The 115343-nt window shown below is 58.1% G+C and carries 101 protein-coding genes and 5 tRNA genes (2 of these 106 cut by a window edge); 39 read left to right on the plus strand and 67 right to left on the minus strand.

Annotated features, from left to right (window positions below; translation table 11 throughout):
• Positions 1 to 801: the end of an HD domain-containing protein gene (locus ACZYTD_RS00235; protein ID WP_463887655.1), read on the plus strand. The gene continues 2613 nt to the left of window position 1, outside the view; only the last 801 of its 3414 coding nucleotides appear in the window; the start codon falls outside the window, past its left edge; the stop codon is at positions 799 to 801.
• 217 nt (positions 802 to 1018) lie between these two features.
• Positions 1019 to 1537, plus strand: coding sequence for a pilin (locus ACZYTD_RS00240; protein WP_463887658.1), 519 nt, complete (start codon positions 1019 to 1021; stop codon positions 1535 to 1537).
• Positions 1538 to 1700: 163 nt separating this feature from the next.
• On the opposite strand, the gene ACZYTD_RS00245 is transcribed toward ACZYTD_RS00240, so the two are convergent.
• The 5 genes from ACZYTD_RS00245 to ACZYTD_RS00265 form a co-directional block, all read right to left on the minus strand.
• Positions 1701 to 3029, minus strand: coding sequence for a metal-dependent hydrolase family protein (locus ACZYTD_RS00245; RefSeq protein ID WP_463887660.1), 1329 nt, complete (start codon positions 3027 to 3029; stop codon positions 1701 to 1703).
• Positions 3030 to 3576: 547 nt separating this feature from the next.
• Complete coding sequence (locus ACZYTD_RS00250) at positions 3577 to 4536, minus strand: class I SAM-dependent methyltransferase (RefSeq protein WP_463887663.1); 960 nt, start codon at positions 4534 to 4536, stop codon at positions 3577 to 3579.
• A 170-nt stretch (positions 4537 to 4706) separates the two neighbouring features.
• Positions 4707 to 6344, minus strand: a complete 1638-nt coding sequence (gene groL / locus ACZYTD_RS00255; protein ID WP_463887666.1) for a chaperonin GroEL — start codon at positions 6342 to 6344, stop codon at positions 4707 to 4709.
• A gap of 54 nt (positions 6345 to 6398) precedes the next feature.
• Positions 6399 to 6692 carry a co-chaperone GroES gene (locus ACZYTD_RS00260; protein WP_463887669.1) on the minus strand — a complete coding sequence of 98 codons (294 nt, stop codon included), beginning with the start codon at positions 6690 to 6692 and terminating at the stop codon, positions 6399 to 6401.
• Between the two features lie 155 nt (positions 6693 to 6847).
• Complete coding sequence (locus tag ACZYTD_RS00265) at positions 6848 to 7378, minus strand: FxsA family protein (RefSeq protein WP_463887671.1); 531 nt, start codon at positions 7376 to 7378, stop codon at positions 6848 to 6850.
• A gap of 312 nt (positions 7379 to 7690) precedes the next feature.
• On the opposite strand from ACZYTD_RS00265, the gene cutA reads away from it, so the two are divergent.
• The 9 genes from cutA to ACZYTD_RS00310 all read left to right on the plus strand — a co-directional run bounded on the left by cutA (position 7691) and on the right by ACZYTD_RS00310 (position 16133).
• Positions 7691 to 8008, plus strand: coding sequence for a divalent-cation tolerance protein CutA (cutA, locus tag ACZYTD_RS00270; protein WP_463887673.1), 318 nt, complete (start codon positions 7691 to 7693; stop codon positions 8006 to 8008).
• The gene (dsbD, locus tag ACZYTD_RS00275) at positions 8005 to 9810 is read left to right on the plus strand and encodes a protein-disulfide reductase DsbD (protein ID WP_463887676.1); all 1806 of its coding nucleotides are present in this window, start codon (positions 8005 to 8007) and stop codon (positions 9808 to 9810) included. Before cutA ends, dsbD begins: the two co-directional genes overlap by 4 nt.
• A gap of 278 nt (positions 9811 to 10088) precedes the next feature.
• Complete coding sequence (locus ACZYTD_RS00280; protein WP_463887678.1) at positions 10089 to 10835, plus strand: carbonic anhydrase; 747 nt, start codon at positions 10089 to 10091, stop codon at positions 10833 to 10835.
• Between the two features lie 208 nt (positions 10836 to 11043).
• A complete protein-coding gene (locus ACZYTD_RS00285) occupies positions 11044 to 11673 on the plus strand; it encodes an acyl carrier protein phosphodiesterase (protein WP_463887680.1) in 630 nt (209 codons plus the stop codon).
• Positions 11666 to 12661, plus strand: a complete 996-nt coding sequence (locus tag ACZYTD_RS00290) for an energy transducer TonB (RefSeq protein ID WP_463887683.1) — start codon at positions 11666 to 11668, stop codon at positions 12659 to 12661. The genes ACZYTD_RS00285 and ACZYTD_RS00290 overlap by 8 nt, the downstream gene beginning before the upstream one ends.
• Positions 12662 to 12850: 189 nt before the next feature.
• On the plus strand, positions 12851 to 13906 hold the full coding sequence (locus ACZYTD_RS00295; protein WP_463887686.1) for a porin: 1056 nt from the start codon (positions 12851 to 12853) through the stop codon (positions 13904 to 13906).
• A gap of 330 nt (positions 13907 to 14236) precedes the next feature.
• Positions 14237 to 14860 carry a YIP1 family protein gene (locus tag ACZYTD_RS00300; protein ID WP_463887689.1) on the plus strand — a complete coding sequence of 208 codons (624 nt, stop codon included), beginning with the start codon at positions 14237 to 14239 and terminating at the stop codon, positions 14858 to 14860.
• Positions 14861 to 14880: 20 nt separating this feature from the next.
• Positions 14881 to 15270, plus strand: coding sequence for a GIY-YIG nuclease family protein (locus ACZYTD_RS00305; RefSeq protein WP_463888450.1), 390 nt, complete (start codon positions 14881 to 14883; stop codon positions 15268 to 15270).
• A gap of 278 nt (positions 15271 to 15548) precedes the next feature.
• On the plus strand, positions 15549 to 16133 hold the full coding sequence (locus ACZYTD_RS00310) for a DVUA0089 family protein (protein WP_463887692.1): 585 nt from the start codon (positions 15549 to 15551) through the stop codon (positions 16131 to 16133).
• A 323-nt stretch (positions 16134 to 16456) separates the two neighbouring features.
• On the opposite strand, the gene eda is transcribed toward ACZYTD_RS00310, so the two are convergent.
• The 6 genes from eda to ACZYTD_RS00340 all read right to left on the minus strand — a co-directional run bounded on the left by eda (position 16457) and on the right by ACZYTD_RS00340 (position 22910).
• Positions 16457 to 17107, minus strand: a complete 651-nt coding sequence (eda, locus tag ACZYTD_RS00315; RefSeq protein WP_463887695.1) for a bifunctional 4-hydroxy-2-oxoglutarate aldolase/2-dehydro-3-deoxy-phosphogluconate aldolase — start codon at positions 17105 to 17107, stop codon at positions 16457 to 16459.
• A gap of 98 nt (positions 17108 to 17205) precedes the next feature.
• Entirely contained in the window at positions 17206 to 18201 is a 996-nt protein-coding gene (locus ACZYTD_RS00320; protein ID WP_463887698.1) for an SMP-30/gluconolactonase/LRE family protein, read from the minus strand.
• Positions 18202 to 18256: 55 nt separating this feature from the next.
• Positions 18257 to 19417, minus strand: coding sequence for an ABC transporter permease (locus tag ACZYTD_RS00325; protein WP_463887701.1), 1161 nt, complete (start codon positions 19415 to 19417; stop codon positions 18257 to 18259).
• Positions 19410 to 20555: an ABC transporter permease gene (locus ACZYTD_RS00330; RefSeq protein ID WP_463887704.1), complete on the minus strand. Its 1146-nt coding sequence runs from the start codon at positions 20553 to 20555 to the stop codon at positions 19410 to 19412. Before ACZYTD_RS00330 ends, ACZYTD_RS00325 begins: the two co-directional genes overlap by 8 nt.
• Positions 20545 to 21546 carry an HlyD family secretion protein gene (locus tag ACZYTD_RS00335; RefSeq protein WP_463887707.1) on the minus strand — a complete coding sequence of 334 codons (1002 nt, stop codon included), beginning with the start codon at positions 21544 to 21546 and terminating at the stop codon, positions 20545 to 20547. The genes ACZYTD_RS00330 and ACZYTD_RS00335 overlap by 11 nt, the downstream gene beginning before the upstream one ends.
• Positions 21543 to 22910: a TolC family protein gene (locus tag ACZYTD_RS00340; RefSeq protein ID WP_463888451.1), complete on the minus strand. Its 1368-nt coding sequence runs from the start codon at positions 22908 to 22910 to the stop codon at positions 21543 to 21545. Before ACZYTD_RS00340 ends, ACZYTD_RS00335 begins: the two co-directional genes overlap by 4 nt.
• Positions 22911 to 23259: 349 nt before the next feature.
• On the opposite strand from ACZYTD_RS00340, the gene dusB reads away from it, so the two are divergent.
• The 4 genes from dusB to ACZYTD_RS00360 all read left to right on the plus strand — a co-directional run bounded on the left by dusB (position 23260) and on the right by ACZYTD_RS00360 (position 28391).
• Positions 23260 to 24318, plus strand: coding sequence for a tRNA dihydrouridine synthase DusB (dusB, locus tag ACZYTD_RS00345; RefSeq protein WP_463887709.1), 1059 nt, complete (start codon positions 23260 to 23262; stop codon positions 24316 to 24318).
• Positions 24293 to 24592, plus strand: coding sequence for a DNA-binding transcriptional regulator Fis (fis, locus tag ACZYTD_RS00350; protein ID WP_463887711.1), 300 nt, complete (start codon positions 24293 to 24295; stop codon positions 24590 to 24592). Before dusB ends, fis begins: the two co-directional genes overlap by 26 nt.
• Before the next feature lie 305 nt (positions 24593 to 24897).
• Complete coding sequence (locus ACZYTD_RS00355; RefSeq protein WP_463887713.1) at positions 24898 to 25926, plus strand: ABC transporter substrate-binding protein; 1029 nt, start codon at positions 24898 to 24900, stop codon at positions 25924 to 25926.
• A complete protein-coding gene (locus ACZYTD_RS00360; protein WP_463887715.1) occupies positions 25923 to 28391 on the plus strand; it encodes a putative bifunctional diguanylate cyclase/phosphodiesterase in 2469 nt (822 codons plus the stop codon). Before ACZYTD_RS00355 ends, ACZYTD_RS00360 begins: the two co-directional genes overlap by 4 nt.
• Before the next feature lie 8 nt (positions 28392 to 28399).
• Here ACZYTD_RS00360 and dusA read toward each other — a convergent pair whose 3' ends face one another.
• Positions 28400 to 29416, minus strand: coding sequence for a tRNA dihydrouridine(20/20a) synthase DusA (gene dusA / locus ACZYTD_RS00365; protein WP_463887717.1), 1017 nt, complete (start codon positions 29414 to 29416; stop codon positions 28400 to 28402).
• A 341-nt stretch (positions 29417 to 29757) separates the two neighbouring features.
• Here dusA and ACZYTD_RS00370 point away from each other — a divergent pair, with 341 nt between their 5' ends.
• The 3 genes from ACZYTD_RS00370 to ACZYTD_RS00380 all read left to right on the plus strand — a co-directional run bounded on the left by ACZYTD_RS00370 (position 29758) and on the right by ACZYTD_RS00380 (position 31518).
• Positions 29758 to 30534 (plus strand): bestrophin-like domain, encoded by a 777-nt coding sequence (locus ACZYTD_RS00370; RefSeq protein WP_463887719.1) that lies wholly within the window; start codon positions 29758 to 29760, stop codon positions 30532 to 30534.
• A 241-nt stretch (positions 30535 to 30775) separates the two neighbouring features.
• Positions 30776 to 31237, plus strand: coding sequence for a chemotaxis protein CheX (locus ACZYTD_RS00375; protein ID WP_463887721.1), 462 nt, complete (start codon positions 30776 to 30778; stop codon positions 31235 to 31237).
• A 44-nt stretch (positions 31238 to 31281) separates the two neighbouring features.
• Positions 31282 to 31518, plus strand: coding sequence for a hypothetical protein (locus ACZYTD_RS00380; protein ID WP_463887723.1), 237 nt, complete (start codon positions 31282 to 31284; stop codon positions 31516 to 31518).
• 55 nt (positions 31519 to 31573) lie between these two features.
• Here ACZYTD_RS00380 and alr read toward each other — a convergent pair whose 3' ends face one another.
• Entirely contained in the window at positions 31574 to 32647 is a 1074-nt protein-coding gene (gene alr, locus ACZYTD_RS00385; protein ID WP_463887725.1) for an alanine racemase, read from the minus strand.
• A 9-nt stretch (positions 32648 to 32656) separates the two neighbouring features.
• Complete coding sequence (gene dnaB, locus ACZYTD_RS00390; protein WP_463887728.1) at positions 32657 to 34054, minus strand: replicative DNA helicase; 1398 nt, start codon at positions 34052 to 34054, stop codon at positions 32657 to 32659.
• A 224-nt stretch (positions 34055 to 34278) separates the two neighbouring features.
• On the opposite strand from dnaB, the gene ACZYTD_RS00395 reads away from it, so the two are divergent.
• Entirely contained in the window at positions 34279 to 35172 is an 894-nt protein-coding gene (locus tag ACZYTD_RS00395) for a Tim44 domain-containing protein (RefSeq protein WP_463887730.1), read from the plus strand.
• 61 nt (positions 35173 to 35233) lie between these two features.
• On the opposite strand, the gene ACZYTD_RS00400 is transcribed toward ACZYTD_RS00395, so the two are convergent.
• The 14 genes from ACZYTD_RS00400 to ACZYTD_RS00465 form a co-directional block, all read right to left on the minus strand.
• The gene (locus tag ACZYTD_RS00400; RefSeq protein WP_463887732.1) at positions 35234 to 36364 is read right to left on the minus strand and encodes a sodium ion-translocating decarboxylase subunit beta; all 1131 of its coding nucleotides are present in this window, start codon (positions 36362 to 36364) and stop codon (positions 35234 to 35236) included.
• Positions 36365 to 36389: 25 nt separating this feature from the next.
• A complete protein-coding gene (oadA, locus tag ACZYTD_RS00405; protein WP_463887735.1) occupies positions 36390 to 38201 on the minus strand; it encodes a sodium-extruding oxaloacetate decarboxylase subunit alpha in 1812 nt (603 codons plus the stop codon).
• Positions 38198 to 38482 carry an OadG family protein gene (locus ACZYTD_RS00410; RefSeq protein ID WP_463887737.1) on the minus strand — a complete coding sequence of 95 codons (285 nt, stop codon included), beginning with the start codon at positions 38480 to 38482 and terminating at the stop codon, positions 38198 to 38200. The genes oadA and ACZYTD_RS00410 overlap by 4 nt, the downstream gene beginning before the upstream one ends.
• A gap of 185 nt (positions 38483 to 38667) precedes the next feature.
• Positions 38668 to 38744, minus strand: a tRNA-Arg gene (locus tag ACZYTD_RS00415).
• A 32-nt stretch (positions 38745 to 38776) separates the two neighbouring features.
• Positions 38777 to 38853: transfer RNA gene (locus ACZYTD_RS00420), tRNA-Arg, on the minus strand.
• A 33-nt stretch (positions 38854 to 38886) separates the two neighbouring features.
• Positions 38887 to 38963, minus strand: a tRNA-Arg gene (locus tag ACZYTD_RS00425).
• 31 nt (positions 38964 to 38994) lie between these two features.
• Positions 38995 to 39071: transfer RNA gene (locus ACZYTD_RS00430), tRNA-Arg, on the minus strand.
• Between the two features lie 8 nt (positions 39072 to 39079).
• Positions 39080 to 39172 (minus strand) — tRNA-Ser (locus ACZYTD_RS00435).
• Positions 39173 to 39354: 182 nt separating this feature from the next.
• A complete protein-coding gene (csrA, locus tag ACZYTD_RS00440) occupies positions 39355 to 39552 on the minus strand; it encodes a carbon storage regulator CsrA (RefSeq protein ID WP_463887739.1) in 198 nt (65 codons plus the stop codon).
• 101 nt (positions 39553 to 39653) lie between these two features.
• Positions 39654 to 40148, minus strand: coding sequence for an ACT domain-containing protein (locus tag ACZYTD_RS00445; RefSeq protein ID WP_463887742.1), 495 nt, complete (start codon positions 40146 to 40148; stop codon positions 39654 to 39656).
• A gap of 191 nt (positions 40149 to 40339) precedes the next feature.
• A complete protein-coding gene (gene alaS / locus ACZYTD_RS00450; protein WP_463887745.1) occupies positions 40340 to 42964 on the minus strand; it encodes an alanine--tRNA ligase in 2625 nt (874 codons plus the stop codon).
• Between the two features lie 205 nt (positions 42965 to 43169).
• Positions 43170 to 43634 (minus strand): regulatory protein RecX, encoded by a 465-nt coding sequence (locus ACZYTD_RS00455; RefSeq protein ID WP_463887748.1) that lies wholly within the window; start codon positions 43632 to 43634, stop codon positions 43170 to 43172.
• A 113-nt stretch (positions 43635 to 43747) separates the two neighbouring features.
• Positions 43748 to 44824, minus strand: a complete 1077-nt coding sequence (gene recA, locus ACZYTD_RS00460) for a recombinase RecA (RefSeq protein WP_463887751.1) — start codon at positions 44822 to 44824, stop codon at positions 43748 to 43750.
• 85 nt (positions 44825 to 44909) lie between these two features.
• Positions 44910 to 45413 (minus strand): CinA family protein, encoded by a 504-nt coding sequence (locus ACZYTD_RS00465; RefSeq protein ID WP_463887753.1) that lies wholly within the window; start codon positions 45411 to 45413, stop codon positions 44910 to 44912.
• 29 nt (positions 45414 to 45442) lie between these two features.
• Here ACZYTD_RS00465 and mutS point away from each other — a divergent pair, with 29 nt between their 5' ends.
• On the plus strand, positions 45443 to 48010 hold the full coding sequence (gene mutS, locus ACZYTD_RS00470; RefSeq protein ID WP_463887756.1) for a DNA mismatch repair protein MutS: 2568 nt from the start codon (positions 45443 to 45445) through the stop codon (positions 48008 to 48010).
• Positions 48011 to 48208: 198 nt separating this feature from the next.
• Here mutS and rpoS read toward each other — a convergent pair whose 3' ends face one another.
• The 14 genes from rpoS to rlmD all read right to left on the minus strand — a co-directional run bounded on the left by rpoS (position 48209) and on the right by rlmD (position 62474).
• Positions 48209 to 49192, minus strand: a complete 984-nt coding sequence (gene rpoS / locus ACZYTD_RS00475; RefSeq protein WP_463887759.1) for an RNA polymerase sigma factor RpoS — start codon at positions 49190 to 49192, stop codon at positions 48209 to 48211.
• A 42-nt stretch (positions 49193 to 49234) separates the two neighbouring features.
• The gene (locus tag ACZYTD_RS00480) at positions 49235 to 50251 is read right to left on the minus strand and encodes a peptidoglycan DD-metalloendopeptidase family protein (protein ID WP_463887761.1); all 1017 of its coding nucleotides are present in this window, start codon (positions 50249 to 50251) and stop codon (positions 49235 to 49237) included.
• Positions 50248 to 50829: a YqaA family protein gene (locus ACZYTD_RS00485; protein ID WP_463887763.1), complete on the minus strand. Its 582-nt coding sequence runs from the start codon at positions 50827 to 50829 to the stop codon at positions 50248 to 50250. The genes ACZYTD_RS00480 and ACZYTD_RS00485 overlap by 4 nt, the downstream gene beginning before the upstream one ends.
• The gene (locus ACZYTD_RS00490) at positions 50826 to 51452 is read right to left on the minus strand and encodes a protein-L-isoaspartate(D-aspartate) O-methyltransferase (protein WP_463887765.1); all 627 of its coding nucleotides are present in this window, start codon (positions 51450 to 51452) and stop codon (positions 50826 to 50828) included. Before ACZYTD_RS00490 ends, ACZYTD_RS00485 begins: the two co-directional genes overlap by 4 nt.
• A gap of 6 nt (positions 51453 to 51458) precedes the next feature.
• Entirely contained in the window at positions 51459 to 52202 is a 744-nt protein-coding gene (gene surE, locus ACZYTD_RS00495; protein WP_463887768.1) for a 5'/3'-nucleotidase SurE, read from the minus strand.
• Positions 52183 to 53226 (minus strand): tRNA pseudouridine(13) synthase TruD, encoded by a 1044-nt coding sequence (gene truD / locus ACZYTD_RS00500; RefSeq protein ID WP_463887770.1) that lies wholly within the window; start codon positions 53224 to 53226, stop codon positions 52183 to 52185. Before truD ends, surE begins: the two co-directional genes overlap by 20 nt.
• Positions 53223 to 53699, minus strand: a complete 477-nt coding sequence (gene ispF / locus ACZYTD_RS00505) for a 2-C-methyl-D-erythritol 2,4-cyclodiphosphate synthase (protein ID WP_463887772.1) — start codon at positions 53697 to 53699, stop codon at positions 53223 to 53225. The genes truD and ispF overlap by 4 nt, the downstream gene beginning before the upstream one ends.
• On the minus strand, positions 53696 to 54379 hold the full coding sequence (gene ispD / locus ACZYTD_RS00510) for a 2-C-methyl-D-erythritol 4-phosphate cytidylyltransferase (RefSeq protein ID WP_463887774.1): 684 nt from the start codon (positions 54377 to 54379) through the stop codon (positions 53696 to 53698). Before ispD ends, ispF begins: the two co-directional genes overlap by 4 nt.
• A gap of 1 nt (position 54380) precedes the next feature.
• On the minus strand, positions 54381 to 54698 hold the full coding sequence (gene ftsB, locus ACZYTD_RS00515; protein ID WP_463887776.1) for a cell division protein FtsB: 318 nt from the start codon (positions 54696 to 54698) through the stop codon (positions 54381 to 54383).
• A 98-nt stretch (positions 54699 to 54796) separates the two neighbouring features.
• The gene (eno, locus tag ACZYTD_RS00520) at positions 54797 to 56098 is read right to left on the minus strand and encodes a phosphopyruvate hydratase (protein WP_463887778.1); all 1302 of its coding nucleotides are present in this window, start codon (positions 56096 to 56098) and stop codon (positions 54797 to 54799) included.
• 93 nt (positions 56099 to 56191) lie between these two features.
• Complete coding sequence (locus ACZYTD_RS00525) at positions 56192 to 57829, minus strand: CTP synthase (RefSeq protein WP_463887780.1); 1638 nt, start codon at positions 57827 to 57829, stop codon at positions 56192 to 56194.
• A 139-nt stretch (positions 57830 to 57968) separates the two neighbouring features.
• Complete coding sequence (gene mazG / locus ACZYTD_RS00530) at positions 57969 to 58775, minus strand: nucleoside triphosphate pyrophosphohydrolase (protein ID WP_463887783.1); 807 nt, start codon at positions 58773 to 58775, stop codon at positions 57969 to 57971.
• Between the two features lie 93 nt (positions 58776 to 58868).
• Positions 58869 to 61097, minus strand: a complete 2229-nt coding sequence (gene relA / locus ACZYTD_RS00535; protein ID WP_463887786.1) for a GTP diphosphokinase — start codon at positions 61095 to 61097, stop codon at positions 58869 to 58871.
• Positions 61098 to 61145: 48 nt separating this feature from the next.
• The gene (gene rlmD / locus ACZYTD_RS00540) at positions 61146 to 62474 is read right to left on the minus strand and encodes a 23S rRNA (uracil(1939)-C(5))-methyltransferase RlmD (RefSeq protein ID WP_463887788.1); all 1329 of its coding nucleotides are present in this window, start codon (positions 62472 to 62474) and stop codon (positions 61146 to 61148) included.
• Positions 62475 to 62550: 76 nt separating this feature from the next.
• Here rlmD and barA point away from each other — a divergent pair, with 76 nt between their 5' ends.
• Positions 62551 to 65268, plus strand: coding sequence for a two-component sensor histidine kinase BarA (barA, locus tag ACZYTD_RS00545; RefSeq protein ID WP_463887791.1), 2718 nt, complete (start codon positions 62551 to 62553; stop codon positions 65266 to 65268).
• 85 nt (positions 65269 to 65353) lie between these two features.
• On the opposite strand, the gene pdxJ is transcribed toward barA, so the two are convergent.
• The 10 genes from pdxJ to rpoE form a co-directional block, all read right to left on the minus strand.
• On the minus strand, positions 65354 to 66094 hold the full coding sequence (pdxJ, locus tag ACZYTD_RS00550; protein WP_463887794.1) for a pyridoxine 5'-phosphate synthase: 741 nt from the start codon (positions 66092 to 66094) through the stop codon (positions 65354 to 65356).
• Positions 66095 to 66096: 2 nt separating this feature from the next.
• A complete protein-coding gene (gene recO / locus ACZYTD_RS00555; RefSeq protein ID WP_463887795.1) occupies positions 66097 to 66804 on the minus strand; it encodes a DNA repair protein RecO in 708 nt (235 codons plus the stop codon).
• 2 nt (positions 66805 to 66806) lie between these two features.
• Entirely contained in the window at positions 66807 to 67706 is a 900-nt protein-coding gene (era, locus tag ACZYTD_RS00560; protein ID WP_463887798.1) for a GTPase Era, read from the minus strand.
• On the minus strand, positions 67703 to 68371 hold the full coding sequence (gene rnc / locus ACZYTD_RS00565) for a ribonuclease III (RefSeq protein WP_463888454.1): 669 nt from the start codon (positions 68369 to 68371) through the stop codon (positions 67703 to 67705). The genes era and rnc overlap by 4 nt, the downstream gene beginning before the upstream one ends.
• A complete protein-coding gene (lepB, locus tag ACZYTD_RS00570; RefSeq protein ID WP_463887800.1) occupies positions 68371 to 69288 on the minus strand; it encodes a signal peptidase I in 918 nt (305 codons plus the stop codon). Before lepB ends, rnc begins: the two co-directional genes overlap by 1 nt.
• On the minus strand, positions 69288 to 71087 hold the full coding sequence (gene lepA, locus ACZYTD_RS00575; RefSeq protein ID WP_463887802.1) for a translation elongation factor 4: 1800 nt from the start codon (positions 71085 to 71087) through the stop codon (positions 69288 to 69290). Before lepA ends, lepB begins: the two co-directional genes overlap by 1 nt.
• 80 nt (positions 71088 to 71167) lie before the next feature.
• The gene (locus tag ACZYTD_RS00580; RefSeq protein WP_463887805.1) at positions 71168 to 71629 is read right to left on the minus strand and encodes a SoxR reducing system RseC family protein; all 462 of its coding nucleotides are present in this window, start codon (positions 71627 to 71629) and stop codon (positions 71168 to 71170) included.
• The gene (locus ACZYTD_RS00585) at positions 71626 to 72603 is read right to left on the minus strand and encodes a MucB/RseB C-terminal domain-containing protein (protein ID WP_463887807.1); all 978 of its coding nucleotides are present in this window, start codon (positions 72601 to 72603) and stop codon (positions 71626 to 71628) included. Before ACZYTD_RS00585 ends, ACZYTD_RS00580 begins: the two co-directional genes overlap by 4 nt.
• A gap of 15 nt (positions 72604 to 72618) precedes the next feature.
• A complete protein-coding gene (locus tag ACZYTD_RS00590; RefSeq protein WP_463887810.1) occupies positions 72619 to 73188 on the minus strand; it encodes a sigma-E factor negative regulatory protein in 570 nt (189 codons plus the stop codon).
• Between the two features lie 19 nt (positions 73189 to 73207).
• On the minus strand, positions 73208 to 73786 hold the full coding sequence (rpoE, locus tag ACZYTD_RS00595) for an RNA polymerase sigma factor RpoE (protein WP_463887813.1): 579 nt from the start codon (positions 73784 to 73786) through the stop codon (positions 73208 to 73210).
• A gap of 176 nt (positions 73787 to 73962) precedes the next feature.
• On the opposite strand from rpoE, the gene nadB reads away from it, so the two are divergent.
• A complete protein-coding gene (nadB, locus tag ACZYTD_RS00600; protein ID WP_463887816.1) occupies positions 73963 to 75576 on the plus strand; it encodes an L-aspartate oxidase in 1614 nt (537 codons plus the stop codon).
• Positions 75577 to 75641: 65 nt separating this feature from the next.
• Here nadB and ACZYTD_RS00605 read toward each other — a convergent pair whose 3' ends face one another.
• From ACZYTD_RS00605 to ACZYTD_RS00615, 3 genes are all read right to left on the minus strand, one after another.
• Positions 75642 to 76478, minus strand: a complete 837-nt coding sequence (locus ACZYTD_RS00605; protein ID WP_463887819.1) for a hypothetical protein — start codon at positions 76476 to 76478, stop codon at positions 75642 to 75644.
• Between the two features lie 220 nt (positions 76479 to 76698).
• Positions 76699 to 77082: a protein YgfX gene (locus tag ACZYTD_RS00610; RefSeq protein ID WP_463887821.1), complete on the minus strand. Its 384-nt coding sequence runs from the start codon at positions 77080 to 77082 to the stop codon at positions 76699 to 76701.
• Positions 77051 to 77326: an FAD assembly factor SdhE gene (locus ACZYTD_RS00615; RefSeq protein WP_463887824.1), complete on the minus strand. Its 276-nt coding sequence runs from the start codon at positions 77324 to 77326 to the stop codon at positions 77051 to 77053. Before ACZYTD_RS00615 ends, ACZYTD_RS00610 begins: the two co-directional genes overlap by 32 nt.
• Before the next feature lie 143 nt (positions 77327 to 77469).
• Between ACZYTD_RS00615 and ygfZ the strand changes: the two genes are divergently transcribed.
• Positions 77470 to 78384 carry a tRNA-modifying protein YgfZ gene (ygfZ, locus tag ACZYTD_RS00620; protein ID WP_463887827.1) on the plus strand — a complete coding sequence of 305 codons (915 nt, stop codon included), beginning with the start codon at positions 77470 to 77472 and terminating at the stop codon, positions 78382 to 78384.
• Between the two features lie 9 nt (positions 78385 to 78393).
• On the opposite strand, the gene ACZYTD_RS00625 is transcribed toward ygfZ, so the two are convergent.
• Positions 78394 to 79197 (minus strand): universal stress protein, encoded by an 804-nt coding sequence (locus ACZYTD_RS00625; protein ID WP_463887830.1) that lies wholly within the window; start codon positions 79195 to 79197, stop codon positions 78394 to 78396.
• Between the two features lie 102 nt (positions 79198 to 79299).
• Entirely contained in the window at positions 79300 to 81003 is a 1704-nt protein-coding gene (locus ACZYTD_RS00630) for a SulP family inorganic anion transporter (protein ID WP_463887833.1), read from the minus strand.
• Between the two features lie 157 nt (positions 81004 to 81160).
• Here ACZYTD_RS00630 and ACZYTD_RS00635 point away from each other — a divergent pair, with 157 nt between their 5' ends.
• Both ACZYTD_RS00635 and ACZYTD_RS00640 read left to right on the plus strand, forming a co-directional pair.
• The gene (locus ACZYTD_RS00635; protein ID WP_463887836.1) at positions 81161 to 82750 is read left to right on the plus strand and encodes a sensor domain-containing diguanylate cyclase; all 1590 of its coding nucleotides are present in this window, start codon (positions 81161 to 81163) and stop codon (positions 82748 to 82750) included.
• A 31-nt stretch (positions 82751 to 82781) separates the two neighbouring features.
• Positions 82782 to 84203, plus strand: coding sequence for a bifunctional NUDIX hydrolase/phosphatase PAP2 family protein (locus ACZYTD_RS00640; protein ID WP_463887839.1), 1422 nt, complete (start codon positions 82782 to 82784; stop codon positions 84201 to 84203).
• Positions 84204 to 84254: 51 nt separating this feature from the next.
• On the opposite strand, the gene ACZYTD_RS00645 is transcribed toward ACZYTD_RS00640, so the two are convergent.
• On the minus strand, positions 84255 to 84899 hold the full coding sequence (locus ACZYTD_RS00645) for a hypothetical protein (protein ID WP_463887842.1): 645 nt from the start codon (positions 84897 to 84899) through the stop codon (positions 84255 to 84257).
• 332 nt (positions 84900 to 85231) lie between these two features.
• Between ACZYTD_RS00645 and ACZYTD_RS00650 the strand changes: the two genes are divergently transcribed.
• From ACZYTD_RS00650 to ACZYTD_RS00670, 5 genes are all read left to right on the plus strand, one after another.
• The gene (locus tag ACZYTD_RS00650) at positions 85232 to 86134 is read left to right on the plus strand and encodes a DUF2167 domain-containing protein (protein WP_463887844.1); all 903 of its coding nucleotides are present in this window, start codon (positions 85232 to 85234) and stop codon (positions 86132 to 86134) included.
• 7 nt (positions 86135 to 86141) lie between these two features.
• Positions 86142 to 86861 (plus strand): site-2 protease family protein, encoded by a 720-nt coding sequence (locus ACZYTD_RS00655; RefSeq protein WP_463887846.1) that lies wholly within the window; start codon positions 86142 to 86144, stop codon positions 86859 to 86861.
• A gap of 66 nt (positions 86862 to 86927) precedes the next feature.
• Positions 86928 to 88556: a methyl-accepting chemotaxis protein gene (locus tag ACZYTD_RS00660; protein ID WP_463887848.1), complete on the plus strand. Its 1629-nt coding sequence runs from the start codon at positions 86928 to 86930 to the stop codon at positions 88554 to 88556.
• A 90-nt stretch (positions 88557 to 88646) separates the two neighbouring features.
• Positions 88647 to 89207 carry a DUF4377 domain-containing protein gene (locus tag ACZYTD_RS00665; RefSeq protein WP_463887850.1) on the plus strand — a complete coding sequence of 187 codons (561 nt, stop codon included), beginning with the start codon at positions 88647 to 88649 and terminating at the stop codon, positions 89205 to 89207.
• 178 nt (positions 89208 to 89385) lie between these two features.
• A complete protein-coding gene (locus ACZYTD_RS00670) occupies positions 89386 to 89793 on the plus strand; it encodes a hypothetical protein (protein ID WP_463887852.1) in 408 nt (135 codons plus the stop codon).
• A gap of 45 nt (positions 89794 to 89838) precedes the next feature.
• On the opposite strand, the gene ACZYTD_RS00675 is transcribed toward ACZYTD_RS00670, so the two are convergent.
• The 4 genes from ACZYTD_RS00675 to ACZYTD_RS00690 all read right to left on the minus strand — a co-directional run bounded on the left by ACZYTD_RS00675 (position 89839) and on the right by ACZYTD_RS00690 (position 94219).
• Positions 89839 to 90381, minus strand: coding sequence for an Lcl C-terminal domain-containing protein (locus ACZYTD_RS00675; RefSeq protein WP_463887854.1), 543 nt, complete (start codon positions 90379 to 90381; stop codon positions 89839 to 89841).
• Positions 90382 to 90451: 70 nt separating this feature from the next.
• A complete protein-coding gene (locus ACZYTD_RS00680; RefSeq protein WP_463888455.1) occupies positions 90452 to 91849 on the minus strand; it encodes an alkaline phosphatase in 1398 nt (465 codons plus the stop codon).
• Between the two features lie 350 nt (positions 91850 to 92199).
• Complete coding sequence (locus ACZYTD_RS00685) at positions 92200 to 93150, minus strand: Gfo/Idh/MocA family protein (protein WP_463887855.1); 951 nt, start codon at positions 93148 to 93150, stop codon at positions 92200 to 92202.
• Positions 93151 to 93205: 55 nt separating this feature from the next.
• Positions 93206 to 94219 carry an endonuclease/exonuclease/phosphatase family protein gene (locus ACZYTD_RS00690; RefSeq protein ID WP_463887857.1) on the minus strand — a complete coding sequence of 338 codons (1014 nt, stop codon included), beginning with the start codon at positions 94217 to 94219 and terminating at the stop codon, positions 93206 to 93208.
• A gap of 158 nt (positions 94220 to 94377) precedes the next feature.
• Here ACZYTD_RS00690 and ACZYTD_RS00695 point away from each other — a divergent pair, with 158 nt between their 5' ends.
• On the plus strand, positions 94378 to 95646 hold the full coding sequence (locus ACZYTD_RS00695) for an ABC transporter substrate-binding protein (RefSeq protein ID WP_463887859.1): 1269 nt from the start codon (positions 94378 to 94380) through the stop codon (positions 95644 to 95646).
• Here ACZYTD_RS00695 and ovoA read toward each other — a convergent pair.
• The gene (gene ovoA / locus ACZYTD_RS00700) at positions 95643 to 97772 is read right to left on the minus strand and encodes a 5-histidylcysteine sulfoxide synthase (RefSeq protein ID WP_463887861.1); all 2130 of its coding nucleotides are present in this window, start codon (positions 97770 to 97772) and stop codon (positions 95643 to 95645) included. The genes ACZYTD_RS00695 and ovoA overlap by 4 nt on opposite strands.
• Positions 97773 to 97920: 148 nt before the next feature.
• Here ovoA and ACZYTD_RS00705 point away from each other — a divergent pair, with 148 nt between their 5' ends.
• The 3 genes from ACZYTD_RS00705 (at position 97921) to ACZYTD_RS00715 (ending at position 102040) form a co-directional block, all read left to right on the plus strand.
• Positions 97921 to 98646, plus strand: a complete 726-nt coding sequence (locus tag ACZYTD_RS00705; protein WP_463887863.1) for a substrate-binding periplasmic protein — start codon at positions 97921 to 97923, stop codon at positions 98644 to 98646.
• Positions 98647 to 98825: 179 nt separating this feature from the next.
• On the plus strand, positions 98826 to 100322 hold the full coding sequence (locus ACZYTD_RS00710; RefSeq protein WP_463887866.1) for a methyl-accepting chemotaxis protein: 1497 nt from the start codon (positions 98826 to 98828) through the stop codon (positions 100320 to 100322).
• A gap of 452 nt (positions 100323 to 100774) precedes the next feature.
• Positions 100775 to 102040, plus strand: coding sequence for an MFS transporter (locus ACZYTD_RS00715; protein WP_463887868.1), 1266 nt, complete (start codon positions 100775 to 100777; stop codon positions 102038 to 102040).
• Positions 102041 to 102062: 22 nt separating this feature from the next.
• Here the strand turns inward: ACZYTD_RS00715 and ACZYTD_RS00720 are convergent, their stop codons facing one another.
• On the minus strand, positions 102063 to 102989 hold the full coding sequence (locus tag ACZYTD_RS00720) for a LysR family transcriptional regulator (RefSeq protein ID WP_463887871.1): 927 nt from the start codon (positions 102987 to 102989) through the stop codon (positions 102063 to 102065).
• A 116-nt stretch (positions 102990 to 103105) separates the two neighbouring features.
• Here ACZYTD_RS00720 and ACZYTD_RS00725 point away from each other — a divergent pair, with 116 nt between their 5' ends.
• Positions 103106 to 104506, plus strand: a complete 1401-nt coding sequence (locus ACZYTD_RS00725) for an APC family permease (protein ID WP_463887874.1) — start codon at positions 103106 to 103108, stop codon at positions 104504 to 104506.
• Between the two features lie 153 nt (positions 104507 to 104659).
• Here the strand turns inward: ACZYTD_RS00725 and lysS are convergent, their stop codons facing one another.
• Together lysS and prfB are read right to left on the minus strand one after the other, a co-directional pair.
• Positions 104660 to 106192 (minus strand): lysine--tRNA ligase, encoded by a 1533-nt coding sequence (lysS, locus tag ACZYTD_RS00730; protein WP_463887877.1) that lies wholly within the window; start codon positions 106190 to 106192, stop codon positions 104660 to 104662.
• A gap of 17 nt (positions 106193 to 106209) precedes the next feature.
• A protein-coding gene (gene prfB / locus ACZYTD_RS00735) for a peptide chain release factor 2 (RefSeq protein WP_463887879.1) occupies positions 106210 to 107308 on the minus strand; the annotation gives its coding sequence in 2 pieces (ribosomal slippage) (positions 106210 to 107232 and positions 107234 to 107308; 1098 coding nt in all).
• 338 nt (positions 107309 to 107646) lie between these two features.
• Between prfB and ACZYTD_RS00740 the strand changes: the two genes are divergently transcribed.
• From ACZYTD_RS00740 to ACZYTD_RS00750, 3 genes are all read left to right on the plus strand, one after another.
• On the plus strand, positions 107647 to 109527 hold the full coding sequence (locus tag ACZYTD_RS00740) for a methyl-accepting chemotaxis protein (protein WP_463887881.1): 1881 nt from the start codon (positions 107647 to 107649) through the stop codon (positions 109525 to 109527).
• A 166-nt stretch (positions 109528 to 109693) separates the two neighbouring features.
• Positions 109694 to 111559: a methyl-accepting chemotaxis protein gene (locus tag ACZYTD_RS00745; RefSeq protein ID WP_463887883.1), complete on the plus strand. Its 1866-nt coding sequence runs from the start codon at positions 109694 to 109696 to the stop codon at positions 111557 to 111559.
• 219 nt (positions 111560 to 111778) lie between these two features.
• Positions 111779 to 112597 (plus strand): substrate-binding periplasmic protein, encoded by an 819-nt coding sequence (locus ACZYTD_RS00750; protein ID WP_463887886.1) that lies wholly within the window; start codon positions 111779 to 111781, stop codon positions 112595 to 112597.
• Positions 112598 to 112603: 6 nt separating this feature from the next.
• On the opposite strand, the gene recJ is transcribed toward ACZYTD_RS00750, so the two are convergent.
• A complete protein-coding gene (gene recJ / locus ACZYTD_RS00755) occupies positions 112604 to 114331 on the minus strand; it encodes a single-stranded-DNA-specific exonuclease RecJ (RefSeq protein ID WP_463887889.1) in 1728 nt (575 codons plus the stop codon).
• Between the two features lie 244 nt (positions 114332 to 114575).
• Between recJ and ACZYTD_RS00760 the strand changes: the two genes are divergently transcribed.
• Positions 114576 to 115343: the 5' portion of a phospholipase C/P1 nuclease family protein gene (locus tag ACZYTD_RS00760; protein WP_463887892.1), read on the plus strand. The gene runs 36 nt beyond the window's last position; the window shows 768 of its 804 coding nt (coding positions 1–768); it begins with the start codon at positions 114576 to 114578; the stop codon falls past the right edge of the window.

The raw sequence follows: 115343 nt of genomic DNA on the forward strand, positions 1-115343 counted from the left end.
CGCAGCACCAAAACATCAATAGAACACCCAAATAATCCAAACTTAAGCCTTATATCTCAGGTTTTACTCAAAGGTAAATTGTTGAGCGCTGGTCACCTTGCCGTCAAAGAAAATATCATTGAAGTTACCTCAGATAGAGGTTGTCAGACAACCCAGTTTAGTTGGGAGGATAATAGGCATTATGAAGAGTTAGTTCGTGCTGATGATTGGAATCATGCGGTTTTACATGATTATGATATCATTTCCAACCTACTACCTGTTGTACCAAACTGTTTATTTGAGGCAATAAGTAAGGATGAGAGAGAAGAGATAATACAAGGTAGAGTATATCGTGTAAATAGTTACTCCAATGGGATAGGAGCATTTTTTAATCAAGACCCGATCTTAATTAAACAAGATCTAGGCATGTTTAATTCAAATTCACTACTTGGTCAAAAGGCGTTCATTTACGGTTTTGACACAAACCGAGGAGCCTTCCAATTATCTGAAATAAATCCAGCGTGGGACAGCAAAAACAAATTTGTTCTCCTTGCATTTATTAACCCGCGAGCTTTGACCATGAATGAAGAAAAAGAATTGAATAGATACGTAGAGAAAGATCCTGATTATGTCAGAGGAGTGAAAGAAGGTTGGAGCATCCTGATTACGGGAGTATCCAAAGAAAACACTCTAATAAAGGCTGGCATTCAAAAAAGAAATACCATGGTTGAATTGCTGTCTTGCGAATTTTGGAAAGAACATTCAGATTACAATTTTAAATTCCTTGATGGCACGCCTATGGTTAAGCCACAAAACACTTAAAATGTAAAATTTATTTTGCCTTGCATTGGGAGGCATAGATGCGACTATCAAACACATTAGCACACAGACAACATTGCCGAAACAATATTTTATATAAAAACAACCACCTCATTTATAATATCGCAATAGCAAATATCATTATGCGAAATACAGCCTCCATGACTGCGATGATGCTGCACTCATTACCCCCAGACCAGCACCAACAAGGACGTTTATCATGAAAACCGGAAACCTCAGCAAATACCTCCTTCACTTCGCCATTACGTTCCTGGCAGTGTTGGCAGCCATCTTTCTCTATAAGTTCATCGAAAAACCGACCTCCATGACGGAAAAGATGGATGCGCAGCAGATAGATGCCATCAGGGCGCAAGCCAACATCGTCAATGGATTCGAGATCGCCAGACGCTTCCAGACCGCCATCGAGGTCTATTGGCAAACGAACGATACATTGCCCAAAAGCAATAAAACCATTGGCTTACCCGCGCCCAGCGAATTTGCCAATGATGGTGATGTGGTGGAGTCCGCCGAAGTCGTCGCCCAAGGCGCGGTGAAGATTGTGTATAACGAACAATCCGGCATCAAGAATGGCATCATTTATTTCATCCCGGATATCTCCCATGCGCAGACAGCCGGTTTGCAATGGCACTGTGTCAGCCCCGACTTCGCCGATATTGCCAAGGTTATAGCCAGCTGCGACTATAAACCGGGTTTTAAACCTGAACCCGTCGCAGGGTAAAGCTCAGGGAGCTCGCCGTTATGCTCGGCGGGCTTCGCTCAACTCAGCCCACCCTACGGGACAGACTGTGTTTCTAGCATTTGCCCATCATCACCCAAACCCGAAGCCGTCTGCCGGGCCGGATGTAACCGGTGCGCGGTCAGGATGACCGCAAAAGGGAGCGTCACGCCAGGGATGGTGTGAGGTCCTTGTAAATCTGCCCATCCTTCATGATGACCAGAAAATTCCTGGCCGGATCTTCAATCAACTTGATGTTCGCCACCGGATCCCCCTCCACCAGCAGCAGATCGGCGAGCGCCCCCTCCTCGACAACGCCCAGCTTGCCCTCGTAGGGGCTGCGCAAGCCGGATAACGCCAGCAGTTGCCCGTTGTCGCCGGTACCCATCGCCAGCACCTCGGCGGGGGTGTACCAGCGCACCAGCTTGGCCAGCATTTCTCCCTGGCTTGAGGCCAGCTCGGGACTGAAGATGATGTCTGTGCCCCAGGCCGTCTTGATGCGGTATTTTCTGGCCAGCGCGTAGGCGATGTCGGTGCCATGGGCCACGGCCAGCTGTTTTACCCGCCGGCTATCGGTCAGGGGGGTCCAGTCTGCGTCATCCAGCAGCGGTTGCAGGCACCACCAGATCCCCTTCTCGGCCATCAGTTGTACCGTGGCTTCATCCACCAGCTGTCCATGCTCGATACAGAGCACGCCCGCTTCAATTGCCACCCGGATAGCGCGCGGCGTATAGGCATGCACTGTCACATAAGTTCCCCAGTTCTCGGCTGCCTCCACTGCCGCATGCAATTCGGCAGCGGAAAACTGGCTGACATCGAGGGGATCGTAGGCTGAGCCAACCCCGCCCCCCGCCGTGAGTTTGATCTGGCTTGCCCCCTTCATCAAATTCTCGCGCACCCGGCGGCGCACCTCGTCCGGGCCATCGGCGATGGCCGACAGACCGATGCGCTCCGCATAGCCCAGCGGATCACCCTCGGCTCTGGGGATCTCGGTGGCGGGACGAAAGTCGCCGTGCCCACCAGTCTGGGAGATAAGCGTCCCTGACGGGAAGATCCGTGGCCCCATGATGAGACCGCGATCGATGGCACTCTTAAGACCAAAACAGGGGCCTCCCATGTCCCGCACCGTGGTAAAGCCCCGCAGCAGCATGGCCTCAGCGGCCTGCCCGGCAGCGATGTGCACATAGCCGATATCGGCATTCAGCGCCTCGTTCATGGATACCGCCATCATAGCGATATGCGAGTGCGCGTCGATAAGCCCCGGCATCAGGGTTCGCCCATGGCCATCGATGCGGGTGACCGCGACGCCAGGCTCTATGGTGATGGGGGCTGTGGTAATGGTTTTGATGAGATTGCCGACCACCAGCACATTGGACGGCCCGGATAAGGGGGCACCACTGCCGTTAAAGATCCGGACATTTTCAAAGATCACCCAGGCAGGCGCGGACGCCGGGGGAACGACAGGCGAGCTCGGGACTGCGGGTTTCGGTGGCATGCACATGGCTCATATCCTCAATAAGTGGGCCACACGGCCTGGTGGTAACGAAGGGGCACAACAGGGTGCGCCAAATTGGCCATTGTCTCACCACACTCGGGTCTAATGACCTGAACTGTATAGCATTCCTGGTAATTTCATCGGGAAAGCGGCATGGAATATGGGCAGGGCCCGACTGGGTCGCACGGCGGCGACCAGAGGCAAAAATGAGAAACGCCCCGACAGGACACCCAACTCAGTAAGTGACGGCAACACAGGCACGGCGGAGAGCGCCTTATGAACACATCCGCAATCAACAGTCACGAGCCGGCTTATTGTCATCTGGCAAGAGAGAATGAGGGCACGGCACTTTCGAAAGTGTCATGCATTTCAAGGGGAAAGGCGGGAGGGGGCCTTGGGCGAGTCGATGGGCTGGGCCTGCGGCAATGCCCCCGACTAAGATCTCAGGGCATAATGGCAGGAGAGCCCTTTGCGATACAAACAGGCTGGAGCCCCCGCATCCCCTCACAGGAGTGGCATAAGTGTCATTTAACCATGATCACTCGGCCTACTTGCGGCTGAAGAGATAGACGGCGTTATCTAACTCCGGAGGCAATACCAAACGACTAAGGTGTGGCGATGTCGTCATGGTAAAACCGCTCTGAGCCAGATACTCACGCCAATTACCGGACGCATGTTGGTGTAGACTGCCAATCACTATGTATAACTTGACGCTTGCGGTATTGAATATCGCCTCTTCGAACGGATTATCGGCCGGAGGCCAAGAGCAGATAACCACCTCTGGCTGATATTGTTTTAACGCCGCCTGAGCATCCATTTTGATAACCCTGTCGGGATAGGCAATGGCATGTCCCCAACTGTAGTTATCGGTAGCAACAATATTAACGCCTGCCTCGGTTAGAAACTCGGTCAAGGTTCCATCACCCGCCGCTATTTCAAGACAAGCCTTTTCCCGCATCAAATGAGCCAGTTCGGCAATCAAGCGTCGGGAATAGAAACAGTAAATCCCCTTAGGCTGCACTAACGGCATAAGAAAACGTTTTTGCCACAGCAGCGGCCAAATAATTCGAAACCAGAACAGGGAGACCGGCTTTCGCTTCAAATCATAAGCAAAGAGCAGTTTTTGCGCTATGTAGCCATTGAAGTAGTTAAAGCGCACCTTGCCATGAGACACCCCGGTCGATATTTTCAACAAGCGGTTTTTAATGGCTAGCGAGATCAACCGGTTTCGCACCATTCCCGGCACTGCCGTTTGCCACGCCTTACTGCAACCCGGGTTTTTCCGCACACTTCCGAGGGCCAGAGTCGAGTGATGGGATGCGCGTTTAATATATTTTTGCAGCTCCCCCATATCGCCCGTGGAATAAATGCCAAACAATTCAGCATCCACCCGCTCCCACTCTTGGGGATATCTGGCAATTAGTTCATCCAGGGTGGCGTCATTTTGTATCCACTGCCACTGCTCCGCATATGATTGAACCTTCATCGACCGCCATCCCTGAGTCATATTTGGCTCATCATATCAAAGATAGGCGGGTGGAAAACGACCCCTTTTCCCACTGGGTATTGGGCTATGGCCCAATCGCACAACTTAGAAGATGACGGCAAAAGTCAGAAAATAAAAAAAGGCCGGTTAAAAACCGGCCTTTTTTCAACATCTTAGCGTGAGCTAGCGAATTACATCATGCCGCCCATGCCACCCATGCCGCCCATATCCGGGGCAGATGGGGCATCCTTCTTCGGCAGGTCGGTGATCATGCACTCTGTGGTGATCATCAGGCCAGCGACGGAGGCTGCGAACTGCAGGGCAGAGCGAGTCACCTTGGTTGGATCCAGGATACCCATAGCCAGCATATCGCCATACTCTTCGGTGGCGGCGTTGTAACCGAAGTTACCTTCACCTTCACGTACACGGTTGGCCACAACAGAGGGCTCTTCACCGGCGTTGGCGACGATCTGACGCAGCGGGGCTTCCATGGAGCGCAGGGCTACACGGATACCAACGGTCTGATCTTCGTTGTCACCCTTCAGATCCACCAGCTTGGCAGCGACACGCACCAGCGCGACACCACCACCGGCAACCACGCCCTCTTCAACGGCCGCACGGGTAGCGTGCAGGGCATCGTCAACGCGGGCCTTCTTCTCTTTCATGGCGACTTCGGTGGCTGCGCCAACCTTGATCACCGCAACGCCGCCAGCCAGCTTGGCTACGCGCTCTTGCAGCTTCTCTTTGTCGTAATCAGAAGTGGAGTCTTCGATCTGTTGACGGATCTGCGCCACACGAGACTCGATGGCCGAGACTTCACCGGCGCCATCGATGATGGTGGTGTTGTCTTTGGTGATGACCACGCGCTTGGCGCGACCCAGATCTTCCAGCGTCGCCTTCTCCAGCTCCATACCGATCTCTTCAGAGATAACAGTACCGGCCGTCAGGATGGCGATATCTTGCAGCATGGCCTTGCGACGATCACCGAAGCCCGGTGCCTTGACGGCAGCAACCTTGACGATACCGCGCATGGTGTTGACCACCAGAGTCGCCAGGGCTTCGCCTTCGACATCTTCGGCCACCAGCATCAGCGGCTTGCCGGACTTGGCGACGCCTTCAAGCACAGGCAGGATTTCGCGGATGTTGGAGATCTTCTTGTCTACCAGCAGGATGAACGGATCTTCCAGTTCAACGGCACCGGTTTCCGGCTTGTTGACGAAGTAGGGTGAGAGGTAACCACGGTCAAACTGCATCCCTTCTACCAGATCCAGTTCATCGTGCAGACCGGTACCATCTTCTACTGTGATGACGCCGTCACGACCGACCTTTTCCATCGCTTCAGCTATGAGGTTACCCACGGTAGCGTCAGAGTTGGCGGAGATAGTACCAACCTGAGCCACAGCCTTGGTGTCGGCGCAAGGCACGGAGAGTGCCTTCAGCTCTTCAACGGCAGCGATAACCGCCTTGTCGATACCGCGCTTCAGATCCATCGGGTTCATGCCGGCAGCGACGGCCTTCAGCCCTTCGGTGACAATGGATTGAGCCAGTACGGTGGCGGTGGTGGTGCCGTCACCGGCGGCATCGTTGGCCTGGGAAGCAACTTCCTTGACCATCTGGGCGCCCATGTTCTGGAACTTGTCTTCCAGTTCGATTTCTTTGGCAACGGTGACGCCATCTTTGGTGATCAGCGGTGCGCCATAAGACTTGTCCAGCACCACGTTGCGGCCTTTCGGGCCCAGAGTCACTTTAACGGCGTTAGCCAGTACGTTGACGCCTTCAAGCATCTTCACACGAGCATCGTTACCAAACAGTACGTCTTTTGCAGCCATGTCTTAAAATCCTTAAATCTTGGGAGGTAAAGGTAAAGAGCTAACCGGTTGGGCTTAAGCTTCTACGATAGCCAGGATGTCGGTCTCGGAGAGGATCAGCACTTCCTGACCATCCAGCTTCTCGGTCTTGACGTTGTAACCTTCGTTGAAGATCACTTGATCACCGACCTTAACGGCCATCGGCTTCACTTCACCACTGTCCAGGATACGACCTGTGCCCACGGCCAGAACCTCGCCACGAGTGGACTTCTGGGCAGCAGAGCCAGTCAGAACAATACCGCCAGCAGATTTAGATTCGACTTCGGTGCGCTTGATGATGACGCGGTCATGTAATGGACGGATTTTCATCGATAACTCTCCTAATGAGTGTTGTTACCTTAAACGCGGCCAGCAGTGGCCGAATTGGAAATAGAGTTCTCCACCAATTTGGGGGCACTTTTGGCCACTTCAAGGGGCGGAGTGAAAAAATTTGCGCGCTACCCCCACCGCAGCCACGAGCCCGGCTACTCTTTGCGCTCGAACTCACCCTCTATGGTGGTGCCTTGGGGCTTGGTGGCGCCCGGCTCGCCCGCGGTCGGCGCCGACGCTTGAGCGGTCGTATCGGCGAGCTGCTCACCAAACACCGGCTTTTCCGCTTGGGTATAGGCCGTGCTGTTAAATGCAGCACCATGTGCCTGCATCTTGCTAAAGGAGTGTTTGAGCAGCCACAGCGTCAGCAGGCGGCGGATCGCCGGCTGCAGCAACAAGAGGGCCAGAATATCGCTGACAAAACCCGGGAAGATAAACAGGAAGCCGGCCACCGCCAGCCAAATCCCCTGCAACATATCACCCGCCGGGGCTTCACCACGCTGCATGCGCTGTTGCATATTCAGCAGAGTGGCCACCCCCTGGCTACGTACCAGTTGGCCACCAAGCAGGGCGGCGACCACCATCAGGATCAGGGTGGTCAGAGCGCCAATACTGGAGCCCACCTTGATGAGCACCCAGATCTCCAGAAAAAAGAGACCCAGCAACCCCAGAAAAAACTTACCCATAGTTACCTCAGTATCAGTCGGAATCGACCCTATCATGGGGATATGGGGTCAACTCGGTCAAGTTTCAAGCATGCGGAGGCAGAGAGTCTTACACTCCCGGCAGACCCCGGCACCGCGTGTTACACGCTGACAGAGCAGCCGACAATTTTGTTAGCCCATCAGGCTGCGCGTTTGCCCCCTCCGATAAGCTAGCCAATTAAGTCTCAATAGACACCAAACCTCACTCCGTGGTGAGTGATTTATGGGCGGGACCCCGTTATAGTGAGCCAGCTCCATCTTCAGTCACGGCAGCCTCACCGCGGAGATAGTTTCATGCCCCAAGCTCTCGTCGTACTCTGTACCAGCCCCAATAATGGGGTGGCCACCCTACTGGCCAGCCAGATAGTCGAGGCTCGCCTCGCCGCCTGCGTCAATCTCATCAACCCTGTGCTCTCCATCTATAGCTGGCAAGGCAAAATAGAGAAAGCGAACGAGGTGCAACTGATCATCAAGACCCATAGCGAACTGTTCGAGCCACTGCGCAGCTTTATCCGGGCACACCACCCCTATGAAGTACCGGAGATCATCGGCCTGCCCGTGCTGCTAGCCGACGAGGATTATCTCAACTGGCTTAACGACGTAACCCTATGAACCAATTGCTTTGCCGCCAAGCTCCTACCTGGAGGGCGTGGTTATTACTGCTCATCGGCCTGCTGAGTTCAGGTTGGACGCTCACGTTACCGGCGGCGCCGGCCGCCACCAGTGCCGATGCCCTACTGGGCGATCTGGGTCTGGCCCCGGCCAAGCCCCATTTTCTCCCCGCCGAGCAGGCATTTGTCTTGCAAACCCGACAAGAGGGCGCGCATCTGCGGGTGCAACTGACGCTAGCCGATGGCTACTATCTCTATCGCGACAAATTGAGCTGGCAGGTGAGTGGCGGTCAGTTGGGTGAGGTCGCGCTCCCCGCCGGCGAACGCCATGAAGATGAGTTCTTCGGTCAAACCCAGGTCTTCTATCAAGCCGTCAGCTTCACTATTCCTCTGCTCGCGGTACCCACTGGTGCCCAACTGACGCTGGGGTATCAGGGCTGTACCGAGGGGCTCTGTTATCCGCCCGTGAGCCAAACCATACATCTACAAGCGGTAGCCGCACAGAGCTCCTCGGCAGAGGACACGCCGGCAAACCAGGTCAGCGCTAACACGCCAGAGCCCACAAGGGGCGTCACTGACCGACTCGCGGACCAAGTACAACAGGCCCTGAGCTCAGGCACTTGGGCTGCGGCTGGGATCTTCCTGCTGCTCGGGCTGGGGCTCGCTTTTACCCCCTGCATGCTGCCCATGTACCCCATCCTCAGCGCCATCATACTGGGGCGCGGCAGCCTCAGCGTGGGGCGAGCCCTTGCCCTCTCTTTGGCTTATGTGCAGGGCATGGCGCTGACCTATACCCTGGTCGGACTGGCCGTGGCCGCCCTGGGGGCCAGCTTGCAAGCCTGGCTGCAACACCCTCTGGTACTGACGCTGTTTAGCCTGCTGTTCGTGCTGCTGGCGGCCGCCATGTTCGGCGCCTTCGAACTGCAACTCCCCGCCAACCTGCAGCTGCGTCTGCATCGGCTGGCGGGCCGCTCAAGCGCCGGCTCCCTGCCTGGGGTCTTCACCATGGGGGCCATATCCGCCCTGATCTGCTCCCCCTGTACCACGGCCCCCCTCTCGGGCGCCCTGCTCTATGTGGCCCAGAGTGGCGATCGGCTGCTGGGTGCCACTGTGCTCTATGCCCTGGCGCTGGGCATGGGCATACCGCTGCTGTTGCTGGGCACTCTGGGCCCGCGCTGGCTACCGCGGCACGGTCTGTGGATGCAGCGAGTCAAGGTGCTGTTTGGTTTCCTCTTGTTGAGTGTGCCCATCATTCTGCTAGCTCGCCTGCTGCCAGAACCGTTGATCCGTGCCGCCTGGCTACTCTTGCTGATCTGCAGCTTGGGCTACCTGCTGCTGGCCCTGCTGCCCCGCTCCCGACTGAGATTGGCCTCCTTGCTGCTGTTACCGCTACTCGTCTGGTTCGGTTGGCAACAACTGGCGCCTGCCACTCAAGCGCTCAACTTTCGCGCCGTAGCCTCGCTGGGTGAACTGCAACAGGAACTCGCCGCCGCCCGCGCTCGCAAGCAGCCCGTGATGGTGGACTTTTATGCCGACTGGTGTGTGGCCTGCAAACAGATAGATGCCGAGACCTTCAGCAATGCCAAGGTGCAGGCGGGTCTCACCCCCTACCTGCTGCTGCGCGCCGATGTCACGGCACCGGGTAAAGCCCAACAGGAGTTGTTGCAAGCCATGTCGATCCCTGGGCTGCCGGCCATCCTCTTCTTCGGCCAGCCGCCACACCCCTTGGCTCGTATCGACGGTTTCCAACCGCCGGAGCAATTTCTGGACACCCTGCCCAACTGTCAACCTGATCACTGCTAAGCCCCAACTAAACGGCCGCCTGCAACGCTCCAGTGCTGGCGGCCAACCCGCCTCAAATTGCTCCAACACAACCAGCACAAATTGATCTAAAACAACCACCAGCTGGTCACATAATGGCAGGATCAATAGCGCTCTCATCTGAGTCACCATAAAGCAGTAGCCATGGCGACCGCAGCATGAGAAGGCGGGTAATCACCCACGGTCAACCTGGCCGAGCGACCACAGAGTCAGCATAGCCAGAACAGTCTTGATATTTTTTGGATTTAGGAAGGTTTTTCATGCGTAGAAATGGAGTTCAAGCCATTGCTTCAGCCGCTGCATTGGCAATTAGCCTGACGGCCGGTGCCGCTGAGCATGCACACTGGGGTTATGAAGGGGAGTTCGCTCCCAACAACTGGGCCCAACTCAGCCCGGAATTTGCCACCTGTGGCGCGGGGCGTAACCAGTCGCCCATCGACATTCAAGGGGGCTTCAAAGCCAAACTGCCTAAGGTGCCCTTTAGCTATCAGGCCGGTGGCAACCAGATCACCAACAATGGTCACACGGTTCAGGTGAGCTATGCCGATGGTAGCCAGGTCTCCATTGATGGTGCCGCCTTCGCCCTGAAACAGTTCCACTTCCACGCCCCCAGCGAGAACCTGATCCAGGGTAAGCAATATCCACTCGAGGTGCATCTGGTGCATGCCGATAAGAGTGGCAATCTGGCCGTCATAGGTGTGATGTTCGAGACAGGAGAAGCAAATCCGCTACTTAGCACCCTCTGGCAACAGATACCCGCCAAAGTCGGTGCTGTCATCCCTCTGCACAAGAGCGTGGATGTGAGTGATCTGCTGCCATCGGATCACAGCTACTATCGCTTCGCTGGCTCCTTGACCACACCACCTTGCAGTGAAGGGGTGCGCTGGCTGGTATTGAAAAAGCCTATGACAGCCGCCAAAGAGCAGATCGAAGAGTTTGCTCACTTGATTGGCTTCCCCAACAACCGCCCGGTTCAACCACTCGGCGCCCGCTTCGTGGTGGAGTAAGCCACAGTGTCCCGACCATACGTCTGGTGAAGGGCAACAGCAGCATGAAAGAGCGAGCCAAATGGTTCGCTCTTTTTTTAGCGCAAGTCACCGTCGGCCACATGCCCGCGGCAGGGACAAGCGCAGAGGGCCCGTGTATGATCTCGGCGGCGCAGCACTCAGGGTTACTCGCGCAGACAGCGAAGGTAACCTGACAAGCTGACGGCACATGAACTGTGGGCATTCGAGGGCTGATGTGAATTTTTTGGCACATATCTTATTAGCAGGAGACGAGCCCGCCATGATGGTCGGCGGCTTGCTGGGGGACTTTGTCAAAGGCCCGCTGCCCGGCGCTTTGCCCCTTCCCTTGGCCCAAGGGGTTAGACTCCACCGCGCCATTGATCTCTATACGGATCAACATCCCTGCTTTATGGCCAGCCGCGCCCGCGTTTCGGCTGCTCGTCGCCGTTATGGTGGCATCATGGTCGATCTCTTCTATGACCATTTCCTGGCCAAGGAGTGGGAGCGTTACTCTCCTCTCCCCCTGCTGGAATACACCCAACGCTTTTATGCCTGCCTCCGGGAGTTTGATGCCTGGCTACCCGCAGAGCTGCAAGCCATTCTGGAGCGGATGATCCGCCATAACTGGCTCTACAGTTATCAAGAGAGCGCCGCTATCAGCCGAGCGCTCGATAACATAGCCCAATACCGGATCCGCAGATCCAATCCCTTGCTGGGCGCTGGCGAGGAGTTACTGGCACACTATGCTGAGTTTCAGGCCGATTTTTTAGCCTTTTTCCCAGATGTCGTGCACTTTGCGCAACACCATAGCGCCGCCAGGGATACCACACATGGCTGAGCCGGCCTGCGGCCCTCGCGACAGTAGCGCCTTGACCGCGGTCAGCCCCTTGACGGCCTGCCCCCTGGCACCCCTAGCCGAGTTGGGCCAGCCACTTCGACCAGAGTCCCATGGCACCCCCCCCCTGCGCGCCGCCAAAATTGCGCGACCGGCCCTGTGGCTATCACTGAGTGCCCATCTGCTGGGTGTCGCCCTATTTTATTGGCTGGCCTTGCACCCTGGGCCTGTGCTGGCGCCTCCCGCTGACATGCGGGGTGATGACCTTATCCGGGCCACACTCGTGACTCAGCCCAGGCGGCAACCCACTATGGCGCCAGAGCACTCCAGCACCGGCACTCGGCTCACTACCCAGGCACTCCAGCCAGCCTCACCTACGGTCAAGCCCTCCGCCATGCCGCCCAAGGTACCCAAGCGAGCCAAACACCCCACACAGGCAGCCAAGGCAGTGACCCGCCAGAAACAACACAGACAGACCAGAGTGCCACCAGCTGAGTTGCCCACCCAACCAGCCAGCGAGACTGCGCCCGCCACCCAGTCGCAGGCGGCCGTTCCGGCAGTAGCCATCTCCCACCCTGGCAGCACCAGCACAGGGCAGCAAGCCAGCACCATGCCGACAAACACGGCGACGAGCACCCGCCTAGCCGCGCGCACAAACCTGGTGGCGACCAAGAGTCACGCCCCGACACAGCAGCAAGAGACGCAACCCAAGATAGTCACAGCCCATTATCGCGGTCGCCCCTCTCCCGTGGCCTATCCTATGTTAGCTCGGCGGCAAGGGCTGGAGGGTGAGGCCATCATAGAGGTGTGGCTAGATGAGGAGGGCGAGCAGTTACAGCGCGTCATTATCCAGAGCTCGGGACACGCCCTGCTCGATCAGGCCGCCCTGCGCTCCGTCGCTCAGAGCCTATTTTCTCCCTACAGGGAGAATGGTCAGCCACAACGCTCACGGTTACGGCTTCCGATCCAGTTCAAGCTAACCCGCCACTAAACAGACACCCTGCCCAATAGCTGACGTGTGGCAACCCGCATCAGCCAGCAAGTGGTTTACCCCTGGTTCAGCTTCAGCCCATTCCCAGTTAATTGATTCAGCTTCTGTTTATGTTCAAGTAGGTAGATTGACCTCAACGGCCTCGGCACACTGTAGCCCGGCCAGCCAAAACAATGATGAGGTTGACACATGAAAGTTAAATTACTCGCTCTGACCATCCCCACCCTGCTGGCTGCCACCGGCGCTCAAGCCGCTGAAATCTATAACAAGGACGGCTCCAAGCTGGACCTCTACGGCCGTGCCACCGGCATGTATTACGGCTCCGACAATGACAACATTAAAGGCGACGAGAGCTACCTTCGTCTGGGCCTGAAAGGCGAAACCGCGCTGGGTAACAACCTGACTGGTCTGGGCCAGTTCGAGTACAACCTTCCTACCGCAGGTAGCGACAACGACGAACTGCGTCTGGGTTTTGCCGGTATCCGTCACGATACCTTCGGTACCCTGACCTATGGTCGTCAGGATGGTTTGCTCTCCATGGTCAATGACTACACCGACGTGTTGCCAGAGTGGGGCGGTGATGGTCTGGGCAAGAACACCGAAGTGTTCGGTACCGGCCGCACCAATGGCCTGTTGAAGTACGCCTTCACCTATGACGCGCTGACCCTGGGTGCCCAGTTCACCGGCAAGAATGACCCACAGAACAATGACCCCAGCAAGTGGATGCAGGGGAGCAACGAAGGTTTCGCTCTGGGGGCCTCTTACGACCTGCCCATGGGGCTGAGCTTCGCCACTGTCTATAACCAGGCAGGCAAGACAGCCGAGCAAGAAAAGAACGCCGCCTTTGGTGGTGACAGCGATGCCAAGCTGGGAGCCGTGGGTGTACGTTATGCCGCCAACAACTGGTATGCCGCCGCCACCTACTCAGATGGTCGTGATCACTATGCCATCGGCAATGGCTATGCCGATAAGAACCGTGGCTATGAAGCCGTGGTGCAGTACACCATTGCCGATAAGTTCATCCCCTCTTTGGCTTATGTCCGTAGCGATGTGAAAGACAGTAGCCAGAACATAGATGACACCGCCAACGAGTACCTGAGCCTGGGCGCCAGCTACAAGTTCACCCCGACCTTCCAGACCTATGTGGATTACAAGGTCAACCTGCTGGATGACAACAGCTTTACCAAGCAGTACGGCATCAATACCGATGACGTGGTTGCCGTGGCCATGCGTTACGACTTCTAAGTCAAACTCAGCCCAACAAGCCGGACAGCTAGCTGTCCGGCTTTTTTTATTGTTCAGCCACGACCCAGGGTTGAGTCAGCTTCCATTCAGCTTCTATCCGCTAGAGTGATGATGAGTCTTTTGTCTCATGACGATCCCTGTGCTCAGCGTCATTACGCCTACGCACTTTTGCAGCTACCCCTTGGGTGGCTGTTTTTTTATCCTTCGGCTGGCCCCAGCGACAGCAGTGGCGCGACTATTTTACGGATCACGCTCTTGAGTCGAGGGCTCGGGGGCAGTAGGCTGCCATTCATCCTGTCGACAGCTGTCGATACCCTTGCGAGTAGAACCATGACCACACTGTCACTCAATCCCTGGAAAAGCCTCTGGCGCACCCCCACTACCACCTTTCGCGCCCTGCTAGACGAAGCCCCCGGCTACAATGTCCTCACCTTGGCCATGCTGGGCGGAATTGGCACCGCCTTCGGTCAGTTGAGCGGGGGCGGTTTTGGCCAGCATCTGAGTCTGCTTCCCTTACTGCTCATCTGTCTGCTGGCAGGGCCTCTGCTTGGCCTAGCCGAGCTCTATCTGGGGGCCTGGCTGATGGTGCGTATCGGTCGCTTCATCGGCGGTCAGGGCGAACCCGCCCAACTGCGCACTGTCATGGCGTGGGCCGGGCTGCCCAATGTGCTGGGTTTGCTGAGTTGGCTGTTGATGCTGGTGGTCCTGGGGAGCGATCTCTTCATGCCGCGTACCCCTGAGCTGATGGCGGTCATGTCGAGCAACAAGCTGTTTCTCTTCGCCGCCCTGCTACAGATGCTCTTCGGCTTTTGGTCCGTAGCCCTGCTAGTAATAGGCGTCGCCACCGCGCAAGGCATGGCCATGAGCAAGGCATTGCTCAACCTGCTGCTAGCGGCCATGGCTGCCATGCTGCTGCTCTACCCTGGCAAACTGCTGCTGATGCATCTGTTTTGAGTCAGTGCTGGTCCCTCTATATGGTGCGTGATGACCAAGGACGCCTCTACACAGGTATCAGCACAGATGTGGCGCGCCGCTTTACCCAACACCAAAGCGGCAAGGGCGCCCGCGCCCTACGCGGGCGCGGCCCGCTTCAACTGGTCTGGCAGCAGGCAGTGGGAGATCAGAGCACTGCCCTGCGCCTGGAATATGCCCTCAAGCAGAAGCCAAAAACCTACAAAGAGGCACTGGTCCGGGGGGAACAAGCGCTTGTTACTATAACTCAACCGACTCTCGCCCCAGCCCAGAACGCCCCCCAGCAGTCACACCTCCTGGCTGCAGGCCATCGGCTTTCAGCCATATCAACACCCAGTGGTCCGCAGCCTGGCGAGCAAAGTGAGACCCTCATCACAGATAGCCCCCGCTGACAAGTGACACATCTATCTAATACCGCAAGTCCCCCTATCTCCAACTGTTTTATGGCGAAAAAGTAATGAAGTTACCCATGAAACACCCAAATCAGCAGAAGATGGCACCATAAAAGACCATACATAAGATAAATATTTTTTCATGAGTGCAGGTGATAGCAAAAATTAGAATAAATACACACCCCTTTTCACTACTACTAATACCCTCCTAATACCCCTTGGCAGCCATGTTAAAATTTGTAACTGATACAAGCACACTAATGAAAAGGAACTTCATCATGGCTTTACTGAATAAGATTGCGTTGGTCACGCTGGCGCTGGCATCACTGAATGCCAATGCCTCTTTGGTTACCGCAAATGGTAATAATCACACCCTGAGCAGCGCCCAATCACTGAATGGCCACTTTACTCAGGAATACAATGCCGAAATTACCGACTCTACTGCTGTGGCTCATGCCTCCGCCACAGGTACCGGCCAGAATGCATGGGATTATTACAGCTTCACCCTGACCAGCGCCGCCAATGTGCTGTTTGATATCGATCATGCCATGCCCGCCCTGGACTCCTGGCTGAACATCTATAATTCAGTTGGTGATCGACTGGCTTACAATGACGACGGTGGTGTCGGCGATGCCGGTTCGATCCACGGTTACGACAGCTACCTGAGTTACAACTTCAGCGAAGCTGGCACCTATACCGTAGGCGTTGGTCGTTACAGCAACAGTCCGCTGGTCGGCGGTCAGGGTTACACCCTGAACGTCTCTACCGTTGCCGCCGTGCCGGAGCCGGAAACCTATGCCCTGATGGCGGTTGGTCTGCTGGGCTTGGCTGCCGCTCGCCGTCGCAAGCAAGTTGCCGCTTAATCTAGCCTGCTAACGCCAAAGCCTTGAGACTATTACCAGTCTCAAGGCTTTCTCCGTTCACCACTCCCGCTTTATATTTCTTATATCCATTCCCGACTCGCCACTGCTTATTCCGTACACCCCGTTTATGCATATCCAATCAATGTTAGACCTACATTGGGCAATGCCACACTCTTATTTAACTTTCGACCACCATGCTTCGTTTCTATTATTTAACTTCACTCGAAATTTTTAGCTATTTTTACAGGCCTAGCGCTTTATCTCTATATATCGAAACCACCCGCCTATATCGAAAAAATCATGATTCATTGCGACAGTAAATATTACCCCTGCCGCAGAGCACTGGCTTGCGCGATAGCCGCCTGACTCAAGGCGGTGACCGTTGCCCAATCGCCTTGCGCCACACTGGCGGCAGGCAACATCCAGGATCCCCCGACACAACTGACGCAAGGCAGCGCCAGATAGCTGGCCATGTTATGGGGCCCTATGCCACCGGTGGGACAAAACCGGGCGCTAGAGAGCGGCGCGGCCATGGCTTTGAGAGCGGCGACACCACCACAGGCCTCGGCGGGGAAGAATTTGAGATGGCAGTAACCCAACTCCAACGCCAGCATGATCTCCGATGGGGTAGCCACACCGGGGATGAGGGGAATAGCGCCAGAGTGAGCATGCTGTAGCAGGGTCGGCGTGCTACCTGGTGAGATGGCAAACTGGGCGCCCGCGGCCTGAGCGGCCTCATAATGGAGCGCGCTCAGCACGGTTCCGGCCCCGACCAACGCCTGGGGAAAGGCGGCACGAATGGCGGTGATGGCAGGCAAGGCCGCCGGAGTGCGCAGGGTGACCTCAAACACCGAGATCCCCCCTGCCAGCAGGGCCTGAGCCATAGGCAGTGCCTGCTCCAGTTGCTCAATCACCATGACGGGTACGACCGCCGAAGCGCAGAGTACCGTTTGCGGATCCCATTGCCACGCCATTCTCAACTCCTGGTTAACTATGCCACCTGAATAGCCAAGCCCAAGCTCATGCTACCGATTTGAAGGTTTCATCTTAGCCATAAGCTCAAGGCCTGTCGCTACTCTCGATAACGGCTCTCAAGCAAACCCGTGACCCGAGTTTCCAGGCGCAATAGTGCCCCCTCCCAGGGATTAGCCCGCAACTGTTGTGGCGTCAACTGCTGAGCCGCACTGGTAATAAACAGGCTGTTAAGCTCGGGACCGCCGAAACAGGGCATGGTGGGGTTGGTCACCGGCAGCAATAGACACTCCAGCAGCTCACCCTGAGGGGAGAGGCGTAGCAGGCGGCCGCCACCATATTGCGCCGACCAGTAACACCCCTCGCTATCTACACAGGCCCCATCGGGCCGCCCCCAGCCTTCGGGAACCAGATAGAAAAGCTCGGAGGCTCCGACCTCGCCGCTTGTTACATCATAGGCGCAGCGATAGATGGTGCGGTTAGGCGTATCCGACCAGTAGAGGGTCTGACCATCCGGGCTGAAGGCCAGACCGTTACAGGTCCAACTCTTGCCCAACAGAGGGCGAAGCGCATTGGCCGTCAACTGATAGAAGGAGCCAAACTGTTCATCCTTACGCGGATTCATGGTGCCAGCAATAAAGCGTCCTGCGGGGTCACAACGCCCATCATTGAAGCGCTGCCAGGGTCTGTCCGCTTCGGGAGCGTGCAACACATGGGCATGAGCCGATGTCAGCTCTGGCAGGCGTAACAGACCACTCTGCCCGCCCAAAATGAGCCCTCCCGCATGGCAGAGGCTGAAGCAACCCACCTCCTGCCCCAGATCGCGCTTGACGATCACACCGCTCTCGGCCTGCCAGCGATAGAGGCGATGACGTAGGATATCCACCCACCACAGTGCCTGCTCCTGCTCATCCCAACGGGGGGATTCCCCCAGCTGGTAGCACTCATATCCCACCCGAGCCAGAGTCTCCTTGGCGACCACACTCTCCATCCACTGCTCCTGCTGCTGCCCCCTATGCGAGGGGAGTAATTTGGGGCGACAGGGTAGCAGCCAGCCCAGCGCCACGGTCAAGTGGGAGAATGTAACCAAGCGCAACAAGGTCTGCGATTAGCTAATGTCTGCGATTGACCGCCCAATCAGGTGGTGCCAATCAGGTGGCGATAAACGCCCGCTGGCGGTAGCGCAAGCAAGCATAGGCCAAGAGCCCATAGCCCAGCGCCAAAGCCCAGAGCTGCCCCCAGCAGGGGAGGAGATCCTGCCAGTCAGCGCCCATGGCTTCCAGTCGCAAGAGCCCTTGGATACCGGGCGAGGTGGGGAGCAGTTGCACCAGCACCACTAATCCACCCGGCAGAGCCTCCACGGGCCAGATAAAACCGGCGCTAAAGACCAAGGGTAAAGAGGAGAGCAGCACTATGGGCGTCGCCAGCTCTCGCCGTGTGAGCAGAGCCCCCAGCACTATGCCCAAGCCAGCCGCCGCCAGAAAGAAGGGCAGCAAGAACAGCAGTAGCACAGCCGGCGCGGCCAACTGGTTGAGCCCATACCAGGCCAGCATGGGGCCAAAATAGAGACAAATGAAGCCCAAGTAGAGCAGCATCAAGAGCCCCAGCCGCGCCAGCAGCCAAGGCAACAGTGGCGCTCGTTGCCAATAACCCGCCTGCCCCTGCAGGCGGCTCTCATTCTGGGTCGCTCCGAGCAGAGCGGCGGCTATGAGCAGGGTTTGATGCAAAATCACCAGGAAGACGGCGGGCACCACATACTGCTGGTAACCCAGGGTCGGATTAAACAGTGGCTGACTATTGAGGGTAAAGCTACGCCAACGGGCCTCGGCTCCCGGTATCGTCGCGCCGGATGCCAACAGTCGGGTGATGCGGATCTGCGCCCCCAGTGTCCCGGCGGCCGAACTCAACCCCTCGGCCACGGCACCAAAGATGAGGTAGTAGGCACCATCCCCGGCAAAGGCCAGTGTCACGGTACGCCCCAGGCGCACATCCCGGTAGAAATGGCGCGGGATAACCAAGATCCCCTTCCCCTCTCCTTGCTGCAATTTAGCCTTGGCCTCGGACAGGGTCGACACCTGACTCAGGATCCGCAGTTGGGGCGTGGCGTCAGCCATGAAGGCCAGGCGCCGGGAGAGCACACTGCCATCCTCATCCACCAAGAGGAGAGGTAACTCCCGCGGCACTTGTCGGGCATAGGGTAAGGGGTAGAGCAGGGCATAGAAGAGGATGCCCCCAAACAGGGTCAGCAGTATGGCACTGTCACCGAACAGGGCTCGGCTCTCCAGGCGCAGCAGACGCCAGAACTCACCCATGAGACCTCCGCCCCTGTAACCCGGCCACCAGCAGCCAGAGTGGCACAAACCCCAGCAGGGCCAGCACGGGCTGCCAGGCCGCCTGGCCCACTAGACCCAGGCTAGCCTGCCCCAACTGTAGCTCGGCATAGTGAGAGATCGGCAGCAGCGCCCGCCACAGCTGGGCCAACTCCCCCATCTGACTGGCGGGAAAGGTCACCCCCATGAAGGCGAACCCCGGCGCGGTCAGCACGGCAGCCAGGCTGAAGGCCCGCGCCCCATCCCGAGTCAGCAGATAGAGCAAAGAGCCCAAGCCCAAACAAGCCAGCACAGTCAGCCCCTGCCCCAGCAGCAACAGACTCCAGCTCCCCACCATGGGCCAGTGGCGATAACCAAACAGCAGCGCCCCCATCACGCCACCCCAGCCCCAGAACAGCAACTGATAGGGCAACAAGGCCCCCAGCCCAGCCCAAAAACCGCAGGCATGCCAGGTGGCCTCCTGACCATTGCGCGCCCGCCGCACGAAGCTGCTGATGACGGTAACCACGATCAAGATCTGCCATACCGCCGGCAGCAGAGCGGAGACCAGGAAAAGCGCATAGTTGCCACTGCCGTTATAAAGAGGGGTGAGTTGACTCGCCAGGGGCATGGCCACCCCCAAGGCACTGGGTAGGGCCTGTGCCTGAGACAGAGCCCCAAGCGCCGCCAACTGTATATTCACACTGCCCAGGCTCTGCTGAGCCGCACCGTTGATAAGCTTGCCCACCAGCAACAACTGGCTGTTGTAAAAGAGCGTGACCACAGGCTGAGTCCCCTGGCGCACCCCTTTCTCCGCGTCCTTGGGGATAAACAGCAAGCCATAGATCTGCCCCTGGCGCATGGCGCGACTGCCCGCCTGCAGATCCGGGTATGTGGCCGTGAGAGCCAGGCCGCTAGCACCATCCAACTGCCGGGCCAACACCCGCGAGAAGTGACTGTGGTCTTGATCCACCACCCCTAAGGGCAACTCCCGCACCTGACCACCATCAAACAGCCACACCATCCAACCAAATAGCAGCAGAGGCAGCAGGGTCACCAGCAACCGTAGCCAACTGTCCTGCCAGATGTTGCGCCACTCCTGCTGCCAATGAGCTTGAAACTGGCCGGCCCTAGTGACCATCTGGCCCCTCCGCAGGCAGTTCCAGTAGGACACTCATGCCGACCCGCAGACCCGGCAGCGAAGTGACGGGGCGCGCCTCCACCTCGAAGGTGCGCATATCGAAGCCCTGCCGACTATCGGTGGCGCGCCAGGTGGCAAAATCCCCCATCACGGCCACATGTGTGACACGAAAGTTATGTAATTCCTGACCCAAGGCCGGAACCTGAGCCATGAACTCCCGCCCCGGCTGGAAGCGGGAGAGCAGATCTTCGCGCACATGCAAGAGCACCCAGGCATCACTCAAGTCGGTCACTGTCACCACAGGGAAGCCTTGGGGCGCCAGCTCTCCGGCTTGCAACAGCACTTGACTCACCTCCCCCTGAGATGGGCTGCTCACCTGTAGATCGGCAGCATAGGCCTGCACCTCGGCCACGGCTCCGGCGGCCATGCGCTCCTTCTCTCTAGCCGCCTGTTTCTGCTCCTCCCGTGCCCCGGCCAATGCCAGTTGATACTGCTGCCAGGCCGCATTTTCACTCAGTTTAGCCGCCTGCCACTGGGTCTTGGCCTCATCGCGCTTTTGCAGCGACACTACCCCATCTCGATAGAGACTCTCCACCCGCTGGTAGGTCTTGCCGTAGAGTTCGGCACCACTTTGCGCCTTGCGCCAGAGATCCTTGGCTGCGGCTATCTGCTGCGCCCGGGCGCCTAGCGCCACCTCGCGAGCCAAGGCCCCGGCTGCCGCCTGACCCGCCTCGGCCTGGATCAACTTGGCATCGAGCTCTGGGCTATGCAGAGTAAAGATCAGATCCCCCTGTTTGACCCTATCCCCGCGCTGGACCCGAATCGAATCGATGCGCCCCGGCACCTTGGAGGAGACGCTGTAGCTCTGGGCCTCAATCTGCCCCTGTAACCGTTCAGGTGCCGGTTGATGCAACCACCAGAAAGCGGCCACCAGCAGCAGAAGCGACAGCCCACCCCCTATCACCAGCTTATTCACTCGCGACCGCTTCATGGTTTCACCTCGATGGCATTCTGTTGTTGATGTTGACTAAACTCACCCTGTTGACCGCTGAGCACCAGCAAACGGGCCAGACACACCACATACTGGTAGGCAGCTACCTGGCGTTGGGTCTCGACCCCAGCCAACTGGTTGCGCGCATCCTCGACCTCCAGCGAGGTACCCAACCCCTGACTGAAGGCCTTGTCACGCAACCGGACATTTTCTCGCGCCAGCCTGGCCGTCACGCCCAACCCCTGATACTGCTCTTGCGCCAACTCCGCCTCACGCCAACTCTTCTGTACTAACAACGTGAGATCCTGACGCAACTGAGCCAGCAGGTACTTTACCTGCACCTGAGTGGCACTGGCCGCCGCCTCGCTGGCCGAGAGGCCATCCCGGGACACCAGGGGCACCTTGACCCCCACCCCGACCAGCCAATCCGGGGCCATTTCGGCGGCGATCGTATCCTGCTCATAGAGGGAGTAGTTGCCAAATAAGAAGAGTTCCGGCAATCGTTTACCCTGCTCCAGGGTCAACAGACCATCGGCCTGTTGCTGCTTGGCCGCCAACAACTGCAATCCGGGGTGATGAGCCAGGGTTTGGGCCACAAACGGCTCGATCGGTGGCAGTTGCACATTGATAAAGAGCGGATCCGTGGGCTGCAGCGCGCCACTTTGATGCAGCAGGCTGCCCAAGGCCAGCTCGGCAAGCTCAGCCTGGCGGCGAGCACTCTGCGTCTCGACATGAGCCTTGGCCAGCGCTGACTCGGCAGAGAGTCGCTCCACTGCGGCTATCTGCCCCTGCTGTTCGAGTTTGCGTGCATGATCCAGATGGGTGACCAACCCCTGCTCCAACTGCTCCCGGGTCACCACGACTTGTCTGGCCAAGACCAGGCCAAAGTAACGCTGGGTTAAGGCTTCAAACGCTGCCTGCTGTTTCAAGGCAAATTGCTGCTCGGCCTCTTTTAGCTGCCCTTGCCGAATGGTTTGCGCCGCATCGATGCGCCCCCCGGTGTAAAGCGGCCACAGCGCCTGCACCGAGCTGGTGATCAGATCCCGTTCCGTCAGGGGCGTGACAAACGCATTCGCCCCGCCCAACCCCTGGATAATCTGCTGCACCAAGGGGCTGTTGAGCAGCGGGCTATTCTTGTTGCTGGCGATGGGATTGAGATCCGTCATATCCAGCTCTACCGGTTGATCCAGGCGGGTATAGTTACCGCTTAGATCGATCTGGGGCAGATAGAGCGCCTTAGCCGCCTCCTGCAGTTGCAGGGCTTTGGAAACACCGGCTCGCTCGGCGGCCAAACCATCATTATTTTGCAGCACCTGCTGCCAGGCCGAACTAAATGCCAGCTCTGCCGCCTGCACTAACCCCATCCAACTGGAACTGATACAGACCGCCAGCACGCCCCCCAACACGCGAGGCCAGCGGTGACCTCGGTTTTGCGTTTGCCCATGCTTTTTCACATCACATCCTTGGTTGCATCACAGCGTTAGAGCCAAAACTCATTTTTGAGCATAACAAAAGTGTAAGCCGGTTACACAGAGCAGACATCAAGGCGTCACCTCAGTCACAGAAGCACCAATAAACGCCCCTATTGAACCCTATCATTTCGCGATGGCAGCGATTTCTGCACTCCATTTAAATTTGCAAGTGGTTATGGCCAAACAATTGGCGAAAAAAAACAACAACGCTCAATTTCTAACCTTTTCACTCAGGGAAAAAATGCGTAATATACGCCGCCCTGAGCCTATGGTTGATAGTGTCGTTTCCATGCAGATTGGTCCCTACAAACTGGACTCACCACTGATACTCGCGCCGATGGCCGGAATCACCGACCGCCCGTTTCGTCAGCTCTGTCTGCGTATGGGCGCCGGTCTGGCCGTCTCCGAGATGATGTTGGCGAATCCCGATACCTGGGACACGGAAAAGTCAAAGAAACGCAGAGTCCACGCCGATGAGGCGGGTTTTCGCTCGGTACAGATCTTGGGCTCCGACCCTGAATTGATGGCACAGGCTGCACGTAACAATGTGGCCGCCGATGCGCAAATCATCGACATCAATATGGGTTGTCCAGCCAAGAAGGTGAACAAGAGGTATGCCGGTTCCGCCCTGCTGCAGGATCCCGCCCTAGTGCGCGATATACTGCAGGCCGTGGTCGAAGCCGTGCCGGTTCCTGTCACCCTCAAGATCCGCACCGGTTGGGATCCCGAGCATAGAAATGGCGTGGAGATAGCGCTGCTGGCGGAGCAAGCCGGCATCCAGGCGCTGACTGTGCATGGCCGTACCCGCGCCTGTTTATTCAAGGGCGAGGCCGAATACGACACCATCAAGGCGATCAAGCAGGCTGTATCTATACCGGTCATAGCCAATGGCGACATTGACTCGGCCCGGAAGGCGCGTCAAGTACTCGCCTATACGGGAGCCGATGCCATCATGATTGGTCGCGCCGCCCAAGGACAGCCATGGATTTTTCGACAAATCCGCCAATATCTGGAACAGGATCAGGCCCCGACCGCACCCAGCATGGACGAGGTGCGCGCCTTAGTGCTTGAGCATGTGCAGGCCCTGCACCATTTCTATGGTGTTTATCAGGGCGTGCGCTTTGCCCGCAAGCATGTGGCCTGGTATCTGGAAAGGTTGTTGGAGAGCCGGGATTTTCGCAGAGGTTTCAATGCGTTGGAGACTGCTGAAACGCAGCTGGACGCATTGAAGTATTTTTTTGACAAGCAACAGCATAACGAAGAGCAGACCGCATATGTTCGAACAAAACCTGACTTCTGACGCACTGGTGACCATCACTACCCATGCACACACCCATGAGCCGATGCAGCGCCCGCTGCGTGAGTCTGTCCAACAGGCTCTGCGCAACTACCTGGCTCAACTCAACGGCCAAGAAGTCACTGAACTCTACGAAATGGTGCTGAGCGAAGTCGAAGCGCCCATGCTGGATATCATAATGCAGTACACCCGTGGCAACCAGACCCGTGCTGCAACCATGATGGGCATCAACCGCGGCACTCTGCGCAAGAAGCTGAAAAAGTACGGCATGAACTAAAGTAATTTAGTTAACGCATTGAAAATAAAGGCGCTTATCCGCAAGGGTTAGCGCTTTTTTTGTGGTCGATGCCACGCCAAAGTACGAACAAGAGAAACAACGCTAAGCCAGGGCGAGGGATATACAACACCGGCACCGCCTCCTCACCCCCTCTTAACACCCTCGATCATGTAGTCGAGCCGGTCAATTTTGCCATTGTCGTTTCTGACAGGCTACCCCCCCCCTCCCACAACTATAGTTGTAACTAACAGATTACGAACTTGCCCACACTAACGCATTAATTGGCCTCTTCAGGACACACGGCGATGAAAAGAACCTCTCTTTTTTCCTTGCTCTGCCTGGGCCTCCTCCCGCCAGCCAGCGCAGTCGAACTTGTGGTCTATAACTGGCCATTTTATTTGGATCCCGAGGTCAAAACCCGCTTCACCCAAGAGACGGGACATACCATCAAGGAGCTCTATTTCGACAGCGAGGAGGCACGCAGCAATCTGCTGCTGGCCAAGCACGCTCCGCTTGTGGATCTCACAGTGATTGACTACCAGAGCCTGCAAACCCTCAGCTGGTCCACGCTGTTTAATGACAAACCTGCGGCTGGATATAAGAGTGAAGCCGCTATCGAACCCCGGTTCCTGGCGGCCTGCGGCCAGCAAGCCAGCCCCTACTTCTGGGGCAGCATAGGTATCGCCTACCGCAGCAGCCATGTCGGCCAGCCCATCACACACTGGCAGCAACTCTTTGAACTAGATGCCAAAAATAGCGATCTGGCTGGTCACATCATAATGGTGGATGATGCCTTCGACCTGGTTTCTGTGGCCCTCAAAGCCTTGAACTACTCAATCAACACTCGCAACAAAGATGAGCTCAAGCAGGCATTTACTCACCTGCAAGCGCAGAAACATGCCGTGCTGAATTATCGTCTCTCCCTGGCCGCCATCCGAGACCCGAAACAGGAAGCCGAGGTCTATGCCGCCATGGTCTACAGTGGTGACTTCTATACGCTGCAGAAAATTTCAAAATATCAGGATTGGGTATTCGTCTCCCCGGAAGAGGGTTCCCCCATCTGGATTGACTGCCTGGCCATCAACAAGAAGAGCAGTCATCCCAAAGAAGCCGCAGAGTTGATTAACTTTTTGCAGCGCCCGGATATCGCCAATCTCAATGGCGAAAAGAGCGGGTTTGCCCCGACACTCAAGGAGGCGCTCATCTCCGCCACCATGAAAGCCGATCCTGTTGCCTATCCACCCAGCTCACACATTAGCCACTCTGAGTACTATAGCCCCGAGCTGGTGCATGATGAGCTGCGCAATGCCATCTTCTTTTCGGTCATAAAATGAAGCGCCTGCGCAATCGCCTCTCGCTAGCCCTGCTGCCCGTGGTGATCTTTCCACTACTAGCCATGGGTTTTCAGGGCATGCTGTTGCTCAATAAGTCGAGCCTGGAACATATAGGTGCGCAAATCGAATTGCTCGCCAGCAATAGTCATATTCATCTCAATGAAATATTGCGTAACTATCGCCTGAATCTGGCCGCCCTCCCCCAGAGTGAGAGCGTGGTGGACTATCTCAACAGCCAGAACCCTCGGGAAAAAAGCAGTTATCTGGGCCCCAAGGTACTGCGCCTGTTTCATCAACTCATCCAGCAAAATCCAGGTCTGCTGCAGCTAACTCTGCTCAACAACCTAAACCAGGAGGAGCTCAAGGCCGGTGAGGGCGTCGACCCCTTCGCCCCGATAGATGGCAGTAACTATCAATTTGTCGCCCTGATGCATATGCAGCCAGAACACTTCTATGAGCGATTCATTTTTTCCAAGGAGCTAGGGCAGTATGTACTGAAGCAGGGGCTGCAATTTGGTAACTCTCGGCCCGAACTCAGCATTTATGATGGCGAACCGGCCCAGTACACCCTGCTGATGACCGCCTCCCTGGCTCAGCTTGGCGATTATTTACGCGAGCAAGAGCGGCTGTACGGTTTTAACTTACTGCTCGTTGAGCACAGTAGCCAACAGCTGGTATTCAGCAACGACCGGACACTGCTGAAGATAGTGCCGCCCAATGTGGAGGGAGAGATAACAATCGGCGAGCAGACCTACCATGTTGCAAAAGAGCGGATCAATGATGATCTGGATCTGCTGGCGCTCATCCCCATCCCCATGATTGCCGCCGCCTCTGCTACCATCCGCACCAGCCTCATTGTTTGGCTCATGGTGAGTATGGGGATCCTCCTGTTGCTGAGTAGCTGGATCCTCAAGCGACTGGTGCTTACCCCCATGGAGCGCCTGAGACATGTCATGTTGCAGGTGTCGCGTGAGGAGATACGGCAGATCCCGCTCCTCCCCAGCGAAGATGAAATGAGTGAACTCCACAATCAGTTCTCCAACATGTTGCTTCGGCTGGAAACCTCGCAGCATGAGTTGGAAAAATCGGTATTTATCGACCCCATTACCGGGTTAAACAACCGAAATGCCTTCCTGCGCCAACTACAGAAACAGTTGGTTCATGCCAGACAAGAGGGGAATATGCTCTTTCTGGGACAACTGAAACTCCATAATCTCAGTGGTATCAATGATACCTTTGGCTCCACCACAGGTGATCGGGCACTGCAGATGATGAGCCAACTCATAAGCGCCCTGCTCTTCCGACAGGATCCAGCAACATCTCATAACATCCAAAACCTGGCACGAATTGGCTCGGATGAGTTTGCCTTCCTGCTGGCACCTATTGCGTCATACCCGCACGGGGGCGCAGTCCGGATCTGTGAATTGTTAGCAAAACGGCTTAACGATCCGATCCAGTTGGGCGACTACCAACTGCAATTACGCTTCAGCGCAGGCATCATCAGCTTTCCCGAGGCCGGAAGTCAGGTTGAAGAGCTGATGCAAAGTGCCAGCCAGGCCCGTCGTTATGCCTGTCGCTATGCCGGAAACTACTGGTATCTGATGGACGGGGCCTGCGCCAGCAAGATCAGAGAAGATAAGTGGTTGGAGGGAGAGCTGACGGGGGCCATCCCCCTGCAGCAGTTCAGGGTGGTCTTTCAGCCCCAATATGCCCTGAGCAATGGTGAAATCACCGGAGCCGAGGTGTTGCTACGCTGGCAACATCCGGAATTTGGCATGGTGCCTCCGGATCGTTTCATCCCTATCGCCGAGCACTCCTCGCAGATCCTGGATATCGATCTCTGGGTACTGGAGCAATCCTGCGCCTTTCTGGGTCGTTTACGCCAGCAAGGGATGGAACACTTTCACCTGGCCGTCAACGCCTCGGCCACCGAGTTATCCAACCCCAGTTATCCTCAGCATGTGGAGCGACTGCTGAAGGAGTACGCGATCCCCGCCGCCCAACTGGGCATCGAAATTACCGAGACCGCCTTGGTCGAACTGGATGAGGTGGCCCGTAGCATGGTGCAGCGCCTCAAATCGCTAGGCGTGGAAATTGCCTTGGATGACTTTGGCACCGGCTATACCTCCTTCAAGCATCTGGCGGAACTCCCACTGGATAGCCTGAAAATCGACCGCAGCTTCACCTCTCATCTGGAAGATGATCCCAAACTAGTCGACTCCATATTGCAACTGGCCACCGCCTTTAATCTCAAGGTCGTGGCCGAGGGGGTAGAAACCGTCCAACAGCTGGAGATACTCACAGCCAAAGGCTGCGATCTGGCACAGGGCTACCTGCTCTCCCGTCCCATAGATGAAGCCTCACTGCTCATCCTGTTACACTCGGATGGCCACCCCCTCGCCAAGCAGATCTGCTCAGCCCAACGCACAGCTAAACCGGAAGCCATCTCCAGCCGCTCAACCTGAGCTTTTGACTATGCTTCGGCCACATGAGCCATGGCCGCCCGTAATACGGCGACATCAGCCCCAGGCCGGCACGCCTGCTCACTCAGGTGACGACGCCAGGCCCGCGCCCCCGGCAGCCCTTGAAACAGACCCAGCATATGACGGGTAATATGGGAGAGATGATTACCCTTGGCCAGCTCCTGCTCTATGTAGGGGAACATGCGACGCACCACCTCATGCCGGGAGGGAATGGGGGTGTTGTCGCCAAACACCTCTCGATCAACCTGTGCCAACAGATAGGGGTTCTGATAGGCCTCACGCCCCACCATGACGCCGTCTACCTGCGCCAGGTGACTCTGCACCTCTGCCATACTGGCGATGCCACCATTGATGGCTATGGTCAGGTGAGGATAGTCCCGCTTGACCTGATAGACCCGCTCATAATTGAGTGGCGGGATCTCGCGATTCTCCTTGGGGCTCAGACCACTGAGCCAGGCTTTGCGCGCATGCAAAATGAAGGTGTCACACCCTGCTGCACTCACCCGATCCAGAAAGGCGCGCAAGAAATCATAGGAATCCAGCTCATCAATGCCGATGCGGCTCTTCACCGTCACGGGGATCGCCACCTCGGCCCGCATCGCCGCCACACACTCTGCCACCAAATCAGGTGAAGCCATCAGACAGGCACCGAAGCGACCATTCTGTACCCGATCCGAAGGACAGCCGACGTTCAAATTGACCTCATCGTAACCCCGCGCCTCGGCAAGCTTGGCGCATTGTGCCAAATCAGTCGGCTCACTCCCCCCCAGTTGCAGGGCCAGGGGATGCTCGGCCTCATGATAGGCCAGGTAATCCCCTCGCCCCTGCAGTATGGCTCCAGTTGTCACCATCTCGGTATAGAGCAGAGTATGCCGACTGAGCTGGCGCAGAAAATAGCGACAGTGGCGATCCGTCCAGTCAAGCATGGGAGCCACCGAAAAACGCAGGGCGGGGTAGGTAGAGCCGGAAGCGGGAGTTGCATTGCCCGCCGAGGAGTTTGCGATCATGTCGATTCCACTGGTTACGCTAATTATCGGTCCGCTACCTGCCATGGAGCATGGCGCTACCCGCCCACCTCGCGGCGACAACTCACCCAAAGGGCAGGAAGGCAGCCGAGCCGTACTATGTCGATGAGGGTGCAAGTCGCGGAGTCAGGCCGCTAGTTTACCTTGAATCACAGCCATTCGGAAAAAGTGCCGAGAGGCACGCCACAGTGACTCAGCCAGTGAGTGACGTATGGAGCTCTCCATGCTAACGGCTAATTATTGATCCCCGCGACCACGGCAAATACCGCAAAAAACACTATCGTTATAGGAAGTCATGTTTAGCCTCAAGCCTTGGAGCTCGTATGGATCTATCACAGCTTGCGGTCCTCTGCATAGTGGCGCTCATTGCCGCCTTGTTACTGTTTCTCGAACTCGGTCGACGCATTGGTCGCCACCAACTGGCTCGCGGTCAGGGCGGCCTGGCGCGAGGTGCAGGCACAGCTGAGGGCGCCGTGTTCGGCCTACTGGGTCTCTTGATTGCCTTCACCTTCTCGGGAGCGGCCGAACGCTTTGAGCAGAGACGTCATCTCACCACAGAGGAAGCCAATGCCATAGGCACCGCCTACCTGAGGCTAGAGTTACTGGCAAGCCAAGACCAGATGACCCTGCGCCCCCTGTTTCGTGACTACACCAAGCTCCGCGCCCAGGTCTATAGCGAAGCCCAGGACTTCAGCTTGACCCTGCAACGCCTGGCTGCCAGCCAACAACTGCAGAGCAGGATCTGGACTCTGGCGGTGACGGCCAGCCAGCAAGCTGGCGCGGCGCCTCAATCAGCCATGCTGCTGTTACCGGCGCTCAATGAGATGTTTGACATCACCACAACCCAACACATGGCGACGCAAAATCACCCCCCTGCCGTGGTCTTTCTGCTATTGCTGGTACTGAGCCTCATCGGCTCGCTGCTGATTGGTTATGAAATGGCGGCTAACCGGGCTCGCAGTTGGTTACATCATGTGGCCTTCGCTACCATCATGGCCTTGGCTATGTATGTGATTGTCGATCTGGAGTTTCCCCGTCTGGGGCTGATCCGGGTCAATAGCGCCGATCTGGTACTGAAGGAGTTGCAGCAGAGCATGTGATGAGAAGCCTGGTTCCGCAAGACACAAAATGCCAAGTAAAAGAGTAGCCTAGGCGATTCTAATAATGAGTGTTGTCACGCTATGTTGGCATGCTATATGGTAGACTTTTAGAAGATCACAGATCTTTATCTCGACTCGGCATGCTCGATGCCTGGCAGGAGAGAATTGTTCAGCCAGCTTGTGTTGTGACTCGAGCGTTACGACTCTCCTATCTCAAGCTGGCTCACTACTGGGGAAGAACATGCGCGCCGAATTCGTAAATCCTTTTCTGCTGTCACTCATCAATGTGATGAACACCATGGCTCAACTCGAGCTCAAACCCGGCGCTCCGCGCAAGAAGAGTGATGAGCTGGCACGAGGTGATGTTTCCGGCTTGATCGGCCTGGTCGGCCCCCAGAGCCGCGGCTCCTTCTCCATCAGCTTCGAAAAAAGTCTAGCCCTGGAGGTTATGCGCCGCATGCTGGGTGAAGCCCCAACCACCATCAATGAAGAAGTGACCGATATGGTGGGTGAAATCACCAACATGGTTACAGGTGGTGCCAAACGTATGCTGGCAGAGAAGGGATATGATTTCGATATGGCCACCCCGATAGTGGTATCTGGCACTAATCACACCATCACCCATAAGGCTGATAGCATTAAGCTCTTGATGCCATTTGAGAGTGAATTTGGCAAAGCATGTATCGAAATATGCTTCGAATAACGGCAAGATAAGCCATCTAATCACGGCTAGGGAGTGGAACAAGCGTGTTTAAAGTGATGAAGTGGGCCCTGCTGGCCACAGTGATCGCCTTGATCGCCTCGCAAATTAACATCGAGGCCTCGATTTACAAGACGGCAGATAACAGTATCGAGATCATCTTCCCTCAGTGGCAGACCGAGAAACCCTGGTTTTATTTTTACTGGACACCGGGTACCCTCACCTTCAAGCAGCAAGCTCATGAAAAGAAAGCGTTCGAATCCAAGGCCAAGACCTTGATGTAAGCAGGTTATCTGATTAGCAAAAGAGCCGACTTGTCGGCTCTTTTGCTATCTGTACTCAGACAAAATCCAGTATCACGCGCGGTGTCAGCTTGGTCACCAGCTCATAGGGGATGGTGCCCACATGATCGGCCACCACCTCCACAGGCAAGCCCTCGCCCCACAGTGTCACCTCGTCCCCGACTTTATCGCTCGCACCAGGGCCAAGATCCACCGTCATCATATCCATAGAGACACGTCCGGCGGTGGGCACCAGCCGGCCATTGACCAATACGGGTGTACCATTGGGAGCCATCCGAGGATAACCATCACCATAGCCCATGGCGATCACGCCAAGACGCGTGTCACGCTGGGTCGTCCAGTTAGCGCCATACCCCACCTTCTCTCCGGCCTTGGCCTCGCGCACGGCGATGAGGGTGCTCTTGAGGGTCATGACAGGTTGCAACCCATGATCGGCGCCGACCTTATCCGGAAAGGGAGAAATGCCATACAGCATGATGCCGGGGCGAACCCAATCGGCATGCGCCTCTTTCCAGGCCAGCACACCTGCTGAGTTAGAGAGCGCACACTCGCCGCCCATGCCCTGCGCCAGGCGCTTGAAGAGCTCGATCTGCTCGCGGGTGGCGGGGTTGTCCAACTCATCGGCGCAACTGAAGTGGGTCATCAGGTTGAAGGGCTGTACCACATTCTTACATTGGGCCAGGCGAGCAAAGAAGGTAGTGGTCTCATCGGGACGCACCCCTAGTCGATGCATGCCGGTATCCAGCTTGACCCAAGCACGGATCGGCTGGGGCAAGTCGGCCTGCTCCAATGCCTCTAATTGCTCCCAGGAGTGAACCGCCGTCTGCAGGTTGTTAGCGGCCAGGACGGGCAGATCATCGGCGCTGAAGAAGCCTTCGAGCAGGATCACAGGTTTGACTATGCCACCACTGCGCAGGCTCAGCGCCTCTTCAATGCGAGCCACCGCATAGGCATCGGCGTCTTTCAGGGTACGCGCCACCGGCAAGAGGCCGTGGCCATAGGCATTGGCCTTCACCACCGCGACCACCTTAGCGGTGGGCGCCTGCTCGCGCACTATGCGTAGATTGTGCTGGAGAGCCTGGGTGTGGATCAGGGCCGTTGCTGCTTTCATGGCTTGTCCTTAGTAATCGTCGTCGTAAGCGGGGCCTGCGTAGTTATCAAACCGCGAGAATTGCCCCTGGAAAGTAAGTCGTACCTTGCCGATGGGGCCGTTACGTTGCTTACCTATGATGATTTCGGCAACCCCTTTGTCCGGGCTGTCATCGTGGTAGACCTCATCCCGATAGATAAACATGATGAGATCTGCATCTTGCTCGATTGAGCCCGACTCCCGCAGGTCAGAGTTGACCGGGCGCTTATCGGCCCGCTGCTCCAGACTACGGTTGAGCTGAGAGAGGGCAATGACCGGGACTTGCAACTCCTTGGCCAAGGCCTTCAACGAACGGGAGATCTCGGCGATCTCCAGAGTCCGGTTGTCACTCAGGGAGGGGACTCGCATCAACTGCAGGTAGTCGATCATGACCAGACTGATGCCGCCGTGTTCCCGTGCTATGCGCCGGGTGCGCGAGCGCAGCTCGGTCGGGGTAAGGCCGGAGGCATCATCGATATACATCTTGCCCTTCTCCAGCAGCATGCCCATGGTCGAAGAGAGGCGTCCCCAATCATCATCATCCAGTTGGCCAGTTCGCACCCGGGTCTGCTCGATACGCCCCAAGGAGGCCAGCATACGCATGATGATCTGCTCGGAGGGCATTTCCAATGAGAAGATGACGGCGGGTTTATCCTGAGTCAGCGCCGCATGCTCCACCAGATTCATGGCAAAGGTGGTCTTACCCATGGAGGGACGGGCCGCCACTATGATGAGATCGGAAGACTGAAAGCCCGAGGTCATCTTGTCCAGATCGGAATAGCCAGATGAAACGCCAGTGACGCCATTGTGGGGTTTACGAAACAACTCCTCAATCTTGTCGACCGTCTTCTCCAGCACCACCTTCAGGGACTGGGGCCCGTCGCTGGCACTGCTACGGGACTCAGCGATCTTGAACACCTTGCTCTCGGCCTCATCCAGCAGATCCGCCGCATTACGCCCTTGCGGATCGAAGCCTGACTCGGCGATATCGTTGGCGACCGAGATCATCTCGCGTACCACGGCGCGTTCACGCACTATCTCGGCATAGGCGCTGATGTTGGCGGCGCTGGGAGTGTTCTTGGCAATCTCCACCAGGTAGGCAAACCCGCCTGCGGCCTCCAATTGCTCATGCCGCTCCAGCTCCTCTTGCAGCGTGATGAGGTCGATGGGCAACCCCTGGGCCGAGAGACGCGTCATACCGGCGAAGATCAGACGATGAGGACGGCTGTAAAAATCATGTTCCGCCACCCGCTCGGCAACCCGATCCCAGGCTTCATTATTCAGCATCAGCCCACCCAGTACGGACTGTTCCGCTTCAAAGGAGTGCGGAGGCATCTTCAGCTGTTCGAGCCGCGGATCTTTTTTCTGCCCAGAGGAAGGCTGCGCCATTACGTCTAACACCGGATGAATAAGGAGGGGGAGCTATTATCGGCCTTTTTTCCTGGTTCGAAAAGCGGCAAGCAACACCAGCACTAAGCTAACGACTCCCGACCCCTGATCAATCGCCATTACTCGGGAAAACCGAATAACAAACCAGTTACAACCAGGCTTGACTCCAGCGCCTTACCCCGTAGCATGGGCGATGACTATTCAACCCATAGGGCTCTCTCGATATGAGAAAATTGTTTACCCTCTTTGGTGTCGCCCTGGTGAGCTTGACTCTCGCCCTGAGTGGTGCCGATGCCAATGCCGCCAAGTTTGGTGGTTCACGCTCATTTGGTAAGAGTTACCGAACTGCACCCTCCCAACAGGCACAGCCAGTCAATAACAGCAAGCCCGCGGCCAATCAACCCGCGGCGGCGGGAGCCAAGAAGGGCATGATGGGCGGCATGATGGGCGGCCTGCTCGGCGGCCTGCTGGCCGGGGGGCTGCTGGCCTGGATGTTCGGCAGTGGCGCCTTTGCCGGACTGCAGATCATGGACATGATCATCATGGCCGGGGTCGCCTTCCTCATCTTCAAACTGGTGCGCAGCATGATGCAGGCCAAGGCCGGCGCCATGACACGCCAGAGTGAGCCGAGGGCCGCTTACAACGCCCCTTACTCACCCCCGTCAGTGGAGCCTGTGACGCCTGCCCCCCTGGCTGGCGGCTTTAGCCCAGTGGCCAGCAGCTCAGGCTTTGCCGATGTGCCCTTCAACCTGCCGCCTGAGTTTGAGCTGCAGCCGTTCCTGAACGGCGCGCGGGATCACTACCGCAGTTTGCAACAAGCCTGGAATGTGAATGATCTGGCCAAGATCCAGGAGTATGTGAGCCCCGAGCTCTACAATGCCCTGACGGAGGAGCGCCGCAACTACGCCGGAGAGCAACACACAGAGGTGATGTTTGTGGACGCCGAACTGGTGCGGGCCGATCACGGTGCCGACTGGGCGCAAGTCAGCGTCAAGTTCTCCGGCCGCTACCGCGATAGCGTGGAGGGCATAGAAGAGCCGATCAAGGAGGTGTGGCATCTGGAGCGGGATCTGCGCCAGAGCGGTGCCCCCTGGTATGTGGTGGGCATAGAGCAGTGATTGCGTCTCGGTAGAAAACAAGAGGTGGCCTAGGCCACCTCTTTTCATAGGGAGTGAGCCGTCACTGGAGCAGCGCCAGCAAAACCCCGGCCGCCACCGCCGACCCCAGTACGCCAGCCACATTCGGTCCCATGGCATGCATCAGCAGAAAGTTTTGCGAATCGACCTCCTGACCCACCTTGTTGGCCACCCGCGCCGACATGGGCACGGCTGAAACCCCGGCCGCCCCGATGAGCGGATTCACCTTATCGCCCGGGAAACAGTTCATCAATTTTCCCATCAATACTCCCGCCGCCGTACCCAAGGCAAAGGCAATGGCTCCTAGCAACAAGATACCCAGCGTCTGTTGCGTGAGAAAAGTAGCCGCCGCCAGTTTCGACCCCACCCCCAACCCCAGCAACAGGGTCACCACATTGATCACCTCGTTCTGTGCGCTTTGCGATAATCGCTCGACCACGCCAGACTCCCGTAGCAGGTTGCCCAGACAGAGCATGCCAATAAGTGGGGAAGAGGCGGGTAACAGCACAATACAGAGCGCCAGCAGCAGCAGGGGAAAGAGGATGCGCTCCCTGCGGCTCACGACTCTGAGCTGAGGCATGCGGATCTTGCGCTCCGCCACCGAGGTCAGGGCTCGCATTATGGGCGGCTGGATAATGGGCACCAGGGCCATATAGGAGTAAGCCGCTACCGCCACCGCCCCCAACAGATCGGGAGCCAGGCGGCTGGTCAGGAAGATGGCGGTCGGCCCATCCGCCCCACCTATGATGGCGATGGAGGCGGCCTCCTTGAGGGTGAAGGCAAACCCAGGGAGCTGATTAAGCAGCACAGCCCCCACCAGGGTGCCGAAGATGCCAAACTGCGCCGCGGCCCCTAACAGTAGCGTCTTGGGGTTGGCCAACAGGCTGCTGAAGTCAGTCAGAGCCCCTATGCCGAGGAAGATCAACAGTGGAAACACGCCGGAGACTATCCCGACCTGATAGATGTAGTAGAGAAAGCCACCCGGCTCGCTGAAGCCGCCATTGGGAATGTTGGCGAGGATGGCGCCAAAACCTATGGGTAGCAGCAGCAAGGGCTCAAACTGTCGCACTATGGCCAGATAGAGCAGGAGCCCTCCCACCGCTATCATCAACAGCTGCTGCCAACTAAAGTTGGCAATCCCCGTTTCCTGCCACAACAGCCACAAACCATCCATTGGTGCTCCTTCGCTGATTCCTCTACTAGCTGGTCACGGCAAACCAGGCCAGAGGCTGACCCAACTGCACCACGGCACCGACTTGCACCTCCAGTCGCAGTAACCGCCCCGCTCGCGGAGCCCGGATCTCGGCCTCCATTTTCATTGCCTCCATCACCAGCACCACCTCATCGGCCATCAGCATGCTGCCCGGCTGCGCCAGCACCTTGACTATGCTGCCAGCCAAGGGAGCCAGCAGCGGCGCTTCGTTAGCCGGAGCAACCAAGGTTGGCATAGCTTGCACCGCTTGCACCGCTTGCACCGCTTGCAGGGCACCATTAGGTGCTACCTCCACCTGGTACAACACGCCATCCACCCGGACATCGTAGCAAACAGTCTGACCCTGAGCGTTCGCCTGAGCTGGAGTGATGGCCTGCGGCCGAGGCGGTACAACGGCGGCGCTCGCGGCCAGCTCCGGCCGCCCCTCAAAGAAGCCGGGCTCATCACGATGCGCCAGGAATTTCAAACCAACCACAGGAAACAGGGCATAGGTCAGCCGCTCTTCCGGGCCCAACCTATTCGCATCTAACCCCAACTTAGTCGCCTCCTCGGCCAGCACGACCCCAAGACGCTCCCACTCCGGTGGCAGCAGATCCGCGGGCCGACAGCTAATCGCCGATGCCCCCTGTAACACGCGAGCCTGGAGCTGAGCATTGAACGGCGCCGGGGCCAGGCCATATTCGCCGCGTAAGATGGCCTCCGTCTCCTTGGTCATGGTCTGATAACGCTCACCAGCCAGCACATTCAACACCGCCTGGGTACCCACTATCTGGGACGTCGGTGTCACCAAGGGCAGATAGCCCAGATCGGCACGCACCTTGGGTATCTCTGCGAGTACCTCTCCCAGACGCGCCTCGGCGCCCTGCTCCTTGAGCTGGCTCTCCATATTGGTCAGCATGCCGCCGGGCACTTGGGCCAACAGGATGCGCGAATCCACCCCCCTCATCTCGCCTTCGAAGCGGGCGTACTTCTTGCGTACCTCGCGAAAGTAATCGGCGATCTCAGCCAGCAGCGGCAGCCCTAGCCCGGTGGCATGGTCACTCCCCTCCAGCATGGCCACCACAGTTTCCGTGGGCGAATGGCCATAGGTCATGCTCATGGTGGAGATGGCGGTATCCAGAATATCAACCCCGGCTTCAATGGCCTTCATCTGGGTCGCCAGACTCAAGCCTGTGGTGGCATGGCAATGCAGTGCCAGCGGCAGATCCACCTCGGCCTTGATGGCCTGGATCAACGCCTCCGCCTCATAGGGTTTAAGCAAGCCAGCCATATCCTTGATACAGAGGGAGTGGCAGCCCAGATCCTGCAGCCGCTTGGCCATATCCACCCAATTCGTCAGTTGGTGTACCGGACTTGTGGTGTAGCAGAGGGTGCCCTGGGCGTGGGCGCCAACCGCCAGGGTAGCCTTGACCGCACACTGCAGGTTACGCACATCATTCATGGCATCAAAGATGCGGAACACATCAATACCATGGTGATGAGCGCGCTCCACAAAGTGCGTCACCAGATCATCGGCATAATGACGGTAGCCCAACAGGTTTTGCCCACGCAGCAGCATCTGCTGAGGCGTATTCGGCATGGCAGCCTTGAGTTCACGCAGGCGCAGCCAGGGATCTTCCCCTAAATAACGGATGCAGGCATCAAAGGTGGCCCCTCCCCAAGTCTCCAGGGACCAGAAGCCAACCTGATCCAGTTTGGCAGCGATGGGCAGCATCTCCTCCAGCCGCAGCCGGGTTGCCAGCAGAGATTGGTGAGCATCGCGCAGTACCAGCTCGGTGATGGCTAGAGGTTGCATCATCTGCGTTCCTCCCTGTGAGTCTCTGTCGTTGCGGTAGCTGCCGATGAGTTGGTCTGGTAGTGGTGAATCGCCGCCCCAATGGCCGCCAGGGTGGCCGGTGTCACAGCCCCAGCCGTACAAGGTGGCGCCACCTGAGTGACGATCACAGCCTCATCTTGCCCAGCCAGCCAGGCCAGCAACTTGATAGCCAATACCATGAGACCCAGCATGAGATAGACAAAGCCCATGCCAATTCCCATCAGTTTCAATGCTGCGATGAGTAATACCGGTTCTGCTGTCATACGCCCCCCCTGCCCCACAAGACAAGCGCCAATGGAGCCACATACCAACACTGTAGAACAGACTGGGGATAAAAGAGGGAACTACTTCACAGCACGGCAAAGAAGGAGTCGCTGACTACGGGCAGAGTCAGACTTAGCAAGCATAAAAAAACGGGCCCTCGTATGAGGGCCCGTTTTAGCAATGATGGTGCATCCGAGAGGATTCGAACCTCTGACCACTCGGTTCGTAGCCGAGTACTCTATCCAGCTGAGCTACGGATGCACAAAACTGGGGGGATAGACTGTATTAAATAATGGTGCATCCGAGAGGATTCGAACCTCTGACCACTCGGTTCGTAGCCGAGTACTCTATCCAGCTGAGCTACGGATGCACAAAAAATGATGGGATAAATTGTCATGAATAATGGTGCATCCGAGAGGATTCGAACCTCTGACCACTCGGTTCGTAGCCGAGTACTCTATCCAGCTGAGCTACGGATGCACAAAACTGGGGGGATAGACTGTCCTGAATATGGTGCATCCGAGAGGATTCGAACCTCTGACCACTCGGTTCGTAGCCGAGTACTCTATCCAACTGAGCTACGGATGCAGTGCAAATGGCGGTGAGGGAGGGATTCGAACCCTCGATGCAGCTTTTGACCGCATGCTCCCTTAGCAGGGGAGTGCCTTCAGCCTCTCGGCCACCTCACCGTTGTTTGCGGGGCAGATATTACTGTGCAGGGAAAATATGTCAAACTTTTTTTACCCACAACTATCTGTTCGCACAGCAATTAGACAAATCGCACATCGAGTAGACAACCGGGGGGAAAATTGCGGGAAAAACCTCACCAAGCGCACATAAACAAAAGGCGACCTACTGGTCGCCTCTGTGCTTAATAATTACTTTCTACCGCGTCATCGTCGCCTTTCTCGGCTTGGATCCGCATATAGATCTCTTCACGGTGCACCGAGACTTCCTTTGGCGCATTCACCCCAATTCGAACCTGGTTACCTTTGACGCCCAGGACAGTCACCGTCACATCGTCACCAATCATGAGGGTCTCACCCACGCGACGAGTCAAAATCAGCATTCAGTTGCTCCTTGGTTCTGATGGAACAGATTAATGAGTAGGCATTATCCATGAAATGCCAAGAAAAATTAAGAAATACCGCACCATTTAACGTATTTACCCTATTTTACCCCAACAAGCTCCTGCTCCAGAGCAAAGGTGTGACGCAAAACCCTGAGCGCTGGCTCAAGATAGGGCTCCTCAACGACCAGCGACAGTCTGCTCTCCGAGCTCGAAATCAGCTGGATAGCGATCCCTTCTCCACCCAGGGCCGCAAACAGGCTGCTGGTGATACCGGGATGCTCCCATAGCCCCGGACTGACAATGGCGAACTTGACCAGTGGCTGATGGCTCTGTAACTCCCGAGCCCCCAGCGTTGCGACCCTCTCTGTCATCAGTAGATGAGCCTGAGGATAATCCGCCTGAGCCACGGTAAACGTAAAATCGCAGCGGCCATCGCCCACGGGGTTCGACACTATCATGTCGACGTCAATACTGGCGTCACTGATAGGCCCCAGCACACTGGCAACCAGATTTGGCTCATCAGGCAAACCCAACAGCGTCAGGCTCACCTCATGACGGGTATAGACTATGTTGGCACCCAAAGGCAACCCCATGGTGGATCTCCACAAGTGATGAGGGCTCCTTCACAGAAGCGGGAGAGCACAGGTAAGGGCGCCGCGGTTTAACCACAAACGCCCTCCAGCCGGCAGTAGCACGGGCATACCATAGGCGACCACGGCAACCCGCTCCAGAGAGCCGAGCGGAGGGCCGCCAAATATGAGCAGCTAGGCAGCTCGAGAGCGAATTACAGGCGCTCTTCCAGCCAAGGAATGACGCGCTCCAGGGCCGCAGGCAAAGCCTCAGGCTCTGTTCCACCGGCCTGAGCCATATCGGGACGCCCGCCACCCTTACCACCCACTTGTTGCGCCACCAGATTCACCAGCTCACCGGCCTTGACCTTACCCGTTAGATCAGGCGTCACACCGGCAATCAGGCTCACCTTGCCATCGGCCACAGCGGCCAGCAACAAGACACCGGAGTGCAGGCGATTTTTCAGCTCATCCAGCGTGGTGCGCAAGCTCTTGGGATCAACCCCCTCCAGCTCGGCCACCAACACCTGCTGGCCATTGACCTTCACCACCTGAGTTAGCAGATTGGCTCCCGCATGAGACGCCAGCTTGGCCTTAAGTTGTTCGACCTCGCGCTCCAGCAGACGAGTGCGATCCATAAACTGACGCACCTTACTGGCGATAGAGAATTGATCGCCTTTGATGAGGGAAGCCGTTTCATCAATCTGCTCACCGAGTTGATGCATATAGTTGATCGCAGACTCTCCTGCCACTGCCTCGATACGGCGTATCCCGGCCGCCACCCCACTCTCGGCAATGATCTTGAAGAAGCCGATATCACCGGTGCGCTTGGCATGGGTACCCCCACACAGCTCGGTGGAGAACTCTCCCATACCGACGACGCGCACTTCCTCGTCATACTTCTCACCAAACAGCGCCATGGCACCACTACCCTTGGCATCGTCGATTGACATCAGACGAGTGGCGATCTCGTTATTCTTGCGGATCTGGCCATTCACCAGCTCTTCCACCCGACGAATCGTGGCTGTGGTTATGGGCTCAAAGTGGGAGAAGTCAAAGCGTAGACGATCAGGCCCAACCTGAGACCCCTTCTGCGCCACATGGTCACCTAATACGTGACGCAGTGCGGCATGTAGCAGGTGGGTCACCGAATGGTGTACCGCGGTTGCCTGACGACGATCCTCGTCCACCTCGGCCAGCACCCGATCGTTGAGATGGAATTCGCCACGCTCGACATAGCCCTTATGGATGATGGCCTGCCCCAGCTTCAGGGTCTCGGTCACAGCGAAGACATTATTGCCTTGATGCAACAATCCCGTATCGCCCAACTGACCGCCAGATTCAGCATAGAAAGGGGTATTGGCCAGTACCACCAGGGCCTCTTCCCCTTCATGGATCACACCAACCTGTTCATCTTGTTGGATGAGCAGGGTGATCGCCTCTTCCGCCACCAGCTGTTCATAACCGATGAAGCGACTCTCCTGATCGATCTTCAGGCGCTTGTTGTAATCCATGGCAAAGTTGGATGCGCCCTTGGCGCGCTCCCGCTGTTTCTCCATCTCGGATTGGAAACCCGCCTCATCTATGGTGTAGTCGCGATCCCGCACCACATCGGCCGTCAGATCGGCAGGGAAACCATAGGTATCATACAACTTGAAGACCACAGCACCTGGCACCAGCTTGCTCTCACCCAGCTCAGCCAAGGCCTCTTCCAATAGCGCCAAACCACGATCCAGCGTCCGCACAAACTGCTCTTCTTCCTGCTTGAGCACACGCTCAATCACAGGTTGTTGACGCTTGAGCTCAGGGTAGGCATCGCTCATCTGCTCAGCCAATTCGGCTACCAACTGGAAGAAGAACACATCCTGCGCCCCCAGCTTGCGGCCATGGCGTACGGCGCGACGAATCACCCGGCGCAGCACATAGCCACGACCTTCGTTGGAGGGCATGACGCCATCGGCGATGAGGAAAGAGCAGGAGCGAATGTGGTCGGCGATGACGCGCAGAGACTTATTGGCCAGGTCATTGATACCGACAATAGCCGCTGCCTTTTTGATCAGCGCCTGGAAGATATCAATCTCATAGTTAGAGTGCACACCCTGCATGATGGCCGAGATCCGCTCCAGACCCATGCCGGTATCCACGGAAGGACGGGGCAGCGGCTCCAGAGTCCCGTCAGCCTGACGGTTGAATTGCATGAAGACCACGTTCCAGATCTCGATGAAACGATCGCCATCTTCTTCTGCAGAACCAGGTGGGCCACCCCAGATATCGGCGCCATGGTCATAGAAAATTTCGGTGCAGGGGCCACATGGACCGGTATCGCCCATCTGCCAGAAGTTGTCGGAAGCGTAAGGGGCCCCCTTGTTATCCCCGATGCGCACTATGCGCTCAGCGGGCACACCGACCTCGTTAGCCCAGATATCGTAGGCTTCATCATCGGTGGCATAGACGGTGACCAGCAGCTTCTCTTTAGGCAATTGCAGTACAGAGGTCAAAAACTTCCACGCGTAAAGAATCGCATCGCGCTTGAAATAGTCACCAAAGCTGAAGTTACCCAGCATCTCGAAGAAGGTATGGTGACGTGCGGTATAACCCACATTATCCAGGTCATTGTGTTTACCACCGGCTCGCACGCAACGCTGAGAGGAGACGGCGCGACTATACGAGCGCACATCACTGCCCAAAAACACATCCTTGAACTGGTTCATCCCGGCGTTGGTAAACAGCAGGGTTGGATCGTTATGGGGGACCAATGAGCTGGAAGAGACCACCTGGTGGCCCTCGGAACGAAAGTACTCGAGAAACGCAGTGCGGATCTCAGATGTAGACATGTGCATGTATAAACCTGCTTGGTTCTGAAATGGGGTAAAAACTTAATTGGCATAATTTAAAAGTTATCCCGACTAAAGTAAAACCAAGAGCAGGAAAAGGTAGGCAGGAAGGGGCCAGCCACGCAATTTAGCCCCGTTTCCCCATCAACAAGCAGCCGTGCCGGGCAAAAGTGCTGGTTGCGGCACGGAACAAGAAGAGTGATGACTCGCCCTACTCCTCATCGGTTAGACAGGCATGACGGCACTGTTCACCGCTAAAACCACGGCGCTGCAAGAAGCCCAATAACTTGGATCGAGCCGTGCGATCCAACGAGCCCGGGTCGGCCACCTTGCGCCAGGCCTGCTCTCGTGCCAAGGCAAACCAGTCATATTCGTCACTCGCCAAGGCTTGATCTATGGCCTCACGGGGCAAGCCCTTCAGGCGCAACTCATGAGCGATACGCTGAGGCCCGAAGCCTCGCGCCACCCGGGAGCGGATCGCCGAGGCCAGCATGCGCTCCTCATTGAGCCAATCCCGCTGCAGGCAAGCCTGCACCACCGCATCGATCACGACCTCCGGGTACTCCTCAGCCAAGCGTCGGCGTATCTCCTGCTCACTCTGTTCACGCCGAGTCAGCAGGCGCACGGCTCGCGCCATGGCCAGCTTAAACTCCAGTTCATCGACAGCTACCGTCATGAGCCCATTACTCCTTGTCACCTTGGCATACTCTATTGGACGAATGCCTCATCCGGTATCGGTGATGCCACACCCGATAAACAATCAGGCCGGCAAATGCCGGCCTGATGCGCTTACAAATCCTGCTCTTCGTAGGCGAGGTCATCTTTCTCCTCAGCACTAGGGGCAAACTCAGTGGCTTCCAATGCGGGCTTGGGACCATCCTTCGTCAGCAACAGTGCGCGCAGTTGCTGCTCTATCTCTTGGGAGATGGTTTGATTCTCCTGCAGGAACTTCATGACGTTCGACTTGCCCTGGCCAATCTTCTCGCCCTTATAGGCATACCAGGCACCGGACTTGTCGATCAGCTTGCACTTGACCCCCAGGTCAACCAGCTCGCTCTCCTTGGAGATACCGGCCCCATAGAGGATCTGGAAATCAGCTTGCTTGAAGGGGGGGGCCACCTTGTTCTTGACCACTTTGACGCGAGTTTCGTTACCGACAATCTCATCGCCATCTTTGATGGCACCCGTACGACGAATATCCAGACGCACCGAGGCGTAGAATTTCAGGGCGTTACCACCTGTCGTCGTCTCCGGGTTGCCAAACATCACGCCAATCTTCATGCGGATCTGGTTGATGAAGATCACCAGACAGTTGGCGTTCTTGATGTTGGCGGTCAGCTTACGCAGCGCCTGGGACATAAGACGGGCTTGCAAGCCCACATGGGTATCCCCCATCTCGCCTTCTATTTCAGCCTTCGGCGTCAAAGCGGCGACGGAGTCGATGATCACCACATCCACCGCACCGGAACGAACCAGCATGTCGCAGATCTCCAGCGCTTGCTCGCCGGTATCCGGCTGCGAGACCAACAGATCATCGACCTGAACCCCCAGCTTGCCAGCATAAATAGGATCCAGCGCATGCTCAGCATCGATGAAGGCACAGGTCTTACCCTGCTTCTGGGCTTCGGCTATGGTTTGCAGCGTCAGGGTGGTCTTACCGGAAGACTCAGGCCCGAAGATCTCGACGATCCGGCCACAGGGCAGACCACCGATGCCGAGGGCAATATCCAGTGACAGAGAGCCGGTGGAGATGGTTTCCACATCCAGGGTCTGGTTGTCGCCCATCCGCATGATGGAGCCCTTGCCAAACTGTTTTTCAATCTGCCCAAGGGCTGCAGCCAGGGCCTTCTGTTTGTTTTGATCCATGCTAAATCTCCGCCAGAGGCTAAGTCGGTAACCAACATCTTGATACCTTGAGTATACTGGCCATGCATACAGTATCAAGTTTATTTTACTGTATAAGTTTACACATTCCCTGAAGAGCCGCCAGGATCGCCTGCTGCCGCACCGCACGGCGATCCCCTTCGAAATGAAAACAGTGATAACTCACCACGGCACTCTCGAGATCCACCCCATGCGCCCAGGCCATCCATACCGTGCCCACCGGTTTATCTACCGAGCCACCTAACGGCCCGGCAACACCGCTGATGGCCACACTCAACTGGGCCTGGGAGTGACGCAAGGCTCCCAAGGCCATGGCCTGCACCACAGCTTGGCTTACGGCACCGTGCGCCAGGATCAACGCCGCATCCACCCCCAGCATCTGCTGCTTGGCCTCGTTGGTATAGGTAACGAAGCTACGATCAAACCAGCTCGAACTTCCGGAAATTTCGGTGATGGCGTATGCTACTCCACCTCCGGTACAAGATTCTGCCGTGGTCGCCATCCAGCCTCGCGCCGCGAGTGCCTGCCCCAGGCGCCGGGCCCAGAGTTCAATCTCTGAGGTCATATTCATCCGCTTCTCCCGAGTGAAATCGAATCATTATGCAATCTGCTCTCTTTGACCCGCAACAGCTCTCCCAGCATACCCCCATGATGCAGCAATATCTTGGGCTCAAGGCGCAACACCCGGACGTGCTGCTCTTCTATCGCATGGGGGACTTCTACGAACTCTTCTATGACGATGCACGCAAGGCTTCGCAACTGCTGGATATCTCACTCACCAAGCGCGGGCAGTCGGCTGGCACGCCGATTCCCATGGCGGGAGTGCCCTACCATGCGGTAGAGGGGTATCTGGCCAAGCTGGTGCAGATGGGGGAGTCGGCGGCCATCTGCGAGCAGATCGGCGATCCGGCCCTGAGCAAAGGGCCGGTGGAGCGACAGGTGGTGCGGATCGTCACCCCGGGTACCGTCACCGATGAGGCGCTACTCAGCGAGCGACGAGATAACCTGATAGGCGCCGTCTATCATGATGGCGAGCGCTTCGGACTGGCCATGCTGGATATCACCTCCGGACGCTTTAGCATCAATCAGTTTCCAGCCGAGGAGACACTACTGGCCGAGCTGCAGCGTCTGGAGCCAGCCGAGTTACTGCATCCCGAATCGTTTGCCTTCTTGCCCCAACTGGGTCAACGCAAGGGGCTGCGCCGCCGTGCCGAGTGGGAGTTTGAGCTAGGCACAGCCCGCCGCCTGTTATGCCAACAATTTGGTACCCAGGATCTGGTGGGCTTCGGCGTCGAGCAGGCCAAGACGGCACTCTGTGCCGCCGGTTGCCTGATGCAGTATGTGAAGGACACCCAACGCACTGCCCTGCCCCATATCCGCACAATTCGCCTGGAGCAGGCCGAACACATGGTGATCCTGGATGCGGCCACCCGCCGCAATCTGGAGTTGACCCAAAATCTGGCGGGCGGTCTCGACAACACGCTAGCCGAGGTACTGGATGCCACCGCCACCCCCATGGGTAGCCGTCTGCTCAAACGCTGGATCCATCAACCGGTACGAGATCGCCCCCTGCTGCAAGGTCGCCAGCAGGTGATCGCCGAACTCATCGAACTACATATGAGCGAAGAGTTGACTCCCCTGCTGCGGCAGATCGGTGACATGGAGCGGGTTCTGGCACGCCTGGCCCTGCGTTCGGCCCGGCCACGGGATCTCAGCCGCCTACGCACCGCCTTCCAACAGTTACCCACCTTGCAACAGCTACTCGGTCATGCCGGGAGCGAAGCGCTGCAGCGGCTGGCCGAGCGGGCGGCGACCTTTCCCCAACTGTGCGAGCTGCTCGAGTGCGCCGTAGTGGAAGCCCCACCCGTGGTCATTCGCGATGGCGGTGTGATAGCCAGCGGCTATCACCCTGAATTGGATGAGCTGCGCGCCCTGGCCGATGGTGCCACCGAATACCTGCAGCAGTTGGAGTTGAGGGAGCGGGAGCGCACCGGCATCAACACCCTGAAGGTGGATTATAACAAGGTACACGGCTTCTATATCGAGGTCACCCGAGCCAACACTCATCTGGTACCCGCCGAATACGTGCGCCGCCAGACCCTGAAAAACAATGAGCGCTATATCATCCCTGAGCTCAAAGCCTATGAAGACAAGGCGCTGACGGCCCAGAGCCGGGCCTTGGCCTTGGAGAAACAACTCTACGAGCAGTTGCTGGACAAGCTACTGCCGCACCTGGGGGATCTGCAGCAGTCGGCCGCCGCCATCGCCGAGCTGGATGTGCTGGCCAATTTGGCCGAACGGGCCGATACCCTCAACTACTGTCGCCCGCAACTGGTTGATGAGCCCCAGATCCAGATCGAGAATGGCCGTCACCCCGTGGTCGAGCAGGTCCTGACCGACCCGTTTATCGCCAATCCTATCGCCCTGCACGATGGCCGCCGCATGCTCATCATCACGGGGCCGAATATGGGAGGGAAATCCACCTATATGCGTCAGACAGCGCTGATCGTCCTGCTGGCACACATAGGCTCCTATGTCCCAGCCGACAGTGCCCGCATCGGCCCCATAGATCGCATTTTCACCCGGATCGGGGCCTCGGATGACTTGGCCTCTGGACGCTCGACCTTCATGGTGGAGATGACCGAAACTGCCAACATACTGCACAATGCCACGGCCCAGAGCCTGGTTTTGATGGATGAGATAGGGCGCGGCACCAGCACCTATGATGGTCTCTCCCTGGCTTGGGCCTGTGCCGAACAGTTGGCTGGCCCCATCCGCGCCTTCACCCTGTTCGCCACCCACTACTTCGAGCTGACCCAGTTACCGGAGCGACTGCCTGGGCTCGCCAACGTGCATCTGGATGCGGTAGAGCATGGCGACACCATTGCCTTCATGCATGCGGTGCAGGAAGGGGCTGCCAGCCGCTCTTACGGCCTGCAGGTGGCCGCACTGGCCGGGGTACCGCGCAACGTGATCCAGCGAGCTCGCCAGAAGTTGCACGAATTGGAGCAGCAGGGGCCGGCGCAACCCCAGTGCGAGCCACGGCTCTCAAGCCCTGTTGCACCTATCGAATCTGAGGCTATGCAGGCGCTTCGCACCCTGGATCCCGATGCGCTGACGCCACGTCAGGCCCTGGAGGCGCTCTATCGGTTGCAACAACTGCTGTAGCCGACACCTCTTGCCGTAAAAAGGCAGAGCAGAGGCCTTGGGGGTGGCGATTGTGAAAGCGGCAGAGTCGAGTGGTTGCGACAAAATAGCCACAATCACGGCAATGCAAGCGCGCCATAACACCTCGGCAGAGAATGCACAAAGAGAAGGGGAGCCATTATGGCTCCCCTTCTGACATCTTGCTTGCCAAACTAACCGCTATTCACCATTGAACAGAGCATCAATGGAGAGGCCTTGCTGGGTCAGCATGTCACGCAGACGGCGCAATGCCTCCACCTGGATCTGCCTTACCCGCTCCCGAGTCAGGCCTATCTCACGACCCACATCCTCGAGGGTGGCGGGTTCATAACCCAGCAGACCGAAGCGACGAGCCAGCACCTCCCGCTGTTTGGCGTTGAGCTGCTCCAGCCAATGGACCACAGAGGCGCGCATATCATCGTCCTGGGTCTCCAGCTCTGGGCCCATGCCGCGCTCATCGGTGAGTACATCCAGCAAGGCCTTGTCGCCATCGCCGCCGATAGGCGAATCCACAGAGCAGATCTTCTCGTTGAGCTTGAGCATACGGGAAACATCTTCCACCGGCTTATCCAGCGCAGCGGCGATCTCTTCTGCCGTGGGCTCATGATCCAGGCGATGCGCCAATTCACGAGCGGTACGCAGATAAACATTTAACTCTTTGACCACATGGATCGGCAGGCGAATGGTGCGCGTCTGATTCATGATGGCCCGCTCTATGGTCTGGCGGATCCACCAGGTGGCATAGGTAGAGAAGCGGAAACCCCGTTCCGGATCAAATTTTTCCACCGCGCGGATCAGGCCCAGATTGCCCTCTTCTACCAGATCCAGCAGTGCCAGCCCACGGTTGTTATAGCGGCGGGCTATCTTGACCACCAATCGCAGGTTAGATTCGATCATCCGCTTACGGGCGGCGGCATCACCGCGCAGCGCCTTGCGTGCAAAAAAGACCTCTTCTTCTGCCGTCAGCAGTGGGGAGATACCTATCTCCCCCAAATAGAGCTGAGTCGCATCCATGGCAACGCGCACTGATTCCGGGGAGGCAAGTTCGGCTATCGGCTCATCCAGATCCTCTGCCAGCTCTTCCTCGATCAATTCCTCCATGGACTCGAGTTCGTCATCAACCTCGAAAACGTTTTCAGTCTGTATCAGTGCTGTGTCGCTCATAGGTTGTTCTCCCCAACCCTTCAGATTCGTTCTCTACAGGGTTTATCGCTTTGGTAGAAATCGCATCGGGTTGATAGATTGGCCCCGATAACGGATCTCAAAGTGGAGCCGGACATCCTCAGCATCACTGCTTCCCATGTCGGCTATACGCTGACCTGCCTTGACCTCCTGCTGCTCCTGGACGCGCAACACATCGTTGTGCGCGTAAGCAGAGAGGTAGTCTTCATCATGCTTTATTATTATGAGGTTTCCATAACCTCGCAGAGCACTACCGGCATAGACCACCTTGCCTGCGGCAGCAGCTACCACTGCTTGCCCCCGGGTTCCGGCGATATCCAACCCCTTATTGCCCTGTTCGGAGAGTGAAAAACCCTGGACGATTCGGCCTTTGCTTGGCCAGCGCCAGGTTAACAGCTTGTTGTAATTTTGTTCAGCTCGAGTATGAGCGTATGCTTTTCCCGATAGAGCATCAACCTTTTTTACTACACCATAGCCTGGTTTTTGTGCTGGTTCTCGATCCTGATCACGGTTTCCATTAGAGACCTGAGCAGCTACTCTAACCTGGGTTCCCAGGAACAAGAGCTGGCCTGGATGTATGGTGTAGGGTTGTTTTAGTCCATTGAGTCTGATCAGGTTGTTCATGGAGACACCATAGTTACGGGCCAACACGCCTAGGCTATCCCCACGCTTGACCACATAACGGCCCTGACTTGGGCTATCAAGATCCAAACGAATTAGCTGCCCGGTATTGATACCATAAGGTGCCTCAATGCGGTTGTAGCGGGCTAAGGCTCGAAAATCGAGGCCATAGAGCCAGGCGATGGCATACAGGGTGTCGCCGGATTTGACTCGATAGGTCAGAGCATCGGACTTGGTCGTTGCGGCGGCAGGCTTGGTATCACGAGGAGAGTTGCCCATGGCACGAGCGGCCTTGGCAGACTTGCCATTGGCCTCACGAACCGGAGCAGGCTGCGAGGTTGAAGAAGAGCAGGCGCTCAACAGACCGAGCCCCAGCAGTGCCAGAAAAATGGGCCATATCCTAATGCTACGCAACATCATCCCTTGAATACAAAGTAGAGAACCAACGCCAACACTACACAGCTCCAACCAATCACATCGATAAACTGACGCAGTTTGCGCTCCATGCGCGCCCCGCCCCACTTCATCAACGCCGCCACCAGAAAGAAACGCAAGCCTCGGCCAAATAGGGAGATGAGAATAAAGGGCAAGAGTGCCATCTGCAACAAACCAGCCGTCACGGTAAAGACTTTGTAGGGGATAGGGCTGAATGCAGCAAGCAGCACGACCCAGATGCCATATTGCGCAAACCAGGCCTGGGTCGTCGCCAGATGGGCGTCATACTTCATGGCATGGATCAACGGCAACACCACAGGTTCGAACAGCAGATACCCCAACAGGTAACCGACACAGGCGCCTACGACTGAAGTGAGGGTGGTCAACAGCGCCAGACGCCAGGAGCGGCCCGGGTTGGCCAGGCACATGGGAGCCAGCATCACATCGGGTGGAATGGGCCAGAACACAGATTCAGCAAAACTGTTGGCCGCTAAATACCAGGGAGCATGGGGATGCCGGGACCAGCGCATCACCCTGTCATAGAGCCGGGAAAACAACTTCACATCAATTCTCCATGGACCAAGGGGACAAAACGAACGGTTTCCAGCACCTCGGTACGGGTCTGATGCCCTCGCTTCTCAATGAGCAGCAACTCCTGCCGACTCTCTCCCACTGGAATGATGAGACGGCCACCATCACTCAGCTGATTGAGCAGGGCATCGGGTACGATACGAGCCGCGGCGGTGACTATGATAGCGTCAAAAGGGGCCTTTGTCGGCCATCCGGCCCACCCATCCCCGTGCCGGGTCGATACATTGTGCAGATCCAGCCGCTGCAGGCGCCGTCTGGCCTGATATTGCAGGCTCTTGATGCGCTCCACAGTGTAAACATGCTTGACCAGTTGAGCCAGGATGGCGGTCTGGTAGCCAGATCCGGTACCAATCTCCAATACTCGGGTCGGGTTGCCCACCAGCAGTTGCTCTGTCATGCGAGCCACCATATAGGGTTGGGAGATCGTCTGACCGAACCCAATGGGCAAAGCCATGTTCTCCCACGCTTGATGGGCGAAGGCTTCATCGACAAATGCATCCCGTGGCACATTGGCCATGGCCTGCAACACTCGCTCATCATGTATGCCCTGGCTCAGTAACTGGCGCAGCAGGGGGTGGGCAGCACTGTTACGCAAAGGGGCTCACAACTCCTCAATCCAGTCGCGCAAACCCGCCAGATGGCGGTAAGCCGTCATATCGATCTGTAACGGGGTGATGGAAACATAACCCGCCTCAACGGCCGCAAAGTCTGTCCCCTCACCCGAGTCCTGACTCGGCCCTGGTGGACCAATCCAGTAAATGGTTCGGCCTCGGGGATCCTGCTCCACCACCACCTGCTCGGCTGGATGACGGCTACCCAGGCGAGTAACCCGTATGCCCTTTATTTCATCCAGCGGCAGATCCGGCACGTTGACGTTCAGGATCTGATCCGAGGGCAGAGGCGACTCGGCCAACCGCCGCACCAGCAGGGCACCATAGTGGGCAGCCGTCGCAAAGTGCTGCAGCCCCACCAAGGAGATGGCAATCGCTGGCAAACCAAGATGACGCCCTTCGGTGGCCGCTGCCACCGTACCCGAATAGATAACATCATCGCCCAGGTTGGCGCCGTGATTGATGCCCGAAACCACGATATCGGGCGCCGGTTTCAGTAACTCATTCACCGCCAAGTGCACACAATCAGTGGGTGTCCCCTTGATGGCGAAGAAGTCATTGTGCGCGTAAGACTCCAGACGCAGTGGGTTTTCCAGGGTCAAGGAGTGGCTGGCACCGCTATGATTGCGATCCGGCGCCACCACCACCACCTCCCCCAGAGAACGCAGCGCCTCACTTAGCGCCCGGATACCCTCGGCATGCACACCATCATCGTTACTGACCAGAATCTTCATGGCTATCACCCTGCTCAACCGACACCAGTTCACGGATGATACTGGTGGCGTAGCAACCAGCCGGTAGCCAGAAGCTCAGGCTCAAGCCCTCGTCATTCCACTGCCAGGACCACTCCTTAGGCTGCAACAACAGAGCACGACGCTCCTGGTTGAGTCCAGCTGCCTCCAGCCCCTCTTTCCAGCTGGTAAACGCCTCCAGCTTGCTGGTTTCAAACTCCAGGGCATCGGCTTGCGCCCCTGCCCGGCCACGCCCCCACAAGGGTGCCGTCAGTTGCAGATCCCCTTCGCCCAGTCGCTGTTGCAGCGCCTCGCTCACCTCAGGCTCACTGAAAAAGGAGTGGGTTCCGGCCAACATCAGGCAATCCCCCGCCAGCAGGGTATGAGCGAGACCTGCCGCTAACCGTTCACTGGCCAGCTGGTTGAACAGATAGCTGCGAGCCGCGGAGAGGAACAAAGAGCGTTTGTCTCTATCCTTGACACGCTTGCCCTGAAACATGGATTCAGCCGCTTCCAGGTTGTTGCCATTGCGACCAAAGCGCTGCTCGCCAAAATAATTAGGCACACCCTGCACACCGATTGCCTGCAAACGCGCCTCCAGCTCCGGGCTCGAGGTGACATCACGCAGTTGAATGCGAAAGTAGTTGCCCTTGAGGGTACCGGTACGCAACTTGCGCGAATGGCGACTGCGTTTCAAGATCTGGATGGTCTCGCTCTCGATGCTGCTCAGATCCGGTTCATCCTTACCCGGCACATGGATACCGAACCACTGTTCAGTCACCGCGTTCCGATCCTTGAGGCCCCCCCAGGTCACAGCACTGCGCTGCACACCTGCCGCTTTGGCCAGCAGACCCGCCACCCAGGCGGTGTTTTCATTCCGTTTACGCACATAGACCAGGATATGCTCACCGGCGCCATCGGGTTCGAACCCCAAATCCTCGATGACCACAAAATCTTGCGGTTGTTGCTTGAAGCGCGCGCTGCACTGCGGCTTGCCATGCAAATAACTCCACTCGGGCAGGCTCATGCTTTGACCACCAGTACCACTGCTTCCACGGCTATTCCCTCTTTACGCCCAGTGAACCCCAGCTTCTCAGTGGTGGTGGCTTTGACGTTGATTTGTTGAACTGAGGCGTTGAGATCGGTGGCCAGCACCTGCCGCATCGCCTCCACATACGGCGCCATCTTGGGCGCCTGCGCTATGATGGTGACATCCAGATTGCCAAGGCGATAACCGGCCCCCAGGACTTTTGCATAGACATCCCGCAGCAAAATACGGCTGTCGATGCCCTTGAAGGCGTTGTCATTATCGGGAAAGTGGCGACCTATATCCCCGGCGGCGATGGCGCCCAGCAGGGCATCGGAGATGGCGTGTAGTACCACATCCCCATCCGAGTGAGCCAATAACCCCTGCTCATAAGGTACGGGAACGCCGCCCAGCATACAGGGACCTTCACCGCCAAACTTGTGGACATCAAAACCATGCCCAATACGTATCATGTGGCTGCCTCCTGTTGGCTGAGGTAGAGCGCCGCCAGCGCCAGATCCTCTGGGCGCGTCACCTTGATATTATCGGCTCGCCCCTCGACCATCAGGGGCTTGAAACCGGCCAGCTCCATGGCTGACGCCTCGTCGGTGATCGCCGCACCACAGGCCAGCCCCTGCTCCAGGGCCATACGCAGGGGTTGGCTACGGAAAAATTGCGGGGTCAGGGCGTGCCAGAGCTGCTCACGATCGACCGTCTTTTGAATAAATCCCGCCGCATCCGAACGCTTCATGGTATCACGCACCCGGCTACCCAGAATGGCACCATCACAAGCCAGCCCCTGGTGAATGAGCTTGTCCATATCCTGATGAGTGATACAGGGCCTGGCAGCATCATGTACCAGCACCCATTCACTCTCCACCAGCGCCAAGCCGTTGAGCACAGAGGTGGCGCGCTCGACACCACCCACTGTCACCCGCAACCTGGGGTGACTCGCCACCGCCAGCGTGGCAAAGAAAGTGTCGTCGGGCGCAATGGCCACCACCACCCGCTCGATGCGCGGATGGGCGAGTAATCTCTCCAGGGTATGTTCAATGAGAAACTTGCCAGCCAGGGGCAGATACTGTTTGGGGCAACTGGCCCCCATGCGACTGCCCACTCCGGCTGCGGGGACCACAACGGTAAAGGTCAACATATCAATCACTCTTTGGTAGGGTGCTGGGCAGGCTATTGCCCTTACCATCCTTCGGCAAGATGCGATAGAAGGTCTCACCGGACTTGATAAAGCCCAGATCGTTTCGCGCCAGCTCTTCGATGGCCTCCAGACCGCTCTTGAGATCATCTATCTCTTTGTAGAGCATCTGGTTGCGCTCCTTGAGCTGCTGATTATCCGCCTCTTGGCGAACCACACTCTCTGAGGTCTGACGGTACTCCACCAGGCCATTCTTACCAAACCAGAGTTGCTGCTGTAGCAAACCCAGCGCCAGCATGAGTACAAGGGTAAATAGTCGCATCGGTGATCCTCCCGGCGGCATAGTTTCCCATATTACAGCACAAAAGAAAGCCCCGCCTATTGGCGGGGCTTGGTAACACTGCAGAAGCTAGTCAGCGATTAAGCTTGACCCTTAACTTCTTTCAGACCACGGAACGGAGCCTTCTCACCCAGCGCTTCTTCGATACGGATCAGTTGGTTGTACTTGGCAACACGGTCAGAACGGCTCATGGAGCCAGTCTTGATTTGGCCAGCAGCGGTACCAACAGCCAGGTCAGCGATGGTAGCGTCTTCGGTTTCACCGGAACGGTGGGAGATAACGGCAGTGTAACCGGCATCCTTGGCCATCTTGATAGCAGCCAGAGTTTCGGTCAGAGAACCGATCTGGTTGAACTTGATCAGGATGGAGTTGGCGATACCGTTGTCGATACCACGCTTGAGGATCTTGGTGTTGGTTACGAACAGGTCGTCACCCACGATCTGGATCTTCTTACCCAGCTTTTCAGTCTGGTAGGCGAAACCTTCCCAGTCAGATTCGTCCAGACCGTCTTCGATAGAAACGATTGGGAACTTGTTGGTCAGGTCTTCCAGGAAGTCAGAGAAACCGTTAGAGGTGAAGATACGACCTTCGCCCTTCAGGTTGTACTCTTTCTTCTCGGCATCGTAGAACTCGGAAGCAGCACAGTCCATGGCCAGAGTGATGTCGGTGCCCAGCTTGTAACCGGCAGCAGCAACGGCTTCAGCGATAACTTCCAGTGCTTCGGCGTTGGACTTCAGGTTAGGAGCGAAACCACCTTCGTCACCAACGGCAGTGCTGTAGCCCTTGGACTTCAGAACCTTGGCCAGGTTGTGGAATACTTCGGCGCCCATACGAACGGCTTCTTTCAGAGTCTTGGCGCCAACTGGCTGGATCATGAACTCTTGGATGTCGACGTTGTTATCAGCGTGCTCACCACCGTTGATGATGTTCATCATAGGCAGCGGCATGGAGTAAACACCGGCAGTGCCATTCAGTACGGCAATCCAGGCGTACAGCGGCATGTTTTGAGAAGCAGCAGCAGCCTTGGCGTTAGCCAGGGAAACGGCCAGGATAGCGTTGGCGCCGAAGTTGGATTTGTTTTCAGTACCGTCCAGATCGATCATGATTTGGTCGATGGCAGCTTGGTCCTTGCCATCTTTGCCCAGCAGAGCGGCAGCGATTGGGCCGTTAACAGCGCCAATTGCCTTCAGAACGCCCTTGCCCAGGAAACGAGACTTGTCACCGTCACGCAGTTCCAGCGCTTCGCGGGAACCAGTAGAGGCGCCAGACGGAGCTGCAGCCATACCAACGAAACCACCTTCCAGGTGCACTTCGGCTTCTACAGTCGGGTTACCGCGTGAGTCAATGATTTCACGAGCCAGTACTTTAACGATCTTAGCCATTGTATCGATCCTCGATGTTTGAAAAAAAACAACATTAAAGTTGCAAAAAAATGCGGCAGCGAAACTATGCCCACGGCCGCGGATTTTGTCGACTTAATTTAGGTGACGTTTCTGGTATTCACCAGCCGCCCGAATGAAGCCTTCGAACAGAGGGTGGCCATCCCGCGGCGTGGAGGTAAATTCCGGGTGGAATTGTACGGCCACGAACCAGGGGTGGTCTGGAATTTCGATAATTTCCACCAGTTTCTTGTCGGCGGAAAGACCCGTCACCTTGAGGCCAGCCGCTTCCACTTTCGGTAGCAGGGTATTGTTGACCTCATAACGGTGGCGATGACGCTCATAGATGGCCTCGTTGCCATACATGGCGCGCACCTTGGAACCTTCAGCCAGATGGCAGAGCTGGGAGCCCAGACGCATGGTGCCGCCCAGATCCGAGCCTTCGGTACGCTGCTCGACCTTGCCCTCATCGTTGATCCACTCAGTAATGAGGCCGACGATGGGATAGGGAGTATCTTTACGGAATTCGCTGGAGTGCGCGCCTTCCAGACCGGCGACATTGCGGGCGAATTCAATCATGGCCACTTGCATCCCCAGACAGATACCCAGATAGGGGATCTTGTTCTCCCGCGCATAGCGGGCGGCCTGGATCTTGCCTTCGACGCCGCGCTCACCGAAGCCACCGGGCACCAGAATAGCATCCAGACCTTCCAACACCTCGGTGCCACGGGTCTCGACATCCTGGGAGTCGATGTACTTGATGGTAACGGTCAGATGATTCTTCAGACCACCGTGCTTGAGGGCTTCGTTGACTGACTTGTAGGCATCCGGCAGAGAGACATATTTGCCGACCATGCCGATAGTCACTTCACCGCTGGCATTGGCCTGCTGGTAGAGCACCTTTTCCCACTCGGTCAGATCCGCCTCAGGGCAGCTCAGACCAAAGCGATCGACGACCAACTGATCCAGCCCCTGAGCCTTCAACATGGCCGGGATCTTGTAGATGGTATCCACATCCTTGAGCGACACCACGGCGCGCTCCTGGACGTTACAGAAGAGGGCAATCTTGGCGCGCTCGTTGGCCGGAATGGTCCGATCGGAACGGCAGATAAGAATATCCGGCTGGATACCGATGGAGAGCAGTTCCTTGACGGAGTGCTGGGTCGGCTTGGTCTTCACCTCACCGGCCGCGGCCAGATAAGGCACCAGCGTCAGGTGCATGAAGAGCGCGTTATTGCGCCCGATATCCACCGCCAGTTGGCGAATGGCTTCGAGGAATGGCAGGGACTCGATGTCACCGACGGTGCCACCCACTTCCACGATCGCCACTTCCTGGCCTTCGGCACCGGCAATCACCCGCTCTTTGATGGCGTTGGTGATATGAGGAATAACCTGGATGGTGGCACCCAGATAGTCACCACGGCGCTCTTTGCGCAGGACGTCGGCATAGACACGGCCTGTGGTGAAGTTGTTGCGGCGGCTCATCTTGGTACGGATGAAGCGCTCGTAGTGGCCCAGGTCCAGATCCGTCTCGGCCCCGTCATCAGTAACGAAGACTTCACCGTGCTGAATAGGGCTCATGGTGCCCGGATCCACGTTGATATAGGGATCCAGCTTCATGATGGTCACCTTGAGACCGCGGGCTTCTAGAATAGCTGCCAATGAGGCCGCTGCTATGCCCTTGCCCAAGGATGAAACCACCCCGCCTGTCACGAAAATGTATTTAGTCGTCATGCTGAACCTGAAGATGTTTAGGAATTACACGGGTGCGTGTGGAGATGTATCAAGACGGGGTGAAATTATAGCAAAAGCACCGCTCCCTAACAACGGACAAAAATTTAGCAAGCATCCGCATGCCAGGATTTGCGTTACATCAACTTTGTTCCGATTCCTTGACCCGTTGCCACGCTTCTTCCATCTCATCCAGGCTGCACGCTCGCAAATCCCGTCCCTGAGCCAGCAGATCCGACTCCACGGCCCGAAAACGGCGCTCAAACTTGGTATTGGCCTGGCGCAGCACCTGCTCGGGATCTTTCTTCAAATGACGCACCAGATTGACGGTAGCAAACAGCAGATCGCCCAGCTCTTCGGCCACCTTCTGCTCATCCCGCTCCAGCTGCAGCACCTCGTGCATCACCTCATCTATCTCTTCATGCACCTTGGCCACAACCGGCCCCAGAGCATCCCAGTCAAAGCCCACCGCCGCACAGCGCTTCTGGATCTTGTTGGCCCGGTTCAGGGCTGGCAAGGCCAGGGGAATATCATCCAGCACACTCACCGCACTGGCGTCCTTTTGCTGGCGCTCCTTGGCCTTCTCCGCCTCCCAGTTGGCATTCACCGCCGCCGTATCGGCAAAGTTCGCCTCGGCAAAGACATGGGGATGGCGACGGATCAGCTTCTCGCTGACGGTTTCCACCACCTGGGCAAAACCGAACAGCCCCTGCTCGCTGGCCATCTGGCAGTAGAACACCACCTGAAACAGCAGATCGCCCAGTTCCCCCTTCAACGCCTCCAGATCGTGGCGCTCTATGCTGTCGGCTACCTCGTAGGCCTCCTCCAGGGTATAGGGCACTATGCTGGCGAAGGTCTGCTTCTTGTCCCAGGGGCAACCTTGCTCCGGATCCCGCAGACGCGCCATGATGGCCAACAGATCATCGAGTTGATAAGAGGGGTGAGACATGGGCAACTCCACGACTATTCGGGTAAAAAGAGAAGGGGCCTGGGCCCCTTGTTGGTAGTGACTCGATCCAGATCTGGCGCCAAATAGATGAAACTAGAGTCGTTTGGCGCTTTCCACGTCGCTCATCTGGTTGATCTTGGAGAGCATGCGGTTCAGAGCCTCTATGTTATAGATCTCCATATCGATGTCGATATCGGCGGTCTGCATCTTCACATTGGAGCGCGAGCGCATGCCCAGCACGTTGATCTTCTCGTTGGCAATGATGGTGGTGATATCCCGCAGCAGGCCGGATCTGTCGTTGGCGGTGATGCGCACCGTCAGGGTATAGCCGCCCGAGTAACTTTCGCCCCAGACCGCCTCTATCATGCGCTCCGGGTTGCGGCGCATCAGCTCCTTGAGCTGTTCGCAATCCTCTCTGTGTACCGAGATGCCGCGGCCCTGGGTGATGAAGCCCACAATACCGTCACCGGGGATCGGCTGGCAGCAACGGGCGATATGGGTCATCAGATTACCCACCCCCTGCACCACTATGTGGCCCTTGGGCTGATTCTGTATTCGGTTCTGGCTCTTCTGCTCCAGCTGGGCCAACAGCTTCTTCTCCTCCTCTTCCACGCTCGGCTTGTTGAGCTTGGTTTCGAAGAAGTTCATCAACTGGTTGATGCGGATATCACCCGCCCCCAGCCCCGCCAGCAGATCATCGTGCTCATGTACGTTATAGCGGGAGTAGACCTCCCGCAGCATCTGGGCCTGGGTCTCTTTACTGATATGGAAACCGTGGCGCTCGGTCTCCTTCTCCAGCAACTCCTTACCCGCCAGTATGTTCTTGTCCCTGTCCACCTTGCGGAACCAGGAGGCCACTTTGGCGCGAGCACGGCTGGTACGCAGGAAGCCGGTATTGGGGTTCATCCAGTCCCGGCTGGGATTGGGTTCCTTCTGGGTGATGACTTCGATCTGATCCCCGGTCTGCAGGGTATAGGTGAAGGGCACTATGCGGCCATCCACCTTGGCGCCGATGCAGCGGTGGCCCACCATGCTGTGGACCTGATAGGCAAAATCGAGTGGGGTGGCCCCCACCGGCAAGTCGACGACATCGCCCTTGGGGGTGAAGACATAGACCCGATCTTCGAACACCTGGGTGCGCAACTCGTCGACCAGGGAGCCTGACTCGACCATATCCTCCTGCCAAGCCAGCAGCTTGCGCAACCAGGCGATGCGCTCCTCGTAGCCGGAGTCCTTGCCTGAGAGCCCGCCCTCCTTGTACTTCCAGTGGGCGGCAATCCCCAGCTCCGCATCCTGATGCATCTGCTCGGTGCGGATCTGGATCTCCACTGTCTTGCCTTCCGGCCCCAGCACCACGGTATGGATAGACTGATAACCGTTGGGCTTCGGGTTAGCCACGTAATCATCGAACTCACGGGGTATGTGGTGCCACTGGGTATGCACTATCCCCAGCGCCGCATAGCAATCCTGCAGCCGATGGGCAATCACCCGCACCGCGCGCACATCGTAGAGATCGGAGAAGCTGAGCTGCTTCTTCTGCATCTTGCGCCAAATGCTGTAGATGTGTTTCGGGCGGCCATAGACATCGGCCTTGACGCCAGCTAGCTTCAGAGCCTGTTTCAGCTCCTCGACAAAACGGTGGATGTAGCGTTCTCGATCCAGGCGCTTCTCATCCAGCAGCTTGGCGATCTGTTTGTAAGTATCCGGGTGCAAATAACGGAAAGAGAGATCTTCCAATTCCCACTTCAGCTGACCTATCCCCAAACGGTTGGCCAGGGGGGCGTAGATGTTGGTGATCTCCTTGGCCACCAGCACCCGGGTCTCCTCATCCGCATTTTTGACTTCACGCAGGCAGGCGATCCGTTCGGCCAGCTTGATGACCACGGCGCGCACATCCTCCACCATGGCCAACAACATGCGGCGCACGTTGTCAATCTGGGTATCGGAAACCTCACCCGAGTTGAGGCTCTGCAGGAAGCGGATCGCCTCCATGTCGATGACCCCCTCCAGCAGGCGCGCAATAGCGGGGCCGAAGTCCTCCTCGGCCTGCTCTATGGTGAGATGTTTGGCCTCTAGGTGCGGATAGAGAATGGCGGCCCGCAGGGTATCCATGTCCATGTGCAACATGAGCAGTATGCCCACCATCTCGGCACTGCGGCTGGCCAGCCGGACGGCCTCACTCTCGGTTTCCCCCAGGCGATTCTGACAATAGGCGAACACAGAGTGGAGCGTATCCCGCTCCTCGGCCGCGAGGGGCAGAGTATCTGTCCACTCCTGCAGATTGAAGCCAGTTCTCAGGTGTGTATCGCGTACCGCAACCATGGGGTCTAATCCTTATGCTCTTCTTATCTTATCGATCTGCCCGACGCCCTAGGCGCGTCGTTCAAACAACAGTATGGTCTCGACATGGCCGGTATGGGGGAACATGTCAAACAAGCCCCAACGCACCAGGCGATACCCTTCCTTGTGCAGCAGTTGGCAATCACGGGCCGCAGTCACCGGGTTGCAAGAAACATACACAAGACGCCGAGGCGCCAATTTTAACAGATGCGGCATGGAGCCAGCAGCCCCAGGGCGCGCCGGATCCAACACCACCAGGCTGAAGGGCTCCTTGGCCCAAGGCGCATGAATAAAGGGCTCATCCAGATTGCTTTGGAAGAAGCGCACATTCGTCAGCTCATTCCGAGTGGCGTTTTCCCGCGCCCGGTGCACCATCTCCAGCACCCCTTCCACCCCAACCACTTCACCCGCCTGGCGAGCCAGCGGCAGGGTGAAGTTGCCCAGACCACAGAAGAGATCCAGCACCTTGTCCTGGGGCGTCGGCGCCAACCACGCCACCACCTTCTCCACCATCTGCTCATTGATGGTGCGATTGACCTGTAAGAAGTCACCCGGTGTGAACTGGATCTCCACCCCATGCACCCGATAGCTAGGGGCTGGCGAGTCAGTCAGCAAGCGAGGGGCGCCGTCACATTGCAAGTAGCAGGCAAGGTCATGCTCAGCCGCGAAGTCACGCAATAGTAGCAGATCATCCTCAGCCGGCTGCCCATTATGCCGCAGCAACATCAGAGGACCATTGTCCGCCTCACAGAGTTCAATGTGCCCCAGATTGCGGAAGGAGGTCAGCCGGTTGCTGAGCTGGCGCAGAGGCTCAATAAGCGCCGAGAGCGAGGAAACTAACACAGGGCAGGTAGTGACTTCCACCAAGTCATGACTCAGACGGCGACGAAAGCCCACCTGGGCACGACGCCCCTTCTTGTCGTACTTGATGGAGAGGCGGCAGACCCGCCGGTAGTTCTGCTCAGGCGAGAGCATGACAAACTCAGGCTCACCCAACTCGTAACCGGCCAGGCGACTGAAGCTGCGCTGTACGCCGCTGACCTTGGTGCTATGCTGCAGGGCCAGCGGCAGATGCTGGGCGCTACAACCCCCGCACTCCTCATAGTGCGGGCAGAAGGGGAGCTGGCGCTCGGGGGAGGCCACCAGGATCTTCTGCAGCGAGGCAAAGCTGTGCTGCTTCTTCTCTTCTATGATACGGGCCTTGATCCGCTCGCCTGGCATGGCGCCTTCGACGAAGATGGCCTTGCCCTGATGGCGGCCTATGCCCACCCCATGCAAATCCAGACGATCGATATCCAGCTCTATACTACCAAGAGTGGATGATTTAGCTTTGGGTTGGGGCTTGAAAAACTGGGCCATAATGCTTGGTGCCTCGGAATGGCTATGTCATGATTGCTTGCGCCTTAAGTCCCTATTGTCCCACAAGAACCCGACTATGACCAAATATGGCCTTCGTGCCAGGGTACTGGCCTTCACCATACTGCCCACCCTGTTTATTGGCGTCCTGCTTGCTGGTTATTTTACCTTCCACCGACACCAGCAGCTGGAAGAGTTCATCATAGAGCAAAGCATCAATGTTATTGAGCCACTGGCCATCGCCAGCGAATATGGTATGCAGCAAAATAGTCGGGAGGGTCTAAAACGGCTGATAGGGTTGACCCATCGCAAGAACTCCTCGTTTATCAAATCCATCGCCGTATTCAACAGCCAGAACCAGCTATTTGTCACCTCCAACTTTCACCGGGAACTCAATATGCTGCGCCTCCCTAAAGGCGAGGCGATCCCGGAGCTGACCAGCATAGAGTACAACGGCGACTACATCATACTGCGCACCCCCATATTGGCCGAGACCGTGCTCTCGGAAGCCCAACTGCAGAGTAATAGCGCCACCCCAGTGGTCGGTTATCTGGCCATCCAGATCAACACAGATAAAGCTCTGCTCATCCAGTACCGGGATAGTGCCGTCGCCCTGTTGGTGGTGCTCGCCGGCCTCGCCCTCAGCATCTACTTCGGGCTGAATCTGGTGAATGTGGTGATCAACCCCATCAACCGCATGGTGCGCGCCGTCTACCAGATCCGCGAAGGGCGCCTTGATACTCGGGTACGGGGTCAGATGCAGGGGGAGCTGGACATGCTGAAGAATGGTATCAACGCCATGGCCAAGGCCATAGCCGAGTACCATAACGAAATGCAGATGAACATAGATCAGGCCACCTCAGATCTGCGGGAAACCCTGGAGCAGATAGAGATCCAGAACGTGGAGCTGGATATGGCCAAGAAACGGGCCCAGGAGGCGGCACGGGTCAAATCCGAGTTCCTGGCCAACATGTCCCACGAGCTGCGCACCCCGCTCAACGGTGTAATCGGCTTTGCCAAACAGTTGTTCAAAACCCCCCTCAACAGCAATCAGAACGACTATCTGAACACCATAGAGAAGTCGGCCAAGAGCCTGCTCAACATCATCAACGACATCCTCGACTTTTCCAAACTGGAGGCGGGTAAACTGGCCCTGGAGCAGATCCCCTTCAGCCTGCGGGATGTGGTGAATGAAACCATGACCCTGCTGGCCCCCAGCGCCCACGACAAGGGGCTTGAGCTCTCGCTGCGGGTGGAGAGCCAGGTGCCAGATCTGATCTCCGGCGATCCCCTGCGCCTGCAGCAGATCATCACCAATCTGGCGGGTAACGCCATCAAGTTCACCGAGCGAGGCAACGTCGATGTCAATGTGGCGCTGGCCAAGCTGCTGGATAACCAACAGATCCAGCTGCGGATCAGCATCCGCGATACCGGCATTGGCATGAGCCAGCAACAGCAACACCAGCTGTTCCAACCCTTCAATCAGGGTGACAGCTCCATCTCCCGCCGCTATGGCGGCACAGGGCTTGGCCTCGTCATCACTCAGAAGCTGGTACAGCAGATGGGGGGCAGCATAGAGGTCGACTCCAACCTGGAGCGGGGCTCACAATTCTTCATCACCCTGAACCTGCGCCTAGCGGCGCAGCCCCAAGGGGAGGATTCTCAATACCGCCCCTTGATCGATGAAGCCATACTGCTGATCGAGCCCGATGAGTGGGCCCGGGAAGCCTGTGAGGCCCAGCTGCAGGAGTGGCAGATGCAGGTCACGGCCCTCGCCTCCCCCAGCGAGGTCAACTTCCTCAGCCCGCGCCATTTCCCCACCCTGTTGCTGGGGCTCTCCTCCACCCCGGACTTACCCCAGTTGCAGCAACAATTGGCGCAACTAGAGGGCCAGTATGATCGCCTGATCCTGTTGCTCAACTCCCACGATCCGCGCCTGCAGGAGTCGCTGCAGGGGCTGGGGGCTAGCCACTGCCTGAGCAAACCCGTGCCACCGGGTAAGTTGCTGGCCGCCCTGCTCGCCGCTCATCACTACATGCCGCTCCCACAGAGCCTGCCCGCCCCCAGAGTGCGCCGCCCCGTGAATGTGCTGGCCGTGGATGACAATCCGGCCAACCTGAAGCTCATTGCCGCCATGCTCGAAGATCTGGTGGCCGAGGTGCACTCCTGTCAGAACGGCCGCCAGGCGGTAGAGCTGGCTCAGCGCATGGAGTTCGACATCATCTTCATGGATATCCAGATGCCGATCCTGGATGGCATCAGCGCCACCCAGGCCATCAGGAAAGAGGGGTGCAACCAGCAGACGCCCATCATAGCCGTCACGGCTCATGCCATCCCCGGCGAGCGGGAGCGGCTAATGGCCCAGGGGATGGATGAGTATCTGGCCAAACCGATCGATGAGAGTCAGCTGGAGCAATTACTGCAGACCTTCACCCTGCATGCCCGCAAGCCAGGCTCGCCACCCCTGCTGGATCAAGGGCTGGCACTGCGGCAGGCGGCGGGGAAACCCGAGTTAGCCCAGGAGATGCTAAGCCTGTTGCTGACCCAGTTGCCCGAACTGCAACGGCTGCTCGCGGCCGCCGACCCAAGTTCAGGGGAGACCCTGCTGGCGGCGATCCACAAGTTTGCCGGCGGCGCTGCCTACTGTGGTATTCCGCGGGTGCAGACCCACTGCCATGCGCTGGAGGGCGCCCTGCGGCAAGGCCTCTCGCCCGAGGCCCTGGAGCCCGAGCTGCTGGAGTTGCAGGATCTGCTCGAACGCCTGCGGATCGAGGCCGAGGCCTGGCTGCAGAGCTAGCCTGCGCTGTTCAATGCGACCTGGCGTCCCCAAAACAGAACAGGCAGCCTAGGCTGCCTGTTCACATATGCGCTTCACGCGGACGTTAGCGACTAAGCTGGCGGGCTTCCACCATCAGGCGCTTCATCTCGGCCACCGCCACCGGCAAGCCTTCAAACACGGCACGCGCTATGATGGCATGACCAATGTTCAGCTCTTCCATCTCGGGTATGGCGGCAATGGGCTTGACGTTGTGATAGTGCAGGCCATGGCCGGCATTGACCCGCAACCCTTTGCCATGGGCATAGGCCGCCGCCTCACGAATGCGCTCCAGCTCGGCGTGCTGCTCGCTGGCCGACACGGCATCGGCATAACGCCCGGTGTGGATCTCGATATAGGGGGCTCCGGCCGCCACGGCGGCGTCGATCTGGAGATGATCCGCATCGATGAAGAGGGAGACCTGAGTGCCGACCGCCGCCAGGCGGCTGATGGCATCACGGATGCGATCCACCTGCCCCGCCACGTCCAGGCCACCTTCGGTGGTCACCTCCTGACGCTTCTCCGGCACCAGGCAGACGAAGTGAGGCTTGACGCGACAGGCGATGACCAGCATCTCTTCGGTAACGGCCATCTCCAGGTTCATGCGGGTTTGCAGGGTCTGGCGCAGCACCTCCACATCCCGATCCGTGATGTGACGGCGATCCTCGCGCAGATGGATGGTAATGCCATCGGCACCCGCCTGCTCGGCCAATCCAGCGGCCAGCACAGGATCCGGATAGCTGGTGCCCCGGGCATTACGCAGGGTGGCCACATGGTCGATATTCACACCCAGAAAAATCTCGTTCACTGCTATCTCCTTGCAGTTAAATGTTGGAATAACTCCCGGCTCTTCAGGGGCCGATCACCTAGATAGGGTTTGAGTGCCTGACGGCAGAAACGCTTGGAGGCCTGCAGCAGCGCCGGCTCATCAAAGCGCCCTTCGGCCATGGCCAGCAGATGGCGCCCGATAAACGGCTCTCCGGCACCAGGCGCCAGGGTAGAGGCCACCAAACCGCACTCGGCAAGATACAGATACTCGCCCTCCGGCTCAATGGCTAGGCCGCTGACCCCATCATGGCGAAAATCGATGCCATAGCCCAGCGTCTCCAGCAGCAGCAACTCGAACTGACGCAGCACGGGTTCCGGCGAAGGCTCTTGGCTCAGTAGCTGCAACGCTTGCCGATAGTAGTCAAACAGCTCGAAATAGGCGGTATTTTGCTCCAGCAGATAATAGAGCAGCTCATTCAGATAGAGGGCGCTGTAGAGGGCAACCCCTTGCAGTTTGAGCGGTAGCGCCTCCAGCTCCAACTGATCCAGGTTCTTGAGCTCCCCCTTGCCACGCCAGGAGAGAGAGAGGGGGATGAAGGGTTGCAGCAGGGCCTTCTGGGCCGAACGGGGCCCGCGAGAGCCGCGAGCCACCAGAGTGAGACGTCCGACCCCGGCACAGAAGAGATCGACCAGCTGGCTACTCTCCCGATAGGGACGCGTATGCAGCACGAAGGCCAGCTGGCGTTCCAACGCTATTCGTCACCATAGCCCAGGCTGCGCAGGGCTCGCTCATCGTCGGCCCAGCCCGCCTTGACCTTGACCCAGAGCTCGAGAAAGACCCGGGTACCGAACAGGCGCTCCATATCGATACGCGCCTCGGTGCCTATGGTCTTGATCTTCTCACCCTTGCTGCCGATCACCATCTTCTTCTGACCATCCCGCTCAACTAGGATCAAGGCGTTGATGTGAAATAGACCATCCTCTTCCACCTTGAAGCGTTCGATCTCCACCGTTACCGAGTAGGGCAACTCTTCGCCGGTGAAGCGCATCAGCTTCTCACGGATAATTTCGGAGGCCATGAAGCGGGAGGAGCGGTCAGTGATGTAATCATCCGGAAAGTAGTGATCCCCTTCCGGCAACACGGCTTTGGCCATCTCGCGGATTTTATCCACATTGGTGCCCTTCTCCGCCGAGATAGGCAACACGGCAGAAAAATTCATCTTCTGGGCCAGCGTCTGGATGTGCGGCAGCAACTTCTCTTTATCATCGATGAGATCGATCTTGTTGATAGCCAGTACCACAGGATACTTCTGATCCCTGAGCTTGCTCAGCACATGGTCATCGTCCGACGTCCAGCGGGTACCATCGACCACAAAAATCGCCATCTCCACGTCGCCCAGTGAGCTGGTCGCCGCCCGGTTCATCAGGCGGTTGATGGCACGCTTCTCTTCCTGGTGCAGACCCGGCGTGTCCACATAGATGGTCTGATAACCCCCCTCTGTGTCGATCCCCAGGATGCGGTGACGGGTGGTCTGGGGTTTCTTGGAGGTGATGCTCACCTTCTGACCCAGTATCTGGTTAAGCAGGGTGGACTTGCCCACGTTGGGGCGCCCAACTATGGCGATAAGACCGCAGTAACTCTTGTCTGTCATTTAAATTGCTCCAGAGCTTTCTCAGCCGCAGCCTGTTCCGCCTTACGGCGACTGGAGCCCACGCCAACCACGATGGCAGATTCGCCTTCGATCTCGCATTGGACAGTGAACTCCTGATTGTGAGCCTCTCCCTTGACTTTGATCACCACGTAGCTGGGCAACGGCTTGCGTCGGCCCTGCAATAGCTCCTGCAGACGGGTCTTCGGATCTTTTTGATCGGCACCGGGGCGGATACCGTCCAGGCGCTCGGCATACCACTGCAGCAACAGGGGGCGAATGGCCTCCATGCCTGCATCCAGATAGATGGCGCCTATGATGGCTTCGACTGTGTCGGCCAGAATGGACTCACGACGGAAGCCGCCGCTCTTGAGCTCACCAGGTCCCAGGATCAGATATTCACCCAGTTCAAACTCGCGCGCCAACTCGGCCAGCGTCTTCTCACGCACCAGGGTGGCACGCATCCGGCTCATGTCCCCTTCGCTCACATCTGGAAAGCGATGGAAGAGCGCTTCGGCAATCACCAGGCTCAAAATGGAATCCCCGAGGAACTCCAGCCGTTCATTGTGGCGGGAACCGGCGCTGCGATGGGTGATGGCGCGCTTTAACAAATCATCATCGATAAAACGGTAACACAGTTTCCTTTCCAGTCGTTTTAGCTTGTCGATCACTGGATGCCACCCACACGATTGAAACGCACCCCGGTCGGGATCCAGCCCGGCAAGGCGGAGTCCGGCGCGCGGTCAAACTCGAAGCTGATCCAGATGGCAACAGCTCTACCAACCAGATTGCGCTCGGGCACAAAGCCCCAGAAACGGCTGTCCAAGCTGTTGTCACGATTATCACCCATGGCAAAGTAGTGGCCTTCCGGCACCAACCACTCGTCGGGATAGTTGCCCGGTTGACGGTAATACATGGGCACAGGCTCGGGGCGCTCAGGATTTTTCAGGATCTGATGCGAGACATCAGCCAACTGTTCGACATCCCGTTCCAGCTCAACGCCATCCTGCTGGAAGCTCCCCTTCTCCAACAGGTGGTTCTCCACTTTAGTCAGGGCCGGGCAGGGGTTCTTGTCATGGCAAGCGGGCTGAATGAACAGCTCCTTGTTGCGGTAGATGATGCGATCGCCAGGCAAGCCGACGATACGCTTGATGTAGTCGGTCCTGGGGTCTTCCGGGTACTTGAAGACCACCACATCCCCACGCTCAGGATGGCTGGTCTCGATCAGAGTCCGGTTGGTCACGGGCTCCTTGATACCATAGGCAAACTTCTGCACCAAGATGAAATCGCCGACCAACAGGGTCGGCATCATGGAGCCAGAGGGGATCTGAAAGGGCTCAAACAGGAAGGAGCGCAGCACCAAGACGGCGGCAATCACAGGGAAGATCCCCTTACACTGCTCAATCCAGGCCGGTTCGGCCATCAGCTTGTCGATGGTGGCGGCGTCCAGCGGCTTACCCGCTGACGATTCAACCGTACTCACTTGCGACTGCCGCTGCCGCACCAGCCAGAAACGATCCAGCAACCAAACCAATCCGGTCAGCAGAGTCGCGCCAATCAACAGCAGGGAAAAGGTGTTTGCCATCAGTTACTATCCTTACCAACATGAAGAATCGCGAGGAAGGCCTCTTGCGGCACATCCACACGCCCCAGGGACTTCATCCGTTTTTTACCCTCTTTCTGCTTATTCAGCAGCTTCTTCTTCCGACTCACGTCACCACCATAACACTTGGCCAACACGTCCTTGCGCATCGCCTTGACCGTGCTGCGGGCGATGACATGGTTACCTATGGCTGCCTGGATGGCGATATCGAACATCTGACGCGGAATAAGCTCACGCATCTTCTCCACCAGTTGACGCCCGCGGAATGGGGCATTCTCCTTGTGGGTGATGATGGCCAGGGCATCGACCCGTTCGCCATTGATCATGATATCCAGACGCACCATGTCGGCCGTTTCAAAGCGTTTAAAGCCGTAATCTAACGAGGCATAACCGCGACTGGTGGACTTCAGCCGATCGAAGAAGTCGAGCACCACTTCCGCCATCGGGATCTCATAGGTGAGCGCCACCTGATTGCCGTGGTAGACCATATTAGTCTGCACGCCCCGTTTTTCGATGCAGAGTGTGATCACGTTACCAAGATATTCAGACGGAACTAAGATGTTGCACTCGGCTATCGGCTCACGGATCTCCTCAATGCTGGTCACCGCAGGCAGAGCTGACGGGCTGTCGATGTGGATGGTGGTACCGTCGGTCTGCACTATCTCGTAGACCACGGTCGGCGCCGTGGTGATGAGGTCCAGATCGTACTCCCGCTCCAGACGCTCCTGGATAATCTCCATGTGCAACATGCCCAGGAAGCCACAACGGAAACCAAAGCCCAATGCGGTAGAACTTTCCGGTTCGAAGAACAAAGAGGCATCGTTCAGGGAGAGTTTGTCGAGCGCATCGCGGAAGGCTTCATAATCTTCCGATGAGATGGGGAACAGGCCGGCATAGACCTGGGGTTTCACCTTCTTGAAGCCTGGCAGCGCCTTATCGGCACCATGTTTGGCCAGAGTCAGGGTATCCCCCACCGGCGCGCCATGGATGTCCTTGATGCCACACACCACCCAACCCACTTCGCCACAAGCCAGGCCATCGGTATCCTTGCGCTTGGGAGTAGAGATCCCCAGACGATCAACCCCCCACACCTGACCGGTACTCATCACCTTGATCTTGTCATTTTTCTTCAGTGAGCCATTCTTGATGCGCACCAAAGAGACCACTCCCAGGTAGTCATCGAACCAGGAGTCGATGATCAGCGCCTGCAGAGGTGCATCGGGATCCCCGATAGGAGACGGGATCTTGTGAACTATCGTCTCCAGCACATCATCGACCCCGAGCCCGGTCTTGGCGGAGCAACGCACCGCATCCATGGCATCTATGCCGACTATATCCTCGATCTCTTCGGCCACGCGTTCGGGCTCTGCCTGAGGCAGGTCGATCTTGTTAAGAACCGGCACCACCTCCAGCTCCATCTCCAGAGCCGTGTAGCAGTTAGCCAGAGTTTGTGCCTCAACCCCCTGACCGGCATCCACTACCAGCAGGGCGCCTTCACATGCCGCCAGAGAGCGAGAGACCTCATAAGAGAAGTCGACGTGACCTGGGGTGTCGATGAAGTTCAGCTGATAGGTCTGACCATCTTTGGCCTGGTAGTTCAGGGTCACACTCTGTGCCTTGATGGTGATGCCACGCTCACGCTCCAAGTCCATGGAGTCGAGAACCTGCTCTTGCATCTCACGGCCGGAGAGGCCGCCACAGATCTGGATTAAACGGTCCGACAGGGTCGATTTACCGTGGTCAATGTGCGCGATAATGGAAAAGTTACGAATGTGCTTCATCGGTATATTCAGTCAATAGATAAGCGTCCCTGACGCATAAAGGCGGGATTTTACTGGATATGGGGCGATACGGCTATCGCTTAGTCAGTTTGCTGGACCGGAATATTCAGGCCGAGCATCACGGGGCGATATAAACCGCCAGTCAGACGTTGCGCGCCGAACTTGGCCAGCAGGAAACCTACGCCCCCCCCCAGCAAGGCACCCAAAATTTCCGGGCCCTCCTCCGCGAGACGAAACTCGCTGGAGACCCACTTACCCAACAGGCAACCCAGCAACAGACACACCAGCGGCACCATGTAGACCATGAGCGCACTGGTGAGCAGGCTGCGCTCGGGAATGCCAATTCGCACCTGTTGGCCAACCAGCACAGGCACAGTCAAGGCGACTTCCAGCAATTGGGGGCGCCCTGGCATCGCCTTGGCGATAGTGCCCACCCCGCAGCTCTCCTGCTGATGGCAATGGCCACAGGAACTCTTGCGGCGGCACTCTACCTGAGCCCAGGTATCACCGACCGCGACCACGGTAGCAACAGATTCGATCATGGTGTGACTCCTTTAGCCAGGGAATGCAAAGAGTTGGCGATGCGCTCTGCGGTCTCGGCAGGCACTTCACCGACTACTGTCACTTCAACCTTATGATCATTCATGAACCTGAGCAAGCTGGTGGCACCTTGCCGTACCAATTGGTTTCCTTCGGATATCTCTGCATTCGAGTTGGCAACGTAGAGGGATATGTCGACCAAACCGTCGCTGAGCAGCATATAATCGACAAACTGGTCGGTCCCCGCCAACTGATGTCTGTCGGTGGATTTCACCAAAAAACCCAGCGGCAACCAACTTGGCGCCCAACCCAGATTCTTTTGCGGCGCCTGATAGGCCTCCGCCACAGGCACAGCCGCTGGCAGTTTGGAGTTGGCCAACTGCTGCAGCCAACTGCTGGGCTCAGGCAGGATACGCAGGTCCACGCCCATATACTGCTCAACCAGATTGCCCGCCTGATCCAGTAGATCCAGCCGCAATAGCAAGCCTGACTCCTGCTCCAGCCAGAGCATCAAGCCATATTTTCCCGAGTCTTTGGGGACGAGGCGCACCACCTGAGTCGGCAGCCCGGCAATCCGGTTGCGCCCGGTGACCACGGGCTCATAGCTCTGCAGCACCCGCTCCAGATTCATCTCCAGCAGGGCAGACCAGAGCCCGGGCATACGCGCCCCTTTTAGGGTGTAGGGATCATGGCCCGGCTCGAAAAAGCTGATCTCGTGATTGCGCTTGAGGTATTCACTGGGACGGCCATTGAGATAGATGAGGTGAGCCAGCTCTTGGTTATCCAGCGCCGCATGAGAGAAACGCATGGGTTCCAGATCGCTCTGACGGATTTTGACCAGGGAGAGTTCAAAGTTGTAGTGGTGATAAGCCCGCTGCATCTGTTGTAACAAGGCCGCGGCGGAGGGAGTATCCGCTACGGCAGGTAAACAGTTGAAGAGGGCAGCTAACAATATGAGGAAAGAAAGCTGCCGCACGGAAGGTACTCTTGGTTATTGCTCGGCCTGATGCAAGCGTTGCTGCAGTTGATGATCCCGCAGGAAGGCAGCGAGACGTTCACGCTCCGCCTGCAGTTGCGCCTCGCTCATGGCGGGCTGAGGCGTGTGAGCCAAACTCTGACGATTCGCCTGATAATTGATGCTCACCGGGGCCGCCACCCCGCCAAAGGGTACGGTATTGAGCACAGGATTGGGTGCCAATGCCGGGTTCTTGCCCCCTTGATAGTGTTGCACCCCCAGAATCGTCACCGCCGCCACCGACGCGGCGATGGCAAACTGACCACCACTCCGCAGCAGATGTACCACGGCTGGCTTCACCCCAATCAGAGAGAAACGTGATGGCTTGGGGGCCAGCACAGTCGGTTCATCTTGCAGTGCCTGGGCAATACGCGCAGTCAGATCAAGATCCAGCTGAGCGGGAAGCTCGTTGCGTAAGGCATCACCAATCAGATGGTAGCGAGACCAGGTCGCCTGCTCTTCGCTTTCCCGTACGGCTGCTTGCAACCAGCTGGCTTCGTCAGCCTCGCTGTCCATCAGCACAGAAATCCGTTCATTATTCGCCATAGAGACCTGTCTGCTCCTATCAACGTTGCAGTAAGGGTTGTATTCGCTTGTCGATCGCCTCGCGAGCCCGGAAGATCCGGGAGCGCACTGTGCCAACAGGACAATCCATGATGACGGCGATCTCCTCATAACTCATCCCCTCAATCTCACGCAGGGTGATGGCGGTACGCAAATCTTCCGGCAGACCCTCCAGGGTCTGCATGACTTCCCGACGTATCTCATCGGAGAGCATCAAATTTTCCGGGTTCGCCAGCTCGCGCATGGCATCGGCCCCGTCCTGCAGCTCGGCATCGGCGCTGTCGACATCCATATCCGGCGGTCGACGCCCCTGGGCCGTGAGATAATTCTTGGCCGTATTGACGGCAATACGGTAGAGCCAGGTATAGAAAGCACTCTCACCACGAAACTCAGGCAAGGCCCGATACGCCTTGATGAACGCCTCCTGTACCACATCGGGTATATCGCCAGGATTGCTCACATATCGCGTCAGCAGGCTGGCCACCTTATGCTGATACCTAGTCACCAGCAGATTGAACGCCGCCTTGTCACCTCGCTGGACGCGCTCCACCAGTTGCTGGTCTATGTTCAAATCGCTCATCGGCGCCGTAGATCCCCTATCTGTTGCTCGTGATATCCGGTCCGAAATAAGCGCATATAGTCAGACACACGTTTTTTATAAAAGTTCGCTCTAATGGAAAAAAACGTGATCCAAGCTGCACCGCTACCCTGAGTTGGGCTAACATAGACCCTTCACTTTCCACGCCAATGATACTTATGAAACAGAACGTTGAATACAGCTGTGATGTTCTAATCATTGGCAGTGGTGCCGCCGGCCTCTCCTTAGCACTGCGTTTAGCAGAGCACGTCAAGGTGATGGTATTGAGCAAGGGACCCTTGAGCGAGGGGGCCACCTATTATGCCCAAGGAGGCATCGCTGCCGTTTTCGATGAAAAGGACAGTATCGAATCCCACGTCAGCGACACCCTGAATGCCGGAGCCGGTCTGTGCGATCGCGACGCGGTGGAGTTTACCGCCCGCAATGCCAAGGATTGCATCGAGTGGCTGATCCAGCAGGGCGTTCCCTTCGATCAAGAAGAGTCAGAAACGGAAGATGGGCAGCCCTCCTACCATCTGACCCGCGAAGGGGGCCACAGCCACCGCCGCATCTTCCACACCGCCGATGCCACCGGCAAGACGGTGCAGATCACCCTAGTCGATCAAGTGCGGGATCACCCCAACATCCAGTTGATGGAACGTTTCAACGCCGTCGATCTCATCACCACCCGCAAGTTGGGCCTGCCCGGTAACCGGGTGCTCGGTGCCTACATCTGGAACCGTAACCGTGAAGAGGTGGAGACGGTACGCGCCCGCTTTGTGGCCCTGGCGACCGGCGGCGCGTCCAAGGTCTACCAGTACACCTCTAACCCGGATGTCAGTTCGGGTGATGGCATCGCCATGGCCTGGCGTGCGGGCTGTCGGGTGGCCAACATGGAATTCAACCAGTTCCACCCCACCACCCTGTTTCATCCGGATGACCGCAATTTCCTGCTGACCGAAGCCCTGCGCGGTGAAGGCGCCTATCTGCGGCGCCCCGATGGCAGCCGTTTCATGGTCGACTTCGACCCCCGTGGTGAACTGGCTCCCCGCGACATAGTAGCGCGCGCCATCGACTACGAGATGAAGCGGCTGGGGGTAGATTGCATGTATCTGGACATCAGCCACAAACCGGCTGACTTTGTCATCAAGCACTTCCCCACCATCTATGAGCGCTGCCAGAAGATCGGCATCGACATCACTCAGCAGTCGATCCCTGTGGTGCCCGCCGCTCACTACACCTGTGGTGGCGTGATGATAGATCACAATGGCCAGACGGATGTCCCGGGGCTGTATGCCATAGGCGAGGTCTCCTATACCGGCCTGCATGGCGCCAACCGCATGGCCTCCAACTCCTTGCTGGAGTGCGTGGTCTTCGCCCACTCGGCGGCCAAGGATATCCTGGCTCGTCTACCCATGAGCAGCCTGCCCCCCAGCCTGCCCGCCTGGGACGAGAGTAAGGTGAACGACTCGGACGAAGAGGTGGTGATCCAGCACAACTGGCACGAACTGCGCCTCTTCATGTGGGACTACGTGGGCATAGTGCGTACCGACAAGCGCCTGACCCGGGCCAAGAGCCGTATCGACCTGCTCAAACAGGAGGTCCACGACTACTACGCCAACTTCCGCGTCTCCAACAACCTGCTGGAGCTGCGTAACCTGCTGCAAGTGGCCGAACTGATAGTGCGCTCGGCCATCAGCCGCAAGGAGTCGCGGGGCCTGCACTACAACCTGGACTACCCGGATCAGCTGCCCAACCCCACCCCCACCATACTGATCCCCGAGAACTACTGATCTCCCTGCAGGGCGCTTCGGCGCCCTGTTCACCACTAGGTATGCCTGAACAGCGCGAGATCAACCTATTGATCTCGAAAGTTAAACGCTCCACTTAGGGGATCAAACACCAGTTGCTTATCCGCCCATTTGAGCTGACTCACCATGGGATTGACCAGCCGAAATAGGCGCCGTTTTTGTGGCTGCACATACTCCACGCTTGGCAGATAATGTTGCTTCCACAGTGTCAGTAAGGAACCATCGGCGGCGGCAATACGCAACCCGGCATCCACCCGTTGCATGCCCTTGGTATCACGGGGATTGGCATAGAAGAAGCGTGGCAAATCGTAGTAGAGCAACATGGCAGGCTCGAGCACTATCTCGGGCTGTTGGCGCGCCTCCGGCCACTCATCACGCACCTCATTGATGCCGCGGCAGAAGAGATCGAAGCGCCCCTTGGCCACCATGGGGAACAGGCTCTTGTAAAGTGCCACCTCCATCACCCTGAAGCCGTTATGACGCAGGATCTCCACATCCTGCCACCCCGTCCCCAAGCCATAGAGATAGTGTTTCCACTTCTCCAGCGTGCCGATCTGCGCCAGTTCGGGCAGCAGCATCTTGCGGGTAAAACAGACGCGGTAGCCGGTTACTCCCAGATCGACCTCATAACCACCGCGCAACATGCCGTGCTGCTCGTAGTCAGGGCTATAACTCATCTTGATGATAAAGTTGGGATAGCTGGCTTTTTCCAGCTCCTGCATGGCCCGACTGGTGTTCATCGGCGGACTGGCCTCAAGCTGATAGTCGCCATACTCGGTGCGGGTTTTCTCCAGCGCCAGCCGCAACAGGGCCATATCGTAGTGGTTACGGGTATCGAGTGCCGTTTCGGCCGAGCGGTAGGTAAAGAGGGTCGTGGCCGCCATGGCCTCTCCTGCCATCAAAAATAGCAAACCGAGCCCCATCCACCGCCAACCGCCCATATGACAATCTCACTCTTCCATATCTTGATGTGAGTATAAGTAGCCGCCAGAGTTTCACCGCGCGCCAGCGCTAACATTCCAGATTTATCGAGATCGCCAAGCGCAGCGGAACCTGAGGGGCTATAGACCAGAATGCCTGGCCCAAAGCGCTGAAGAGGTGTGATCAGCGCAGCAGTGTGATGCGTTGGGCCAGCCGGCGATAGTCGGCCTGGTTCACGCTGTCACTAAAGAGCCAGAGCCGGGTGGGCTGCGGCCCATCCAACGCCAACCAGATGACCCCATACCCCACCCGAGAACCATGACCCAGGGTGTAGCGCTGCCCCAACCAGGTGAGATCCTTGCCCTGGAGTTCCAGGGTGAAGCGACGCTGGCGGGCCAGGTAGAGGGAGTAACCCAGGCTCAGCACCATACCCAGTAAGAACCAGCTCCAATAAAGACCATGCAGCCAGAACCAGAGCAGTGCCGTCACCAACAGATGTCCCACCAGCAACACCTGCTGGTGATGCCAGGAGGGCTCAATGGCCAAGACGTGCTTGGTGGCAGTCACGGATCACCTCCAGAAGAGATACCAACGCCGGATCGGCCGGTGCCGCCCCCCGCAACAACCAACGAAACAGCTCCAGATCCGAAGCCTGCAGCAGTCGCACGAAGTCATGCTGCAATCCGACGGCCAGATCCGGCAGATCCTCCTCCAAAAATGGCAGCAAGATCCCATCCAGCTCCAGCATGCCTCGACGGCACTGCCAGCGCAGGGAGTCCCACTCTTTATGGCTCAATCTCAGCTCGCTCACCCTCTCTCTCCCTGCCTACTCGGCACCGGCAATCAAGTCACCATGGTAACAAGTCGGCTTTGTGGCTGACAAATGGCAATCCCGTCATTACCATGAGAGTCACAAATCGCCTCGCCTGACGAGGCCCCACTCCAGGACGCCCTATGAGCCAGCACGCCTTACGCCTACCCGACCAACCCAATCGCTACGCTTTGAGCCAGATGGCCGTAATCCGCTTGAGCGGCCCGGATCGAGTCAAGTACCTGCACAGTCAGGTCACCTGCGATGTCCAAGCCCTCGCTGCGGGCGCCCAGAGCCTGGGGGGCTACTGTGATGCCAAGGGCAAGCTCTGGTGTGACTTCCGTCTGGTGGTGCTCGAAGAGGCCTTGTTGCTGCTCACCAAGCAGTCGGTGATCGCCAAGAGCCTGGCCGAGCTGAAAAAATATGGGGTTTTCTCCAAGGTGGAGATTGAGGAGATAAGCTCGACCCTCTCCTGTGTCGGCGTGGCCGGGGTTGGCAGCGATGAGTGGGTCTCCCAACATCTGGGGCTCTCGACCAGTGGCCTGCTGCCAGGCGGTGCCGCCGTGCAAGTTGAGGCGGATCGCTGGCTGCTACTGGGCGTGCCGCAGGCCGCCGAGCTGCCAGAGCAAGCCGAAACCGACTGGTGGGGGCTGGAGATAGAGGCGGGTCTGCCGCATATGAGTGGCGAGCATCAGGGGGAGTATATTCCGCAGATGCTCAACCTGCAGGCTCTAGGGGGCATCAGCTTCACCAAGGGGTGCTACATGGGGCAAGAGACAGTGGCCCGCGCCAAGTACCGGGGCGCCAATAACCGCGGCCTGTTTATTCTTGAGGGCCAGACCACCCAGCCGGTCCCCCCCGGCGCCCAACTGGAGTTGCAGCTGGGTGAGCAGTGGAAGCGCTCAGGCCTGGTGCTCGACTGCTGGCAACAGGGCGAGACGCTACTGATCAGCGCCGTGCTGCCACTAGATAGCGCAGCCGACGATCACTGGCGACTGAAAGCCGACCCGCAGTCGACGCTGAGCCTGCGTCCCCTGCCCTACTCTCTAGCGGAGTAGCCCCCCGGCTCAACGCAACACCATCACATCCCCCGGCTCGTGCAGCAGCCGGGCGAGCGGCGCCTCCTCCGCCTGCGGATGAGGTGCCAGGTGAATTCCGCCTATGATCAGCAGATGACTCTCATGGCTGGCCAGGCTCCTGGTCAGCCACTCACAGATAGCCCCCGAGACCAGCTCCCATCGGGGTAACGGCAGGGGCAAGCCCACCAACCAGCTCGCCAATTGCCGCTCGGCCACGGCATGCAGGCTCTCATCATTCGAGGCAAGCACATGGCGCACCAGCAACTGGGCCCCCTGCTGCCGGGCCAGAGCCGTCGCCCGCCGTAACACCTTCTGCCCCGCCGCATCCAGATCGACAAACAGGGTGATGTGCAAGGGCTCCCGCCAGAAGGGGCGATCCTCATCCAGCAGCAACAGATCACAGCCCAGACGCGCCAGCAGGGGCTCGGCCGCCTGCTGCTGCAACCAGCTGAGTAACCCAGAGCGCTGCCTGGCCCCCAGGATCAGCACATCGGCCTTGAGCTCGACCACGGCACGCAAGATCTCATCAGCCACCACGCCACAGCAGACCCGGCACTCGCCGTGCTGGGAAGGCAAGGCGGCCACCTGCTGCTGCAAATAGTCCAGGGTCTCCCGCTGCAGGTTGGCCAGATGGCTGGCATCGCCCTGGCTAAGTCCAGGCTCATCCCTTGGTAGCACTGTGATGATGTGCAACCGGGCGCCCATGCGCTGAGCAAACTTGCCCGCACGCTGTAACAGATGGCGTACATCGTGGCGTAGATCCACGGCGACCAGAATATGGGCGTAGCGCATGACACCTCTCCTCTATTACCAGGCTTGGGGGGATCTGGCTTTTCACGGCCCTCTTCTGAGGCTAGAGAGCCCAGCACCAATTTGCCAGCCGCGCCCGCAAAATCAACCGTCTGGTTTGGCGGGCGCCATCTCGGCCAGATGACGGATGGCGCTATAGAGATCGCTGCAGACCCGGATCCCCCCTTCGCCTACCGGCACCCCAGCCTGTTGTAACCAGTTGGTCAACGAGGTACGCCGCCCAGCCAGCCAGAGCTGGATCCCCTGCCGCTGCAGGTCGCGCTGCAACTCGGCCAGCATGGTCATCACGCTGATATCCTGCTGGTTGAAGGAGGCCACCGCATCGATGATGAGCACCTTGACTGGCGCATTGCTCTGCAGCAACGAGCTCCAGACCCGGCGCTTGAAGTAGGCGGCATTGAAGTAGGTGAGCGGCGAGTTGAAACGGTAGACCAGCACACCAGGAATGGCATGGATGTGGCTGCTGCGCCCCAAGGAGTGGACCACCCCTTTCTCATCAACCCCAAGCAGCTGATCTGTGGGGCGCATTATGCTGTGCAGAAATTGAAACAACCCCAGCAGCACGGCAAAACCAATCCCCGGCAGCACACCGATACACAGCACGCTGGCAAAGGTCGTCAACGCCAACCAAAACGCGGGGCGATCGCTGTGCCGTAAGGAGTAGAGGCCAGGAAAGTCGGTCAACCCCATGGCCGCCACCACCAGCACCATGCCCAGGGTGGCTACCGGCAGGTATTGCAGCGCATCAGTAAAAAAGAGGGTCACCAGGCCGATGAGCAGGGCGGCAACTACTGAGACTAGCTGGCTCTTGCCGCCATTCACATCATTGATCGCGGTGCGCGACATGGTGCCGCTGATGGCAAACCCCAGGGAGAGGCCCGAAGCGATGTTGGCCAACCCCAGAGCACGAAACTCCTTGTCCGCATCCACCTCATAGCCATTCTTGGCGGCAAAGGTTCGCACCGTTAGCATCATGCTGACGAAACTCACCAGCGCCAGGTTAAACGAGGGCACGACCATCTCCCGCAGCAGTTGCGGCTGGACGGCCGACCAGCTCAGCTCCGCCAAGCCAGAAGAGAGCGGCCCCAGGGTCGCAATCCCCAGGTGGGGAAAATCGAGAAGATAGGAGAGGCCGCCGCACAGCGACATGGCGAACAGCGGGCCGGACCAGAGTGGGCGCCAACGCTGGACCAGCAGCAGGATGAGCAGCGTGAAGAGGCTGACCGCCAGGGTCAGACTCTGAGTCTGGGCCAGGTAGTGAGGTACCTGGAGTACCTGCTCGATCAGTCCCCGCTCCTCGTAGTGAAACCCGAGCAACCGGGCGGTTTGACCGACGATTATGGTCAATGCCACCCCGTTGAGCAGACCCAGCAAGATGGGTTTGGAGAGAAACTCGGCCAGGGCCCCCAACCGCAACCAACTCCCCAGCAGGCACCAGATGCCGGTCATCAGGGTCATGATCACCGTCAACTGCCACTGCCGCAGCGGATCACCGCCCGCCAAGGGCGCCACCACCGCGGCGACCACGGCACAAGTGGCCGCATCCGGCCCTATGATCAGTTGCCGGGAGGTGCCAAATAGGGCATAAACTAGCAGTGGCAATATGCAAGAGTAGAGGCCAGCTATGGGACTCACCCCCGCCAACGAGGCATAGGCGATGGAGACCGGCAGGGCCACAGCCGCCACGGAGAGGCCCGCCCGCAGATCACACCAGAACCAGCTAGGACGGTAGTGTTGCAAGGTCGCCAGGCCCGGAGCCCAGTGCAACACCTTGACAGAACTTGGCATAGCGCTCACTCCAAGTAAAAGGAAGTGGAACTCCCTATACGATCAACATAGTTGTCCTTAGAATCATGGTGCAACCCTTTGTCACATATTAAAAAATGACTCGGCATCCGGATCACAGGACGGGATTGACTCTATGGCGTGGTGCACAAGGTGTCTGATGATGTTGCTTCTCTGGGCTCAGGCATCCCACGCCCTGGAGCCTGTGACCCTGCAACTGAAGTGGGTCCACCAATTCCAGTTCGCCGGATACTACATGGCTCTGGAAAAGGGCTTCTATCGGGAGGCCGGATTAGCGGTCACCCTCAGACCTAATGGCTATAACGGCGCCTTTGTCTCTCCCGTCAATGCGGTATTAAGGGGCGACGCCCACTATGGCATCTCCAACTCGGGTCTGATCCGCGACTATGCCGATGGCAAACCCGTGGTCGCCCTGGCCGCAACCTTGCAACACTCAGCCGTCAGTTGGCTGGTGCTGGAGCGCCCGGACATCCAGAATCTGCATGATTTGGTCGACAAGAAACTGATGACCGTCTTCCCGCTCAGTGAGAGCGTAGAGTTGCTGGCCCCCTTTCATGCCGAAGGCGTAGAGAGTAACAGACTCAATCTAGTGCAGACCACCTTCACTCTCGAGCCGCTGATCCAGCACCAGGTGGACGCCTATGATGCGTATGTCACCAATGAGCCCTTCGAGCTGGAACAGCGTGGCATCGCCTATCGGCTGATCGATCCTCGCACCTATGGCATCGACTTCTATGGGGATGTGCTCTTCACCTCACAGAATGAAGTCCGGCTGCATCCCGATCGCGTCAGCCGTTTTCGCACGGCCTCACTCCGGGGATGGCACTATGCGATGGAGCATATAGAAGAGACCATAGCCGTCATCCAGCGGCAATACGCCCCTGGAAAGAGCGCCAAACAGCTACGATTTGAGGCCAAATCCATGACCCGGTTGATGCAGCCCGAATTGATCGACATAGGGCATATGAATCCAGGGCGCTGGCAACGGATTGCCGAAATTCAACTGGCCAAGAGCCAGCTGACCAATCTGGATCTGGAGCCATTTCTCTACTCGGAACGACGGATAAATGGCTTCATCAGCAACTATCTGCGCCTCCTGGGCGGCCTGTTGCTCTTTTCCCTGCTCCTGCTGATCGGCATAGTCTGGTACTACCGTCTCAATCGACGGCTCAAACTCGAAATCCAGGCGCGCCAACGGGCGGAAGAAGCCCTGATCCAGCTGGCTGAAACCGACCCGCTGACCGGGCTACATAACCTGCGTTACATGAGCCAAACGCTCAATCGCGAACTGGCGGGCTACCAACGGCATGGTCAGGCTTTCTGCCTGTTGATCCTGGATATCGATCACTTCAAGGCGGTCAACGATGCCTGGGGACATCCGATAGGCGACAGAGTGCTGGCCGAGTTTGCCCTTTGTCTGACCACCCACTGCCGCTGCACCGATGAGGTCGCCCGCATTGGTGGAGAGGAGTTCCTGATCCTGCTGCGAGACGTGAAACTCGAACAGGCCAGCCTGATTGCCGAGAAGCTGCGCCAGGAAGTCGCCAAACTCAAGATCGTCACGCCCGATGACCACCAGTTCATCACCCTCACCTGCAGCATAGGCATCACCCAGATGCAGGCGGAGAGCACTCAATCCAACCTTCTGCTTAGCCAGGCAGACAAGGCGCTCTATCAAGCCAAGGCCCTAGGCCGCAATCGGGTTGAGATCTACCAGCCAGCCACCTAGAATCGGAGCTCGCGCCCTATCGGATCTCCCCATGACCCACCTTGCTCGCCGTCTTAGTACCTGGTTGCTCTGCCTGCTCCTCCCTGGGCTGTTTGCTAGCCAAACCGCCCAAGCCGACGCCCCCATAGGCGCCGTCTGCGTCATTCGCGTCGGCGATCAGCTGTTGATGGTGCAGGATAGACTCAGCCGCCGCTTCAGCCTGTCGGGTGGTTATATCGATGGTGACGAAACCCCGGAGCAGGCGGCCCTGCGCGAACTATGGGAAGAGACAGGGCTGCATGGTCGCATCATAGCCCCACTCACCGACTATGGGGAGACGCCCGGGCGGGCCCGTTTTTTTGCCTGCCAAAGCCTTGAGCCTATTCGCTGGCAGGCCCCCAGCCAGAGCATCGACATGTTACGGGCCCCCAATCTGGGCGGGGAGATCATGAGCGTGCGTCTGGTGAACCCTGAGCACCCTCAGGTGCTCCTGCGCTTTACCGAGCAACTGCAGGATCTGCATCTGGCCACACTGCTGCCGACCCTGCCGGAGAGCCCCCATCTGCAGTTGGCTAATTTCTGGGATGCCGCCTCACCCTGGCAGCAGCAGGAGTTAGGCTGGTCCCAAGCCTGGCAACACGAGACGGCCTTCCTGGCCCCCCTGTGGGCACTCACTAACCTGCTGGGTGAAGGTAGCAGCTATCTGCTGCTCTTGCCCTTGTTGCTCCCCCTCCTCGGCTGGCGCTGCGGTAGCCGGATCCTCTCCGCTCTGGTCGTGGTGAATCTGCTGATCCAGCTGGCGAAACTGGGCTTCGCCCTGCCGCGCCCCTTGCACTTTGACCCCGGCCTGGCCCTGCGTCCGGCCAGTGGCTTTGGCCTGCCCAGCGGCCATACGGCGCTGGCCATGCTCTGCTGGGGTCTGCTGTTGCCCCTGCTGCGCCCACGCCGCCCCTGGCTGATCGGGCTGGTGGTGCTCGGTTTGACCCTGCTCACCGGAGCAGCCCGGGTCTACTATGGCGTCCACTTTGTCAGTGATGTGCTGGGCGGAATGTTACTGGGTGGGTTACTGCTAGGGTTATGGCCCAAGCCCGAAAGTCGCGCGGCACATTGGCTCGCCACCCCCCGCTGTTGGTGGCTACTCACGCTGGTCAGCGGCTTAGGCGCCCTCTATTGGTTCGAACCCAGCTTGCTGTTTAGTGGAGCCCTGGCATCAGGCATAGCCTGGGGCACGGGCCAGAGCCTCCATAGGGAAGCCGTCACAGGATCGCGCCTGCAACGTCTGCGGGCCATGATGATCACCATGACGGGCCCCTTGCTCACTATGGCGCTACTGAGCCAACTGCCCCACTGGCTGCTGGACTCCAAGAGCCTGCTCGCCAGCGAAGCCCTGCTCTATCTGGCGCTGGGCTGGTGGCTAGCACGGGGTTGCTGGCTCGCCATGGCTAAAACGGCCACAGCCAATCATCGCCAGTAACAACAAGGCCGGGAGATCCCGGCCTTGTTCTAGTCGCGCTCCCAGTGGCACTCACGGGGCCGCCGTGGCACCGCTACTACTCGGCAACAGCTGATTGCTCCCTTGGCTCAAGGTGTCATTCACTTGCTGATTGAGTGTGCCGGTAGCGGCTGAGGTTGCCCCCTGCACCGCCCCGGATACCGCCGTCGCCGCAGCACCAGTGGCCTGCTGCTGCAACGCCTGGGGATCCAGCAAGGAGCGCATGGCGGTCGGCCAGGCCCCCAGTTGATCCGGAGCCAGAGCCGAGCCCTTAGCCGCCTCGGCCAAAGGCTCACTAAAGACCAGCGACTTACCCTGCTCCTGCAGCAACACCGCCATCTGGTTGCTCTGCGAGTTCCATACAAAGCCAGCTTGCTTGGCCAGAGGCCCAGTCACCTCGTTGTTGGAGAGAACATAGAAGAGGGGCCCCTCCTGCTGGATCTCATCGGCCGTCTTGAGCAACTGTACCGCAGTGCCATAGTGTTCCCCCAACAGCGGCTGCATCCGATCCTTGATCAACGGCTGCTCGAACAGGTTCACCTCATTCGGATCAAAACCCACCAGGGGCTTGAGCAGAGCCCACATCAATTGGCTCTGGGCGCCCATCAAGAGGGGCGCCACACAACCGGACAGTAACAGGCTGACTAACAGTACTTTAAGCAACACGATACAACGCATTGGGGTTCACTCCATGATGACAAAGCAGGCCAGAGGTCGAATGCTCAACCCTGTGTTCCATTATCATACCGTGCACACGGCCCCAGGCCGAGAGCTAATAGCCCCGAGCCAATGCCGCCTCGCGAATAAAATGGGGGGTCTGTAGCAGATAGTGGCTAAAGTGCACAGGAAATTTTCCAACTATTAGCCCGATCACAACCAAGCACAAGCGGTTCATCTGAAACTATGCCCCCCAAGGCCGTGCGGGGAGGGAGAGCACCCGAAGCCATGGCTAACGGCGGATATTACCGCCTGGGGACATAACACCTGGAATAATGAGACAAGGATTTCACATGAACACTTTTCTGCTACGCCCGCTGGCGCTCGCCACTCTGTTACTGACGCAGCCGCTCTACGCGGCCGAGTCAGCCCCGACGACACAGCTGGCACAAGCCCAAGCCGAAATTGACGCGGCTAATGATGCGGCCCTACAAGCCGCCATTCCTGGCCCCTCGGATATCGCCGTCACCAACCAGGCCCACCTGCAACTCCCCGAAGGGTTCAGCTATGTGCCGCGCAGCCAGGCTCAGCGTCTGCTGAAGGCCCTGGATGGCGAAGGCGATGGCGAAGTAGAGGGAATGGTGCTGCCCAACAGTGATGAAGAGCAGTGGATGATGGTGCTGAGCTATAAGCCGGCAGGCTACATCAAGGATGATGATGCCAAGGAGTGGAACCCGGACGACATGCTCAACAACCTGCGCGAGGGCACCGAAGCCGCCAACGCCGAGCGCAAGGCGCGCGGTATCTCCGAGCTGGAAGTCGTCGGCTGGGCCGAAGTCCCCCACTACAGCGCCCAGGAGCACCATCTGCGCTGGTCAGCCTCAGCCCGGGACAAGGGCAGCCAGGATCCCAACTACACCATCAACTACAACACCCTGGCCCTGGGCCGCGAAGGTTATGTGAGCATGAATCTGGTCACCGACCTGCAAAATGTCGAACGTCTGAAGCCCGTCGCTGGCAACCTGATCTCGGCCCTGAAATTCGATAGTGGCAAGCACTACAGCGACTTTAAGGAGGGCACGGATAAGGTCGCCGAATATGGTCTGGCCGCGCTGGTCGCCGGGGTCGCCGCCAAGAAGCTGGGCTTCTTCGCTCTGGCCGCGGTATTCCTTGCCAAGTTTGCCAAGATAATTTTGCTGACCCTGGTCGGGGGCGCGGCCGTGATTGGCCGCTTCTTCAAGCGCAATAAGGAATAACCCCCTCATGAAGGCACTGCTGCTATTACTCACTGCCGGTAAATTTGGCAAAGTCCTGCTGAGCATAGGCAGCATGCTGCTCTCCCTGGTCATCTATGCCCAGCTCTTCGGTTGGCCCTATGCCGCGGGTTTCATCCTGCTGCTCTTCGTCCATGAGATGGGCCACTTTCTCGCCGCCAAGCAACGAGGGCTGAAGGTGGGAGCCCCCACCTTTATTCCCTTCATCGGCGCCTGGATCGACCTCAAAGAGCAGCCCATGTCGGTGGAAACCGAGGCCTATGTGGCCTTCGCCGGACCCCTGTTAGGCAGCGTAGCCGCCCTGGGTTGTTACTATCTGGGACGGCAGAGCGGCCAGGATATCTGGCTGGCCCTGGCCTATATTGGCTTCTTGCTAAATCTATTTAACCTTATCCCCTTGAGCCCCTTCGATGGCGGCCGCATAGTCGCCATCATCTCCCCCCGGCTCTGGCTGGTTGGTGTCCCCGTGCTGGTGGCGCTCTTCTTCTACCGCCCCAGCCCCATGCTGATCCTGGTTGCCCTGCTCGCCGCGCCCCAGATCTGGGCCGTGTTGCGGGGGCAAGAGCAGAAGGATAAACCGGAGGGGTACTACCAGGTGTCACTGGAGCACAGACTGCAGTACGGCTGTTACTACCTGGCCCTGCTCGCCTTCCTGGCGGTCATGAGTCACGATGTCCACCTGATGTTGAGTCATTTACGCATCGCATAAACCACAACTAACTACAAACAACAAACAACAAACAACAAACCACATGCCAGATAAGGACATTTAGTCATGTTAATTAGAAATTTATCGATCGCCCGAAAGCTCACCCTCTCTTTCTCGCTCATCTTTCTCATTCTGCTGCTAGTCGGCGGGTTAACCATCAAGCTGCTCTCCTCCTCCAAAGCACAATTTGTCGAGGTCAGCGACAACATCATTCCCAGCCTGCAAGCCTCAGCCAAGCTGACGCAAGAGATCTCCGATGTTCGCCGAATGGAACTGCGCTACATGCTGTTGACCAATGCCGGCAACATGCAAGAGGGGCAGAAGCTGGTGAGTGACACCATAGCCAAGCTCGAAAAGAGCCTGCAGAGCTATGAACCCCTGATCGCCAGCGACGCGGAGCGCCAGCTCTACCAACAACTGGTTCAGCAGTGGCAAGCCTATAAACCCATCCACGACCAGATCATTCGCCTCAAGAGCGAGGGGCAGCATGAGGCGGCGACCCAGCTGGCCGTGAACTCCATAGCGCAATACAACCAGTTGGCGCCCATGGCCGCCGAGTTACAGACGCTCAATGCCAAGCATGCCGCCGAGATGCGCAGCGAATTTGTCGAGACCGATAAGTCGGCCACCCTCTGGATCGGTATCACGCTGACCCTCAGCGCCCTGTTAGTGATAGGCCTGGCGAGCTGGCTAACCCGGCAGATCCGCAACCCGCTCAATCACCTGGTCGAGCAGGCCAATCTATTGGCCCAGGGCAACCTGCGTGGTCATATCGACACCAAACGCTTCGCCCAAGATGAGCTGGGCACCCTGGCCACGGCGTTTATCGCCATGCATGGCAACCTTAAAGGACTCATCTCCGATCTGGCGGCCGCCATCCATCAGCTGAGTTCCGCCGTAGAGGAGGTGAATGCCGTCGCTAATCAGTCGGCCACTGGGGTTCACCAGCAGATGGGCGAAATCAATCAGTTGGCCACCGCCATCAATGAGTTGCAGAGCACGGTGCAGGAGGTTTCACGCAGCTGTAATGATGCCGCCAACTCGGCCAGTGCCGCCGCCAATGACAGCGGGGTTGGCCAGGAGGTGGTCAATCTCTCCATCCACAATACCGAGCGGGTGGCCCATGAAATTGAGGAGGCCGGGCAAATAGTGGAATTGCTGCAACAAGATAGTCAGAGCATAGGTGTGGTACTGGAAGTGATCCGCTCCATTGCCGATCAGACCAACCTGCTGGCATTGAACGCGGCGATTGAAGCGGCCCGAGCCGGTGAGCATGGCCGCGGCTTTGCCGTCGTCGCCGATGAGGTTCGCACCCTGGCCAAGCGCACCCAGGACTCCACCAGCGAGATCAACCGTATCATCGACATATTGCAAAAACGGGCGCTGCAGACCGCCGAGAGCATGCGCAACAGCCGTCAACTGATGCAGACCACGGTCAAGAGTGCCGGTGAAGTGGGCGCGACCATCAGCAAGGTAACCCAATCGGTCGAGCGCATCTCGGACATGAATAACCAGATCGCCAGCGCCACCGAGGAGCAGAGTTCGGTGACCGAAGAGCTCAACCGCAACATCACCAATATCCACGATACCGCCAATGAGGTAGCCAGTGGCGCCGAACAGACCGCGGCCGCCTGCCTCAGCCTGAGCCAACTGGCCAGTCAGTTACAGGGGCGCGTTGACCAGTTCCAGGTCTGAGCCATACTGCCCCGCCGCCCTGGCGGGGCAAGCCGCCAAACCCGCGCCTGCTATGATAAGGAAATCGCTCACTCACAGCCGGAGCTCACCATGCGGCTTACTCTATGCGTCCCTAACCTGCTGCTGATCAGCCTGCTGACCGGGCTCACCGCCTGCCGTGTCTATATCTCCTCCGGCGACCCGAACGATGAGCCCCAGGCGGAGATCCGCCTCGCCTCCTACCAGCAGCCCTGTGGCCCTGACGCGACCCAGCTCTGTTGGGTACAACAGCGCAGTGATGATGGTAACTGGCATGATCGCTACGAGCCCATCCAGGGGCTGGCATATCAGTGGGGCCATAGCTACCAGCTACGCATCAGCGGTGATCCTCTCGGTTTACCGGGCAGCCGCACCCAGCTAGTGAGTATTCTGGATGAGCACGCCGAGCCCATAGGTCATGAGTACCTGCTGGCCCATATCACCCTGGTGGCGGGCGCCTTCTCCGGACAGGGCAATCAGAACTACCGCTTCTATCAGCAGCGCTTTGTCTGTGAACCGCGGCTTGATTGTGACCGCCTGGTTGCCATGAGCGGCAGCCAGGGCCTCATCAGCCTGCGTTTTCGCTACACAGGCAACGACCTGACGCCCCTGGAACTCATCTGGTGGAATTGAGCCATCCCCCCACTGGGGAATAGTGTTACCCCGCTCACCCCTTGCCCTCTCCCCGGTTGTCAGCCGGCAATGGCTGGGTTAGCGTGCTAAAATAGTCATGAGCCATGGCTCTATACCGCCCAGCTTGACTGGCGGCCTTATTCACTCGCAGGGATGCCTAGCGCAAGCACTCACGCCTATGAAACTGCCGACGATAGAAGAAAATTCCTGGTGTTTACACTCTGGCGAAGCGGCCCACGCGACCCTGCCAGACTCCTTCACCATTCCGCCCCTAGCCGAGCGTCAGACTCTGCAGGTGGGGGATGCCGCACGCTTACTGTTTGAGATCCTCACCCTCGATGCCCATGGCCACAGCCGCGCCAATCAGGAGATCATGTGGGTGATAGTGGCCGAGTGCCATCCTGAATACTATATTGGCATTCTGGATGAGCAGCCTGGTTGCCTGGAGCCCAGCAGTGACAACTATGTGATCTTCGGTGCCGAGATCCCCTTTGGTGCCGAGCACATCATAGAGATAGCCCATCCCCCCCAGGATTACGCCGACTGGCAACTGAGCCAGAACCCCGAGCGCAGCTGGCCAAGATAGGTCCAGCCTGGTCAAGTTGTCGTGCACACGCTTCCGATGTTCACGCTAGGGGAGTGTGTCTCGAACCAAGCGCACCGGATTAGCAAGACTCTTGTCATCCTGACCTGCCACGCCCGCCTTGAAATCAAAATACCAGTAATCCAGTGTGCTCTGGGGCTCATGGCTGCTGCTCCAGTACCAATCCCCCTGCACATTGGGAAAGAGGGTTAGATCGATAGCAGGGTCGACGCAATCGGCCTTACGCAGACTAGCCAACTCAGCTATGGTCGGGAGTCGCCAGCCCTGATGTTCTGCCAAGCCATCCTGATGCAGCCGTTGGGCGAACTCCCAAGCCTGCATCACGGTCAATCGCTGCAACTTCCCCAGCTGACACTCAGGACCAGAGAGCCCGATCGGGCAGCGCTGCCACTCCAGTTTCTCTTGCTTATCCACTACGGTATCCGGGCTCCGTACCACAAACCGCTTATGATCGGTTGGCCGGGGCTTTTCCTGCTGACAGATCTGGGCTTGGGCTGCGAGAGTCGTCAAGCCCAGCAAGCCCAGCAAGCCCATCAGGAGTACCTGGTTACGTAATTGGTTAGTTCCCATAAGCGCTCTACCTCTCCTTGTGCATAAATGCAAAAGGGCTGCCCACTGGCAGCCCTTGATGAACAACGCCTTACTTGCTGGCAGCCAGCATGCTGGCCTTGATCCAGGTATGGACATCCGTGTTGTCAATGTAGCTACCATCGGCATTATGGCCCACCACCTCGGCAAACTTGGCATCCTTACCCTTGATGTAGCTAGTGTACTTGTCACTACCCGCCCCCTTGGCCCACAGACGCACCACTTCATTGGTGTGGTTGCCAGTCCAGTAACGCAAGGTCGGCAGGTTACCGGCCCCGGCATTCTTCACCGGAGCAAAGGCCACTGTATCAGAAGTGGTATCTAACGGCAGAGCATTACCATGGTCTGTGGTCACGATCAGCAGCGTCTCATCCCAGTTGCTGTTCTTCTCCACCCAGGCTTCGACGGCCGCCACGCTGCGGTTGAAATCACTGCCTTCTTCGATCAGCTGACCGGTCTGGTTAGCATGGGCCGCCCAATCGGTGGCCCCCCCTTCGATCATCACAAAGAAACCATCCGGATCCTTGCCCAGATAGTTAAGTGCGCCCTTCGACATGGTGGCCAGATCGGGCACAGAGCCGATCATCTTGATACCACTCGGTTGGCTCGGATCGGCGCCTAACACATCCAGGCTGCGCCCCTGTTGCAGAGTCCAACGCACCTTGGGCAGCCCCATCAGCGGACCCTTCACATCCAGATTGTTATTGGCCAGCAGATCGAAGCTGCCCTTATCTTCCAACAGGGTCCAGGTGGCTGCGGCGCCGCTGGGCTTGAGCTGGCCACTCTTGAGCGCCAACCACTCGGCCTGGGCTAGGGTGTCATAACGATTCTGACAAGCCGAGTTGGTCGCGCACTGCTCTGCGGTCAACTTGGTCAGATCGGTGCCATTGCCATCGAAGTCCGGGTGACCCGTCCCCATGATGAGATCTACATCACCAGCGGTCAGCATGGTACGAGCTATGGCCGGCAGATCGGAACGGCTGATATTTTGCGCAGCAAAGGTCGCCGGAGTGGCGTGCGAGAACTGGACTGAGGTGACCACACCGGTTGCCTTGCCTGCCTTCTTGGCAACCTGGGTGATGAACTCCATGGGATTGCCCATGTTGTCGTAGTTGATAGCGTTGTTATAGGTCTTCTGACCTGACGCTATGGCCGAGCCTGCGGCGGCCGAATCCGTGTAGTTACTGAGCAGATATTGATAACCCAGGATGGCCGCTTGGTATTTATCCGTCCATGGCGTACCTAGGGTCGGATCCCAGGCCTTGGCTGCATCGTAGCTGACCTTAGGCGCCATGTCCTTGGTTGGACTCTTGCTGGTGTTCAGTGGGTAGGTGGTCATACCCAGATGGACTGGCAATGCCTTGTAGGCCTCCAGATCATTCGCCTTGACCCCCTTATCCCAATTGGCGGCCATCTCCCAGGCGCCCCAGCTCGCCCCATCGTTGATCATCAGGATCACGTTCTTGGCCACCTTCACGGTCGGAGCAGGCGTTGGAGTTGGAGTTGGAGTTGGAGTTGGAGTCGGAGTCGGAGTTGGAGTTGGAGTTGGAGTCGGCGCAGGGGTCGGGGTAGAGGGCTTTGTCGGCGTAGTCGGAGAAGCCGTAGTAGAGCTCTTATCATCACTACCACAACCACTCAGAGTCATAGCAATAGTTGCCGCCAATAGGGTATAGCGTAAAGAAACTGGGGTAATCGTGCTCATGTGGCCTCCTAGCCTTGAAATAGAGCACTGACACTAGCGACTGACTATGACACACACGTTACACTATAACATGTACTTTTCGTCCTCGTTTTACTGGCTCAGCTGCCAACATGGTCGCCAGGGGCAGGAACCTTGTGACACCACGCCGCGCGGATCAAGCGATCTATGGGCTCCGCCTTAGCCGGAGTAAATAGACCCAGAGTCAGGGCCTCGCGCACCGTCAGCTCACCTCGTAACTGGCGCACTATCTGGCCTATGCTGCGCAGATTGGCCCGCATCCAACAATCCTCGGCACACCACTCCCCCTGATTGCAGGCTTCCCCATTCCAGCGCACCGCCTGGTAACCCCAAGGCTGGCCCAGGTGAAAGCCCCCATCCAGCGTCACCACGCCCTGCTCGGCATGGATCCGCAAGCGCTGAGTGATGCCATGCAACCCCGGGCGCGCCGCGCAACTGAGTTGCGCCGGAGTCGCGCCAATCCGGCAGTGGAGTGCGTCGCCTTGCCAGTGACTCTCCGACTCCACCCAGCGTGGCTCACCAAACAGATGAACCAGGAAGGAGAGCGGGTGACTGGCCACCTCCAGCCACCACTGTGCTGGGGAGAAACGCAGGGGCAGATCGTATTCACAGGCCAGTTCCAGCCGCTGTATGGCCCCCAGCCGAGGTTTAAGGGCGGCTATCTGCCGGGCTGAATCGAGAAAGGCAAAGGCGTAGTTGACCCAGACTCGCTCACCGACGCCCTGCAGCAACGACTCATCCCCCCGCAAACCAAACAGGGGCTTCTCGCAGATGACGGGCAGCCCCGCCAGTTGGCTCAGCAGGGCGGCATGGGTGATGGCAGGCGTGGCGAGCACCACCAGATCCAGCGCCAGATCCGGCTCCAACAGTCGAGCTACGGTATCGGTGGCCAGTGGCACCTGATGCTGCCGGGCTACGGCCTCCGCCAGCTCCTGAGGTAAGCCGCACAGCGCCACCACCTCGACCCCATGCTGCCGTAACCCCTGAATATAGATCTGCCCCCAGTTGCAACCTATGATGGCCGCGCGCATGCTCCCTCCTTCCCGCCATGAGATAACCCATCTTACCGCCATTCATCCCCCGCCCCTAAGGCCAGCGCAGATCCACCCGCAACGGGCAGTGATCGCTCAAGAGGGCTCCCCTGGCTTTGGCCGTTGCCCTATCCGTATCCGGCGACAGAGGGGACGCGCCCAGTGAGCCGGGCACGGCATGATCCAGCAGAGGGCCGCTCAGCAGAATATGGTCAATCGGATCGGCCCCATAGCGGGGTAGATAACAGCCATCAGGCTGTTGAAATCCCTGTGTCAGCCGCTGCAATTTGGCCCCCCTGGGCTGCTGATTATCCAGCTGCGACCAGAGCGCCTGCTCGTTGGCAAAATCACGATTGAAATCCCCCAGGATCACCAGAGGGGCGCCACTCTCCTGCTCCTGGTCTATGATGTGGGCCAGGATCCGGCCCTGGGCGGCCAGCTGTCGACAGGCCATAGTGCTATCGAGTTCCCCATACCGGCAACCGCTCTTCAGATGCACCACCAGCAGATGCAAGCTCCGGCCCGAGGCGAGCGTGAGCCGGGCCAGCAGGCCACCCCGCTGCTCACGCCAAAGCGGGCGCCCCAGCTCAGGCAAGGCGTGCAGTTGCAGTGTACCCAGCCGCGAGCGGCGCACGGCTATGGCGACCCGCTGCCTGGCGTTGACTGGTAGTGGATTGACCCACCACAGCCAGCTCCCTGGCTGTTGATAGTGACCATCGGCCAGAATAGCGGCCAATGCCCGCGCGCTCTGCACCTCCTGAAAGGCAATAATATCGGCATCCAGCCGGGCCACCTGGCGAGCCAGCTCGGAATAGGCCGCAGCAGAACGAAAGAGGCCGCTGCGACAGGCCGGAGTGGGGCGATGCGCCATATCAGGGTAGGCTCTGGCCTCGGCTCGGCACTGGCTGATCATGGCAACAGAGAGCGGCTCATCGGCCAACCAGGCGATATTGAAGGTGGCGATGCGCAGGGTCTCGCTGGCATGACCCCAGGGGGGCAGCAGCAGCCACAACAGCGTGGCGGCAAGCGTCAGACCTGGCTGGGTAAACAACCTACAGCTGGCAAGCATTGGCGGCACTCCGTGCGACCCTGGACACCATGACTATAGTCGCCTCCGCCCCCAGCCACAGATCCAGTAAGACAAGGCCATAGAAAGCCGCACCGTCCCCCGACACAGAGCCGCCCTGTCAGCTAGACTCAGAGGTGGGATCACGCCGGGACTAATCTATGTTCAAGCAGCTGCTGAGGGGGGTATTACTGCTCGCTTGCCTCTCCCCCTTTTGCCAGGGGCGAGATCTGGCGCTGGCCTTGATGTATGGCAACCCGCAGCAGCGGGATAATTTTGTCGCCGTGTTGCGGGGGTTTTATGCCGAGACCGGGATCCGCGTACAACTCCTGGCCTACACAGATCAAGAGTACAAGGCCAAATTTCCACTCTGGCTGACGGCGGAGCACTCCCCGGATCTGCTCTACTGGCAGGGGGGAGAGCGTCTGCTGACCTATGCCCGTCGCGGCGCCCTGCGACCACTGGATGAACTGTGGCAAGCGCAGAATTGGCAAGCTAGCTTCGGCAAGGCCATGCAGCGAGCCGTTTCCTGGCGGGGACACACCTATGCCCTACCCTACAGCTACTACCACTGGGGGATCTTCTACTCCAAACGCACATTGCAACGGGTCGGGCTCACCCCGCCGACCACTTGGTCGCAACTGCTGCACAGCTGCACCCGGTTACGCCAGCAGGGGATCACCCCGCTCGTCTTGGGCAGTAAAGACCAGTGGCCAGTCCTGGCCTGGTTTGACTATCTGAACTTGCGCCTCAACGGCTTGGCCTTTCACCAGCAAGTGACCCGCGGCCAGGTGGACTACCGGGATCCGCGCATCAGGCAAGTATTCAACCATTGGCTGCAACTGATCCGGGCCCGCTGCTTCAATGACAACATAGCCCAACTGGATTGGAACGACAGCATCTCCTACCTCTATTACGGTAAGGGGGCCATGACCCTGATGGGCAGTTTTGCCATTGCAGAGCGGCGCAGTGATGACATCCAGACCCTGCCGTTTCCCCGTATCCGCGCCGATATGCCCCGCTATGAGGATGCACCGCTGGATCTCTTCGTGGTGCCAGCCCGAGCCAACCCGCACCTGGCCGACATCCAACAGCTGCTGGCCTATCTGGGGCAGCCCGAGGTACAGATAGCGCTAAATCAGCGGTTGGGCACCTTCTCACCCCACAGACAAACCCAGCAACAACTCTCCCCCCTCCAGGCGGCCAGCCAACAGCTACTGCAGGGCGCCGCCGGCTTCACCCAATACTTTGATCGGGATGTGCCCCCGGATTTCGACCGGACGGCCACCCCCATCATGGCGCACTTTGCCACGCATCCAGACATAGAGAGCACACTGACGCAGTTGGAAATCCTGCGCCAGCACTACTACCCGGCAGCCGCGCCTCAACCAGAGCCCAAGCTCAGGCTAAATAGCACCAGGCAACCTTAACCCCGTCGCCGCCAACAGGTGACCTGCAGCAGACGATAGTCGTAGCGGCGCCCGCTCAGACGATAGGCCACCGGCAGTTCCTGGGGCGCGCCCAACTCCTCGAACTCGGCCGCCAGTAGCCGTTGCAACCCTTGATAACTGCCCAACACCTCACCATTTTCCCTGATCCCACCCAGCCAGTGGCTCTTGGGGGTGATCGCCTCTTGCCACTGATAGCTGGAGCTCAGGATCAGCACGCCCCCCGGTTTCAGGCGACGGGCCACCTCGGCCAGAAAAGTCCGGGGCTGCCGCAGCTCATCGAGCAACTCAGAGGCCAGCACCAGGTCATACTCTTGATACTTTGGCTTCAGGTTACAGGCATCCCCCTGACTGAACTGCACCCGCGCTACCTGCTGGGCACCCAGCCCCAGGGGAGAGAGGCGCGCCTCACGATACTCCTGCAGCTCCCCTTCCAGGGGCAGCTGATAGGCAAACCGCTCCTGCCGCACCAGGCTCAGGGCCACATCAATATAGCGCGCCGAGAAGTCCACCCCCTCCACCTGGCTAAAGTGGCGCGCCAGCTCCAGACTGCTGCGACCGACGCCACACCCCATGTCCAGCGCCTTGCCACCCGCGGGCAGCAACTCGGCGGCAAGCCTGGCCAAGTGGCAACCTGGGTGTTCCAACCCGGGCAGGGTCGGGCCATAGGCGGCCTCCAGGGCCTGAGCCAGCTGGCTATCCTGCAGATAGGGGTTGGCCTGCGGGGCCTCTCGGTGCCGGGAGACCACATAGCGAAACCCGGCATGCTGGAAGAAGTGGCGGCGGAAGGCATAACGGGAGGAGCGGATGGCCAGATTACCGGTGGAGATCCAGGAGCCCCCCTTGATCAGGGCATGTTTGCCATCAAAGGTGGGGGTAGAGAAGTCATCATACAGAGGGTGAACATGAAAACCGTCAAAGCCATCTATGGTGCTGCTGCTCCACTGCCAGACATTGCCCAGCAGATCGAAGAAGTCGCCTTGCGCGAAGTGATCCACAGGGCAGGAGGAGGCCCACTGCTCCAGGTTGATATTGCCCGGCGCCGATGCCCCATAGGCTGGCTCGACGGGGAGACGATCACGCAACTGATACCACTCGGCTTCACAGGGCAACTGCACGGATAAGCCGGTTCGCTCCGCCTGCCAACGACAGAAGGCCTCCGCCTCCAACTGGTTCACCTCTACTGGCCAATCCCAGGGCATGGCCACCTCACAACACATCAGTCGCAACCGGCGTGCTGCCCCGGCGCCCAGCCAGAAGCTGGGCTGGCTAGCCTGGGCAAACTCGCGCCAGCGCCACCCCTCCTCACTCCACCAACGCGGTTCACCATACCCGCCAGCCTGCACAAAGCCCAAAAATTCGGCGTTACTCACCAGCATGCGGCTGGCCTGGAAGGGGGCCAGCTCCACCTGCCGCTGCCCATATTCGTTGTCCCAACCATAGGTGGCATCGGTGGCGACCTTACCCAGCGTCACCAGGCCACCCGGCACCGCCACCAAGTCGTTGGCAGGCACCCGCTCCGGGGTCTCGCGCGCTAATGGACAGATGGGCCAGTTGGGCAAGGAACGAACCCAGGCCAGGGGTAATTGCCGAATGAGAACCGAAGAGGTTTCCAGATGAATTCGTTCATGCTCTATCCCCATCAGGATCACCCAGGCCGGGCTCTGCCAGGTGATGGGCAGGGTCAAGGGCAGCTGGTCGATAAACTCATCGACCCGGCTGCGCACCCGCTGGCGATAGGCACGCAGCTCGGCCACACTGGGCCAGGCGTAGTGACTCTCGTCCAGATCATCCCAGCTCATCTCATCGACCCCGATCGCCACCATGGCTTCGATGCGTGGATCCAGCCGCTCTGTGATGAGACCCGCCGCCAACAACTTATTGATAAAGAAGGCCGCCGTATGGCCGAAATAGAAGATGAGCGGGTGACGCAAGGGGATCGCCTTCTTGAACCAGGCGTCATCGCAGGCCAGACTCTCGAAGAGTGACTCATACAGCTCAGTGGTCTGATGAAAATAATCGCGCAGCGCCTGACGCTTGGCCTCGACATCATCACCGGCTAACCATAGAGTGTGGCTGGCTGGCGGCAGGGAGGGGTCGACTGTCACTATCTGGCTCCTTGAAAGAAAAATGGAAGTAAATACACAGTAGCAACTTGCCAACAGGCAAGTCTCTCTTGATTTGACTATAACGAGTTTGATAGCGGAAACGATCATTTCGTTTGCCCGATAAGATCAACCGTAACCAGGAGTTGTCATGCCAGCTTGGTGTTACCCCCTGCTGTGGTGCTGGCTGGCCTGGCTGTTGCCGGCAGAAGCCACCCCCCTGCGCGTGGCCGTCAACAATGCGCCCCCCTATCGCATAGTCGAAGCCCCCGTCTACCGGGGCTACTATATCGAACTGCTACAGGCGGCGGCCAAACTGGCTAATCTGGAACTGGCATTTATCGATGTTCCGCTCAAGCGCGCCTTTCAGATGCTGGAACGAGGTGAAGCGGACCTGATGTTAGGGCCCAACCGCACCCCGGAGCGGGAGAAGTTTTTGCTCTTCCTGAGCGATGCCCCCTTCCCAGCCGAAGACAAGGTCTTTATGGTGGCCCATCCGGATCGCATGATTCGTTCGCTCAATGATTTGCAAGGCAAGCGTATCGATGTGCTGGCCGGTGCCGTCTACCACACGGATATCGATCGCGCCGGCCAGCTCAACAAACATGAACTCAATAGCTATAATCAGGCGTTGCAACGACTAGCCATAGATCGTAGCGATGTGGTGATCATCCCCGAGGCCCAGGCTGACTGGCTGACCCAGGAGCTGGGGCTCTCGCTCATCAAATCCTCCTATCGCCTGCGCGGCTCCCCCTCCTATATGGCCTGGTCCAAGGCGACCTATGATGCCAACCTGGCTCACCGCCTGAGTCTGGGCATGCAGCAGGTGCTGGCCAGCGAGCAGGGGCGCATGATCCGGGCCCATTACTTTCACTAAACGCCCTGTCAGATCCAACAGCCCATAGGGCCTGAAATTAACTAACAAACTGAAAATAAAGCAAAATAACAGTTAACTCCCGCCACGATACAACTCATTTAATTGTTTCATCATCTATGCTTCTTTGAGCAAATGGCCACGCGGCTTGAGCCATTCTCTCTTCTGCCAAGGAGCCATAGATGCGCAACAACCAACCCGTTAGCCAAAAAGAGAGAGAGTTCAATGCCGACACCCGGCTAGTCTCCATGACCGATCTCAATGGCGACATCACCTTTGTTAACCAAGATTTTCTGCGTATCAGTGGCTTTAGCGAGCGTGAACTCATTGGCAGCCATCACAACATAGTCCGCCACCCGGACATGCCGCCAGGCGCCTTTGCCGATCTGTGGCAGACCATCAAATCCGGCCAGACCTGGCGCGGCATGGTGAAAAATCGGAGCAAGAATGGGGATCACTACTGGGTCGATGCCTATGTGATGCCCATCATCCAGGATGGTAAGACCACGGGCTTCCAGTCGGTGCGCAGCAAGCCCACGCGCAACCAGATTGCCGAGGCTGAAGCCCTCTATGCCAAGATGCGCAAAGAGCCAGGCCTGCCGTTGCCCAAAGCCCGAGGTTGGCGTCATACCTCGCTGGCCTTTAGAGGCTGGCTGCTCGGCAGCATAGCGCTCATCAGCTCGGCGCTACTCTTGCTCCAGGATCTGTGGCAAGTCAGAGCTGAACCGTTAAATGCTGACACGCTCCTGTTTAGCCTGCTCCACCTAGGTAATCTGCTAGCCTGCGGCACCCTGCTGGCCCTGTTGCAATGGGGCATACTGCAACCACTGCGGCTGAGTGCAAAAAACCTGGTGGCTATCGCCAACGGGGATCTGACCGCTAACTTGCCCAACCTGCCACAACACGAAATCGGTCGTATCACCCTGGCGACCCGCATGATCCAATCCCGTCTGCTGGCCATCTTCGGCCGCTTTGGTGAGGCAACGGCCGCTCTATCCAACTCCGCCGATCAACTGGCCGCCACCTCACAGCACATGAGCCGCGGGGCCAGTGAGCAGGCCGCCAGCGTGGAGGAGACCTCAGCCGCCATGGAGCAGATGACCGCCTCGATTGCCCAGAATACCGACAGTGCCAAGGTGACCAATTCCATCTCCAGCAAGGCGACGAAAGATGCGACCCATGGGGGAGAAGCCGTCAAGCAAACGGTGGCAGCCATGAAACAGATCGCAGGCAAGATCAGCATCATCGACGATATCGCTTACCAGACCAATCTGTTGGCCTTGAATGCCGCCATTGAGGCCGCGCGAGCCGGCGAACATGGCAAAGGCTTTGCCGTGGTCTCGGCTGAGGTGCGAAAATTAGCCGAGCGCAGCCAGACGGCCGCCCAAGAGATAGGCGCCGTTGCCAGCAGCAGCGTGGCCCTCGCCGAGCAGGCCGGAGCCCTGTTTAGCCAACTGATCCCCGACATCCAGCACACCTCGGATCTCATCCAGGAGATCACCTGCGCCTCTCAGGAACAGACAGTTGGCGTTAATCAGATCAATCTGGCCATGAACCAGTTGAGCCAGATCACCCAGCAGAGCGCCAGCGCCGCCGAGGTGCTAGCCGACACCGCCAAGGCGGTGAATGGCCGGGCAGGCCAACTCACCGACTTGATCTCCTGTTTCCGGCTGAAATAGGGGCACTCAGGGGTTTAGTTTGCAGAGGATCCCTTGCGCGCCGCAGGCAGCAGGGGCCCTGTTGTGCGTCTTCAGGTTTAAAACATCAGCGGAACACCCAACCCATCTACGCGGCAGGCGCGGCACCAGTGCAAGATCATCTAGCTGCCCCTCATTGATGCCTGTCGATACAAACTAGCCCTGCACTATGAGATAGAGAGGCGTGAGATCCCACTAAAGGCAAGCTGAAGTCAGATGAGCTTACCCAACGTATCCTCTTCAAGGCCGCGCTGGCCCACCCCAGATGAGTGAGCTCGACCGCCAGTCACATGCCCTTTCGTTATTTTATGGCTGCCGTTTAACTACCGTTTTTGTTCTCGGCGAGCAAATGTAATAAGGTCTCCACTGCGGCAATAGTGGCGGAGTCCCATAGCGCGACTGCCATTTGCCGCTGCGACAAGAAGGAGTTGTCCATGCTGGCCTTTATCCCGCCCACCGTCCTCTCACCCCTGTTGAGCCTGCTGATCTTCATCGTCGGCCATGGTCTGTTGTCGACCCTGCTGACCCTGCGTCTGAATGCCGAGGGCGTCGCTGCTGGCTGGATCGGTCTGGTCAGCAGCGCCTACTTCGCCGGTCTGGTGCTCGGTGCCTTCGTCAATGTGCGCCTGATCAGGCGGATCGGCCACATTCGCGCCTATGCCGCCTACGCCTCGCTGCTGGCGGTGCTAGCACTTTGTCACGGCCTCATTGTCGACCCGCTGATCTGGAGCGGGCTACGCCTCATAGGCGGCTTTGCCACTGGCGGGCTGTTTGTGGTCATCGAATCCTGGATGCTGGTTTCCAGCTCACCGGCCACCCGTGGCCGCTTGATGGCCTGCTACATGATACTGCTCTACGGGGGCCTCGCCGCCGGACAGTGGCTGCTGCGTTTTATCGATCCGCTGCAGCTCTCACCGTTCGCACTGGCCGCCATCAGCGCCTCACTCTCCGTGCTGCCCCTGGCGTTGACCCGAGTGCCTCTGCCACAGACCGAGGCGGCAAGTCATATCAGCCTGTTGAGCCTGGCTCGCCTCACTCCGGCCGCAGTAGGTAGCTGCGTGGCCTCGGGTCTGGTGCTCGGCGGCATCTATGGCCTGTTACCCCTCTTCTTTGCCGCCAGTGGGCGCGATCTAAGTGCGGTCGCCAATCTGATGGCACTGGTGATCCTGGGGGGCATGGTGCTGCAGTATCCGCTGGGGCGGCTCTCGGATCGCTTCGATCGGCGACGCATCCTCGCCTGGCTGGGGCTGGGGTTGATGCTCTTTAGCATCATCATGCTCGTCGCCAGCCAACTGCCCTGGGGCTGGCTACGGGCGGGGGCCATATTCCTGTTCGGCGGGCTGGCCTTCTCGCTCTACCCCATCAGCCTGAGCCAGGCCTGTGACGAGTTGACCCCGGAGCAGATGGTCAGTGCCAATCAGGGCATGTTGCTGGCCTACAGCCTGGGATCCATGACCGGTCCCCTCTTGGCCTCCCAGGCGATGCAGCACACCGGCCCCCAGGCGCTGTTTGCCTACTTCGCCCTGTGTGGTGGTCTCTTGACCCTCTATCTGTTCTGGCGCCAGCGACAGCGCTCACCGGTACCGATCGATGCCCACCAGAGCTATACGCCTATGGCGCCGAATACGCCACTGGCGGCCGAACTGGATCCTCGCACCTCGGACGCCGTGCCAACCACAACCGTGGGCAACGAGGGCTGACATCCTAATTTGGACCCACAGCTTAAGATGACAGCTCCCCGGCTTGGCTCTCTGGATCATCGAAGGTGCATTGGCTTATCTGCTCAATCAGCCAGCGGATATCCGGCTGGTGATCGTAGAGGGAGTGGCTGAGTATGGTCAGGCTCAGATCCGGCGCCCCTTCCGGCAACTCCAGAATGCGCACGGGCAACATGCTGACCAGCTCACGAGCAATGAGATAGGGCACACACATCAGATAACCCGAGGCGGCGACCACTCGTCCCCCCACCGCATAGCTTTGCACCACGGTCGCCAGGGTACGCGACAGATGGTTGGCCGTCAGCCAACGTTCGATAAGATCCGCCCCCGAACTGACCGCCGGCAAGTGGATCTGCGGCTCGGTCAGAAACTGCTTGAGCGACAGCTGATCGGGCAGATCACTACGAGCCCGTGAGGTGATGGCGACAAACCTGTCCTGCAGCCAGGTGCGTTTGTTAAAGAAGTGCGGCACATACTGCAACCCATCTATGCCAACGAAGACATCCAGCTGCCCTGATTCTACCCCCTCGTGCTGGATCTTCTCCGCCAGGATATCCACGCTCAAACGGATATTAGGGGCTTGAGTCTTAAATTTGGAGACCAGGCGCGGCAGCGCCAGAAACTCGAAATAGTCGACCGCCCCCAAGTAGAAGGTTCTCGCCGAGGTGGCTGGATCAAACTGACGGCTACCTGTCATCCCCCGCTCCAGCCGCCCCAAGGACTCCCGGATAACAGGGATCAGTTGCCGCGCTCGCGGGGTGGGCTCCATCCCCTGACTGGTGCGGATAAACAGTGGGTCCTCTAACTGTTCGCGTACCCGATTCAAGGCATGGCTGAAGGCCGACTGGCTCATATACAGCCGCTCTGCCGCCTTGGTGACGCTTCCTTCATCGGCCAACACTGGCAGTAATTTCAATAAATTCAGGTCCATACCCACCACTATTAATTATATTCATCAAATAATGTATATATTGCATTTCAATCATAACACTAAACTCGGTATTAGTTTCTTAAGGAACCGAACTCACTTCGGCTAAAGGGACTTCTATGAATACATCACAAACCACCAGACAGATGGGTCTGGTCAGTCAAATTCTGTTTATCCTCTGCTCCGTACTCATCATAGACACGCTGACGGCCGCCGCGGCCATAGGCACAGGGGTGATCGGTTGGTGGATAGTCACCCTGCTCTTCTTTGTCATCCCCTACGCCCTGATCGCCGCCGAACTGGGCACCAGCTACCCCTCAGAGGGGGGCATCTACTCCTGGGTCAAACGGGCCTTCGGCCTGAAGATGGCCGCCCGCACCACCTGGCTCTACTGGATCAACGTGGGGCTGTGGATGCCGGCGGTTTACATCATGTTCGCCGGTATGGTGGCAGAGCTGTTCCTGCCCGAGCTGAGTCTCGGCTGGCGAGTGGTTATCTGTATCGCACTGATCTGGCTGACGGTGGCGTTCTGTAATGTCTCGGTACAGGTGGGGGTCTGGGTCAGCAAGATTGGGGCTCTGCTGAAGATGATCGTCATCTGCGCGCTGGGTTGTGCCGGATTTTACTACTCTCTGCACCATGGCATGGCCAATGATCTGAACTGGCAGAGCATGCTTCCGTCACTGGATGAGGGCGTGGCTTTCCTGCCTGCCATCATCTACAACCTGCTGGGGCTGGAGCTCATCGCCTGCCTGGGCAAAACCGTGAAAAATCCGGTTCGCAACCTGCCCCGCGCCATGCTGGGTGCCAGTGTCATCATTGCCGCTCTCTATCTGTTTGGTACCCTGGGGATACTCGCGGCGCTGCCCGTCGAGAAGGTGGGCCTCATCGCCGGTCTCACCGATGCCTCCCGTGTGCTGTTTGCCGATCTGCCTCACCCGGATCTGCTGGTCAATGGCTTGGGCATCATGGTCTTGCTGACCTTCATCAGTAACATGGTGAACTGGACCATGGGTTCCAGCCGAGCCGCAGCCGAAGCCGCGGAAGCGGGCGAGTTACCCGCCTTTGTCGCCCGTCGCCACGCCAAATATGGCTCGCCTGTGGGCGCCAATGTCTGTACCGGTCTGGTTGCCACCCTGGTGATCCTGGCCTATGCCCTGCTGGCCCAGAGCAATGACGAACTGTTCTGGAGTGTCTTCGCCTTCTCCAGCACCATATTCCTGATGCCCTACTTGCTGCTGTTCGCCTCGTTCCTGCGTCTGCGCCAGCAAGATCCGGCCACCCATCGCGCCTTCAAGGTTCCGGGGGGAGCGCCCCTCGTGCTGCTGATGACCGCCAGTGGCCTGCTGTTTGTGTTGGGCGCCCTGCTGCTGTTTATCTTCCCGCAACTGCTGGAGTGGCAGATTGATTGGCACACCAGTGCCCCCCTGCTCATTGGTCTGCTACTGACGCTGGCCATAGGGGAATGGCTGGTGAGTCGCTCGCTGAATCGTAGCGCACTAAACCCCGTTACCGCCTGATCACCACCCTGCAGCGGCGCGCAAAGCGCCACTAAAAACAAACCCCGCATCGTCAATGACGGTGCGGGGTTTGTTTTATTTCAGCTCATCCAGCAAGCGCAGGCTCAGGCCTGCGACCGGCTTATTTCTGTGGGCACTTACTTCTGCGGACGCTTACTTCTGCGGACGCAGTGCCGGGAAGAGGATGACGTCACGTATGGTGTGGCTGTTGGTAAACAGCATCACCAGACGGTCAATACCAATGCCTTGACCGGCGGTCGGCGGCAGACCGTGCTCCAGCGCGGTGACGAAGTCGGCGTCATAGAACATGGCCTCGTCGTCGCCCGCTTCCTTCTGCTGCACCTGCGCCTGGAAGCGCTCGGCCTGATCTTCGGCATCGTTGAGCTCGGAGAAGCCGTTGGCCAGTTCGCGACCACCGATGAAGAACTCGAAGCGGTCGGTGATCTCCGGGTTCTGGTCGTTGCGACGAGCCAGCGGCGATACGGCTGCCGGGTACTCAGTGATGAAGGTGGGCTGCATCAGCTGGGCTTCGGCTGTCTCTTCGAAGATAGCGGTAATGACATGGCCCAGCTCCCAGCTCTTCATCAGCTCGACGTGGTGACGCTTGGCCACGGCCTTGGCGCCTTCCAGTGTGGTCAGCTCTTCGGCCTTCACATCGTTACCGTACTTGAGGATGGCGTCGACCATGGTCAGACGGGCAAAGGGCTGACCGAAGTCGATCTCGAAACCCTCTTCCCCTTCCTTGGCGTAACGGAGGGTGGTGGTACCGTGGATGTCCTGCGCCAGAGTGCGCAGCATCTCTTCGGTGAGATCCATCAGATCGTTGTAGTCGGCATAGGCCATGTAGAATTCAAGCATGGTGAATTCCGGGTTATGGCGCACCGAGATGCCTTCATTACGGAAGTTACGGTTGATTTCGTACACCCGTTCGAAGCCACCGACCACCAGACGCTTCAGATAGAGCTCGGGGGCGATACGCAGGTACATGTCGATGTCCAGCGCATTGTGGTGAGTCACGAAGGGACGCGCGGAGGCACCACCGGGGATCACCTGCATCATGGGGGTTTCCACTTCCATGAACTGCTTGTCATTCAGGAAGTTACGGATACCGTTGACCACCTGGTTGCGGATCTTGAAGGTCTTGCGCGACTCTTCGTTGGCGATGAGATCCAGGTAACGTTGACGGCAACGGGCTTCCTGATCGGTCAGACCCTTATGCTTCTCCGGCAGCGGGCGCAGCGCCTTGGTCAGCAGACGGATGTCGGAGACATGTACCGAAAGCTCACCGGTATTGGTGCGGAACACTGTCCCTTCCACCCCGACTATATCGCCCAGATCCCACTTCTTGAACTGCTCGTTGTAGAAGCCTTCGGCCAGGTCGTCACGGGTGACATAGACCTGCACCTTGCCGCCCATGTCCTGCAGGGTGGCAAAAGAGGCCTTACCCATGATGCGGCGGGTCATGATACGACCGGCGATCTTCACCTTCACATTCAGCGCCGCCAGCTCGTCGGCACTCTTGTCATCAAACTGCTCGCGCAGCTCGCTGGATATATGGTCACGGCGGAAATCGTTGGGGAACGGATTACCCAACTCACGCAGGGCGGCCAGCTTGGAGCGACGCTGGGTCATCTCGTTGTTAAATTCCTGAACATCCTGTTCTGGTGCTTGATTCTGTTCTGACATGATAATTCCTGCTTGGATTACAGCCCGGACTTCAGGCTGGCTTCAATAAACTTGTCCAGATCGCCATCGAGTACCGACTGGGTGTTGCGGGTCTCGACCCCGGTACGCAGATCCTTGATCCGTGCATCATCCAGCACATAGGAGCGGATCTGGCTACCCCAGCCGATATCGGACTTGGTCTCTTCCAGCGCCTGCTTCTCGGCATTCTGCTTCATCATCTCCAGCTCATAGAGTTTCGCCTTGAGCTGTTTCATCGCCTGATCTTTGTTCTTGTGCTGGGAACGGTCGTTCTGGCACTGAGTCACGGTATTGGTCGGGATGTGGGTAATACGCACCGCAGACTCAGTCCGGTTGACGTGCTGACCACCGGCGCCGGAGGCACGATAGACGTCGATGCGCAGGTCCGCCGGATTGATTTCGATATCGATGTCTTCATCGATTTCCGGATAGACAAACGCCGAGCAGAAGGAGGTATGACGACGGCCACCGGAATCGAACGGGCTCTTGCGCACCAGGCGATGGACGCCGGTTTCGGTACGCAACCAGCCAAAGGCATACTCACCGCTGAATTTGATGGTGGCTGATTTGATGCCAGCCACGTCGCCATCGGTACATTCGATGAGCTCAGGCTTAAAGCCACGGCCTTCACCCCAGCGCAGGTACATGCGCAGCACCATGCTGGCCCAATCCTGAGCCTCGGTACCGCCCGAGCCTGACTGGATATCCATGTAGCAGTCGGAAGGATCGTGCTGACCGGAGAACATGCGGCGGAATTCCAGATCCACCAGCTTCTTCTCCAGCGCCTCGGCCTCGGCTTCGGCCTCGTGGAAGGTCTCTTCGTCTTCGCCTTCCACGGCGAGGGAGACCAGCATCTCCACATCCTCGGCGCCCTGGGTCAGGACATCTATGGTGGCGACAATCACTTCCAGGGACGAACGCTCCTTGCCCAGCGCCTGGGCCCGTTCCGGCTCGTTCCACACATCCGGCTGTTCCAGCTCGGCACTTACCTCTTCCAGACGCTCTTTCTTGGCATCATAGTCAAAGGTACCCCCTCAGAAGCTCGGTCCGTTCAGACAGCTCCTTGAGTTTATTCAGTACGGGATTCACTTCAAACATGAAGGACTCTCTCATCTCTTTAAGCAGGCCGGGAGCTCCCCGGTCCGGGTGTGACAGAAGCCACCGGGCCTCAAACTCGAAAAATTGCTCGAGTTGGCACGGCAACTGTAGAAAAGCGCAGTATTTTACCCAATTGAGTGGGGAATAGACAGGTTTAGCGCGGCTTTTTCCTGGCTCTATTCTGCCAGCCCGCGTCATCTCGCCTGGCCACTCAGCTCAGCCCAGTACGACTTGCCGACCAATCTATGGCGAGCGTCATTTTTCCAATAAATCACGCTTACAATAGGAAAAATCAGCCTAATATTAAGCGGTTATCACTCATCCTAGTAAGGCTCTCCATGCCCAACCTGACCCTGAAACGTAAGCTTCTCCTTTCCATCAGCCTGGCACTGCTCAGCGTCATAGTGCTGCTCTCGAGTTTTTCCTATCTGGCACTGCGTGAACAGGTGATTGATGGTAACTACCAGCAGATTGAGCGTCTGACCGAAAAAAGTGCCCAGGCCATCGCCTCCTGGCTGGAGGGCAAGCGTGCCGCCATCCGCTCCTTGCAGCAGAGCGATACCTATCAACAGTCCAAGAGTCTGTTGCTGATCCGCGATGCCAGCGACTTTATCAGCGTCTACTTCGGCGATACAGAAGGAGACATGACGGATGATGACCCAACCGATGATGGCGATGACTACAAAAATTATGACCCACGCCAACAGAGTTGGTATCAGGAGGCACAGAGCAGCAGTAAACCTGTTCTGACCAAACCCTACCTGGATACCACCTATACGCCCGCTCAGGTGGTGCTCTCGGTAGTGCAAGCGCTGCCAGGTGGCGTCGTCGGCGGGGATATCAGCACCCAACGCCTGCAGGAGATCCTTGGCGGCATGCGTCTGCCGGCCCAAGGGTTCAGCATACTGATAGATCAGCAGCATGATGTGGTGGCCTATCGGGATCTCGCGCAGGTTCTCAAACCACTCAACACCCTGATGCCTGGACTAAACCCAATCCAAATCAGCACCTTACTGCAGAGCCATAAGCCGCTTGAACTGCAATGGCAAGGCCGCGACAAACTGGTGTGGGCCAAGGCCATTCCCGATAGCCAGTGGATCTTGTTATCCGTCATAGATCAGCCGACCCTGCTTACCCCCCTGCGTCATCAACTGCTGCAGCAGACCCTCCTCTCCGCAGCCCTGTTGTTCGGCAGCCTGCTCGCCATTGGCGCCCTAATTGGTCTGCTGTTTCGCCCCTTGCGCCGGGTTTCCGCGGCTCTGGCGCTGATTGCCAACGGCAATGGGGATCTGACCCAGCGCATCCTGGTCCAGACCCGGGATGAGGTGGGGCAACTGGCCAGCAACTTCAATCAGTTTGTGGCCAGCCTCCATGAGCTGGTCGGACATATCCGCCACGAGGCCGAATCCATCACCACAGCGGCCCACCATGGCCTGCAACGCAGTGCCGGCACAGTGCAGGAGTTGGGGCGCCAGCAGCAGGAGATCACGCTGGTGGCCACGGCGGTAACCGAGATGGCCTCCGCCACGGTGGAGATTGCCCACAATGCCGAGAACACCGCCGCGGCGGCACAACACTCCACTAGCAGCAGTGCCGATGGCCGCAACCTGGTCAATCAGACCCGGGGCTCCATCACCAGCCTGGCGAACGAAGTGGGCGAAGCCACTACCGTCATCATCGAGCTCAGTCGGCATGCCGCGGATATCTCCAGCGTGCTCGCCACGATCAAGGGCATTGCCGAGCAGACCAACCTGCTGGCGCTCAATGCCGCCATAGAAGCCGCGCGCGCCGGAGAGCAGGGTCGCGGCTTTGCCGTGGTCGCCGATGAGGTACGGGTGCTCTCCCGCCGGACCCAGGCCTCAACCACCGAGATCCAGGCCACCATAGAGACACTGCAAAAAACCACCCAGCAGGCCGTGACCCTGATGGAGAAGAGCCAGTCACTGGCCCAGCACAGCGTGCAGGATGCGGAAGCCGCCGCCAAGGCGCTGGATGAGATCACCCAAGCGGTCAGCCTCATCTCCGACATGTCGACCCAAATCGCCACCGCCGCCGAAGAGCAGACCAAGGTGACCGAGGAGATCACCAGTAATGTCACCGCCATCAAGGAGGTCGCGGATGAACTGGCCGCCGGGGCAGAGCAGGAACAACAGGAATCCCTGCTGTTACAGCAACAGGCCCAAGCACTGAACGAGAAGGTGGCCCGCTTTATCTTGTAAATGGGCCACGGCGTAAAGGGCTCGCTAGAGACCCTTTCGCCGTGGCGGCCGCCAAAAAACAGCTCCCAGGCGGCGTTATCATAACCAGCCATCACGGCTCACATTGCGGACATGCTATTGATAGCATTTAATGAAGAGGAACCATTACGATAATAAAGAGATCAGCATGACCCCACGCTCACTGAAACAGAAAATCCTCATCTCGGTAACGGCAGCGCTCAGCGGTGCCATTCTGCTGCTTTCCGGCTTTGCCTATTACAACCTGCGCCAGCAGGTGCTGACCGATGGCTATGCCCAGATCCACAGCCTAGGCACCGAAGGGGCTCGCAGCATATCTGAATGGCTCGCCAGCAAGCAGCAGGCCGTTGCAGCCCTGGCCGCCCAATCGCAGTTGGAGTCTAGCCGCGAGCTGCAACTGACCAAGAACAGCGCCGGTTTTCTCACCGCCTACTATGGCGATGAGACCGGAGCCATGCGTGATGAGAATCCGCAATCGGATTACGCAGGCTACGACCCTCGCAGCCGCCCCTGGTATCAACAGGCCAAGGCCGCCAATGGAATTATTACCACCCTCCCCTATGTTGACCATACTACCCAGAAGCTGGTGATCACTGTGGCCAAGCCAATAACCCATGGTGTGGTAGCGGCCGATATCACTATCGATAAGGTGCTGGAGACCATCAATCGGCTGAAACTGCCGGCCCAAGGCTTCGCCATTCTGGCCGACCATGATGGCTCAGTCATTGCCTATCAGGATAAGAGCAAGGTGCTCAAACCCATCAGTGACATTCACCCTCAGCTCACGGCCAGCTATCTGGAACAACTGAAACAAGCTCAAACACTACAACCTCTGGCATGGCCAAGTGGCGACAAGTTGCTCTGGGCTGTCGCCATACCCAACAGCCATTGGGAGCTGATCTTTGTGCTGGACGAGAGCACCCTGCTAGCCCCCCTGACCAGCCAACTCTGGCAGCAACTGGGCATAGCCCTGCTGATCCTGGTCGCCAGCCTGTTGGCCATCGGCAGCCTCATCACCCTGCTCTTTCGCCCCCTGGGCGTGGTCTCCAGTGCCTTGGCGCACATAGCAAGCGGCAATGGGGATCTGACCCAGCGGATCCATATCCAGACTCACGATGAGGTCGGACAACTGGCCAGTAACTTCAATCAGTTTGTGGGCAGCCTGCATGAGTTGGTGGGCCACATTCGTAACGAAGCTGAATCCATTGGCAACTCAGCCAGCCATGGCCTGCAACGCAGTGCCGGCACAGTGCAGGAGTTGGGGCGCCAGCAACAGGAGATCGCCATGGTAGCCACGGCGGTGACCGAGATGGCCTCTGCCACGGCAGAAATAGCCCACAACGCCGAGAACACCGCCGCCGCGGCGCAACAATCCACCAGCAGCAGTGCCGATGGCCGCAACCTGGTCAATCAGACCCGGGGCTCCATCACCAGCCTGGCGAACGAAGTGGGTGAAGCGACCACTGTTATTGCCGAGTTGAACCGCCACGCCAGTGACATCTCCAGCGTGCTGGCCACCATACAGGGGGTCGCCGAGCAGACCAACCTGCTGGCGCTCAATGCGGCCATCGAGGCCGCTCGCGCCGGAGACCAGGGGCGCGGCTTTGCCGTGGTTGCCGATGAGGTACGGGTGCTCTCCCGCCGCACCCAGGCTTCCACCACCGAGATCCAGAGCACCATAGATACCCTGCAGCGCACCACCCAGCAGGCCGTTACTTTGATGGAGAAGAGCCAGAACCTGGCTCAGCAGAGCGTCCAAGATGCCGAGGCAGCCTCCAAGGCGCTGGAGGAGATCACCCGAGCTGTGAGCCTCATCTCTGACATGTCAACCCAGATTGCCACCGCCGCCGAAGAGCAGAGCAAGGTGACTGAGGAAATCACCAGCAACGTCACCGCCATCAAGGAGGTGGGCGACGAACTGGCAGATGGGGCCATGCAGGAACAAAGGGAATCCCAGTTGTTGCAACAACAAGCCCAAGCGCTGAACGAGAAGGTGGCCCGCTTTATCTTGTGAGCCAGCCCCACGCACAAACAGGGCTCAATAATGAGCCCTGTTTCATTCATGATGATAGCCATTTGATTCCAATCGCCGCTAGCTGACTCACAAACTCAATGATGAAACCCGCTAACTGCCCGCCAGAATTCTATACTCAGTTAATTCCCCATTGAGACAAACTTGGCTATGCAGAGCGTGCTATTTTTTCTGTTCGGGAGATGGCTTATCCCTTCCCTGATGGGCCGGTCGTCCTCCAGCTTACGTCTAACCAAGCCCCACGCCTGGTTCCCTGCCGCCACCCTGTGGTTGGCAACTCTGCTGCTGAGCCTGAGCAGTTGGGCAGCCACCCCACTGCCCACCACCGAGCCTCTGCAGGTAGGGGTACTGGATATTCCACCTCTGGTACACATCCATGGCAATGGCCAGCTCTCCGGGCCGCTGCTGGAGTATATGCAAGCCCTACTGCATGAGGCGCACATCCCCTATCAACTGGAAGGCTTTCCACCACGCCGCCTCTATCGCAACCTGGCCAATGGCACCAGTGACTTCTGGATTGGCGTCAAACAGGCGCCAGACTATGAGGGTAAGGTGCTCTATGGCGATCAGCCCATTATAACCCTGCACCTGCAGCTCTACTGGTTACCGGAAGTCGCTCCGCTGCAAACCCTGGAGCAGTTGCGAGAACAAAAATTGATCGTCATCCGCGGCTACAGTTACGGCGGCCGGCTCGAGCCCCTGAAGAACCGGGATATCGGTTTGAACTGGCTGGCGGTAGAGAGTCACCACCGCGCCCTGGATATGCTCACGCTGCGCCGAGGCGACTACCTGCTCAACTACGCCGAAACTGTTGATGAGATGCTGCCACAGAGCCACAGAATAACCCTGCAACACACGGCGATCGCCGAGCTGCCCATGTACCTGATCATCAGCCGTCAGACGCCGGAGGCCGAGCAGTTGATGGCGCGCCTCAATCAGGCGGCCCGCCAGTTGAGGGCCAACGGCGAGATGGCTCGCCTGCTACGTCTTCCCCCCCTGGCCCTGGCTCACACCGACTAACCGGTATCACAGTGGACGCAGCAGACTCACCAGCAACTGCACGCTGCGATTGCCCCGCCACTCATTAATATCCAACCGATAGGCCAACTCCACCCACTGGATGGAGCCATTGGGCCAGAGATCCAGATCCACATTGAAGGCGATGGCATCCAGCTCGGGCCCTCCGGCCTCGGGGCGTAGCTGCATCTTCAGGTGCTTGCCCCCCACCAGCCGCTGGGTAAGCAGACGAAAACGACCATCGAAACCGGGTTCGGGGAACGCCTGACCCCAGGGCCCCGCCAGACGCAACTGCTCGGCCAACGCCAGAGTCAGTTCATCGGGGGCCAGCTCGCCATCGGAGAGCCAACAGCCGGTGAGCTGATCCGGGCTCAACCACTCGGCCACCAGGGTGGCGAAGTGCTGTTCAAACTCGGCAATGCGCGCCTTGGGCAGGGTGAGCCCCGCCGCCATGGCGTGACCACCAAATTTAGTGATAAGCCCTGGATGCAGGGAGTCGAGCCGTTCCAGGGCATCACGCAGATGCAACCCCGGAATGGAACGCCCTGAGCCCTTGAGCTCCTGCTCACTGGCTTCGGCAAAGGCAAATACCGGACGGTAAAAGCGCTCCTTGATGCGAGAGGCCACCAGCCCCACCACCCCCTGATGCCAGTCCGGGCGATAGAGCACGATACCGGCCGGCAGTTCGGCCCCCGTATCCAATAGACTCTCCAGGCCATTCAAGGCCTCGCTCTGCATCCCCTGCTCTATCTCCTTGCGCTCCTGGTTCAGGCTATCCATCTGGCTGGCCAGCTGCCGCGCCAGATTAGGATCGTCACACAAGAGGCAAGCCACCCCCAGAGACATGTCATCCAAGCGCCCGACCGCATTGAGCCGCGGCCCCAGAAAAAAGCCCAGATCGGTAGCCGTCAACTGCTGCGGCTCGCGCTTGGCCACCTCGCACAGGGCCTGGATGCCAGGGCGGCACTTACCCGCCCGGATGCGCTGCAACCCCTGATGAACCAGGATGCGGTTGTTGGCATCCAGCGCCACCACATCGGCGACCGTCCCCAAGGCCACCAGATCCAGATAATCCGCCACATTGGGGGCCACCCGCTGCTGCTCGGCGAACCAACCGATTTGCTGCAGATGGGAGCGCAACGCCGCCATCAGATAGAAAGCCACCCCCACCCCGGCCAGATTGCCGGAGCCAAAACCACAGTCGCTCTGGTTGGGGTTGATGATGGCATCGGCAGCCGGCAGCTCGGCACCCGGCAGGTGGTGGTCGGTGACCAGCACCGCCATGCCCGCCGCCTTGGCCGCCGCCACCCCGGCCAGGCTGGAGATGCCATTGTCCACCGTGATGAGCAACTGCGTGCCACGGGCTATGGCCAAGGTCACGATTTCCGGTGTGAGGCCATAGCCATATTCAAATCGGTTAGGCACCAGAAAATCCACCTGCCGACACCCCATGGCCCGCAGGGCCAGCACACACAAGGCCGAGCTGGTGGCGCCATCGGCATCGAAGTCGCCGACTATCAGGATCCGCTGCTGCTGGCGCAGGGCATGCTCCAGCAACGCCAGCGCCTCAGCCATTCCCTTGAGGCCAGAGGGGGGCAACAGCGCCTGGGTGCCCTTATCCAACTCGGCGGCAGAACGCACCCCACGGCTGGCATAGATCTGGCGCAGACGGGGGGAAAGTTCGGCAGGCAGATGGGCATCATCCACCAGAGGGCGGCGTTGGATTGTCAGATTCATGATCTCTTACTCAGGGTGATGGCTCGGGGGTCGCACGAGGCAGCTCGGCTGGCCAGACCTTAGCCCGAAGCGTGCGCCATGGCAACCCACAAGCCGGGCTGACACGCTCTTGGCCACGGCTCGGAGCCAAGGGGTACTCTCCTGGCAGAGCCTGAGCAGAAAAAAGAGGGGAATTAGCCAAAGCTCGCAGACAAACGGCCCCGGATAGTGGATGCTGCAGGCAAGAATCCGATGAGAAAATTGCATGAAAGCCAGTACCCATCGCCTGATCACCCAGGCCGCCCTCTTGCAGTTAAGCCAGGCGCCCTCTTTGCCGGTGCAACACAGCCTGCAGCGCCTCACTCGTTATCGTCAGGCCATACTGGATGCCGCCGGGTTGGAAGATTGGTGGCCCCTGTGGCAACGGCTCTCCCATTGGCACTTCTATCGATCCAACGAGGATTTCCCCGAGCTGCACCTAATCCACCAAACCTCGGAGATCCGGCTCAGCCAACTGGAGAAACAGTTGGAGCGGCCTGAGTCCAATCTGCACTACGCCACCACGCTGGGTCGCATACTGCACCATCTGCAGGATATGTGCTGCCCGCCTCATGCCGTCCCCATCTATCATGGCCCGGGTCAGCCCGACCCCTTCGAGGAGCAGATGGATCTCTATCTGCCCAGCGTCGAGGCGGCACTGGCACCACTGCCCGCCCTACCCTGCCATGAACTTTCCGGCCTCTATCGCGCCGCCGCCGAAAGTACCCTGGCCTATATTGCCGATCTGGCCCACGGCCTCAAGGTGCAGAAGAATGGCCAGGCCATCACCCTCCCCCTGTCAACCTTTTGGCCGCGTCATGGCACCAGTGAAGCCGTCAGCGAGAAGGGGTTTGTTCAATACGGCCCCCTGGGCAAGCGCTGGGGCGAGCAACAGATCACAGTCGGCGGCAACCACTATCTCATCCCCGAGGGTGAATACCGCCGCCTCACCGAGGCCCTCTACCAGCGCGCCGTCTCTGTCTCCCGCCAAGGC

The sequence above is a fragment of the Pseudaeromonas sp. HNCC25DJ180 genome, from assembly GCF_055413345.1.

What these genes read in the sequence shown, in the direction of transcription:
- eno (WP_463887778.1), bottom strand. Translation starts at nt 56,098, where the DNA reads ATGGCTAAGATCGTTAAAGTACTGGCTCGTGAAATCATTGACTCACGC.
- fis (WP_463887711.1), top strand. Translation starts at nt 24,293, where the DNA reads ATGTTCGAACAAAACCTGACTTCTGACGCACTGGTGACCATCACTACC.
- ACZYTD_RS00265 (WP_463887671.1), bottom strand. Translation starts at nt 7,378, where the DNA reads ATGGGTAAGTTTTTTCTGGGGTTGCTGGGTCTCTTTTTTCTGGAGATC.
- ftsB (WP_463887776.1), bottom strand. Translation starts at nt 54,698, where the DNA reads ATGCGACTATTTACCCTTGTACTCATGCTGGCGCTGGGTTTGCTACAG.
- ACZYTD_RS00300 (WP_463887689.1), top strand. Translation starts at nt 14,237, where the DNA reads ATGACCACACTGTCACTCAATCCCTGGAAAAGCCTCTGGCGCACCCCC.
- relA (WP_463887786.1), bottom strand. Translation starts at nt 61,097, where the DNA reads ATGGTTGCGGTACGCGATACACACCTGAGAACTGGCTTCAATCTGCAG.
- ACZYTD_RS00410 (WP_463887737.1), bottom strand. Translation starts at nt 38,482, where the DNA reads ATGACAGCAGAACCGGTATTACTCATCGCAGCATTGAAACTGATGGGA.
- ACZYTD_RS00645 (WP_463887842.1), bottom strand. Translation starts at nt 84,899, where the DNA reads ATGCGTTGTATCGTGTTGCTTAAAGTACTGTTAGTCAGCCTGTTACTG.
- ACZYTD_RS00355 (WP_463887713.1), top strand. Translation starts at nt 24,898, where the DNA reads ATGAAAAGAACCTCTCTTTTTTCCTTGCTCTGCCTGGGCCTCCTCCCG.
- ACZYTD_RS00480 (WP_463887761.1), bottom strand. Translation starts at nt 50,251, where the DNA reads ATGATGTTGCGTAGCATTAGGATATGGCCCATTTTTCTGGCACTGCTG.
- ACZYTD_RS00525 (WP_463887780.1), bottom strand. Translation starts at nt 57,829, where the DNA reads ATGACGACTAAATACATTTTCGTGACAGGCGGGGTGGTTTCATCCTTG.
- ACZYTD_RS00740 (WP_463887881.1), top strand. Translation starts at nt 107,647, where the DNA reads ATGCCCAACCTGACCCTGAAACGTAAGCTTCTCCTTTCCATCAGCCTG.
- recJ (WP_463887889.1), bottom strand. Translation starts at nt 114,331, where the DNA reads ATGAATCTGACAATCCAACGCCGCCCTCTGGTGGATGATGCCCATCTG.
- ACZYTD_RS00245 (WP_463887660.1), bottom strand. Translation starts at nt 3,029, where the DNA reads ATGCCACCGAAACCCGCAGTCCCGAGCTCGCCTGTCGTTCCCCCGGCG.
- ACZYTD_RS00370 (WP_463887719.1), top strand. Translation starts at nt 29,758, where the DNA reads ATGGATCTATCACAGCTTGCGGTCCTCTGCATAGTGGCGCTCATTGCC.
- ACZYTD_RS00305 (WP_463888450.1), top strand. Translation starts at nt 14,881, where the DNA reads ATGGTGCGTGATGACCAAGGACGCCTCTACACAGGTATCAGCACAGAT.
- nadB (WP_463887816.1), top strand. Translation starts at nt 73,963, where the DNA reads ATGAAACAGAACGTTGAATACAGCTGTGATGTTCTAATCATTGGCAGT.
- ACZYTD_RS00670 (WP_463887852.1), top strand. Translation starts at nt 89,386, where the DNA reads ATGAAACTGCCGACGATAGAAGAAAATTCCTGGTGTTTACACTCTGGC.
- dnaB (WP_463887728.1), bottom strand. Translation starts at nt 34,054, where the DNA reads ATGGCGCAGCCTTCCTCTGGGCAGAAAAAAGATCCGCGGCTCGAACAG.
- groL (WP_463887666.1), bottom strand. Translation starts at nt 6,344, where the DNA reads ATGGCTGCAAAAGACGTACTGTTTGGTAACGATGCTCGTGTGAAGATG.
- lepA (WP_463887802.1), bottom strand. Translation starts at nt 71,087, where the DNA reads ATGAAGCACATTCGTAACTTTTCCATTATCGCGCACATTGACCACGGT.
- ACZYTD_RS00590 (WP_463887810.1), bottom strand. Translation starts at nt 73,188, where the DNA reads ATGGCGAATAATGAACGGATTTCTGTGCTGATGGACAGCGAGGCTGAC.
- ACZYTD_RS00285 (WP_463887680.1), top strand. Translation starts at nt 11,044, where the DNA reads ATGAACTGTGGGCATTCGAGGGCTGATGTGAATTTTTTGGCACATATC.
- ACZYTD_RS00375 (WP_463887721.1), top strand. Translation starts at nt 30,776, where the DNA reads ATGCGCGCCGAATTCGTAAATCCTTTTCTGCTGTCACTCATCAATGTG.
- rpoE (WP_463887813.1), bottom strand. Translation starts at nt 73,786, where the DNA reads ATGAGCGATTTGAACATAGACCAGCAACTGGTGGAGCGCGTCCAGCGA.
- ACZYTD_RS00395 (WP_463887730.1), top strand. Translation starts at nt 34,279, where the DNA reads ATGAGAAAATTGTTTACCCTCTTTGGTGTCGCCCTGGTGAGCTTGACT.
- ACZYTD_RS00745 (WP_463887883.1), top strand. Translation starts at nt 109,694, where the DNA reads ATGACCCCACGCTCACTGAAACAGAAAATCCTCATCTCGGTAACGGCA.
- ACZYTD_RS00705 (WP_463887863.1), top strand. Translation starts at nt 97,921, where the DNA reads ATGCCAGCTTGGTGTTACCCCCTGCTGTGGTGCTGGCTGGCCTGGCTG.
- ACZYTD_RS00725 (WP_463887874.1), top strand. Translation starts at nt 103,106, where the DNA reads ATGAATACATCACAAACCACCAGACAGATGGGTCTGGTCAGTCAAATT.
- ACZYTD_RS00675 (WP_463887854.1), bottom strand. Translation starts at nt 90,381, where the DNA reads ATGGGAACTAACCAATTACGTAACCAGGTACTCCTGATGGGCTTGCTG.
- mazG (WP_463887783.1), bottom strand. Translation starts at nt 58,775, where the DNA reads ATGTCTCACCCCTCTTATCAACTCGATGATCTGTTGGCCATCATGGCG.
- lysS (WP_463887877.1), bottom strand. Translation starts at nt 106,192, where the DNA reads ATGTCAGAACAGAATCAAGCACCAGAACAGGATGTTCAGGAATTTAAC.
- ACZYTD_RS00260 (WP_463887669.1), bottom strand. Translation starts at nt 6,692, where the DNA reads ATGAAAATCCGTCCATTACATGACCGCGTCATCATCAAGCGCACCGAA.
- ACZYTD_RS00695 (WP_463887859.1), top strand. Translation starts at nt 94,378, where the DNA reads ATGTTCAAGCAGCTGCTGAGGGGGGTATTACTGCTCGCTTGCCTCTCC.
- ACZYTD_RS00280 (WP_463887678.1), top strand. Translation starts at nt 10,089, where the DNA reads ATGCGTAGAAATGGAGTTCAAGCCATTGCTTCAGCCGCTGCATTGGCA.
- ACZYTD_RS00710 (WP_463887866.1), top strand. Translation starts at nt 98,826, where the DNA reads ATGCGCAACAACCAACCCGTTAGCCAAAAAGAGAGAGAGTTCAATGCC.
- ispD (WP_463887774.1), bottom strand. Translation starts at nt 54,379, where the DNA reads ATGTTGACCTTTACCGTTGTGGTCCCCGCAGCCGGAGTGGGCAGTCGC.
- ACZYTD_RS00660 (WP_463887848.1), top strand. Translation starts at nt 86,928, where the DNA reads ATGTTAATTAGAAATTTATCGATCGCCCGAAAGCTCACCCTCTCTTTC.
- ACZYTD_RS00680 (WP_463888455.1), bottom strand. Translation starts at nt 91,849, where the DNA reads ATGATCAACGATGGGGCGAGCTGGGGCGCCTGGGAGATGGCCGCCAAT.
- eda (WP_463887695.1), bottom strand. Translation starts at nt 17,107, where the DNA reads ATGGCGTGGCAATGGGATCCGCAAACGGTACTCTGCGCTTCGGCGGTC.
- ACZYTD_RS00330 (WP_463887704.1), bottom strand. Translation starts at nt 20,555, where the DNA reads ATGGTCACTAGGGCCGGCCAGTTTCAAGCTCATTGGCAGCAGGAGTGG.
- ACZYTD_RS00445 (WP_463887742.1), bottom strand. Translation starts at nt 40,148, where the DNA reads ATGGGGTTGCCTTTGGGTGCCAACATAGTCTATACCCGTCATGAGGTG.
- ACZYTD_RS00290 (WP_463887683.1), top strand. Translation starts at nt 11,666, where the DNA reads ATGGCTGAGCCGGCCTGCGGCCCTCGCGACAGTAGCGCCTTGACCGCG.
- ACZYTD_RS00325 (WP_463887701.1), bottom strand. Translation starts at nt 19,417, where the DNA reads ATGGGTGAGTTCTGGCGTCTGCTGCGCCTGGAGAGCCGAGCCCTGTTC.
- ACZYTD_RS00240 (WP_463887658.1), top strand. Translation starts at nt 1,019, where the DNA reads ATGAAAACCGGAAACCTCAGCAAATACCTCCTTCACTTCGCCATTACG.
- lepB (WP_463887800.1), bottom strand. Translation starts at nt 69,288, where the DNA reads ATGGCAAACACCTTTTCCCTGCTGTTGATTGGCGCGACTCTGCTGACC.
- ACZYTD_RS00665 (WP_463887850.1), top strand. Translation starts at nt 88,647, where the DNA reads ATGCGGCTTACTCTATGCGTCCCTAACCTGCTGCTGATCAGCCTGCTG.
- rpoS (WP_463887759.1), bottom strand. Translation starts at nt 49,192, where the DNA reads ATGAGCGACACAGCACTGATACAGACTGAAAACGTTTTCGAGGTTGAT.
- ispF (WP_463887772.1), bottom strand. Translation starts at nt 53,699, where the DNA reads ATGATACGTATTGGGCATGGTTTTGATGTCCACAAGTTTGGCGGTGAA.
- ACZYTD_RS00465 (WP_463887753.1), bottom strand. Translation starts at nt 45,413, where the DNA reads ATGAATATGACCTCAGAGATTGAACTCTGGGCCCGGCGCCTGGGGCAG.
- rlmD (WP_463887788.1), bottom strand. Translation starts at nt 62,474, where the DNA reads ATGGCCCAGTTTTTCAAGCCCCAACCCAAAGCTAAATCATCCACTCTT.
- ACZYTD_RS00250 (WP_463887663.1), bottom strand. Translation starts at nt 4,536, where the DNA reads ATGACTCAGGGATGGCGGTCGATGAAGGTTCAATCATATGCGGAGCAG.
- csrA (WP_463887739.1), bottom strand. Translation starts at nt 39,552, where the DNA reads ATGCTGATTTTGACTCGTCGCGTGGGTGAGACCCTCATGATTGGTGAC.
- barA (WP_463887791.1), top strand. Translation starts at nt 62,551, where the DNA reads ATGACCAAATATGGCCTTCGTGCCAGGGTACTGGCCTTCACCATACTG.
- ACZYTD_RS00340 (WP_463888451.1), bottom strand. Translation starts at nt 22,910, where the DNA reads ATGGGGTTAGTGCAGGCGGCAGAGCTGGCATTTAGTTCGGCCTGGCAG.
- cutA (WP_463887673.1), top strand. Translation starts at nt 7,691, where the DNA reads ATGCCCCAAGCTCTCGTCGTACTCTGTACCAGCCCCAATAATGGGGTG.
- truD (WP_463887770.1), bottom strand. Translation starts at nt 53,226, where the DNA reads ATGAGCCTGCCCGAGTGGAGTTATTTGCATGGCAAGCCGCAGTGCAGC.
- ACZYTD_RS00690 (WP_463887857.1), bottom strand. Translation starts at nt 94,219, where the DNA reads ATGCTTGCCAGCTGTAGGTTGTTTACCCAGCCAGGTCTGACGCTTGCC.
- ygfZ (WP_463887827.1), top strand. Translation starts at nt 77,470, where the DNA reads ATGAGCCAGCACGCCTTACGCCTACCCGACCAACCCAATCGCTACGCT.
- alr (WP_463887725.1), bottom strand. Translation starts at nt 32,647, where the DNA reads ATGAAAGCAGCAACGGCCCTGATCCACACCCAGGCTCTCCAGCACAAT.
- era (WP_463887798.1), bottom strand. Translation starts at nt 67,706, where the DNA reads ATGACAGACAAGAGTTACTGCGGTCTTATCGCCATAGTTGGGCGCCCC.
- ACZYTD_RS00655 (WP_463887846.1), top strand. Translation starts at nt 86,142, where the DNA reads ATGAAGGCACTGCTGCTATTACTCACTGCCGGTAAATTTGGCAAAGTC.
- ACZYTD_RS00605 (WP_463887819.1), bottom strand. Translation starts at nt 76,478, where the DNA reads ATGGCGGCCACGACCCTCTTTACCTACCGCTCGGCCGAAACGGCACTC.
- ACZYTD_RS00640 (WP_463887839.1), top strand. Translation starts at nt 82,782, where the DNA reads ATGACCCACCTTGCTCGCCGTCTTAGTACCTGGTTGCTCTGCCTGCTC.
- ACZYTD_RS00630 (WP_463887833.1), bottom strand. Translation starts at nt 81,003, where the DNA reads ATGCCAAGTTCTGTCAAGGTGTTGCACTGGGCTCCGGGCCTGGCGACC.
- ACZYTD_RS00400 (WP_463887732.1), bottom strand. Translation starts at nt 36,364, where the DNA reads ATGGATGGTTTGTGGCTGTTGTGGCAGGAAACGGGGATTGCCAACTTT.
- dsbD (WP_463887676.1), top strand. Translation starts at nt 8,005, where the DNA reads ATGAACCAATTGCTTTGCCGCCAAGCTCCTACCTGGAGGGCGTGGTTA.
- dusA (WP_463887717.1), bottom strand. Translation starts at nt 29,416, where the DNA reads ATGATCGCAAACTCCTCGGCGGGCAATGCAACTCCCGCTTCCGGCTCT.
- ACZYTD_RS00360 (WP_463887715.1), top strand. Translation starts at nt 25,923, where the DNA reads ATGAAGCGCCTGCGCAATCGCCTCTCGCTAGCCCTGCTGCCCGTGGTG.
- ACZYTD_RS00335 (WP_463887707.1), bottom strand. Translation starts at nt 21,546, where the DNA reads ATGAAGCGGTCGCGAGTGAATAAGCTGGTGATAGGGGGTGGGCTGTCG.
- ACZYTD_RS00650 (WP_463887844.1), top strand. Translation starts at nt 85,232, where the DNA reads ATGAACACTTTTCTGCTACGCCCGCTGGCGCTCGCCACTCTGTTACTG.
- oadA (WP_463887735.1), bottom strand. Translation starts at nt 38,201, where the DNA reads ATGATGCAACCTCTAGCCATCACCGAGCTGGTACTGCGCGATGCTCAC.
- ACZYTD_RS00455 (WP_463887748.1), bottom strand. Translation starts at nt 43,634, where the DNA reads ATGACGGTAGCTGTCGATGAACTGGAGTTTAAGCTGGCCATGGCGCGA.
- ACZYTD_RS00295 (WP_463887686.1), top strand. Translation starts at nt 12,851, where the DNA reads ATGAAAGTTAAATTACTCGCTCTGACCATCCCCACCCTGCTGGCTGCC.
- ACZYTD_RS00310 (WP_463887692.1), top strand. Translation starts at nt 15,549, where the DNA reads ATGGCTTTACTGAATAAGATTGCGTTGGTCACGCTGGCGCTGGCATCA.
- ACZYTD_RS00625 (WP_463887830.1), bottom strand. Translation starts at nt 79,197, where the DNA reads ATGCGCTACGCCCATATTCTGGTCGCCGTGGATCTACGCCACGATGTA.
- recA (WP_463887751.1), bottom strand. Translation starts at nt 44,824, where the DNA reads ATGGATCAAAACAAACAGAAGGCCCTGGCTGCAGCCCTTGGGCAGATT.
- ACZYTD_RS00715 (WP_463887868.1), top strand. Translation starts at nt 100,775, where the DNA reads ATGCTGGCCTTTATCCCGCCCACCGTCCTCTCACCCCTGTTGAGCCTG.
- mutS (WP_463887756.1), top strand. Translation starts at nt 45,443, where the DNA reads ATGCAATCTGCTCTCTTTGACCCGCAACAGCTCTCCCAGCATACCCCC.
- alaS (WP_463887745.1), bottom strand. Translation starts at nt 42,964, where the DNA reads ATGCACATGTCTACATCTGAGATCCGCACTGCGTTTCTCGAGTACTTT.
- ACZYTD_RS00685 (WP_463887855.1), bottom strand. Translation starts at nt 93,150, where the DNA reads ATGCGCGCGGCCATCATAGGTTGCAACTGGGGGCAGATCTATATTCAG.
- ACZYTD_RS00720 (WP_463887871.1), bottom strand. Translation starts at nt 102,989, where the DNA reads ATGGACCTGAATTTATTGAAATTACTGCCAGTGTTGGCCGATGAAGGA.
- surE (WP_463887768.1), bottom strand. Translation starts at nt 52,202, where the DNA reads ATGAAGATTCTGGTCAGTAACGATGATGGTGTGCATGCCGAGGGTATC.
- ACZYTD_RS00750 (WP_463887886.1), top strand. Translation starts at nt 111,779, where the DNA reads ATGGGCCGGTCGTCCTCCAGCTTACGTCTAACCAAGCCCCACGCCTGG.
- dusB (WP_463887709.1), top strand. Translation starts at nt 23,260, where the DNA reads ATGCGTAATATACGCCGCCCTGAGCCTATGGTTGATAGTGTCGTTTCC.
- ACZYTD_RS00580 (WP_463887805.1), bottom strand. Translation starts at nt 71,629, where the DNA reads ATGATCGAATCTGTTGCTACCGTGGTCGCGGTCGGTGATACCTGGGCT.
- ACZYTD_RS00635 (WP_463887836.1), top strand. Translation starts at nt 81,161, where the DNA reads ATGATGTTGCTTCTCTGGGCTCAGGCATCCCACGCCCTGGAGCCTGTG.